Source organism: Actinoplanes sp. NPDC048988, from assembly GCF_043197815.1.
In the GTDB taxonomy this organism is placed as follows: Bacteria; Actinomycetota; Actinomycetes; order Mycobacteriales; family Micromonosporaceae; genus Actinoplanes.
The window spans coordinates 427,370-542,712 of record NZ_JBICTW010000004.1; the positions used below are offsets into that span (position 1 = coordinate 427,370).

The 115,343-nt window shown below is 70.9% G+C and carries 93 protein-coding genes (1 of these 93 cut by a window edge); 42 read left to right on the top strand and 51 right to left on the bottom strand.

The genetic code is table 11. The annotated features are described in order from the left end of the window. Positions 1–584 precede the first annotated feature (584 nt). Positions 585–938, top strand: a complete 354-nt coding sequence (locus tag ACGFJ7_RS16410) for a DUF2203 domain-containing protein (protein ID WP_360240049.1) — start codon at positions 585–587, stop codon at positions 936–938. Here ACGFJ7_RS16410 and ACGFJ7_RS16415 read toward each other — a convergent pair. From ACGFJ7_RS16415 to ACGFJ7_RS16425, 3 genes are all read right to left on the bottom strand, one after another. After that, positions 935–3,454, bottom strand: a complete 2,520-nt coding sequence (locus ACGFJ7_RS16415; protein WP_360240052.1) for a DNA topoisomerase IV subunit A — start codon at positions 3,452–3,454, stop codon at positions 935–937. The genes ACGFJ7_RS16410 and ACGFJ7_RS16415 overlap by 4 nt on opposite strands. A gap of 14 nt (positions 3,455–3,468) precedes the next feature. Next, positions 3,469–5,520 carry a type IIA DNA topoisomerase subunit B gene (locus tag ACGFJ7_RS16420; RefSeq protein WP_392642599.1) on the bottom strand — a complete coding sequence of 684 codons (2,052 nt, stop codon included), beginning with the start codon at positions 5,518–5,520 and terminating at the stop codon, positions 3,469–3,471. Positions 5,521–5,660: 140 nt separating this feature from the next. Beyond that, positions 5,661–6,263, bottom strand: coding sequence for an adenylate/guanylate cyclase domain-containing protein (locus ACGFJ7_RS16425; protein WP_360240058.1), 603 nt, complete (start codon positions 6,261–6,263; stop codon positions 5,661–5,663). A gap of 177 nt (positions 6,264–6,440) precedes the next feature. Here ACGFJ7_RS16425 and ACGFJ7_RS16430 point away from each other — a divergent pair, with 177 nt between their 5' ends. Both ACGFJ7_RS16430 and ACGFJ7_RS16435 read left to right on the top strand, forming a co-directional pair. After that, on the top strand, positions 6,441–9,221 hold the full coding sequence (locus ACGFJ7_RS16430; protein WP_392642600.1) for an AAA family ATPase: 2,781 nt from the start codon (positions 6,441–6,443) through the stop codon (positions 9,219–9,221). 157 nt (positions 9,222–9,378) lie between these two features. Next, on the top strand, positions 9,379–10,155 hold the full coding sequence (locus tag ACGFJ7_RS16435) for a DUF5995 family protein (protein WP_392642601.1): 777 nt from the start codon (positions 9,379–9,381) through the stop codon (positions 10,153–10,155). A 165-nt stretch (positions 10,156–10,320) separates the two neighbouring features. Here ACGFJ7_RS16435 and ACGFJ7_RS16440 read toward each other — a convergent pair whose 3' ends face one another. Both ACGFJ7_RS16440 and ACGFJ7_RS16445 read right to left on the bottom strand, forming a co-directional pair. After that, complete coding sequence (locus tag ACGFJ7_RS16440) at positions 10,321–10,845, bottom strand: nucleotidyltransferase domain-containing protein (RefSeq protein WP_392642602.1); 525 nt, start codon at positions 10,843–10,845, stop codon at positions 10,321–10,323. A 48-nt stretch (positions 10,846–10,893) separates the two neighbouring features. Beyond that, a complete protein-coding gene (locus tag ACGFJ7_RS16445) occupies positions 10,894–11,928 on the bottom strand; it encodes a LacI family DNA-binding transcriptional regulator (RefSeq protein WP_392642603.1) in 1,035 nt (344 codons plus the stop codon). Positions 11,929–12,061: 133 nt separating this feature from the next. Here ACGFJ7_RS16445 and ACGFJ7_RS16450 point away from each other — a divergent pair, with 133 nt between their 5' ends. Continuing rightward, entirely contained in the window at positions 12,062–13,441 is a 1,380-nt protein-coding gene (locus ACGFJ7_RS16450) for a DUF1996 domain-containing protein (protein WP_392642604.1), read from the top strand. Between the two features lie 41 nt (positions 13,442–13,482). Here the strand turns inward: ACGFJ7_RS16450 and ACGFJ7_RS16455 are convergent, their stop codons facing one another. From ACGFJ7_RS16455 to ACGFJ7_RS16465, 3 genes are all read right to left on the bottom strand, one after another. Then, positions 13,483–14,034, bottom strand: a complete 552-nt coding sequence (locus ACGFJ7_RS16455) for a DUF305 domain-containing protein (protein WP_392642605.1) — start codon at positions 14,032–14,034, stop codon at positions 13,483–13,485. 83 nt (positions 14,035–14,117) lie between these two features. Beyond that, positions 14,118–17,057, bottom strand: coding sequence for a discoidin domain-containing protein (locus tag ACGFJ7_RS16460; RefSeq protein ID WP_392642606.1), 2,940 nt, complete (start codon positions 17,055–17,057; stop codon positions 14,118–14,120). Positions 17,058–17,690: 633 nt separating this feature from the next. Continuing rightward, positions 17,691–18,791, bottom strand: coding sequence for an ionic transporter y4hA (locus ACGFJ7_RS16465; protein WP_360240079.1), 1,101 nt, complete (start codon positions 18,789–18,791; stop codon positions 17,691–17,693). Positions 18,792–18,968: 177 nt separating this feature from the next. Between ACGFJ7_RS16465 and ACGFJ7_RS16470 the strand changes: the two genes are divergently transcribed. After that, a complete protein-coding gene (locus tag ACGFJ7_RS16470; RefSeq protein ID WP_360240082.1) occupies positions 18,969–20,006 on the top strand; it encodes a glutathione S-transferase C-terminal domain-containing protein in 1,038 nt (345 codons plus the stop codon). 110 nt (positions 20,007–20,116) lie between these two features. Here ACGFJ7_RS16470 and ACGFJ7_RS16475 read toward each other — a convergent pair whose 3' ends face one another. The 3 genes from ACGFJ7_RS16475 to ACGFJ7_RS16485 all read right to left on the bottom strand — a co-directional run bounded on the left by ACGFJ7_RS16475 (position 20,117) and on the right by ACGFJ7_RS16485 (position 21,573). Continuing rightward, on the bottom strand, positions 20,117–20,827 hold the full coding sequence (locus tag ACGFJ7_RS16475) for a MarR family winged helix-turn-helix transcriptional regulator (RefSeq protein ID WP_392642607.1): 711 nt from the start codon (positions 20,825–20,827) through the stop codon (positions 20,117–20,119). Positions 20,828–20,926: 99 nt separating this feature from the next. Then, on the bottom strand, positions 20,927–21,352 hold the full coding sequence (locus tag ACGFJ7_RS16480) for a hypothetical protein (protein ID WP_392642608.1): 426 nt from the start codon (positions 21,350–21,352) through the stop codon (positions 20,927–20,929). Positions 21,353–21,405: 53 nt separating this feature from the next. After that, positions 21,406–21,573: a hypothetical protein gene (locus tag ACGFJ7_RS16485; RefSeq protein ID WP_392642609.1), complete on the bottom strand. Its 168-nt coding sequence runs from the start codon at positions 21,571–21,573 to the stop codon at positions 21,406–21,408. A gap of 88 nt (positions 21,574–21,661) precedes the next feature. On the opposite strand from ACGFJ7_RS16485, the gene ACGFJ7_RS16490 reads away from it, so the two are divergent. The 5 genes from ACGFJ7_RS16490 (at position 21,662) to ACGFJ7_RS16510 (ending at position 30,247) form a co-directional block, all read left to right on the top strand. Then, a complete protein-coding gene (locus ACGFJ7_RS16490; RefSeq protein WP_392642610.1) occupies positions 21,662–24,436 on the top strand; it encodes a DUF5691 domain-containing protein in 2,775 nt (924 codons plus the stop codon). Between the two features lie 94 nt (positions 24,437–24,530). Continuing rightward, the gene (locus ACGFJ7_RS16495; RefSeq protein WP_392642611.1) at positions 24,531–25,592 is read left to right on the top strand and encodes an AAA family ATPase; all 1,062 of its coding nucleotides are present in this window, start codon (positions 24,531–24,533) and stop codon (positions 25,590–25,592) included. Further along, complete coding sequence (locus ACGFJ7_RS16500) at positions 25,585–28,050, top strand: DUF5682 family protein (protein WP_392642612.1); 2,466 nt, start codon at positions 25,585–25,587, stop codon at positions 28,048–28,050. Before ACGFJ7_RS16495 ends, ACGFJ7_RS16500 begins: the two co-directional genes overlap by 8 nt. After that, complete coding sequence (locus ACGFJ7_RS16505; RefSeq protein ID WP_392642613.1) at positions 28,047–29,270, top strand: VWA domain-containing protein; 1,224 nt, start codon at positions 28,047–28,049, stop codon at positions 29,268–29,270. The genes ACGFJ7_RS16500 and ACGFJ7_RS16505 overlap by 4 nt, the downstream gene beginning before the upstream one ends. A gap of 215 nt (positions 29,271–29,485) precedes the next feature. Next, positions 29,486–30,247: a class I SAM-dependent methyltransferase gene (locus ACGFJ7_RS16510; protein ID WP_392642614.1), complete on the top strand. Its 762-nt coding sequence runs from the start codon at positions 29,486–29,488 to the stop codon at positions 30,245–30,247. Between the two features lie 177 nt (positions 30,248–30,424). Here ACGFJ7_RS16510 and ACGFJ7_RS16515 read toward each other — a convergent pair whose 3' ends face one another. The 8 genes from ACGFJ7_RS16515 to ACGFJ7_RS16550 form a co-directional block, all read right to left on the bottom strand. Then, entirely contained in the window at positions 30,425–31,567 is a 1,143-nt protein-coding gene (locus tag ACGFJ7_RS16515; RefSeq protein WP_360240106.1) for a DUF5925 domain-containing protein, read from the bottom strand. 42 nt (positions 31,568–31,609) lie between these two features. Continuing rightward, entirely contained in the window at positions 31,610–32,062 is a 453-nt protein-coding gene (locus tag ACGFJ7_RS16520) for a nitroreductase family deazaflavin-dependent oxidoreductase (protein WP_360240109.1), read from the bottom strand. A gap of 11 nt (positions 32,063–32,073) precedes the next feature. Continuing rightward, positions 32,074–33,264: an adenylosuccinate synthetase gene (locus ACGFJ7_RS16525; protein WP_360240112.1), complete on the bottom strand. Its 1,191-nt coding sequence runs from the start codon at positions 33,262–33,264 to the stop codon at positions 32,074–32,076. After that, complete coding sequence (locus ACGFJ7_RS16530; RefSeq protein WP_360240115.1) at positions 33,261–34,211, bottom strand: hypothetical protein; 951 nt, start codon at positions 34,209–34,211, stop codon at positions 33,261–33,263. Before ACGFJ7_RS16530 ends, ACGFJ7_RS16525 begins: the two co-directional genes overlap by 4 nt. 10 nt (positions 34,212–34,221) lie before the next feature. Next, positions 34,222–35,103 (bottom strand): molecular chaperone DnaJ, encoded by an 882-nt coding sequence (locus ACGFJ7_RS16535; RefSeq protein WP_360240118.1) that lies wholly within the window; start codon positions 35,101–35,103, stop codon positions 34,222–34,224. Next, positions 35,100–35,831 carry an NUDIX domain-containing protein gene (locus ACGFJ7_RS16540; protein WP_360240121.1) on the bottom strand — a complete coding sequence of 244 codons (732 nt, stop codon included), beginning with the start codon at positions 35,829–35,831 and terminating at the stop codon, positions 35,100–35,102. The genes ACGFJ7_RS16535 and ACGFJ7_RS16540 overlap by 4 nt, the downstream gene beginning before the upstream one ends. 156 nt (positions 35,832–35,987) lie before the next feature. Continuing rightward, complete coding sequence (locus ACGFJ7_RS16545; protein WP_097327373.1) at positions 35,988–36,278, bottom strand: DUF1540 domain-containing protein; 291 nt, start codon at positions 36,276–36,278, stop codon at positions 35,988–35,990. 105 nt (positions 36,279–36,383) lie between these two features. Next, positions 36,384–37,592, bottom strand: a complete 1,209-nt coding sequence (locus ACGFJ7_RS16550) for an IPT/TIG domain-containing protein (protein WP_392642615.1) — start codon at positions 37,590–37,592, stop codon at positions 36,384–36,386. A 368-nt stretch (positions 37,593–37,960) separates the two neighbouring features. On the opposite strand from ACGFJ7_RS16550, the gene ACGFJ7_RS16555 reads away from it, so the two are divergent. After that, positions 37,961–39,619 (top strand): IPT/TIG domain-containing protein, encoded by a 1,659-nt coding sequence (locus tag ACGFJ7_RS16555; protein WP_392642616.1) that lies wholly within the window; start codon positions 37,961–37,963, stop codon positions 39,617–39,619. A 68-nt stretch (positions 39,620–39,687) separates the two neighbouring features. Here the strand turns inward: ACGFJ7_RS16555 and ACGFJ7_RS16560 are convergent, their stop codons facing one another. Both ACGFJ7_RS16560 and ACGFJ7_RS16565 read right to left on the bottom strand, forming a co-directional pair. Beyond that, entirely contained in the window at positions 39,688–40,356 is a 669-nt protein-coding gene (locus ACGFJ7_RS16560) for a hypothetical protein (protein WP_392642617.1), read from the bottom strand. Between the two features lie 150 nt (positions 40,357–40,506). Continuing rightward, positions 40,507–41,247: a hypothetical protein gene (locus tag ACGFJ7_RS16565; protein WP_360240134.1), complete on the bottom strand. Its 741-nt coding sequence runs from the start codon at positions 41,245–41,247 to the stop codon at positions 40,507–40,509. Positions 41,248–41,435: 188 nt separating this feature from the next. Here ACGFJ7_RS16565 and ACGFJ7_RS16570 point away from each other — a divergent pair, with 188 nt between their 5' ends. Both ACGFJ7_RS16570 and ACGFJ7_RS16575 read left to right on the top strand, forming a co-directional pair. Continuing rightward, a complete protein-coding gene (locus ACGFJ7_RS16570; RefSeq protein WP_392642618.1) occupies positions 41,436–42,068 on the top strand; it encodes a hypothetical protein in 633 nt (210 codons plus the stop codon). A gap of 114 nt (positions 42,069–42,182) precedes the next feature. Next, entirely contained in the window at positions 42,183–43,430 is a 1,248-nt protein-coding gene (locus ACGFJ7_RS16575; protein WP_392642619.1) for an IPT/TIG domain-containing protein, read from the top strand. A gap of 7 nt (positions 43,431–43,437) precedes the next feature. Here ACGFJ7_RS16575 and ACGFJ7_RS16580 read toward each other — a convergent pair whose 3' ends face one another. Continuing rightward, on the bottom strand, positions 43,438–44,181 hold the full coding sequence (locus ACGFJ7_RS16580) for a hypothetical protein (protein ID WP_392642620.1): 744 nt from the start codon (positions 44,179–44,181) through the stop codon (positions 43,438–43,440). A gap of 167 nt (positions 44,182–44,348) precedes the next feature. Here ACGFJ7_RS16580 and ACGFJ7_RS16585 point away from each other — a divergent pair, with 167 nt between their 5' ends. The 4 genes from ACGFJ7_RS16585 to ACGFJ7_RS16600 are packed head-to-tail and all read left to right on the top strand — an operon-like array spanning position 44,349 to position 47,946. Then, positions 44,349–44,948, top strand: coding sequence for a sulfite oxidase-like oxidoreductase (locus ACGFJ7_RS16585; protein ID WP_360240146.1), 600 nt, complete (start codon positions 44,349–44,351; stop codon positions 44,946–44,948). After that, on the top strand, positions 44,918–45,676 hold the full coding sequence (locus ACGFJ7_RS16590; protein ID WP_392642621.1) for a ferredoxin reductase: 759 nt from the start codon (positions 44,918–44,920) through the stop codon (positions 45,674–45,676). Before ACGFJ7_RS16585 ends, ACGFJ7_RS16590 begins: the two co-directional genes overlap by 31 nt. Next, positions 45,673–45,969 (top strand): DUF6510 family protein, encoded by a 297-nt coding sequence (locus tag ACGFJ7_RS16595; protein WP_360240152.1) that lies wholly within the window; start codon positions 45,673–45,675, stop codon positions 45,967–45,969. The genes ACGFJ7_RS16590 and ACGFJ7_RS16595 overlap by 4 nt, the downstream gene beginning before the upstream one ends. Before the next feature lie 6 nt (positions 45,970–45,975). Continuing rightward, on the top strand, positions 45,976–47,946 hold the full coding sequence (locus tag ACGFJ7_RS16600) for a UvrD-helicase domain-containing protein (RefSeq protein ID WP_392642622.1): 1,971 nt from the start codon (positions 45,976–45,978) through the stop codon (positions 47,944–47,946). A gap of 226 nt (positions 47,947–48,172) precedes the next feature. Here the strand turns inward: ACGFJ7_RS16600 and ACGFJ7_RS16605 are convergent, their stop codons facing one another. Further along, positions 48,173–48,556, bottom strand: a complete 384-nt coding sequence (locus tag ACGFJ7_RS16605) for a hypothetical protein (RefSeq protein WP_360240158.1) — start codon at positions 48,554–48,556, stop codon at positions 48,173–48,175. 196 nt (positions 48,557–48,752) lie between these two features. Between ACGFJ7_RS16605 and ACGFJ7_RS16610 the strand changes: the two genes are divergently transcribed. Genes ACGFJ7_RS16610 through ACGFJ7_RS16620 form a run of 3 tightly spaced genes read left to right on the top strand, consistent with a single transcriptional unit; the run spans position 48,753 to position 50,651 of the window. Beyond that, positions 48,753–49,526 (top strand): SGNH/GDSL hydrolase family protein, encoded by a 774-nt coding sequence (locus ACGFJ7_RS16610; RefSeq protein WP_360240161.1) that lies wholly within the window; start codon positions 48,753–48,755, stop codon positions 49,524–49,526. A gap of 58 nt (positions 49,527–49,584) precedes the next feature. Further along, positions 49,585–49,851, top strand: coding sequence for a PLDc N-terminal domain-containing protein (locus ACGFJ7_RS16615; RefSeq protein ID WP_392642623.1), 267 nt, complete (start codon positions 49,585–49,587; stop codon positions 49,849–49,851). A 29-nt stretch (positions 49,852–49,880) separates the two neighbouring features. Continuing rightward, on the top strand, positions 49,881–50,651 hold the full coding sequence (locus ACGFJ7_RS16620) for a DUF427 domain-containing protein (protein WP_360240167.1): 771 nt from the start codon (positions 49,881–49,883) through the stop codon (positions 50,649–50,651). Here ACGFJ7_RS16620 and ACGFJ7_RS16625 read toward each other — a convergent pair. Then, positions 50,626–51,570 (bottom strand): 50S ribosomal protein L11 methyltransferase, encoded by a 945-nt coding sequence (locus ACGFJ7_RS16625; protein ID WP_392642624.1) that lies wholly within the window; start codon positions 51,568–51,570, stop codon positions 50,626–50,628. The two genes, ACGFJ7_RS16620 and ACGFJ7_RS16625, sit on opposite strands and share 26 nt — an antisense overlap. Before the next feature lie 126 nt (positions 51,571–51,696). Here ACGFJ7_RS16625 and ACGFJ7_RS16630 point away from each other — a divergent pair, with 126 nt between their 5' ends. Next, positions 51,697–53,919, top strand: coding sequence for a carbohydrate-binding protein (locus ACGFJ7_RS16630; protein WP_392642625.1), 2,223 nt, complete (start codon positions 51,697–51,699; stop codon positions 53,917–53,919). A 150-nt stretch (positions 53,920–54,069) separates the two neighbouring features. Here ACGFJ7_RS16630 and ACGFJ7_RS16635 read toward each other — a convergent pair whose 3' ends face one another. Beyond that, a complete protein-coding gene (locus ACGFJ7_RS16635) occupies positions 54,070–54,675 on the bottom strand; it encodes an HAD family hydrolase (RefSeq protein WP_392642737.1) in 606 nt (201 codons plus the stop codon). A gap of 55 nt (positions 54,676–54,730) precedes the next feature. Then, the gene (gene tuf, locus ACGFJ7_RS16640) at positions 54,731–55,921 is read right to left on the bottom strand and encodes an elongation factor Tu (RefSeq protein WP_360240176.1); all 1,191 of its coding nucleotides are present in this window, start codon (positions 55,919–55,921) and stop codon (positions 54,731–54,733) included. Positions 55,922–56,391: 470 nt separating this feature from the next. Here tuf and ACGFJ7_RS16645 point away from each other — a divergent pair, with 470 nt between their 5' ends. After that, complete coding sequence (locus ACGFJ7_RS16645) at positions 56,392–65,133, top strand: pectinesterase family protein (protein WP_392642626.1); 8,742 nt, start codon at positions 56,392–56,394, stop codon at positions 65,131–65,133. A gap of 6 nt (positions 65,134–65,139) precedes the next feature. Here the strand turns inward: ACGFJ7_RS16645 and ACGFJ7_RS16650 are convergent, their stop codons facing one another. The 3 genes from ACGFJ7_RS16650 to ACGFJ7_RS16660 all read right to left on the bottom strand — a co-directional run bounded on the left by ACGFJ7_RS16650 (position 65,140) and on the right by ACGFJ7_RS16660 (position 69,833). Continuing rightward, positions 65,140–66,885 (bottom strand): protein kinase, encoded by a 1,746-nt coding sequence (locus ACGFJ7_RS16650; protein WP_360240182.1) that lies wholly within the window; start codon positions 66,883–66,885, stop codon positions 65,140–65,142. A gap of 173 nt (positions 66,886–67,058) precedes the next feature. Then, positions 67,059–69,077, bottom strand: coding sequence for a response regulator (locus ACGFJ7_RS16655; RefSeq protein ID WP_360240185.1), 2,019 nt, complete (start codon positions 69,075–69,077; stop codon positions 67,059–67,061). 60 nt (positions 69,078–69,137) lie between these two features. Beyond that, on the bottom strand, positions 69,138–69,833 hold the full coding sequence (locus ACGFJ7_RS16660) for an NAD-dependent deacylase (protein ID WP_360240188.1): 696 nt from the start codon (positions 69,831–69,833) through the stop codon (positions 69,138–69,140). A gap of 116 nt (positions 69,834–69,949) precedes the next feature. On the opposite strand from ACGFJ7_RS16660, the gene ACGFJ7_RS16665 reads away from it, so the two are divergent. After that, complete coding sequence (locus tag ACGFJ7_RS16665) at positions 69,950–70,990, top strand: lytic polysaccharide monooxygenase (RefSeq protein ID WP_392642627.1); 1,041 nt, start codon at positions 69,950–69,952, stop codon at positions 70,988–70,990. Between the two features lie 153 nt (positions 70,991–71,143). On the opposite strand, the gene ACGFJ7_RS16670 is transcribed toward ACGFJ7_RS16665, so the two are convergent. After that, entirely contained in the window at positions 71,144–72,082 is a 939-nt protein-coding gene (locus ACGFJ7_RS16670; protein ID WP_360240191.1) for a ribose-phosphate pyrophosphokinase, read from the bottom strand. A 69-nt stretch (positions 72,083–72,151) separates the two neighbouring features. On the opposite strand from ACGFJ7_RS16670, the gene ACGFJ7_RS16675 reads away from it, so the two are divergent. Then, positions 72,152–72,994 (top strand): ATP-binding cassette domain-containing protein, encoded by an 843-nt coding sequence (locus ACGFJ7_RS16675; RefSeq protein WP_360240194.1) that lies wholly within the window; start codon positions 72,152–72,154, stop codon positions 72,992–72,994. A gap of 1,075 nt (positions 72,995–74,069) precedes the next feature. Here the strand turns inward: ACGFJ7_RS16675 and ACGFJ7_RS16680 are convergent. After that, complete coding sequence (locus ACGFJ7_RS16680) at positions 74,070–74,453, bottom strand: hypothetical protein (RefSeq protein WP_392642628.1); 384 nt, start codon at positions 74,451–74,453, stop codon at positions 74,070–74,072. A gap of 290 nt (positions 74,454–74,743) precedes the next feature. On the opposite strand from ACGFJ7_RS16680, the gene ACGFJ7_RS16685 reads away from it, so the two are divergent. Next, positions 74,744–75,148 (top strand): hypothetical protein, encoded by a 405-nt coding sequence (locus ACGFJ7_RS16685; protein WP_360240200.1) that lies wholly within the window; start codon positions 74,744–74,746, stop codon positions 75,146–75,148. 252 nt (positions 75,149–75,400) lie between these two features. Here the strand turns inward: ACGFJ7_RS16685 and ACGFJ7_RS16690 are convergent, their stop codons facing one another. Genes ACGFJ7_RS16690 through ACGFJ7_RS16700 form a run of 3 tightly spaced genes read right to left on the bottom strand, consistent with a single transcriptional unit; the run spans position 75,401 to position 77,242 of the window. Continuing rightward, a complete protein-coding gene (locus ACGFJ7_RS16690; protein ID WP_392642629.1) occupies positions 75,401–76,216 on the bottom strand; it encodes a hypothetical protein in 816 nt (271 codons plus the stop codon). Beyond that, positions 76,213–76,500, bottom strand: coding sequence for a hypothetical protein (locus tag ACGFJ7_RS16695; RefSeq protein WP_360240206.1), 288 nt, complete (start codon positions 76,498–76,500; stop codon positions 76,213–76,215). Before ACGFJ7_RS16695 ends, ACGFJ7_RS16690 begins: the two co-directional genes overlap by 4 nt. A 43-nt stretch (positions 76,501–76,543) precedes the next feature. Next, complete coding sequence (locus ACGFJ7_RS16700; protein WP_360240209.1) at positions 76,544–77,242, bottom strand: nicotinamide mononucleotide transporter family protein; 699 nt, start codon at positions 77,240–77,242, stop codon at positions 76,544–76,546. Positions 77,243–77,289: 47 nt separating this feature from the next. Here ACGFJ7_RS16700 and ACGFJ7_RS16705 point away from each other — a divergent pair, with 47 nt between their 5' ends. Genes ACGFJ7_RS16705 through ACGFJ7_RS16715 form a run of 3 tightly spaced genes read left to right on the top strand, consistent with a single transcriptional unit; the run spans position 77,290 to position 79,610 of the window. Continuing rightward, complete coding sequence (locus ACGFJ7_RS16705) at positions 77,290–78,279, top strand: magnesium transporter CorA family protein (protein WP_360240212.1); 990 nt, start codon at positions 77,290–77,292, stop codon at positions 78,277–78,279. A gap of 9 nt (positions 78,280–78,288) precedes the next feature. Next, complete coding sequence (locus ACGFJ7_RS16710; RefSeq protein ID WP_360240215.1) at positions 78,289–78,945, top strand: ATP-binding cassette domain-containing protein; 657 nt, start codon at positions 78,289–78,291, stop codon at positions 78,943–78,945. Beyond that, positions 78,942–79,610, top strand: a complete 669-nt coding sequence (locus tag ACGFJ7_RS16715) for a hypothetical protein (RefSeq protein ID WP_392642630.1) — start codon at positions 78,942–78,944, stop codon at positions 79,608–79,610. The genes ACGFJ7_RS16710 and ACGFJ7_RS16715 overlap by 4 nt, the downstream gene beginning before the upstream one ends. Positions 79,611–79,613: 3 nt before the next feature. On the opposite strand, the gene ACGFJ7_RS16720 is transcribed toward ACGFJ7_RS16715, so the two are convergent. Further along, positions 79,614–79,874 carry a hypothetical protein gene (locus ACGFJ7_RS16720; protein ID WP_392642631.1) on the bottom strand — a complete coding sequence of 87 codons (261 nt, stop codon included), beginning with the start codon at positions 79,872–79,874 and terminating at the stop codon, positions 79,614–79,616. Positions 79,875–79,966: 92 nt separating this feature from the next. On the opposite strand from ACGFJ7_RS16720, the gene ACGFJ7_RS16725 reads away from it, so the two are divergent. Beyond that, the gene (locus ACGFJ7_RS16725) at positions 79,967–80,584 is read left to right on the top strand and encodes a DUF6518 family protein (RefSeq protein WP_360240221.1); all 618 of its coding nucleotides are present in this window, start codon (positions 79,967–79,969) and stop codon (positions 80,582–80,584) included. An 11-nt stretch (positions 80,585–80,595) separates the two neighbouring features. On the opposite strand, the gene ACGFJ7_RS16730 is transcribed toward ACGFJ7_RS16725, so the two are convergent. Further along, complete coding sequence (locus ACGFJ7_RS16730; RefSeq protein WP_392642632.1) at positions 80,596–81,240, bottom strand: DUF6308 family protein; 645 nt, start codon at positions 81,238–81,240, stop codon at positions 80,596–80,598. Positions 81,241–81,261: 21 nt separating this feature from the next. On the opposite strand from ACGFJ7_RS16730, the gene ACGFJ7_RS16735 reads away from it, so the two are divergent. Next, complete coding sequence (locus ACGFJ7_RS16735; RefSeq protein ID WP_392642633.1) at positions 81,262–81,636, top strand: hypothetical protein; 375 nt, start codon at positions 81,262–81,264, stop codon at positions 81,634–81,636. Positions 81,637–81,913: 277 nt separating this feature from the next. On the opposite strand, the gene ACGFJ7_RS16740 is transcribed toward ACGFJ7_RS16735, so the two are convergent. Then, complete coding sequence (locus tag ACGFJ7_RS16740; RefSeq protein ID WP_360240230.1) at positions 81,914–82,072, bottom strand: hypothetical protein; 159 nt, start codon at positions 82,070–82,072, stop codon at positions 81,914–81,916. Positions 82,073–82,158: 86 nt separating this feature from the next. Here ACGFJ7_RS16740 and ACGFJ7_RS16745 point away from each other — a divergent pair, with 86 nt between their 5' ends. The 3 genes from ACGFJ7_RS16745 to ACGFJ7_RS16755 all read left to right on the top strand — a co-directional run bounded on the left by ACGFJ7_RS16745 (position 82,159) and on the right by ACGFJ7_RS16755 (position 84,286). After that, entirely contained in the window at positions 82,159–82,464 is a 306-nt protein-coding gene (locus ACGFJ7_RS16745) for an NmrA family NAD(P)-binding protein (protein ID WP_392642634.1), read from the top strand. Next, positions 82,407–82,781 carry an NAD(P)H-binding protein gene (locus tag ACGFJ7_RS16750; protein ID WP_392642738.1) on the top strand — a complete coding sequence of 125 codons (375 nt, stop codon included), beginning with the start codon at positions 82,407–82,409 and terminating at the stop codon, positions 82,779–82,781. The genes ACGFJ7_RS16745 and ACGFJ7_RS16750 overlap by 58 nt, the downstream gene beginning before the upstream one ends. A gap of 119 nt (positions 82,782–82,900) precedes the next feature. Further along, positions 82,901–84,286, top strand: coding sequence for a non-reducing end alpha-L-arabinofuranosidase family hydrolase (locus ACGFJ7_RS16755; RefSeq protein ID WP_392642635.1), 1,386 nt, complete (start codon positions 82,901–82,903; stop codon positions 84,284–84,286). Between the two features lie 83 nt (positions 84,287–84,369). On the opposite strand, the gene ACGFJ7_RS16760 is transcribed toward ACGFJ7_RS16755, so the two are convergent. The 4 genes from ACGFJ7_RS16760 to ACGFJ7_RS16775 all read right to left on the bottom strand — a co-directional run bounded on the left by ACGFJ7_RS16760 (position 84,370) and on the right by ACGFJ7_RS16775 (position 87,245). Continuing rightward, positions 84,370–84,945, bottom strand: a complete 576-nt coding sequence (locus ACGFJ7_RS16760) for a hypothetical protein (RefSeq protein WP_392642636.1) — start codon at positions 84,943–84,945, stop codon at positions 84,370–84,372. 80 nt (positions 84,946–85,025) lie between these two features. Beyond that, positions 85,026–85,523, bottom strand: coding sequence for an NUDIX hydrolase (locus tag ACGFJ7_RS16765; protein ID WP_360240242.1), 498 nt, complete (start codon positions 85,521–85,523; stop codon positions 85,026–85,028). A gap of 44 nt (positions 85,524–85,567) precedes the next feature. Further along, positions 85,568–86,545, bottom strand: a complete 978-nt coding sequence (locus tag ACGFJ7_RS16770) for a winged helix-turn-helix domain-containing protein (protein WP_360240245.1) — start codon at positions 86,543–86,545, stop codon at positions 85,568–85,570. Between the two features lie 193 nt (positions 86,546–86,738). Then, positions 86,739–87,245 carry an RICIN domain-containing protein gene (locus ACGFJ7_RS16775; protein WP_360240248.1) on the bottom strand — a complete coding sequence of 169 codons (507 nt, stop codon included), beginning with the start codon at positions 87,243–87,245 and terminating at the stop codon, positions 86,739–86,741. A 442-nt stretch (positions 87,246–87,687) separates the two neighbouring features. Here ACGFJ7_RS16775 and thrS point away from each other — a divergent pair, with 442 nt between their 5' ends. After that, entirely contained in the window at positions 87,688–89,712 is a 2,025-nt protein-coding gene (gene thrS / locus ACGFJ7_RS16780) for a threonine--tRNA ligase (RefSeq protein ID WP_360240251.1), read from the top strand. On the opposite strand, the gene ACGFJ7_RS16785 is transcribed toward thrS, so the two are convergent. Beyond that, entirely contained in the window at positions 89,688–89,936 is a 249-nt protein-coding gene (locus tag ACGFJ7_RS16785; RefSeq protein ID WP_392642637.1) for an SCO4226 family nickel-binding protein, read from the bottom strand. The genes thrS and ACGFJ7_RS16785 overlap by 25 nt on opposite strands. Positions 89,937–90,018: 82 nt before the next feature. Here ACGFJ7_RS16785 and ACGFJ7_RS16790 point away from each other — a divergent pair, with 82 nt between their 5' ends. Continuing rightward, the gene (locus ACGFJ7_RS16790) at positions 90,019–92,769 is read left to right on the top strand and encodes an ATP-binding protein (protein WP_392642638.1); all 2,751 of its coding nucleotides are present in this window, start codon (positions 90,019–90,021) and stop codon (positions 92,767–92,769) included. 3 nt (positions 92,770–92,772) lie between these two features. Here the strand turns inward: ACGFJ7_RS16790 and gap are convergent, their stop codons facing one another. Beyond that, positions 92,773–93,774 carry a type I glyceraldehyde-3-phosphate dehydrogenase gene (gap, locus tag ACGFJ7_RS16795; protein ID WP_392642639.1) on the bottom strand — a complete coding sequence of 334 codons (1,002 nt, stop codon included), beginning with the start codon at positions 93,772–93,774 and terminating at the stop codon, positions 92,773–92,775. 76 nt (positions 93,775–93,850) lie between these two features. After that, entirely contained in the window at positions 93,851–94,840 is a 990-nt protein-coding gene (locus ACGFJ7_RS16800; RefSeq protein ID WP_392642739.1) for a GlxA family transcriptional regulator, read from the bottom strand. A gap of 74 nt (positions 94,841–94,914) precedes the next feature. On the opposite strand from ACGFJ7_RS16800, the gene ACGFJ7_RS16805 reads away from it, so the two are divergent. Beyond that, positions 94,915–95,370: a hypothetical protein gene (locus tag ACGFJ7_RS16805; RefSeq protein ID WP_392642640.1), complete on the top strand. Its 456-nt coding sequence runs from the start codon at positions 94,915–94,917 to the stop codon at positions 95,368–95,370. Between the two features lie 158 nt (positions 95,371–95,528). Here the strand turns inward: ACGFJ7_RS16805 and ACGFJ7_RS16810 are convergent, their stop codons facing one another. Continuing rightward, on the bottom strand, positions 95,529–96,134 hold the full coding sequence (locus ACGFJ7_RS16810; RefSeq protein WP_392642641.1) for a TetR/AcrR family transcriptional regulator: 606 nt from the start codon (positions 96,132–96,134) through the stop codon (positions 95,529–95,531). A gap of 604 nt (positions 96,135–96,738) precedes the next feature. On the opposite strand from ACGFJ7_RS16810, the gene ACGFJ7_RS16815 reads away from it, so the two are divergent. Both ACGFJ7_RS16815 and ACGFJ7_RS16820 read left to right on the top strand, forming a co-directional pair. After that, positions 96,739–97,860, top strand: a complete 1,122-nt coding sequence (locus ACGFJ7_RS16815) for an epoxide hydrolase family protein (protein WP_392642642.1) — start codon at positions 96,739–96,741, stop codon at positions 97,858–97,860. Further along, a complete protein-coding gene (locus tag ACGFJ7_RS16820) occupies positions 97,857–99,497 on the top strand; it encodes a gamma-glutamyltransferase (RefSeq protein WP_392642643.1) in 1,641 nt (546 codons plus the stop codon). Before ACGFJ7_RS16815 ends, ACGFJ7_RS16820 begins: the two co-directional genes overlap by 4 nt. Here ACGFJ7_RS16820 and ACGFJ7_RS16825 read toward each other — a convergent pair. After that, positions 99,487–101,142: an alpha/beta fold hydrolase gene (locus tag ACGFJ7_RS16825; protein WP_392642644.1), complete on the bottom strand. Its 1,656-nt coding sequence runs from the start codon at positions 101,140–101,142 to the stop codon at positions 99,487–99,489. The two genes, ACGFJ7_RS16820 and ACGFJ7_RS16825, sit on opposite strands and share 11 nt — an antisense overlap. A gap of 46 nt (positions 101,143–101,188) precedes the next feature. On the opposite strand from ACGFJ7_RS16825, the gene ACGFJ7_RS16830 reads away from it, so the two are divergent. After that, complete coding sequence (locus ACGFJ7_RS16830) at positions 101,189–102,493, top strand: FAD-binding oxidoreductase (RefSeq protein ID WP_392642645.1); 1,305 nt, start codon at positions 101,189–101,191, stop codon at positions 102,491–102,493. Then, a complete protein-coding gene (locus tag ACGFJ7_RS16835) occupies positions 102,490–103,266 on the top strand; it encodes an NmrA family NAD(P)-binding protein (protein WP_392642646.1) in 777 nt (258 codons plus the stop codon). The genes ACGFJ7_RS16830 and ACGFJ7_RS16835 overlap by 4 nt, the downstream gene beginning before the upstream one ends. A 44-nt stretch (positions 103,267–103,310) precedes the next feature. On the opposite strand, the gene ACGFJ7_RS16840 is transcribed toward ACGFJ7_RS16835, so the two are convergent. Together ACGFJ7_RS16840 and ACGFJ7_RS16845 are read right to left on the bottom strand one after the other, a co-directional pair. After that, positions 103,311–108,182: a carbohydrate-binding protein gene (locus ACGFJ7_RS16840; RefSeq protein WP_392642647.1), complete on the bottom strand. Its 4,872-nt coding sequence runs from the start codon at positions 108,180–108,182 to the stop codon at positions 103,311–103,313. 13 nt (positions 108,183–108,195) lie between these two features. Then, complete coding sequence (locus ACGFJ7_RS16845; protein WP_392642648.1) at positions 108,196–108,879, bottom strand: hypothetical protein; 684 nt, start codon at positions 108,877–108,879, stop codon at positions 108,196–108,198. A 303-nt stretch (positions 108,880–109,182) separates the two neighbouring features. On the opposite strand from ACGFJ7_RS16845, the gene ACGFJ7_RS16850 reads away from it, so the two are divergent. Beyond that, complete coding sequence (locus tag ACGFJ7_RS16850; protein WP_360240292.1) at positions 109,183–110,673, top strand: hypothetical protein; 1,491 nt, start codon at positions 109,183–109,185, stop codon at positions 110,671–110,673. Here ACGFJ7_RS16850 and ACGFJ7_RS16855 read toward each other — a convergent pair. The 3 genes from ACGFJ7_RS16855 to ACGFJ7_RS16865 all read right to left on the bottom strand — a co-directional run bounded on the left by ACGFJ7_RS16855 (position 110,659) and on the right by ACGFJ7_RS16865 (position 115,002). After that, complete coding sequence (locus ACGFJ7_RS16855; RefSeq protein ID WP_392642649.1) at positions 110,659–111,690, bottom strand: WxL protein peptidoglycan domain-containing protein; 1,032 nt, start codon at positions 111,688–111,690, stop codon at positions 110,659–110,661. The two genes, ACGFJ7_RS16850 and ACGFJ7_RS16855, sit on opposite strands and share 15 nt — an antisense overlap. A gap of 64 nt (positions 111,691–111,754) precedes the next feature. Then, a complete protein-coding gene (locus ACGFJ7_RS16860; RefSeq protein ID WP_360240298.1) occupies positions 111,755–113,710 on the bottom strand; it encodes a fibronectin type III domain-containing protein in 1,956 nt (651 codons plus the stop codon). Between the two features lie 113 nt (positions 113,711–113,823). Beyond that, positions 113,824–115,002 carry a HupE/UreJ family protein gene (locus ACGFJ7_RS16865; protein ID WP_360240301.1) on the bottom strand — a complete coding sequence of 393 codons (1,179 nt, stop codon included), beginning with the start codon at positions 115,000–115,002 and terminating at the stop codon, positions 113,824–113,826. A gap of 134 nt (positions 115,003–115,136) precedes the next feature. Here ACGFJ7_RS16865 and ACGFJ7_RS16870 point away from each other — a divergent pair, with 134 nt between their 5' ends. Then, on the top strand, positions 115,137–115,343 hold the 5' end (the start) of the coding sequence (locus tag ACGFJ7_RS16870; RefSeq protein WP_360240304.1) for a hypothetical protein. It continues 456 nt past the right edge of the window; 207 of the gene's 663 nt are visible here — the first part of the coding sequence; the start codon lies at positions 115,137–115,139; its stop codon lies off the right edge, out of view.

Here is a 115,343-nt window from a genome sequence, read left to right on the forward strand (position 1 = left end):
CGTTCGGCGGCTCCGCGGCCTGGCGGGCGTGTGGCCCGTTGGACTTGCGGCGCTGCGATCCGGCGCTCTGAAGTTCGGCACTGCCGTGGTCCCCTACCACAACCGGCTGCGCCTCTGTGGGCCTGCGATGCTGCGCCGCCGTGGTCGTGCCGCCGCGGTCCGGCGATGCTGCGCCACTGTGGTCGCGCCGCCGCGGTCCGGCGATGCTGCGCCACTGCGGTCGCGCCGCCGCGGTCCGGCGATGCTGCGCCACTGCGGTCGCGCCGCCGCGGTCCGGCGATGCTGCGCCACTGTGGTCGCGCCGCCGCGGTCCGGCGATGCTGCGCCACTGCGGTTCCCGCTCCGCCGTCGGGTGGCGGGCGCTGCCGGCCGCGGGGCGCTGCGGCGAACGGGACGACGCCCGGGTGACCCGGTCCGGGCCGTGGGCGGTGGAAGTGGGTGGCCGGAAGCGGGGTGGGTCGGAGGCCCTTCGGTCAGGGCCTCGGTGAAGGCGGCGAATCCCGGCGCGGCGACGATGAGAGCGAGCGCGGTTCCGGTGAGAACCGCTGCGGGGAGGTGGCGGTCGATGAGACATGCTTGTCGCCATGGGCCTGTTCACCTTGGCCGAGGCGCGCGCGGAACTCGACCGCCTGCGGCCCGTCCTCGACGAGATCGTTACTGTGCGCGCGGACGCGGCTGAGGTCGGCGCCGTGGTCAACGCCGGCGGCCGAGGGCTGCCGGAGTGGAAGGCGGCCACCGCGCGCCTCGACGACCTGATGACCGAGATCCAGCAGACCGGGGCCGTACTCAAGAGCCTGGCCCCGCTGCTGGTCGATTTTCCGTCCGACCTCGACGGCGTGCCGGTCGACCTGTGCTGGCTGGAGGGCGAAACCGAGATCGCCTGGTATCACCGCGGTGATCTCGGTTTCGCCGCTCGGAGGCGCCTGCCGGTGGGCTAGCCTCGCTCGATCAAGTGGCCGATGATCTGCGGCCCCATCAGGACCGCCTCGCCCGAGCCGTCGCGGCGCGCGTCCGGCTCCGGCAGCTCGATCGGGTCGCCCGTCTTGCTCGCGCCGACCGGGCGCGGGCCGACCCAGGCCACGGTCAGGCTCGTCTCGCCCTTGAGGAAACGCTGCACCCGTACGCCGCCGGTTGCCCGGCCCTTGCCCGGGTACGACGCGAACGGCGAGACCTTCACCTGAGTGCCGGTCGACGTCACGACCATCGGCTCGCCGTGGGCGTCGTCGGTGGTCGACACCGCGTTGAAGCCGATCACCTCGGCCCCCGACGACAGCGAGATGCCGGCCATGCCGCCGCCCTTGAGGCCCTGCGGCCGGACGTTCTTGGCCTGGAACTTCAGCAGCGACGCGTCCGAGGTGACGAACGTCAGCCACACGGCCGGGTCGGTGATCCACGTGGCCTGCAGGATCTCGTCGCCCTCCTTGAGGGTCATCACCTCGAACTCGTCGGAGCGCACCGGCCACTCGGGGGCGGCCACCTTGACCACGCCCTGCCGGGTGCCCATGGCGATGCCCAGACCCTCGCCCACCAGCGGCGCCAGGCCGACCACCCGCTCGCCCTTCTCCAGCGGGACCAGCTCGGACGCCGACACCCCGCCCCGCAGGGAGACCGTACCGATCTGCTCCGGCAGCACCGGCAGGGGCAGCACGTCGGTCTTGAAGGCCCGGCCCCGGCTCGTGATCAGCAGGATCCGCCCGCGTGCGGTCGAGTGCACCACCGCCCGTACGGCGTCGTGTTTGACCCGGCCCGAACGCCGGCGCCCCTCGGCGGCCTCCTCGCTCTCGGCCGCGGTCCGCGCGATCAGGCCGGTGGCCGACAGGATCACCTGGCACGGGTCGTCGGCGACCTCGAGCGGGCCGGCCGGCACCGAGGCGGCCAGCACCTCCTTGAGGTCACCGCCGATCAGCGTGGTGCGCCGGGGCGCGCCGAACGAGCTGGTCACCTCGGCCAGCTCGTCCGAGACGACCTGCTTGAGCACGTCCTCGTTGTCGAGGATGCGGGACAGCTCGGCGATCTCGGCGCGCAGTTTCTCCTGCTCGGTCTCGAGCTCGATCCGGTCGAAACGGGTGAGCCGCCGCAGCGGGGTGTCCAGGATGTACGTGGCCTGGATGTCGGAGAGCGAGAACTCGCTCATCAGCGACGCCTTGGCCGACGCGGCGTCGTCGCTGCCACGGATGATGGCCACCACCCGGTCGATGTCGATCAGGGCGATGAGCAGGCCGTCGACCAGGTGGAGCCGGTCCTGGCGCTTGGTCCGGCGGTACGTCGTCCGCCGGGTGACCACGTCGTAGCGGTGCTGCACGAAGACCTCGAGCAGCGCCTTGAGGCCCAGCGTCTGCGGCTGGCCGTCGACCAGCACCAGGTTGTTGATGCCGAACGACGTCTCCAGCGGGGTGAGCCGGTAGAGGTCGGCCAGCAGGGCCTGCGGGTTGACGCCGACCTTGCACTCGATGACCAGCCGGGTGCCGTGCTCGCGGTCGGTCAGGTCCTTGACGTCGGCGATGCCCTGGAGCCGGGCCGCCTGACGCTGGCCCCGCTTGGGACCCGAGGTGATCATCTTGCCCTTCACCTCGTCGGTGATGGCCTCGATGATCTTTTCGGTGCCGACGCCGTACGGCAACTCGGTGACCGTGATGGCCTGCCGGCCCCGGCCGCCCTCGAGCAGCCCGGTCTGCGCCTTGGCGCGCATGCGCACCACGCCGCGGCCCGTCTCGTACGCCCGCCGCACCTCGTCGAGCCCGAGCAGCTGACCGCCGGTGGGCAGGTCGGGCCCGGGCACGAAGCGCATCAGCTCGTCGAGATCGGCGTCCGGGTGGGTGATCAGGTGACGCGCGGCCCCGACGACCTCGCCCAGGTTGTGCGGGATCATGTTCGTGGCCATGCCGACCGCGATGCCCGACGTGCCGTTCACCAGCAGGTTGGGGAACGCGGCGGGCAGCACCTTGGGTTCGACGTCGCTGCCGTCGTACGTCGGCTTGAAGTCGACAGTGCCCTCGCCGATCTCCCCGACCAGCAGCATCGCCTCACGCGACATGCGGGCCTCGGTGTACCGCGACGCGGCCGGGCCGTCGTCGGGCGAGCCGAAGTTGCCGTGCCCGTCGATCAGCGGCGCGTTGAGCGAGAAGTCCTGCGCGAGCCGGACCAGGGCGTCGTAGATGGCGACGTCGCCGTGCGGGTGGTACTTACCCATGACGTCGCCGACCACGCGGGCGGACTTGACGTACCCGCGGTCGGGGCGGTGGCCCTGCTCGGACATCGACCAGAGAATGCGCCGGTGTACGGGCTTGAGACCGTCCCGCGCGTCCGGCAGCGCCCGCGAGTGGATGACCGAGTAGGCGTACTCCAGGTAGGAGTCCTCGACCTCGGTCGTGAGCGGGTTGTCGATGACGCGGGCGCCGGCCTGGTCGAACGCGGACAGGTCGACGCGGTTGTCGGTGTTCTTACGGCGTGCCATTGTGACAGAGCCTCTCAGGCGTCGATCGTCTCTTGGTCGATGCGGCCCGCCGCCTCGATCAGCCAGTTCTTGCGGGGCTCGACCCGCTCGCCCATCAGCAGCTCGAGGGTGGCCTCGGCCCGCTCGGCGTCGTCGAGCGTGATGCGCCGGACGGTGCGGGTGGCCGGGTTCATCGTGGTGTCCCACAGCTCGTCGGCGTCCATCTCGCCGAGGCCCTTGAACCGGCTGACCGGCTTGTGCACCGACCCGCCGCCCCGCTCGATGCGGGCGACCGTCGTGTCCATCTCCTGCTGCGTGTACGTGAAGATCGTCTCGGAGTTGCGCCCCTTGGTGACGACCTTGTGCAGCGGCGGCATCGCGGCGTAAAGCCGGCCCTGCTCGATCACCGGGCGCATGTACTTCGCGAACAGGGTGATCAGCAGCGTCCGGATGTGCGAGCCGTCGACGTCGGCGTCCGCCATGATCATGACGCGGCCGTACCGCATCGCGCTCATCTCGAAGGTGCGCCCCGAGCCGGCCCCCAGCACCTGCACGATCGCCGAGCACTCGGCGTTGTCGAGCACCTGCTGCAGCGACGCCTTCTGCACGTTCAGGATCTTGCCGCGGATCGGCAGCAGCGCCTGGTACTCGGAGCTGCGGGCCATCCGGGCCGTACCGAGCGCGCTGTCACCCTCGACGATGTAGAGCTCGCTGCGGGCGATGCCGGTGGCCCGGCAGTCGACCAGCTTGGGCGGCATCGACGCGCCCTCGAGCGCGGTCTTGCGGCGGGCCGCGTCCTTCTGCTGTTTCTGGGTCAGCCGCACCCGGGCCGCGTCGACGATCTTCTGCAGGACCGTCCGGGCCTCGGCCTTGGTCTTGCGGTCCTCGATCCAGCCCTTGAGGTGGGCCTCGACCAGGCCCTGGAGCACCCGGGTGACGCCGGCGGTGGAGAGCTCGTCCTTGGTCTGCGAGGTGAACTGCGGCTCGGGCACGCGCACATGGATGACCGCCGTCATGCCCTCGAGGATGTCGTCGAGGACCGGCACCTCCTCCTTGGGCTTGAGCAGCCCGCGGGTGTTGCGGATCGCCTCGCCGAGCGCGCGGACCAGGGCCCGCTCGAAGCCCTTGCGGTGGGTGCCGCCGTGCACGTTGCGGATCGTGTTGGTGAAGCTCTCGACCGTACGGTCGTAGCCCGTGCCCCACCTGAAGGCGATCTCCACCTCGGCCCGGCGCACGACGTTGGACTGCATGACGCCGTTCGCGTCGGCGGCGTTCTCCTTGTACGTCCCCTCGCCGTTGACCAGGAGCATGCCCGAGACCGGCTTGTCGCCCGCGTGGGTGAGGAACTCGACCATGTCGGTGAGCCCGCGCGGGAAGTGGAACGTCTCGGTGGTCGGTTCCTCGCCGGTCTCGTCGCGCAACGTGTACATCACGCCGGGGACGAGGAACGCCGTGTTGCGCAGCTTGGCCCGGACCACGTCGGCGTCGAGCTTGGCCCCGGCCTCGAAGTAGCGGGCGTCGTACCAGTACCGGGTGGTCGTGCCGCTGGGCTCGCCGCGTTTCATCCGCCGGACGATGCGCAGGCCCGACTCGGGGTGGAACTTGGCCTGCGGGCCGGGGCCGTCGAACGAGCCGGGCACACCACGCTGGAACGAGATCTCGTGGACCTTGCCGTCGCGCTTGACCTGCACGTCGTAGCGGAGCGAGAGCGCGTTCACCGCGGACGCGCCGACGCCGTGCAGGCCGCCGGAGGTCTTGTAGCCGGCGCCGCCGAACTTGCCGCCGGCGTGCAGCCGGGTCAGCACCAGCTCGACGCCGTTGAGCCCGGACTTGGCGTTGACGTCGGTCGGGATGCCCCGGCCGTCGTCCTCCACCTGCACCGAGCCGTCGGCGTAGAGCGTGACGGCCACCTTGGTGGCATGGCCGGCCACGCCCTCGTCCGTGCAGTTGTCGATGATCTCGTTGGCGAGGTGGTTGACGCCCCGGCTGTCGGTGGAGCCGATGTACATGCCCGGACGCTTCCGGACGGCGTCAAGCCCCTCCAGGTGCGTGAGGTCATCGGCCCCGTACAGGATCTCCGCGGTCACGAGGTGGCACTCCCGATCGGCCTTGGTGGGTGGTCAGGTCGCGGCGAGCCTACCGGGAGCCTCTGACACTTCCCGCCAACCGAGCCGGTACCGGCCCACCGAAGAACCGGACGATACCGACAAAGGTAACGCGGGGTGACCTACGCCACGCAGAGCGCCCCCTGCGGCTCCAGCGCCCGGAACAAGTCCAGAGGGTACGGCTTGCCCGCCACCCGTACCGGAGGCAGCTCCTGGTAGGCGATGAGTTCGTCGGACGCCTCCCGGGTCGACGCGCACACCACCACGGTGTCGTGCGGCGCGTACGCCTGCAACCGGGCGGCCGTGGCCACCACGCTGCCGCTGATCATGCCGTGCCCGAAGTCGCGGGTCGCCGCGACGTCCACGATCACGTCGCCGGTGGCGATGCCCACCCGCGTCCGTACAGCGAACCTGCCGGCCAGGAGCTGCCCCCTCAACGCCTCCTGGACCGACAGGCCCACCCGTACCGCCGAGGCGGCCGCCTCCGGGCCGAACCCGGTCTCGTCGGTGCCGAACACCGCCATGACCGCGTCCCCCACGTACTTCTCCACCACTCCTCCGCCGGAGCGGACCACTTCACTGACGATCCCGAAGTAGTCGCGCTGCAACGCACGGACCACCGCGCAGTCCAGGTCGTCGATCAACGAGGTGAAGCCCACGATGTCGATGAAGAGGACGGACACGGTCTGACGCCGCTCCTGCTCCGCCATAGCGATTGCGGTCATGTCTCACGCTCCCCCAGTTCCTTGCTGTGCCCCGGGAGAACGGTGCCAGCCGCCGTCCACCCGGCGGATCTGCTGAACGACGTATCTCTGACACTTCAAGACCCCGTCGCTTATGTGACGCAGAACAGACCGAACCGCCGACAACGTGCTAGGTCGATTCGCACTAGGCTGCCCTGCATGGCCAGCGAGGAGGACGGGCCGCTTGTCGGGCGTACCGGCACGCTGACCCAGATCCAGTCCGATCTGCGCAACGCGGGACCGGGTGGCACCTCCGCGGTGTTCCTCACCGGGGAGAGCGGGGTCGGCAAGAGCCGGCTGCTGCGCGAGACCGCCGCCGCGATGCGCGACGCGGACTTCGCCGTGCTGTCCGGAACCTGTCTCGACATCGGTGACGCCTCCCCGTTGCACCCGGTTCTTCAGGCCCTGCGGCAGTTCGACCACAATGTCCAGCCCGCCGACGCCGGCGACCTGCTCGACCGGGTGTCCCAGGCGCTGCGCGAGGTGGCCGGCGGCCGTCGGCTGCTGCTGGTCCTCGACGATCTCCAGTGGGCCGACCGCAGCACCCGTCAGCTGCTGCTCTACCTGCTCGCCGGCCTCGGCGACGTGCCGCTGGCCGTGCTGGCCGCCGTCCGGGCCGAGGCCATGCACGGCGCCCACCCGCTGCGCAAGGTCCTGGCCGAGCTGCGCCGCCTGCGGTCCGTACGCGTCGTCGACCTGGCCCCCCTCGACCGCGAGCAGACGGTCGAGCTGGTGTCCGCGATCGCCGGTGGCCGGGTCGACCCCGAGGACGCCGAGCGGGTGTACAAGCGCAGCGGCGGTAACCCGTTCGTGGCCGAGGAACTGGCCCGTGACCTGCGCGACGGCCGCGTCGAGCTCTCCGACACGCTGCGCGAGATCTTCCTGTCCCGCGTCGACGAGCTGCCCCCGGCGGCCTACTCGGTGGTCCGCGCGATAGCGGCCGGCGTCGAGCCGGTGGGCCACCAGGTGCTGGCCCGGATCGTGCCGCTGCCCGAGGACCAGCTCATCGAGGCGGTCCGGGCCGCCGTGGCCCACCGCTTCGTGATCAGCCAGCAGGACGGCTATCGCCTGCGCCACCGCCTGGTCTCCGAGATCCTGGCCGGCGAGGTGCTGCCGGCCGAGGCCACCGCCCTGCACCGCCGGTACGCCGAGGCCCTGGAGTCGGGCGACACCGCCCCCGACCACGCACGCCTGGCCCACCACTGGCAGCGCGCCGGCGAACCGGCCCGGGCCCTGCCCTCGGTGGTGGCCGCGGCCCGCGACGCCGAGGCCCTCTACGGCTTCACCGAGGCCCATCGCTACTGGTCGACCGCGCTCGATCTGACCACCGACGACGCGCCCGAGCGCACCGAGCTGCTGGCCCACGCGGCCGAGTCGGCCCACCGCTGCGGCGAGCACCAGCGCGCCCTGGCCCGCCTCGACGACCTGGCCGCCCGGGCCGACGCGCCCAGCGCCTGCGACCTGCACCTGCGCCGCGCCCGCTACCTGACCGCGGCCGGCCGCTCGGCGCCGGCCGAGGCCGAGTACGTGCTCGCGCTCGAGGCGCCCGACTGCGACCCGGCCCGGCGCGCCTCGGCCGCCGCCCACCTGGCCGAGCTGCTGGTCCACCTGGGCCGCTACGCCGACGCCAACGTGCGCGCCCGCGAGGCCCTCGAGATGGCCGGCGCCGACAGCGCCGACCTGGTCCGGGCCAGCGCCGCCCTGGGTTACAGCGCCGCCTTCCGGGAGGACCCGGCGGCCGGGCTGGCCGTGCTGCGGCAGGCGGTCGAGATCGCCGAGCGCAGCGGCCACCCCGACGAGATCGGCGTGGCCTACCTGCACCTGGCCGAGCTGCTGGCCGGCCCGCTCAACAGCATCGAGGAAGGTGTGCTGGTCGCCCGCCGCGGCGCCGAGAAGGCCAGCCGGACGTACGCGTCGCGCCTGCTCGCGATCGCCGCCAACGGCCTGTTCCGGGTCGGTCAGTGGGCCGAGGCGGACGCCGTTCTGGACACGGCGATGCGGCACCGCCCGTCCGGGGCCGAGGCGGTCGAGCTGCTGCTGTCCCGCTGCCGCCTCTGGGTCGGTTTCGGCGACGCCGAGCAGGCCGACCGCGACCTCGACGCGGTCGCCACCCTGCTGGCCGGCGGCGGCGCCCGGCACGTGCTGCCCATGCTGACCCTGCGCGCCGGCAACGCGATGTGGCTGGCCCGCTGGCCCGAGGCCCGCGCCGCCGTGCAGCGCGGCCTGCTCGAGACCCGCTCCGACGACCTGGTCCTGATCGGCATCCTGGCCTGGCACGGCCTGCGGGCCGAGGCCGAGGCGCACGCGGCCGGCGACCCGGTCGACCCGCTGGCCCTGCGCCGGCTCAAGGCGTCGGTCAACCGCATGGCGGCCGGGGTCACGAACGCCGCCGTGCAGGTCAGGGCCGTCGTCGACGCGTACATCGACCTCTGCAACGCCGAGATCAGCCGGGTCGAGGGCCGCCCCGATCCGACGCCCTGGGCCCGTGCGGCCGGCGCCTGGGACAAGCGCCAGCAGCCCTACCCGGCCGCGTACGCCCGGCTGCGCCAGGCCGAGGCCATCCTCCAGCGCAAGGTCAAGCGGGCCACGGCGGTCACGCCGCTGCGCGAGGCGTACGCGACGGCGATCGCGATGGGTGCCCGCCCGTTCGCGGCCGAGATCGTCTCGGTGGCGCAGCGCTACCGGGTGGCCCTGGCCGACGACGCGGACACGGTGCCGATGGCCCCGCCCGAGCCCGACACCGGCGATGAGCTGGGCGCTCTCACCCAGCGCGAGCGTGAGGTGCTGGCCGCGCTGGCCGAGGGCCTGACCAACCGTGAGATCGGTGAGCGGCTGTTCATCAGCGAGCGCACGGTCGGCGTGCACGTCGGGCACATCTTCGACAAGCTTCAGGTGCGTACGCGCGTACAGGCAAGCCGGGTCTTTCTGACCGCGGCGTGACCTGTTCGTTATAAACGTCGCGCGAATAGGTAGTTCTACAGATCCCTACGTAGGTAGCCGGTGAAAGGCTGTCCGCACGGGGGAGCACCATCCCGGTGGCCACCGCCACCGGGATGGTGCTGGGGGCCCTCCGCCGAGAATCGCCGTGGAGGAACCGATGACACAGTCGGTCTGGGGACCCATGCAGCGGGAGATGACCGATCTCCTGCAGGGGTACCCCGACGACGTGCCCGCCGTTGTCGACCAGCTGACGAAGCTGCAGGACATCTTGACGCGGGTGCCCCCGTTGCTGCTGGAGAACCCGCTCTGTGACTTCAACAAGCTGTATCTGACGATCACCGAGGGCGTTCTCGAGAAGCTCTACGACGGCGAGTTCAAGGATCCGGCGTTCCTGTCCCGGCTGGACGTCGAGTTCGCGGCACGCTACTTCGACGCGCTGCGCGCCTGGGCCGGCACCGACCTGAGCCCACGCTGCCCGCAGGTGTGGTCCAGCTTGTTCGCGCGCATCCCCGGCCCGGACTGCCGTCCGCTGCCGTCGGCCTGCGCCGGGGTGAACGCGCACATCAACTACGACCTGCCGTTCGCGCTGGTCACGACGTTCGACCACATCGGCACCGAGCCGGTCGACGACAGCGACCAACACCACGACTACCTGGTCATCAACGAGATCTTCGCCGACTCGATCCCCGGCCTGCGCCGCGGCTATCTCGAGAAATGGCAGCTGCTGATCGACATGATGAACGGCTGCCTGGACGACTGGTGGCAGGGCGAGGCGGTGGAATACACCCGGAATGTCGCTTGGCGCAACGCCCAGAAGCTGTGGGGCCTGCGCAACGACATGGGCGCCCTCGACAAGGAACGAGCCGGCCTCGACCGCGTCGCCACCGACCTCAACCGGCTGCTGCTCTCCCCGCTGGGCGCTTTCCTCCAATAAACCCATTTCCCCGTACGCCGGGAGCACGCCCACAACCACACGAATCCGCCCCGCGAAGCGGGGATGCGTCAGGTGGACATCGTCGCTGCCACCGGTTACAGCCGGGAGCGTATCCGTCAGATCGTCCGCGAGGGCGCGTGAAGCATGACGGTCGTCCGACCGCCCTCAAGCGTGGAAGCCGGGCGGTAAGGCGAGGTTGAAGCGTTGGCACAGCAGCGGCACGTCGTGGTGGTCGGTGGGGCGGGGTGGGTAGCCGGTGTGCCAGCGGACGGACCAGGCCGGGGTCTCGCAGCGGACCTGGCGGCCGGCGATCGTGCCCACGCCGGTCAGGGCCTCGGCCGGGAACGAGAAGTTCTCGGTGGCGGGGCCGTAGTGCAGGGCTCCGTCCGGTAGCGGCTCGTAGAGGTGGAGGTCCACCCGCAGGCGGCGGCCGTCGTGCAGGACGAAATTCCATGGTCGCGTGTCGGGGCGGGGCTCGATCCGGTCGATGCCGTGGTGGCCGAGGGCGGTGACCAGCTTGGCCAGGTCCTCGGCGGGCAGGAACAGGTCGAGGTCCGCGTGTTCCCTCGTCTGCTCGCCGAGCAGGGCGTCGACCGCCCACCCGCCGGAGACGGCGAACTCGACCTCCGCGGCGTCCAGGCTGTCCACGAGCCGGACGGCGTCCGGGGCCGACATGATGTAGCGGTCCATGCAGTGGGGATACGCGACGTCACCGGTCGGCGTCCAGGCATTTTGATCTCAGGCGGAGCCTCGGCGGATCAGGGACGGCTCGTAGATCACCGAGGCGACGCGCAGGGATGGTTCCTCGACGCGGGCCAGCAGCAGGCGGGCCGCCTCGGCGGCCATGTCCTCCAGGGGGTGGCGGATCGTCGTCAGCTGGGGGGCGGCGGCGGTGGCGGCGCTGCTGTCGTCGAAGCCGATCACCGCTATGTCGCCGGGTACGGACCGGGTGACCTCGCGGAGGGCCAGTAACGCGCCCAGGGCCATCAGGTCGTTGGCCACGAAGACGCCGTCCAGGGCCGGGTTCTCCGCCAGCAGCGTACGCATGGCCGTCTCGCCGCTGGCCTGGGTGAAGTTGCCCGCCGCCGTGGGCACCCAGCCGTGCCCGTGGCGGGCCATGGCGCGGCGGAAGCCGGAGATGCGGTCGCTGCTGGCGGGGACGTCGGCCGGGCCGGAGATCATGCCGATGCGGCGGCAGCCGCGGGACAGCAGGTGTTCGGCGGCCATGGCGGCGCCGGTGTCGTTGGCCAGGTCCACGTAGTCGACCGGTACCGGCTCGGCCGGACGGCCGATCATCACGGCCGGGACGCCCGCTTCCGCCAGCATCCGCGGGAGCGGGTCGGCCGCCGGCAGGGACAGCACGATCGCGCCGTCGGCCTGGCCGCTGCGCAGGTCGCCGACGAGGCGCTTCTTGCCCTCGTCGGTACCGACGATCTGCAGAGCCAGCTGTACGCCCTCCCGGCGCAGCACGCTCATCAGCCCGCCGACCACGCGCCCGAAATAGGGGTCGGCGAAGAAACGGCCCATGAACGGGTCGTCGTCGTGGGTCTCGGAGTCGGAGACGATCAGCGCCACCGTGCCGGTGCGGCGGGTGACCAGGGATCGCGCGAGCCGGTTGGGCACGTAGCCGGTCTGGCCGACCGCCTCCCACACCACCTCGTGCAGCTGCGGGTCGACGTTGCGAATGCCGTTGATCACGCGGGAGACCGTCGCCCGCGAGACCCCCGCGACCCGGGCCACGTCCTCCAGGGTCGGGGCCCTTCCGCTTCGCATGACCGTCTTTATAGCACACGGAGAGCGCTCTCCCGGATCTGCGCGATCGCCGGTTCCGGAACCGGCCGGACATTGACGGTCGTGCGCGTGGAGCGCAGACTCGGAAAGCGCTCTCCACGAGAGGAGAAAGTCTGTGACCCCGCACAGAGCGATCCCCACCGTCCTGTTGGCCGCGGCCCTCGTGTTCGTCGCCGCACCCCGAGCCGAAGCCGCCGACACCCTGCTCTCCCAGAACCGCCCCACCCTCGCCTCGTCCACCGAGAACGGCGGCGCCCCAGCCGCCGCCGCGGTCGACGGCAACCCGGCCACCCGCTGGGGAAGCGCCTGGTCCGACCCGCAATGGCTGCGCGTCGACCTCGGCGCCACGGCCGCCGTCTCGTCGGTGAAGATCACGTGGGAGGCCGCGTACGCCAAAGCCTTCCAGCTCCAGACCTCGGCCGACGGCACCGCCTGGACCACGATCTACAGCACCGCGAACGGCGCCGGCGGCACCCAGACCCTCCCGGTGACCGGGCAGGGCCGCTACGTCCGCGTCTACGGAACGCAACGTGGCACCGGCTACGGCTACTCGCTGTACGAGTTCCAGGTGTACGGCTCGTACACGAGCCCGCCCCCGACCGACGGCCCCGGATACGTCCCGGCCGATCCCCCGGTCACCGGCGTGACCCCCTCAACCGCTGTCCCGCCCGACACCAATCCGCCCACCACCCACCACGAGTTCCAGGCCAACTGCTCGGTCAGCCGCTCCAACCTCAACGACGACCCGATCGTCTTCCCCAAGCTGCCGGGCGCCTCGCACTCACACACCTTCATGGGCAACACGACCACGTACGCGGGAACCACCCTCGCCACGCTCCAGGCCGGTGGCACCTCGTGCATCACGCCGGGTGACAAGACCGGCTACTGGATGCCAACCCTGCTGAACGGCGACACCGCCGTCCAGCCCATCGGCCGTCAGGTCATCTACTACAAGTCCGGCGTGATCGATTACCGCAGCGTGCGGCCGTTCCCGGCCGGCCTGCGCTACGTCGTCGGCAGCCCGCAGGCCACCCTCGAGGACTTCCGCAACAGCCCCGGCGCCGTCGAGGGCTTCGAGTGCGGCGACAGCTCCTTCAACTGGGACATCCCCGCCACCTGCGCCCCGGGCACCCAGCTCAACGCCCGCATGCAGGCCCCGAGCTGCTGGGACGGCCTGCACCTGGACACGCCCGACCACAAGAGCCACATGGCGTACCCGGTCCTCGGCGTCTGCCCGGCCGACCACCCGGTCGCCGTTCCGATGATCGAGTTCAAGATGGCCTGGCCGGTCAGTGGCGACATGCGCAACGTCCACTTCTCCAGCGGCCGCGGCTTTTCGTTCCACTACGACGTCTTCAACGCCTGGGACGCCCCGACCCTGGCCGCCCTCACCAGGCACTGCATCAACGGCGGCCTGCAATGTGACCCGCGCGGTTTCGACCTCTACAAGCCGGACCGCGGCGCCGCCCTCAACGAGAACTATCAACTTCCCTGACGTACGACGAGGGCGCCGATAACCAAAAATCGGCGCCCTTCTCAATCAGTGGTGCTGATTGTGGACAGCGCCACTTCCCTGGTCCGCAGAATTTGCAGAGCCAATTGCCGGGTCTGGCCTTCGATCCCGGATTTGCTCTCGCTGCGGGCCAGGTTTTGGCTTTGCACCAGATGTTCCCGGATGCGCTTGGTGACGGTTACGTCGAACGCCGGGCCGGCGAGCTTGGACGCCTCGGTGACCTGCTCGGGCGTCACCATGCCCGGCATCGGCATGCCCTCGTGCGGGTTCTCGGCGGGCAGCCCGGCCCGCGTGTGCAGTTGGCGCAGCGTGCCCAGCTCGGCCTGCGTGAACGCCTTGACCTGCGTGGTCAGGGCCAGGGTGTCGGGATCGGTGGTACGCCGGGGCGGCAGCTCGAGCAGGGGGAGCAGCTGCTCGTCCATCGCGATGTTGATCTCGATCCAGGCCAGGTCGGTGCCACCGAACGAGGCCTGGATCGAGGCGCTGGGTGCGGGGGTCTCAGCGGCGTCTCCCGTTGCGGAACAGCCGCCCAGGACGAGGGTGGCGGCCAGAAGGAGACGGGGAATTCCATTCACGTTCGCGAGTCTGGCGTTTTTCCGGTCGTGGTGTCAATGAGTTGATATTCATCTCGGGTAACGAAATAGACCCGGCCGAAAAGTCAGTAGACGCCTAGTTCCCAGAGGGAGTAGCCGTAGGTGGTGGCCCGCGCGGTTCCCGTTACTCGCACGTAGCGGCCCGACCCGGTCACTGTCAGATCGTCGAATCCGCCGTCACCGCTCGACGTGGCGTAGATCTGACTCCACGTGGTGCCGTCGGTGGACGTTTCGACGCGGTAGCCGGTGGCATGGGCGGCCTCCCAGGCCAGCTGGAGGTGCCGGATCGGCTGGACCGAGCCCAGATCCACCTGGAGCCACCCGGACGCGGCCCACTCACTGGCCCATCGTGTTCCGTAGTCGCCGTCGACGGCGTACGACGGAAGCTGTGGTCCGTTCGTGCCGGTGGGTTGATAGCTGGAGGCCGTGGTGGGCTTGCCGCGGGCCAGGTTGGTGCCGGCGATGACCGGCGGGACCACGCGGACCGACTTCTGTTCGATGCCCACGTTGCCGTGGCCGTCGAAGGCGTACACATAAATCTTCCAAACGCCCAGCTTGTCGGGGGCCTTGGCGGTGAAGGAGCCGGGTCCGGTCTCGGTGAAGGTGACGTTGGCCAGGCCGGTGGCGCCGGTGATGTGCTTCTCGGAGTACATGAGGTTGTAGCGGATCAGGTCGCCCTGCGGGTCGGAGACGTTGACGGCGACGGGGAGATCACCGCCGGCCGGCACCGAGGTGGGCACCGTCATCGAGGTGATCTCGGGCGGGCTGTTCGCGGGAGCCTGACCGGTGTAGGCCCGCTGCAGCGAGTAGTAGCCGTGCCGCCGCCAGCCGCCGGTGAAGGTGTTGAGCCAGACGCCACCGAAGTCGTTCTCGAGGCCGTAGTGGAACTCGGTGGCGCCGAGCGCGACCGTCGGATGCGCGTCGATCGCATTCCAGCTGTTCGTATAACCGTCGCGTTTCTGCAGATCGGAGGGCTCGGTGGGTACGCCGTTGACGTCGTTGGGCACCTCCCACTCACCGGCCGGTCCGGCCTCGGTGACGATGTACGGCTTGGTGTAGCCGCCCGCGACCCAATCGTTGTAGACATTGCCGATCGCGCCGTACGAGTTGACAGCGAGCAGGTCGAGGTCGGGCGCGTACTGCCTGTAATAGGGCCAGGCCCCGGTGTACGCGTCGGTCGAGGTGACCGGGTGGTTCGGGTCGGCGGCGTGGATGGCCTGCGCGACCTGGTTGACGAACTTGGCGTACCCCACGCGGCGCGCCTCGACCTCGGCCGCCGGCAGGCCGTGGTCCTGCATGGTGAGGATGACCTCGTTGCCGACGTCCCACATCAGGACGCCGGGCTGGTTCTTGAGGGCATTGACCCGGTTGACGATCTCGCTCTTGACCGAGTTCATGTAGGCGGTGTCGTTGACGTAGTCGGCGCCCTGGTTGAGCCAGTGCCCGACGATCACCTTGATGCCCTGCCGCGCGGCCCGATCGAGCAGTGTGGGCGTGTTGGCGTCGTCGATTCCCCAGGTACGGATCGTGTTGACGCCCATGTTCCTGAGGTCACGCATGTAGCCGTCGGCGGCCGCCTGCGGTGGCCCGTACGTCAATCCCTTGACCTGGAAGTTCGCGCCGTCGACCTGAAGTCGCCAGTTGCCCTGGGTGCCGGTGACCTTGACGACGGACGGGCCGGCGGGCCGCGCCGGATCGGTCATCGGGGTGGGCGTGACACCGGAAGCACGGGCGACGGAGACGGAGTCGACGCTGAGGACGCCGCCGGAGGTCGTGTCGGCGGTGGGGGTGGTGCGGCCGGCGATCGCGTTCGGCAGGGAGCCGCCGATCGCGAGATCGAGGCGGAGGAAGAAGCCGTGGTGTACGGCGGCCTGCCACGCCGCCACGCCCACCTGGGATTCCCGGACGACCCAGGTCTGGCGGCCGTCCAGATAGAACCGGATCTCCTCATCGGTCCTGGTCCGGTCGATGACCTGCGAATACTCGTGGTACCCGGTCTGGCAGCCGGTGCAGGAGGCGAGCCCGGAGGAGCGGCCGTTGTACTCACCACAGGGCCCGTCCGGCGCGGTCCCGCAGTGCAGCGTCTGCGCGAGCTGACTACGGCCGTTGACGTCGGTCATGATGTCGGTCTCGCCGACCTGCGGCCAGTTGGTGTAGTTGCCGCGGTACGCGGCGCCGGTGGCCCGGAAACCCGGCCAGTAACCGAGAGCATTGGCCACATCCGGCTGCTTGATCACCGCGGAGAACCGGGTCAGCTGCCCGGCGAGCGGTTCGAAGTCGGTGCGCTGCGTCTCGACGCGCCCGGAGGTCCAGGCGCCGGACCCGTCGCGGACGGCCCGGATGGTGAGCTTGCCGGCGCCGTCGAGCGTGACGTTCGAGGTGGCGGCCGTCTCGACCGACCCGGTGCCCCAGTTCGCGGCGCCGCCGGGATAGGAGGTGCCGGTACGGACGAGCCAGTTGCCGGTGTTCAGGGACGTGCCGTCGAACGAGTCCGACCAGACGGTGGTGAAGGCGTCGGTGGGGGTCGAGGTGGTGCCGAAGACTTTGAACTCCCACAGTGAGTAGCCGTAGCCGCCGCTACGGGCGGTGCCGTAGAGGCGGACATAGCGCCCGCTGCCACTGACAGCGAGGGTTTCGGTCCCGCCGGCGCCCTGCGAGGTGCCATAGATCCTGGTCCAGGTGGTGCCGTCGGTCGAGGTCTGGATTTCGTACGCCCGTCCGTAGGCGGCCTCCCACTGAAGGCTCACCGAGCTGATGGTGGCGACGGCACCGAGATCGACCCGCAGCCATTGCGGATCGGCGAACTGACTGGACCACCGCGTCCCGGCGTTCCCGTCGGTGGCATTGGCGGCCGAGGTGTCCCCACCCTCCTGCGAGGAGGCGGTGGTCGGCCGGCCTTGAGAGAGCAGGGTGTCGGCCGCGGCCCGGGCCGGCCCTGAGGCAACGGTCAGGAACGCCGCCACCAGCGACAAGAGGACAATGGGGATGACTTTGCGAGTGCGCAAGGGGACTCCTGGGGATGGGAAAGCGCTCTCCGACAGTGCCCGCAGTGTTGCCCCGCAGTTTCACGCGTGTCAATAGAATCCGCCGGTTCCGGTCCTCCTTCGGAGAGCGATTTCCCGCTGCACGGAGGTTCTTGTCTCCCGCGGGTTCAGACCGCCTTCTCACGCCGAAACAGTTCTTCGCCCGCCTGACCACCTTCGCGCGCGCCTCGGCAACGATCCGAGCGCCCCACTCTTACGCCTCGGCAACGATCCGAGCCCCCACTCTCACACCTCGGCAACGATCCGAGCGCCCCGCTCTCGCGCGCCTCGGCAACGATCCGAGCGGCCACTCTCGCGCGCCTCGGCAACGATCCGAGCGGCCCACTCTCGCGCGCGGGGAGCACCGTCATCCACCACGCGCGACTTCCATGCCACAGCGGGGCGATGCCACCCTGCGGCAAGCCGACTTGCGGCAAGGCCAACCCCGGCAAGGCCCCGGGCTGGGCGCACTACGAGCAGCCAAAAGCGCACGACGGGCCAGCGGCCAGAACACACGACGGGCCAGCGGCCGGAAACGCGCTACGGGCCGGCGGCCAGAAACGCATCACGGGCCGGCGGCCAGAAACGCATCACGGGCCGGCGGCCAAAGACGCGCTACGGGCTGGCGGCCAGGAAGAGGAAGGCGGCCAGCAGCGCTAGGTGGACACCTCCCTGGAGGACGTTGGCTCGGCCGGGGACGATCGTGAGGGTGCCGACGACGACGGTGAGGGCCAGCAGGACCATCTGGGTGCCGCCGAGGCCGAGCAGGAGCGGGCCGGGCAGCCAGATCATCGCCAGCGCGATCGCCGGGATGGTCAGCCCGATGCTCGCCATCGCCGAACCGATCGCCAGGTTCAGGCTGGTCTGAATGCGGTCGCGCGCGGCCGCCCGAACGGCCGCGATCGTCTCCGGAAGCAAAACCAGCAGGGCGATCACCACGCCGACGACCCCGTTGGGCAGGCCGACGTTCTGCACCGCCGACTCGATCGACGGGGACACGCCCTTGGCCAGACCCACCACGGCGACCAGCGCCACCAACAGCAGCCCGACGCTGGTGAGCGCGGCCCGCTTGCTCGGCGGCTCGAGGTGCTCCTCGGCGTCGATCACCTTGCCCGACGTGGTGATCGGAAGGAAGTAGTCGCGGTGACGTCGCGTCTGCACGGTGACGAACAGACCGTAGAGCGCGATCGAGGCGACGGCGGCGAACGCGAGCTGGGCCGGCGAGAACTGAGGGCCGGGCCGGCTGGTCGTGAAGCTCGGCAGGACGAGGCTGAGGGTGGCGATGGTGGCCACCGTGGCGAAGGCTCCGCCGGTGCCCTCAGCGTTGAACACCGCGACGTGCCGGCGGAGCGCCCCGACGAGCAGGGAGATACCGAGCAGCCCGTTACAGGTGATCATCACGGCCGCGAAGACGGTGTCCCGGGCGAGCGACTGCGTCTTCTCACCGCCGCTGATCATCAGCGTGACGATGAGAGCGACTTCGATGATGGTGACCGCCACGGCGAGGACCAGCGACCCGAAGGGTTCGCCGACCTTGTGCGCGACCACCTCGGCGTGGTGGACCGCAGCCAGAACAGCGCCGCCGAGCAGCAGGGCGACGATGACGACGGCGGGCGGCGGCAGGTCCCGCCCCCACGTGAGCACCAGGGCGGCGATCGCCACGACCGGGACGACGACGGTCCAATGAGCTAGATTGCTGCGAATCTTGGCCTCCACCCGGCAACTTTGCCAGACCGGACGCTCCGGCACCGCCCGCGCCGGGATTTCGTCCGCGGCGGCCCCGGTGCGCCGCCATGCCCGAATTTGGCGGCTCAGCCTGCGCGCCGCGCGCCACCGTGCCCGGATTCGGCGGCTCAGCCTGCGGGCCGCGCGCCGCCGTCGCAGGATGAGGGCATGGCTTACGTGAACCCGTCCGGCGAGTTCAACCGGGACCAGCGGTACATCCCGACCCGCATCACCGAGGACGGCCGCGATGGATATCCGGTGGAGCCCGGCCGTTACCGCCTGGTCGTCAGCCGGGCCTGCCCGTGGGCGAACCGGGCGATCATCGTGCGGCGGTTGCTGGGCCTCGAGGACGTGCTCTCCATGGGCATCGCCGGCCCGACCCACGACGAGCGCAGCTGGACCTTCGACCTCGACCCGGGCGGCCGGGACCCGGTGCTCGGCATCGAGCGCCTGCAGGAGGCCTACTTCGCCCGCTACCCCGATTACGACAAGGGCATCACCGTGCCGGCGATCGTCGACGTGCCGACCGGGCAGGTCGTCACCAACGACTTCGCGCAGATCACCATCGACCTGTCGCTGGAGTGGACGCGGTACCACCGCACGGGCGCGCCGCAGCTCTACCCGCCGCATCTGCGGGAAGAGATCGACAAAATCAACCGGTACGTCTTCGCGGACGTGAACAACGGCGTCTATCGCGCGGGTTTCGCCGGCACGCAGGAGGCCTACGAGAAGGCGTACGCCCGCCTTTTCGCCCGCCTGGACAAGTTGTCGGACCTTCTGGCGAACCAGCGTTACCTGGCGGGCGACACGATCACGGAAGCGGACGTGCGGCTGTTCACGACGCTGGCCCGCTTCGACGCCGCGTATCACGGCCACTTCAAGTGCAACCGGAGCAAGCTGACCGAGATGCCGGTCCTGTGGGCTTACGCCAGGGACCTCTTCCAGACGCCGGGCTTCGGCGACACGATCGATTTCATCGACATCAAGAAGCACTACTACGTGGTCCATAAGGACATCAACCCCACCAGAATCGTTCCGGCCGGACCGGACCTCACCAACTGGCTGACTGAACACGGCCGCGAAAAGCTGGGCGGCCGCCCCTTCGGCGACGGCACTCCCCCACCCCCACCGAAGCCCGCCGAGGCCGTCCCCGCTGGACACGGCCCCGACGCCGGCGGCCTCACCGGCACGAACGCCGACGGCTGATGCCGACCGGGCGGCTGCCGACCGGGTAGCCACCGCACAGGCTGCTGCCCGGTGGCAGCCACCCGATCGGACGTCGAGGGCGCGGCGGTGGTGAAGGCCGCGCCGGCCGGTCAGGACCGGCCCCGCCCGCGGCCCCGTCCGCCGCGCGCGTCGCCCGGCCCACCGTCGCGGGCCGGACCCCACCAGCGCGCGTCACCGGTGACGCGGGCGCCGCCCGAAACGCGCAACACCTCTCGCAGCAGTTCGTCGAGCTGCTGGAGCTTCTCGGAGGGCAACTCCTCGAGAAGGCGTTGCTGCTCGGCGAGCCCGGCTCCGACCGCCCGTTCGACCACCTCGTAGCCCGCCTCGGTCAGGCGGACCAGGACGCTCCGGCGATCGCTCGGCGACGGCAGCCGCTCGATGAGTCCGGCCTTCTCCAGCCGGTCGAGGCGGGCCGTGGTGCCACCGGTGCTCAGCATCATCGAGGCGGCGAGCTCGCCCGGCGAGAGCTGGAAGGGATCGCCGGCGCGGCGCAGAGTGGAGAGCACGTCGAACTCGGGACGGCCTATCCCGAATTCGGCGTAGGCCCGTTCCACCCGCTCACCGGCGATGCGGGAAAGGTCGGCGATCCGGTCGAAGACAGCCATGGCCGTCGTATCGAGGTCGGGACGCTCGTGTGCCCATTGGTCGACGATCCAGTCGACGCCGTCGCGGCTCGCCGTCTGGCCCCCATCGCGTGGGCCATGGAAACCACCGGCGGACGGGTGCGAGAGCGGCACGCGCTCGTGAGGGTGGTCGAGCCCTGCGGCCAGGTCATCAGCCAGGTGTCCATCCGTCTCCACCTCACCATTGTCTCGATGTCGAGCTTCTTGACAACGAGAGGCTAGCGGGCTTTTATCTCGATGTCGAGATACTTTCCGTCGAGGGAGTTGGCGATGAGATCAGCGCAGCTCGGCGTTCTCCACGATGTGCTGGGGAAAGCCGACCCGGACCGCCCTCAGCATGGCCTGCCCGACCCGGTCGGTGGTCGTGACGTAGCGGGGAGCGACCCGCTGGAGGAGCGGAATCACCGGCCCCAGGAGCGTGTAGACGGTGTTGTACCAGCCGGTTTTCGACCGGACACCCCGCGTGGGCTGGATGATGCCGGGCCGGAAGGCATAGCCGTTGGGCAGCAGGTCGATGATCTCTTGCTCGGTACGGCCCTTGACCCGCGCCCACATCTGCCGGCCCTGCGGAGCGGTGCCCGCGCCCGACACGTAGACAAAGGTGGTCTGCGGGTCGAGCTCGGCGAAGGTACGGGCCGCGGCCATCGGATAGTCGTACGAAATCCGGGCGTACTTCGCCTCGTCCATGCCCACCGACGACACGCCGAGACAGTAGAAACAGGCGTCGTAACCCCGCAGCTCGTCGCGGATGGGGCTCAGATCGGCGAATCGTCCAGCCGGACCTCCCGCAGGCGGGGATGCGAGACCCCCGTGGGCGTACGGATCACCGCGAGCACCTGTTCGACGTCCGGCGCCAGCAGGCTCTCCCGCAGGACGCCCTGACCGACCATGCCGGTCGCACCGAAGACCACGACCTTCATCATTTCTCCTTCTCGGTCGGTTCGATCATGGCACTCGCCGAGGCGATCCGGTGCCGGGAAAACTGTCGTACCCGCGGCCTAGGGTTTTCTCGTGTCCGTTGAACGATGGTCCACCGCGCAGGTCGAGACGCTCGCCCCCGACGCCGCCTCGATCAAGGCCGGCCGCGGCCTCTCCGCGCCCCTGTCGTGGTCGGCGACCGGGCGGCTCGACGACATCCTCTGGGGACAGTGCCGTGGCTATCAGGTGTGCGTCGACCTGACCGGCCCGGCTTACCGGTGTTCCTGCCCCAGCCGCAAGATCCCGTGCAAGCACGCCCTCGGTCTGCTGCTGCTCTGGGCCGACACCGGCGTGGCGACGGCACCGGCGCCCGATTTCGCCCGGGAATGGCAGGCGGCCCGCGCGGCCAAGGCGACGGCCAAGCCGCGGTCCGCCGCCACTCCCGATCCGGCTGCCGCGGCCAAGCGGGCCGAGCAGCGCGCCGAGCGGGTGGCCGGCGGCATGACCGAGCTGCGCCGCTGGCTCGACGATCAGATACGCCAGGGCCTGGCCGGTGCCCAGCGGGCCGGCCATCAGCCGTTCGAGGCGATGGCCGCCCGCCTGGTCGACGCGCAGGCGCCCACCGCGGCGAGCGCCGTGCGCCGCCTCGGCACCGTGGCCGGCATCGGGCCGCACTGGGCCGACCGTCTGCTCGGCGAGCTGGCCCTCCTCCGCCTGCTGGTCACCGGGTACGACCGCCTCGCCGAGCTGCCACCCGAGCTCGCCGCCACGGTCCGTACCCGGATCGGCTTTCCCGTCGCCACCGAGGACGTTCTGGCCGGCCCGCACGTCACCGACCGCTGGCAGGTGCTGGGCCAGGTCGAGGTCGACGACGGCGCGCTGACCACCCGGCGCACGTGGCTGCGCGGGTCGCGGGGCCGCTTCGCGCTGATCCTCTCGTTCGCCGCGCCCGGCCAGCCGCTCACCTCCGACCTCGTGCCGGGCACGGAGTTCCGGGGCGAGCTGGCGTTCTACCCGGGCGCGGCCCCACTGCGCGCGCTCGTCGCGAGCCGCGACAGCGCGGCCGAACCCTTCAGCGCTCCCGACGGCGCGGCCACGATCACCGACGCGCTCCTGAGCTACAGCGTCACGGTCGCCGCCGAGCCCTGGCGGTTCGACGCTCCCGTTCTGCTCTCCGGAGTGACGCCGAGCGACGACGGCTGGCTGGTCGACAGCACGGGCGCCGCCCTGCCGCTGGCGCCCGGCCACAGTGAGCCGTGGTGGCTGCTCGCCGCGGCCGGCGGCCGGCCCGCGACAGTGGCCGGCGAGTGGTCGCCCGCCGGTCTTCGCCCCCTCGCCGCGTGGGCCGACGGCGGTTTCGTGGCCGCCGGCCCGCCGATGCCCACCGCGGGCGCTCCCCGGCGGCCCGAGCTGCCACCCGAATTGCTCGCGGCCGCACTGGTCGGGACGAACCGGCGGCCGTGGTCCGGTGACTCGCCGCTGCTCGACACCGCCGCTGTCGCGCTCACCCGGCGCCGGGCCGGCGTCCAGCCCGCCACCACCGGCCATCCGGCCGTGGCCGCCGCCCCGGTCGAGACCACGGCCCCGCTGCCGGGTCCCGCCGGGGCGAGGCTGATGCGCATCCTGGGCGAGGGCGTGCCCGGTGGCGCGCAGCTCGCACAGGAACTGCTGAGCCAGTGGCTCGCGGCCGCGCGCGAGCTCGGCGCGCACGTTCCACCGGTCGCCCTGCCGGCGCTGCTCGACGCCGGCCGCCGCAACTCGATCATCCGGCCCGCGCTGGCCCAGGTCGCCGGCGCGCGGGGCGTGTGGCTGGCCGGGATGCGCGACGAGTGGCGCTGGCTGCGTGACGAGGCGCAGTCGCCGTCACCGGCCGCCGCCTTCGACTGGCAGACGGGCAGCTCCGGCGAGCGGCTCGGCCATCTGACCGCACTGCGGGCGACTGATCCCGGTGGCGCCCGCGAGCTGGTGGAGAGCACGTGGTCGCGGGATTCCTCCGACGACCGCGCGCGCTTCATCGCCGCGCTCGCCACCGGCCTGTCCATGGCCGACGATCCGTTCCTCGAGCGCGCCCTCGACGATCGCCGTAAGGAGGTCCGCGAGGCCGCGCTCGAGCTGCTCCGCCGCCTGCCCGGCTCCGGCCTTCGCGACCGGATGGCGCAGCGGGCCCGCGCCGCCGTGCGACGGGAACGCCGCGTGATCGGGTCCGACCGTTTGATCGTCACCCCGCCCGGCGAACTCGACCCGGGTCTGCGGCGTGACGGCGTGGCCTCCACGCCGGCGCGCGGCACAGGTGTGAGCGCCTGGCTGCTCGAGGAGATCGTCGCCGGGGCGCCGCTCGACACGTGGTCCGACCCCGCCACGATGCTGCGGCTCGCGCGGGGCAACGACTGGGAGTCCCCGCTGCTGCACGGCTGGGCCAAGGCCGCGGTGGCGCAGGAGGAGGTCGCCTGGGCAACGATCCTGCTCAACGAGGTGAGCGGGACGCTGCGCGAGTCGGTGCGGTGGGACCTGCACCTGGTGCTGCCGGCCGCCGAGCTGGGCCGGCTCGCGGCCGACGCGCTGCGCCGCGAGGACCCGATGGCCAATCGGCTGCTCGCCATTCATCCGGGCCGCTGGCCCGACGAGTTGTCGGTCGCCGTCCTCGAGACCATCGCCCACCGGGCCCGTAACGACCGGCACAGCTGGCAGCTTGGCGAGCTGTGCCGCGCGGCCGCGCTGGCCATGCCCCCGGCATATGCGGATCTGGTCGGCCGCCTCGCCCTTCAGCTCGACCAGGAGCCCGCCGACGCGTCCCGGGTCAGACCGGTCGCCGACCTGGCCCGCACGCTGACGTTCCGCCAGGAGATGTTCGACGAATTGACGACCTAGACCGAGATCCACAACGGAATTTTTGTCAGAGGTACCCAGTAGCGTTTTCACCGGAAAGACCGGCCGGACGGGCCGTCAGACATGAGGAGTTCGCGTGACCGCACTGCGCCCGCACGCCGAGGATCAGTACGCCGAGGAGCTGGCTCTGCTCGCCTCCACCGACGACCGTCCCCGCCCGCCCGGCTGGCGTCTGTCGCCGCAGGCCGTGGTCACCTACCTGCTCGGCGACGGCGCGAAGATCACTCCGAAATACGTGGGCCCGCGCCGCCTCATGGAGGTGGCGGTGTCCACGCTGGTCACCGACCGGGCGCTGCTGCTTCTGGGCGTGCCCGGCACGGCCAAGACGTGGGTCTCCGAGCACCTGGCCGCCGCCGTCTCGGGCGACTCGACGCTGCTGGTGCAGGGCACGGCCGGCACGGCTGAGGAGGCGATCCGCTACGGGTGGAACTACGCGCGGCTGCTGGCCGAGGGCCCGACCGACGCGGCGCTCGTGCCGAGCCCGGTCATGCGGGCGATGCGGACCGGCTCGATCGCCCGCCTCGAGGAGCTCACCCGGGTGCCCTCCGACGTGCAGGACGCGCTGATCACCATCCTCTCCGAGAAGACGCTGCCGGTGCCGGAGCTCAACACCGAGGTGCAGGCCGAGCGCGGATTCAACCTGATCGCGACGGCGAACGATCGCGACCGCGGGGTCAACGAGCTCTCCAGCGCGCTGCGCCGACGCTTCAACACGGTGGTGCTGCCCGTCCCGGCCTCCGCCGACGACGAGGTCGAGATCGTGGCCAGGCGTGTGGAGCAGCTCGGCCGCTCGCTCGACCTGCCCGAGGTTCCGGCGGCGCTCGATGAGATCCGCCGGGTGGTGACCGTCTTCCGCGAGCTGCGCAGCGGCCTCACCGAGGACGGCCGCACCAAGCTGAAGTCTCCGACCGGCACCCTGTCCACGGCCGAGGCGATCTCGGTCATCACCAACGGCATGGCGCTGGCCGCCCACTTCGGCGACGGCCGTCTGCACCCGGGCGACGTGGCCGCCGGCATCGTCGGTGCCGTCATCAAGGACCCGGTCTCCGACGGCGTCGTCTGGCGCGAATACCTCGAGACGGTCGTGCGCGAGCGCGCCGACTGGCGCGATTTCTATCGGGCCGCCCGCGATGCCTGAGCGGCTCTACGGCATCCGTCACCACGGCCCCGGATCGGCGCGGGCCGTGGTGCAGGAGCTCGCCCGGCAGCGCCCCCAGGTGTTGCTGGTCGAGGGCCCGCCGGAAGCCGACGGGCTGGTGCGGTGGGTCGCCGGTAACGGACTCGAGCCGCCGGTCGCGCTGCTCGGCTACGCCGCCGACGATCCGCGGCGGGCGGCGTTCTGGCCGTTCGCCGTCTTCTCCCCCGAGTGGCAGGCGATCCGATGGGCCGTCGAACGCGACGTGCCGGTCCGCTTCTTCGACCTTCCCTTCGCCTACCGCCTGACCGGCGACAGCCCCGGGCCGACGCCGTCCCCGGCGAAACCCGACGCCGACCCGGCTGGGCCGGATGACCACGCGGAGCCGGACACGGACGGGTCCGAGCCCGCCGACGCCGGGCCGGACCACCACTCGGGATCACCGCCGGACGGGGAATCGGGCCCTCGCCGGCCCGTCGACCCGATCGGGGAGCTGGCCGCGGCGGCCGGGTACGACGATCCCGAGCGCTGGTGGGAAGACGTCGTCGAGCACCGGGGCATGCCGGCGTTCGAGGCGATCGCCGAAGCCATGACCGCGATCCGGGACAGCTCTCCCGAGGATCCCGACGACCTGGTGCGCGAGGCGTACATGCGTACTGTCCTGCGAGAGACCCGCAAGCAGTACGACGAGATCGCCGTCGTCTGCGGCGCCTGGCATGTGCCCGCGCTGACCCGGAAGGTCGCGATCAAGGACGACGCCGCGTTGCTCAAGGGGCGCCGGAAAGCCAAGGTCGATTTCACCTGGGTCCCGTGGACGTACGGGCGGCTGGCCTCGTGGTCCGGTTATGGCGCCGGCGTGCGGTCCCCGGGGTGGTACCACCATTTGTTCACCTCGGCCGACGAGGTGGTGCCGCGCTGGCTGGTCGACGCGGCCGGCGTACTGCGGGCCGAGGGTGTGCCGACCTCGTCGGCGCACGTCATCGAGGCGGCGCGGCTGGCCGAGGCGCTGGCGACCATGCGCGGACGGCCCCTCGCCGGGCTGGCCGAGGTCACCGAGGCCGCCGAGGCCGTGATGTGCGACGGCGAGCCGCTGCGGGTCGAGCTGATCAACCGCAAGCTCGTGGTGGGTGAGCGCCTGGGCGCCGTGCCCGACGACATGCCGGCTGTGCCGCTCGCCAAAGACCTCGCCGCGCAGCAGCGGGCGGCCCGGCTCAAACCGGAAGCCCTCGAGCGCGCCCTCGACCTCGACCTGCGCAAGGAGACCGATCTGCGGCGCAGCCGGCTGCTGCACAGGCTCCGCACATTCGACGTGCCCTGGGGCGAGCCGACGGCCACACGGCGGGGCACCGGTACGTTCCGCGAGGAGTGGCGGCTGCGGTGGCAGCCGGAGTTCGCCATCCGCCTCGTCGAGGGCAGCATGTACGGCACGACCGTGGCCGCCGCCGCCACGGCCAAGGTGGTCCGGGCGGCCGATCGGGCGGAAACGCTGGCCGACGTGACAGCGCTGGTCGAGACGTGTCTGCTGGCCGACCTCACCGAGGCGTACCCGCAAGTGCTCGCCGCGCTCGACGTGCGCGCGGCCCTCGACGCCGACATCAACCATCTGATGGCGGCGATCCCGGCGCTTGCGCGCACGCTTCGGTACGGCGACGTTCGCCGCACCGACGTGGCCGGGCTCGCGACGGTGACGGCGAGCCTGCTCGGGCGGGTCTGCGCGGGGCTGCCGTCGGCGGTCGGCTCGGTCTCCGACGAGGCCGCCAAGCTGCTGCGCGACCGGATCGACGGGGTACACGCGGCGGTGGGCCTGCTCAAGGACGACGATCTGCGGGAACGCTGGCTGTCCACGCTCGAGTCGGTGGCCGGGCGGGCCGACCTGCACGGGCTGCTGGCCGGGCGGCTCACCCGGCTGCTGCTCGACGCGGGCCGGCTCGACGGGGCCGAGGTGCGCCGCCGGCTGCGTCTGCCGTTGACCGTCGGCACGCCGCCGGCGCACGGGGCGGCCTGGGTGGAGGGTTTCCTCTCCGGCGGCGGTCTCCTGCTCGTGCACGACGACGCCCTGCTGGCGCTGCTCGACGACTGGCTCGCCGACATCGCGGCCGACGCCTTCGACGACGTGCTGCCGCTGCTGCGGCGGACCTTCGGCGCGTTCGACGCGGGCGAGCGGCGGGCGATCGGCGAACGGCTGGCCGGTCCGCGAGCCGCGCCGGAAGACGAGGCGGGAAACCTCGGCTTCGACCCGGAACGGGCCGACCTTGCCTTGCCCACGCTTACCGCTCTGCTGGGCCACGAGATCAGCCCGAACGCCAGCACCCGCACGACCGTAAGCAGCATCGGCACGGCCAGCGGCGGCGCGGACAGTGCGGGCGCGGGCAGTGCGGGCGCGGGCAGTGGGGGCGCAGGCAGTGCGGGCGCGCCCGTGGGGCTGGCGGCTGGCGTGCATGCGAGCTTGGAGGGGCGATGAGCCAGGGCGAGGGTACGGCCGAGGCGGGTGCCGTGGATCCGGCGAAGCGGGAGCGGCTGCGGCGCTGGCGGATGGTGCTCGGCGGGTCGTCGGAGGAGGCGCTGGGCAAAGCCGAGGGGCGTGACGGCGCGATGGACTCGGCGCTGGCGGCGCTCTACGACGCGGGCGGGGCCGACGGCGAGGGTGAGCGCAGCAGCAAGCGGTCGGCGGGGCTGGGCAGTTCCGCGCCGAAGGTGGCCCGGTGGCTCGGCGACATCCGTGAGTACTTCCCCAGCACCGTGGTGCAGGTCATGCAGTCCGACGCGATCGATCGGCTCGACCTGACCCGGCTGCTGCTCGAGCCCGAGATGCTGGCGGCGGTGGAGCCGGACGTCCATCTGGTCGGCACGCTGCTCTCGCTCAACCGGGTCATGCCCGACAAGACCAAGGACGCGGCGCGCCAAGTCGTCCGTACGGTGGTCGAGCAGTTGGAGAAGCGCATCGCGCAACAGACCCGCGCGGCGGTGAGCGGGGCGCTCAACCGGGCCGCCCGGATCAACCGCCCGAAGCACGCCGACATCGACTGGGACCGGACCATTCGGGCCAACCTCAAGCACTACCAGGCCGAGCACCGCACGGTGATCCCCGAGCGGCTGATCGGGTACGGGCGGCGGACCACCGCCGTACAGCGGGACGTCGTTCTCTGCGTCGACCAGTCGGGGTCGATGGCGGCGTCCGTCGTGTTCTCCGGCGTGTTCGCCGCGGTGCTCGCGTCGATGCAGTCGCTGCGTACGTCGCTCGTCGTCTTCGACACCGCGGTCGTCGATCTCACCGACCAGCTCGACGATCCGGTCGAAGTGCTCTTCGGTACGCAGCTCGGCGGGGGCACCGACATCAACCGGGCGATCGGCTACAGCCAGCAGCTGATCACGCGGCCGCGGGACAGCATCTTCGTGCTGATCAGCGATCTCTACGAGGGCGGCGTACGGGAGCAGATGCTGCGCCGGGTCGCGGAGATGACCGCGGCCGGGGTGCAGGTGGTCGTGCTGCTCGCCCTCTCGGACGAGGGGGCGCCGGCCTACGACCATGAGAACGCGGCGGCGCTGGCCGCGCTCGGGGTGCCGGCCTTCGCCTGTACGCCGGACGCGTTCCCGGAACTGATGGCCGCCGCCATCGAGCGCCGCGACCTGAAAGCCTTCGCCGAGCGCCTCACCGACGAGCTAAAAGCGGACGGCCGATGACGCCGAACGGAAGCGGGCGGGCGATGACGGCGAGCGGAAAGCGGACGACCGATGACGCCGAACGGGAAGCGAACGACCGATGACGCCGAACGGAAAGCGGACGACCGATGACGCCGAACGGAAAGCGGGCGGTCGAAATCGGGGCCGGAAGGCGGGTGGTCGATGACAGTGGGAACGGGTTGTGAGCGCCTGGAACGGTAACTAGCGTTAGCGGCATGAGTGCTTACTTGAGCAACCCGCTGGTGTGGCAGGAAAGCTGGGACCGTCAGCAGGAAGCGTTCATGCCCGACCGGGAGGAACGGTTCCGGGCGATGCTCGACGCGGTCGGGGCGGTCACCGGCAAGGAGCCGCCGCGGGTGCTCGATCTGGCCGGTGGCACCGGCACGATCTCGTTGCGGACGCTGGCGCGGTTCCCGGGCGCTACGGTCACAGTTCTCGACCAGGATCCGGTGCTGCTGGCCATCGCCGGCGCGTCGCTGCGGGAGCGGGCGACGATCGTCGACGCCGACCTCGGTGACTCGGGCTGGCGGGCGAAGCTGCCGGAGGAAGGGTTCGACGCGGTGCTGACCGCAACGGCCCTGCACTGGTTGCCGGCCGAGCGGGTGGCGACGCTGTACGGGGAGATCCGGGAGGTGTTGCGGCCGGGCGGGATCTTCGTGAACGCCGACCACATGCCGGAGGACTCGCTCCCGACGCTGTCGGGGCGGCTGCGCGATCACGCCCGGGAGCTGCGCGAGGCGCGCTACGCCACGGGGGCGGCCACGTCGTGGGGCGACTGGTGGGCGGCCGCGGCGGCCGACGAGTTCCTGGCGCCGAAAGCGGTTGAGCGCGAACGGATCTATCCGGCGACGCGCCACAGCCAGGAGTGGACGCCGCCGGCGCTGTGGCACGTCGACGCCCTGCGCGTGGCGGGCTACACCGAGGCCGGCGTCCTGTGGCGTGGCGGCACCGACGCCGCCGTCGTCGGCCTGCGCTGACCACGAAGCGAGAAGACGCGAGTAAGGACGCTGAGCGGCGCCGCCCCGAAAGCCCGGGAAGCAGGACGGCGCCGCACCAAAACCCGGGAAGCAGGACGGCGCCGCACCTGAAAGCCTGGGAAGCAGAACGGCGCCGCGCAAGCAGGCCAAGGAAGCAGGGAGCACGGGCGGAGCTGGTTACAGGTACATGCCTGTGGTGGGCTCGGTTTTGGGGACTGTTACGGGCTCGGTGCCGGTTTTGAGGGCGTACAACTCGGCCAAGGTGGCGCCCGATGGGGGTACGCCCTGGGCGGTGCCCAGCCAGGCCACCGCCTCGGGGTAGGGGAGGCGGCCCACCTCGATGCTGGCCAGGCAGCGGCCCGGGCGGACCACCGCCGGGTGCAGGGAAGCCAGGTCCTCGTTGGTGGTGATGGCGATCAGCGCGTTGCGGCCCTGGCCGAGCAGGCCGTCCGTCAGGTTGAGCAGGCGGGACAGGGACTGGCCGGCGCTGGCCTTGGCCTCGCCGCTGATCAGCTCGTCGCAGTCCTCCAGCATGAGCAGGCGCCAGCGGGGCTCGTCCTCGTCGTCGCTGCCCAGGGCCACACTCATCAGGTACGCCGGGTCGCTGAACAGGCGCTCCGGGTCCAGCACGCAGTCCACCTGGCACCACGAGCGCCACTGCTGGGCCAGCGCCCGCAGGGCCGTCGTCTTGCCGGTGCCCGGTTCGCCGTGCAGCAGCAGGAGGCGGCCGTTCACCGCCGTACCGTCCAAAGCCATCAGCTTTTCCAGCGTCCGCGTCACCGGGCCGGCGTAGTTCGCCGAGATGTCCGCCCAGGGGGCCGCGTCGATTTCGCGCTGGACTCGGCGGGGGCCGTGCGGGCCGAAGTGCCAGAAGCCGATCGGCACGCTGTCGCTTGTCGGGGCCGGCTCCTCCACCGCGTCCCTCGTCGCCGTCTCGAGGATGGACTCGGCCAGCTCGGCGGTGACCGCGGTGACCGTCACCCGCGCCCGGCGGCTCTGCTTCCAGCGGGTGACGTGCAGCGTCCAGCCCTCGCCGACCGACAGGCGGCCCTGGCCGTCCTCGTCGATCGCGTCGCGCACCAGGCGGGCGCCGTCGGCGGTCAGCGGGGCGTCCGCCTTCACGTTCTCCAGGTAGCGGCTGCGCCCGAACGGCTCGCGGCCGGTGACGAAACCGTCCAGCGCGAGCAGATCCACCACGTCGACGAGGCGGTCGCCGTCGTCCACCGCCCCGGCCAGGGGCAGCGGCGCGGCGACGGCCGGCACCACGGCAGCGTCGTGCCGGGTGCCGAGCCGGTCAACGGCCTGGTGGGGAGTGCGCATCACTCCATGATCGAGCTTCGATGCCCGAACGGCACCCGATTTTCAGGCAGATGGCCCGATCGGGGCGCGCGTCAGGAGGAACAAGGGGATCAGCCGCGTCGTCTTCGTCTGGTAGCCGGCGTAGTTCGGGAACGCCGCCACCGCCCTCTTCCACCACACGTCGCGTTCCTCACCCGACAGTTCGCGGGCCTCGTACTCGTGCTTCGCCGTACCGTCCTGAAGTTCGACCCTGGGGTTCTCGCGCAGGTTGTAGACCCACACCGGATTCTTCGGCGCGCCGCCCAGCGAGCCCACCGCCAGGTATTCGCCGTCGTGCTCGACCCGCATCAGCGGCGTCTTGCGCAGCTTGCCGCTCTTCGCGCCGACCGACGTCACCACGACGATCGGCTTCCCCTGGATCTCGTTGGAGCGGGCGCCGTCCGACTCCTCGTAGCTCTCGGCCTGCTTGCGAGCCCACTCGGACGTGCTCGGCTCGTACTCTCCCGTAAGTGGCATGAGGAGGAGTCTCACACGAACTTTTTGTCAGCCGAAGTGGGACCGTACGACTCGAGGTCGACCGGCGCGCCCAGCAGAGCACCGATCTCGGCCGGCCAGTCGTGCGGCCTTTCCATCCGGCCGGGCCGGGCCCGGAACAGCCGCGCGGTCAGCTCGGCCTGATAGCCGAGATCGCGGAAGGGGCCGGGGGCGAGCCGGTCGACGTCGACCCCGTCGATGGAGTACGTCGTACAGGCGCGCAACGAGGCGCAGCGATCGGGCGCGTCGAGGTGCGTGACGGCCAGGCCGTCCACGCCGCCGGCCACCTCCACCGCGTACCGGTGGGCCACGGCGTCGAAGTGCCCGATCCGGAAGGCGCCCTGCCATTCCCCGGTTCCGTTGTGTGCCTCCGGCAGCGCCAGCGACGGGTCCTCGGTGACGAACGGCCCGGCCCCGTGCCGGGTCGTGTACGTCCGCACCACCCCGAGCCGTTTGAACGATCCGCACAGCGCGGCCACGTTGTCGAAGGTCGTCGTCGACCACGTCGTGTGCGGGTGCCAGCCGCGCCACTCGTCCAGCAGCACGCCTTGCGCGCCCTCGAAGACGCACGGCCCCTCACCGAGCAGCCTCCCGGTGTGCCGCCCGTCCACGATCGACACCGTGTCGCCGAAGAGCGCGAACGCCTCCACCACGTCGTCGAGCGGAACGTCGATCGGGCCGAGGTCATCGGCGAGAGAGGCGAAGAGCCGGCGCAGGCGGGTACGGGAACGGGTGTCGGCCACGCGGGGCGCGTCGGCGTGCTCCGACGCGTACGCCATGGTCTCGCCGACGCCCATCCCGCACGAACCGTGACGGGACCCGCCGCGTTCGCTCTCCCGCCGCCGGTTCGCCGCACGATGCCACGGAGTGGCGAGGAGGGCGTCGCCGTCCACCGTGAGCAGCTCGAAAGCGCCGTCCAGATGCAAGGCTTCGGCCGCCAGGGCCAGCGGGTCGACGACCATGAACCGGGTCAGGTGGGTCGGCACGCCCCGCAGCGTGCCCGACCCGAACTGACTGAACGTGTGGTGCCGCCCGTCCTCGGTGATCACGTTGTGGGCCGCCTGCGCTCCCCCGTTGAAGCGCAGGACGGCCCGCACCGGGCTCGCGACGCAGAGCGCGTCCACCACGGTGCCCTTGCCGGCGTCGCCGTACCCGAGGTCGACGACCGCGACGTGCTCGTTCACAGCCGCTCGTTCCCGCTGCCGGCCGAACCGATGGTCAGCGACGAGCGCACGACCGTGCCGCGCTGGAGCGGGGCCAGGGCCTTGCCGACCGTGCCGCCGTGCTTCGAACCGGCCTCGACCAGGTGCGACAGGCCCTCGTCGAGGTCGATGGTGTCCTCGCCCAGGCCGACCGTGACGGCGATGGTCTCGCAGACCGCGTCGAGGTCGTCCAGTTCGAGCACGTTCTGCCCGAGCAGCCCCCGCCAGCGGGCCAGGATCTCGCGGTCGCCGCCCCAGCTCGCCGCGCTCGGCATGAGGTAGTACACGTCGTACTTGCGCTGGAGCTCGGCCAGAAGGTCCTCGGTGCTGATCTGCTCGCGCAGGTCCTCGCCGAGGAACCGCTTGACCTCCTTGCGGCTGACCTTCGGGTACGGCATCTCGTCGCCGATCAGGAACAGGTAGCCGCGCCGGCCGCGCTTGGTGGCGTCGAGCGACGTGTGCCGGGCCATGAAGTACATGGCCAGCTCGTACGACTCGCGCTTCTGGCCGCCACCGCCGCCTTCGAGCACGATGCGGGCCAGGTCGTCGTCCATCCGGTTGTCCGACTCGAACTGGCCGATCTGCAGCGGCACCCGGTCGCAGGTGGCGTCGCCGACCGCGCCGAACAGCAGGTGCGGGTCGGTCGCGTATCCCTTGCGGGTCAGCAGGCCGAGCAGCTGCGGCAGCTTCGTCTGGAGCGCCCGGGGCACGTGGCCCATCGAGCCGGTGACGTCGAAGATGACCGCGATCGGCGTACTGAACGGGTGTTCCTCGCTGTCCCGGCTCTCCCGGTTCTGGTTCTTCGGGTCCAAAGCCGGGTGCGCCGTACGGGCGCCGCTGTCGCTGTAGTCGAAGGCGCTCTTGCCACTGCGCGCCCGGTAGTTCGCGGCGGCCGTGTAGACGTCGGTGGACCAGCGTCCGCTTCCCATGTCGTACTCCTTAGAGGCTGAAGGGCCGGAACGTGCGCGGCCCGTAGAGGTTGTCGAGCAGGTCGTCGAGCTCGCCGAGCAGCGACCACGCGTCCTGCGGCCGCATGCGCGGCGCGTCGTAGAGGCAGCCGTCGGCGAACCGCCGCATCGGCGGGGGCATGTCGGTGATCCGGGCCATCAGGGCGGTGGCCAGGTAGATGTCGGTGGCCGGGGTGACCGTCCGGTCCCGCTTGACCTCGGGCGGGTAGTGGCGGTTCTTGATGACGGCGCTGACCCGGCCGCCCGAGTAGCACCAGTCGACGAGGGCGACGCCGTGCTGCTCCGGGTGGATCAACACGTGTTCCTCGAAGACGGCGCCGTGCACGACTCCCGCCCGGTGGGCCCAGCCGAGCCCGGTCAGCAGCCGCCGCCACATCCAGGCCGCGTCGCGCGGGTCGAGTTTCGCCTGGAGGTTCGCCAGCGGAACGAACCCGTCGAGCCGTTCCAGAACGTTCACCCGCCGCCGGCGCCGCTGCCCGTCCTCGTGGAGGAAGGTCTTGAGCAGCCGGGGGGCGTACGGCCGGAACTTGGGGTCTCCGTTCGTCCACAGCCTGGTCAGCGCCGCCGCCTCGGCCTCCATGAGATCGTTGTCGGCCGGATCGCGCGGCACCTTGACCAGCCCGCCCTCGCCGGGCCGCAGGTCCGCGATGTCGCCGACCAGCACCGATCGCTGTTCGTAAAGCCGCGCCAGCTTGGCGAAGACCCTGGTGGCGGTCGCGCTCTGCGCTTCGGTCACGGCATCGGGGTGTACGGCCTTGGCGAGCTTGCGGTACGCGTCGTCACCGTCGCGCTCGTCCAGATCGGCGTACGTCGTGGCCGCCTCGATCTTCTCGACCGCCTCGAGGAACGTCATCGCACACCGTCCTCGCGGGCGGGCCGCAGCAGCGCCGGGTGCAGCAGCTGGGCGTCGCCGGCCCGGTAGAGCTTGGCCCGGGGGCCGCCGCGTTCGCCGCCGCGGGCCGTGGTGGCCCCGGTGCTCTCGACGAAGCCCGGCACCGAGAGCACCTTGCGGTGGAAGTTGCCGGCGTGCAGCTCCTCGCCCCAGACCGAGGCGTAGACCTGCCGCAGCTCGCCGATGGTGAACTCGTCGCCCACGAACGCGGTGGCCAGCGGCGTGTATTCGAGTTTCGAGCGCGCCCGGTCGAGCCCGTCGGCCAGGATCGTGTCGTGGTCGAAGGCCAGCCCGGTCGCCTGCTCGACCGGCACCCACTCGGCGCCGGCGGCGTCGGAGCCGGCCCGGGGCTCGGGCAGTCCGGGCGCGAAGGCGAGGTAGGCCACCGAGAAGACCCGCATCCGCGGGTCACGGCCGGGATCGCCGTACGTCCGCAACTGCTCCAGATGAACCTTGCCCAGCGCCGTCTCCTCCTGGAGCTCCCGCAGCGCCGCGTCGTCGAGTCCTTCGGATCGGACGAAGCCGCCGGGCAGCGCCCGCCGGCCGGCGAACGGGTGCTCGGCGCGCTCGACCAGCAGGACGCAGAGCCGCCCGTCGCGGATGGTCAGCGCCACCACGTCGACGGTCACCGCGACGGCCGGGTAGGCCCCCGGGTCGTACCCGGCCAGGAACTCCGCTTCGCTCGCCATGTTGTCCTCACCCTGAGATTGACTCGAACTGAGAACAACCTAGCTCGGACTACTTCCCGCGTCAACCCCACATAAAGAAAGGCTCACCTAATAAAGGCGAGCCTTACCTGTAGAAAAGCGCCCGCAGCGGTTTGCGGGCGCTTTCTCGAATCCGTTTCAGCGAGCCTCGTACGTCAGGCAGTCGGCCTTGTCGCCGGACGCGCCCACGACGATCGCCGGCGCGTGGCACTCGAGGTCGCCGTTGTGCACGCAGTCGGACCGCTTACACGCCCCCACCTGGGCCAGCGGCTTGCCGGTGCCGCCCTTGTCGCCGGTCTCGACATACGTGTCGCACTCCGCGTTCATGCTGCCGATGGTGACCGCGAACGCCGTACAGCCGTCGTGGTTGTAGCCACACTGGGTCACCGTACAGGTCTGCACCCGGGGCATTTCCAGAGCCTGAGTCATGATTCATCGCCTCCCATTTAACGCATCCCGTCCAACCCGACGATAAACCATTCCCGGCGGTAAACGAAACTACACACTCATTAAATTAAATGAGGTAAGGCATTCCTAATAAGGGCCGACGGTGAACGTGGCGCCGCTGGTGACGAGGGTCGGGTTGGCGTCGGCGAGGGTGGCGCTGGACAGGCCGTTCTCGACCAGGGTCAGGATGTACGCGCCCTCGTTCACCCCGGTCAGGTCGAGGGTGCACACCAGCTCGGTGTCGCGGAGCACGGCCTCCAGGACACACTCGGCCGCGCCCCGGTTGGTGGCCGGCAGATACGCGTCCTTGACCAGGAACACGTGCGCGTTGGCGCTGTTCGAGGGGGCCTGCCGGTCGAAGTTAAGGCTGGAGAAGCCGGCGCCCACGACGTCGATGGTGACCTTCGCGTTGACCGGCCCGGTGTTCGGCGCGATCGAGATGCCGTTGCTGTAGGTGAACGGGATCGGCGAACCGGTCGCGTTGGCGTTGTTGTCCGGGTCGAGGCTGCTCACCTTCCCGCCCGGAGCGGTCACGATCAGCGCGAGATTGCCCTCGGCGACCCGCGGCCCGGTCGTCCCGGTGAAACTGTTGCCGCTCGCCGCCACCTTGATGTTGGTGAGCGCCACGCCGCCGACGGTCGCGCTGGTCGTGCCGGCGACGGCACTGAACCCGGTGCCGTTGACGGTGATCGTCTGCCCGCCCGCGGCCGGGCTGCCGGCCGGGATGATCGAGGTGATGGTCGGCTTGACCGCCACGGTGTACGTGGTCGCGGCGATCAGGTTGCCGGACGCGCCCTCCTTGTCGTAGACGCAGACGTTCCACCGAGCCGACGCCTGGTCGGCGAGCAGCGCCAGGCCATTCGGGTTGACGGTGCTCGCGGCGCCCTGGGCGTCAGTGGCCGGGTAGGGGCTCGACGGCACCTTCAACGAAATCTTGGTGGAGGTGATCCGCAGAACGTTGGCCGGGTCGACGGTCAGCACGCCGGCCGTGGTCGCCCCGCCGGAGCCGGCGATCTGCGTGACCGGCTTGACCGTGCCGGCACAGGCGGACCCGCTGGCCGAGACGAACTGGAACTGCACGATGGGCTTGGTCCCGGCCGGGAACGGCGTCGGCGTGGCCGCGTTGGCCGTCACGGTACCGACGATGACGTTGCCACCCCCGGTCTGCCCCGACGGACTGCTGAGGGTCAACGGCAGCGTGGTCACCGCCGCGGCGGCGGGCCCGGCCGCACCCCCGGCAACCACGAGTGTCGCCACGACACAGACCAGTGCGGCGCGGCGCGAACGCTGAGACATGGGTACTCGACCTCCAAGGTGCCGGAATCGTAGGGAGTATCAGCCCCGCCCCAGCCCGCTGCCACCAAATCAGAGAAAGCCCTGATTCAGGGCTGAAAATGTGGTAGCCCTCTCCCGAAATTGTCGGTCTTTTCATCTTCCTACATGCGAATTGGTAAATGACCCCCTCCGCGTTGCCGCAGCTCAGGCCCACTGTGACGATCATCAGACGTCGTTAGTGAAAAGATTTTCTCTGATTTTCGTCACTCTGGACTACGGCACATCACCACCAAGTTAGGCTTCCGGCGAGAAGAGCCCGTCGGCGCCTATAGAGCGCACGGGCCACCTAATCCCAGAGGCGGTTCTGAGAAACCGTAGGAGGACCTCGCATGCGCAAGTCCGCAACTCACGACCGAGCCCGGCGCCGCATTCGCGCCGGCCTGGCGACGGCGGCGACGGTCGCTGTCGCGCTCGGCATCTCAGCTGCGCCCGCCCAGGCGGCGGTCGGCCTCACGCTGAGCCAGACGTCCGGCCCGTCCACGGGCGGCAACACGATCACCGCCACGACGGCCACGTCGATCCTGGCCGGATACAACTCGCCGGTCGTCTACTTCACCCAGGCCACCTGCCCGGCCTCGATCCCCGCCAACCAGACCGGCCTGTCGCTGACTGGTGCGACGACCGCCAACACCGGCGTCGTCCAGGCCACGGTGGTCAAGAAGATCGCTGACAACAAGGTCGCGGTCACGGTCCCGGCCGGCGTCATCGTGGTCGGCACGGCCACGACCACCAAGTACAACGTGTGCCTGTACCCGACGGCAGCGGCAACCACCCTTCTCGGCGCGAACACGACCTACTCCGTGTCGGCGGCGGCCACCGTCACCGGCATCACGCCTAGCACGGGCCCGTCGCTCGGCGGCACCACCATCACGGTGACCGGCACCAACTTCCCGACCACCAGCGGTTCGATCACCGCCACGGTCGGCGGCACGGCGGCCACGGTGACCCCGGGCACGAACACGCAGTTCACCATCACGGCCCCGCAGCACGCTCCGGCGGCCGGCACCACGATTTCGATCACCACGTCGTCCGGCACGATCAACCGGACCCTGGCCTACGACTACATCAACGGCCTCTCGGTCATGCCGAACACGGCTCCGAGCTCGAAGAAGTGGCAGGACGTCGACGTCTTCGGCACCGACCTGCTGAACTACAACTTCGCCGCGGCCTCGTCGCCGGCGAAGGTGCTCCTGGTCGCGGGCGACTACGACCCGATCGGCTCGACCACCAAGGCCAAGCCGCAGGTCTCCGAGTGCGTCAACGTCCTGGTCATCGCCGACGACGAGCTGGTCTGCACCCTGCTGCTCTCCGAGTCGTACAGCTCCTCTGCCGACTTCAGCTCCGGGGAGGTCCAGACTCACTGGACCAGCCAGGCTTCGCGGGACCTCGGCGCCGGCAACTTCGTCAACATCACGGGCAGCGACAAGCTGGGAATCACCGCCACCAACGGCGGCTTCAAGCAGAGCGATGTCGGTCTTCCCGTGACGACGACGGGTACGCCCACCATTCCCGCCGGAACCACCATCGCGTCGGTTCAGAGCTCGACCCAGGCCACGCTGTCCGCGGCCGCGAGCGCGACCGGCGCGGTCACCGCCATCAACGTCGGCGGGCCCCGTACGCTCACGACGGCTCTGACCTTCGTGAACGGCACCACGAGCGTGGTCGGCGCCGCCAGCACGTTCTCGGCCGCCGATGTCGGCCGCCAGCTGTACTCCACGAGCAACACGCGGCCCGGAAACATCATCGTCGCCGTGTCGGCCGACGGCACCACCGCGACCACCTCACGCACGTCGGCGGCGGACGCGAGTTCGGCGACCGGTACCGTCGCCAACGGCGTCCCGGTTCCCGACGGCGCTTACAATCTCACCATTGTCAACAACAGCGGCCTCTACGCGAACGACGCCGCGGTGACCGCTGCGGTGACCGCCGGAACCTACAAGGAGTCGGTCGTCTCCAGCGGAGCCACCTTCACGGTCGCGCCGTTCTGATCGATCGCTTCTGAACACAGCATCACCCCAGCGGCTCGGCGCTTCGGCGCCGAGCCGCTGGCTCGTTCTCAGCCCAGCTTGGCCCACGCCTTGTCGAGCGCGGCCACGCTCCTGGTCTTGGACGGTTTCTCGTCCAGGTTGATCATCACGGTGTAGACGCTCTTCGTCGCGCTGGTCCGCCAGCAGATCACCATCGTCGGGCGCTTGCGCGCGACCGGGTTGTTGCTCAGCTTCACCGTCTGCGTGCAGCGCGCGTCGCCGACCTTCTCCCCCTCGTCGGCCACCCAGCCCAGTTCCCGCTGCCCGGTCAGGTCGCTGCGCGCCGTGACGACCCGCAGCATCTCCCGGTCCTTGCGGACGTCGCCGGTCTCGGAGACCTTCAGATCGTTGATCTCCGCCTGCGCGGTCGGCGGTGTCAGCGGCTTCTTGATGGTGACCTTGTGTCTCTGGGCGAACTCCCGGGCCGCCTTCACCCGCGCCTCCTCCGAGGGCGTGAGCGACGGCGGGCTCTTCGACGGCGACGGCTTGGCCGCCGGGGCCTCGCCCACGGCCGCCCCGGCGGACTGCTGCAGGGTCGGCTGCGGGCCGGGCTGGGCCGCGCTCACGCTGTTCGCCGGCAACGCCTCGCCCGCCGCGGTCGTCTCCTTCTTGTCGCCGCCGCAGGCTCCGGCGCTCAGCGCCACCACTAGGCCGACCAGCCCGGCCGCGACCTGTCGCGTTCGACGAATTTTCCTCATGATTGTTTCCCCCGAAATCTCATGACCGCCGACGGCCATGCTTCCAGTCACTCGATCCGCCGTACCGGCGAAGAGCAGGACATTCAGCCTGTACACAGAAATCTGCCGCCGGTTCCGTGTGCGGATCCGGCGGCAGACGTACGGCGGGAATCAGCCCAGCTTCGACCATTCCCGGTTGATGGTCGCGACGCTTGTCGCGGGTGATGGGCGGCCCTTCTTGGCCACCGCCACCGTGACCACGCTGCGGCCCTCGGAGGTGCGCCAGCACAGCAGCATGCTCGGGCGTTCGCGGCCCGGGTCGCCGGCGCTGAAGCGGAAGCGCTGCGTGCACCGCGCCGTACCGACCTTTTCGCCCTTGTCGGCCGCCCACAGCAGCTCGTTCTGGCCGGTCAGGTCGCCCTTCGCCGTGATCACCCGCATCGTGCCGTCGGCCGTCGTCTCGGTTCGCTGCGACGCGGCGACCTTGGTTGTGCCGGCGGCGGACAGCCCACGGCGTACCGGGTGCCCTTCCTTCTCGGCCGCCTCCCGGGCCTTTTGGATCTCCCGCTTCACCTCGGACTTGACGACCGGCTTCGTGCTCTTCGCCGCCACCGGCTTCCGGGACGGTGAGGCGGACGCCGGAGACGGTGCGGCCGACGGCAAGGCCGAGGTCGCCGACGGACTGGGCGTCGGCTGCGGGGAAGGGGACGCCGGGGCCGGGGCGACGGTGGCGGGCGCTCCGATGGCACCCACGCCGCTCGTCTCGGTGTTCTCGGTGGCCTGCGTGGCCACCAGGTAGGCACCCCCGCCCAGCACCACGGCCAGGCCGGCCGCGCCCACCGCGAGTTTCCGGTGGCGCTTCGGCGACTTCTCGACTCCGTCGTCGCCGAGGCGGTCGTCGTCGATGGTCATGTCGTTGTCCCTCGCGGTCGGCTGCGGTCCGCCGACGTCGCGTCGCCGGACCCCGAACGTTCATGGTCGCAAGGGTTCGGACATAGCGGAGCAAAATCCCCGATCCACCGGTGGCAACCGGCTTTCGCTAAGGACCACCGCCGGCGGCCCGATCCTTCTGGCCGACTTCACGGGGAGGAAGAAGAAAGATGAAACACTCGCTGCGCCGGTACACCGCGGGGGCCTTGGCCGTCGGCGCCTTCACGCTGGGCACGTCGGCCCCGGCGCTGGCGGCCGACGACGACCCCGACTTCGGGAAAGCGGTTCCCACGGTCACGACCGCCACATTCAACAAATTGGTGGCGTACGGGTCGTCGGCCACCCTCTCGTTCAGCGTGAAAGCCGACAACGTGCGGCTGGCCCGGCGGAGCGTGCAACTGTGCACGGCCGCGCTCACCGAGGACTTCGCCTGCGTCGACACCAAGACCAGCGCGTCCGGCACGGTGTCCGTCAAGACCCCCAAGCTCGCGGCGCCGCTCCTGGTCCAGGTCGTGGTTCCGGAGGACGACGAGGTGGAGGCGTTCACCTCGGACACCGTGGTCGTCCGGCCGCAGGTCGGCATCAAGCTGGCCCGCAAGAACGACACGCTGAACGTCACCCTCACCGGGCTCGACAGCCAGGTCCTCGTGCTGAAGCGCCAGGAGAAGGGCAAGTGGCTGCTCGCCGCGGTCACCCGCGCCACAGGGGCCACTACGACGCTGTCCGGGCTCGCGAAGGGCCAGAAGTATCAGGTCACGGTCTCCGACACGGCCACGATCAAGGGCGCCGTCAAGTCCGCGTAGCGCCATACCCGCACATATCCACTTTTCGCGGGCATACGCTGCTGGGCAGCAGGCGTGGACCCCGGCGGGCCGTCCGGCCCGCCGGACCACTCCGACGCTTCAGGAGGATCCGGCATGCCCTTGACCCGATTCGCCGGCGCCGCCGTGGCGAGCTGCACGGCGACCGTCCTGACGGCGGCGATCGCGGCGACGCCCGCCCACGCCGCGACCGTGATGACGCTCAGCAGCACGAGCGGGCCCAGCGGTGGCGGCAACTCGATCACCGGCACGGTCACCGCCACCGCGGCCAACCCGTCGCCGTTCCCGGCCGGCACGCTGCCCCGGGTGCAGTTCCAGTACGTCGGCGCCGGCTCCAACTCGTGCTCCGCGGCCCCGCGGGCGGTCGCCGCGATCCAGGGCAGTGCCGCGGCGACGACCGGCGGCGTGCTCACCGTCGACCCGGCGGAGGTCAGCCGGCTCACCGCCACCAAGATCGTGTTCACGGTGCCCTCGTCGCCCTACCCGGCCGACGTCGACGGCCAGCCCAGCACGGTCAACCCGACCGGCCTGGCCCTGGCCGCCGGGCAGACGACGGCCAAGTGGAACGTCTGCGTCTACGACGAGAACGCGGACACGCTGATCGCGAACGCCCCGTACACCCTCGCCGTACGGCCCCGGATCACCTCGATCGTCCCGGCGAGCAGCCCGGCGCTCGGCGGAAAGACCGTGACGATCAACGGCGCCGGATTCTCGGCGTCGGGCACAAGCGTGACCATCGGCGGCACCGCGGCCAAGGATGTGAAGGTGTCGCCCGGCGGCAGCAGCCTCACCGTGACCACGCCGCCCCGTACGGCCGCGACCGGCCTGACCGTCGCCGTGGCCACCACCGGCGGCACGGTGCTCAGCAGCGACCCCGACAACAACGAGCAGCCGCAGGACAACGATCCCGCCACCGCCGACGCGCCGATCCTGTTCACCTACAGCAACGGCATCGCGATCTCGCCGGACACGGCGCCGGCCCGCTCCACCGTGAGCGTGGAGATCCGTGCCATGGGCCTGGACGCCCTGACCTTCGACGCCGGCGCGGCCCCGACCGGCGCCTCGGCCCACGTGTTCCTCGTCCGCGACGCCTACGAGGCCAGCACCAACCGCGGCGTCCAGGAGTGCGGGGACATCCTGGCCGTCAGCAAGACCGAGATGGTGTGCACGCTCGACCTCTCGAGCAGCCTCGACCCGTCCGACAGCTCGGCGCAGGGCAGCCCGGTGCCGGAGGGCACGTACACGATGACCGTCGTCGCCAACGGATCGACCGGCGCCACCCCGGAGGAGGCCAGCCCCTCCATCGTCAGCAGCGACGCCACGTTCACCGTCGGCCCGTACTGAGAAACGGTCAGGCCAGCCGCTGCCAGACCCGTTCGATGAGGCGGGCGCTCGACACCGGGGCCGGGCTCCCGCCGGTCCGGGTGGCCACGGTGACCACGCTGCGGTCGGGTGTCACCCGCCAGCACAGCAGCAGGCCGGGCCTGGTCTCGGCGGCCGACCGCCCGTCGGCCCGGACGTTGCGGGTGCACCGGGCGTTGCCCACCGGCACGCCGCCGTCGGTGGCCCACAGCCGGGCGCCGCGACCGGTCAGGTCGTAGCGGGCGGAGACGATCCGGATGGTCGAACCGTCCGGGCCGCGCTCGTTGGCCACCGCGATCGACTCGCCCGCCGCGGCGACGCCGCCGGACGGCCGGGTCCGTGGAGCCCGCAGCAGGCTGCTGATCTGGGCCGAGGCCACGTCTTCGTCCCGCACCGGGGGCGTGGTCGGCGCGGGCGTCGGTGACGGGCTGGTCCGCTGCCGGGCGGCGGAGAGGCGCGGCAGCTTGGCCCGGAACGACGTCTTCGGCGCCGGCGTGGGCACGACGGCCGGCTTCGGTGAGCTCCGGGACGTCGACGTGACGACGGGACCCGGCGCGTCGGCCACGAAGGTGCTCTCCCGCGCGGTCTGCCAGGCGCTCACCCCGTACCCGGCGCCGGCGACGAGAGCGGCCAGCCCGGCCACCCCGACGGCGAACTTCTTGCGGCGTTGCACCCGGCGGCGGAGTCGACGCTGCTCGGAGTGGTAGACGCCGTCGTCCTCGACCATGTCCATCGCGGAAGATCCCCCGTGTCCGGTTCCGAGCCCATGATGTCACTCGTGGTGATAAATAGGCGGAAAAATCCGAACTACGGCTTTGCCTACGTGTCGGCGGCCACAAGCCCCGTGATGACGCGCCCAAGCGCTGTCGCAGGAAATGACCATGCGGTTTACTCAGCACCATGGCCATCATTTCCCGAGGATTCGGCGGCCGGCGGCGCGAGTCCGTCCCCGGCCTGCCGCCCGGTCAGTACCTGACCCACGACTTCCCGGTGCTCTCGGCCGGGCCGACCCCGCGCATCCCGCTCGACCGGTGGCGCTTCACGATCCAGACCGAGACCGGTGAGAGCAAGAGCTGGAACTGGGACGAGTTCCTGGCCCTGCCGGCCGAGGACTACACGGTCGACATCCACTGCGTCACCAAGTGGTCCAAGCTGGGCACCACGTGGCGCGGCGTCTCCCTCGACACGCTGATGGAGCAGGTGGAGTCGGCCGCCGACTACACCATGGTGCACAGCTTCGGCGGATACACCACGAACGTCCCGATGGAGGACCTGCTCGACGGCAAGGCCTGGATCGCGTACAAATTCGACGGCGAGGATCTCGCGCCGGAGCACGGCGGGCCGGCTCGTCTCGTCGTACCCCACCTGTACTTCTGGAAATCGGCGAAATGGGTCAACGGGATCCAGCTGATGAACGAGGACGAGCCCGGCTTCTGGGAAGCGGCCGGCTACCACATGTACGGAGACCCATGGCTGGAACAGCGGTATCAGGGCGACTGACCTGGCGGGCGGCGACGCTCGCGGAGGCGCGCTGGGAGACACCGTCGGCACGGACGCTCGTGCTCGACGTCCCCGACTGGCCGGGCCACCTGCCCGGCCAGCACGTCGACGTGCGCCTGACCGCCGAGGACGGCTACCGCGCCCAGCGCAGCTACTCGATCGCGTCGGCCTGGCCCTCCTCCGGCGCCGGCCAGGTCGAGCTGACGATCCAGCGGCTCGACGACGGTGAGGTCTCGCCCTACCTGACGGACGACGTCCAGGTCGGCGACCAGATCGAGCTGCGCGGGCCGGTGGGCGGCTGGTTCGTCTGGCGCGCCAAGAGCACCTCGCCGGTGACGCTGCTGGCCGGTGGCTCCGGTGTGGTGCCGCTGATGGCGATGATCCGCGCCCGCGCCGACGCGGGGACCAGGCAGCCGTTCCGGCTGATCTATTCGGTCCGTACGCCGGAGGACGCGCTCTACGCCGACGAGCTGCGCCGGCGGGTGCGCGACGACGCGGGCCTCGACGTGCACTTCGTCTACACCCGCAAGGTGCCGGACGGCTGGCCGGCACCCCCGAAACGTCTCGACGTGGCGGCCGTGAACACGTACGGTTGGCCGCCGGACTTCGCACCGGACTGCTACGTCTGCGGTCCCACGACGTTCGTCGAGACCGCCGCGGACATCCTGGTCGCGCTCGGCCACGACCCGCGCCGCATCCGCACCGAACGTTTCGGAGGCACGTCGTGAGCGACCGCGACGACAGCGCACCCGTCGAGGCGACCACCCTCGACGGGAACGCGATGGCCGGCGACCTGCGCGAGATCTTCGCGCTCGACGTGACGGCGGCCAACTACAAATGCGCGGGCTGCGGCCACACCGACGCGGTAGCCACCCTGACACTCTGGGGCGCACCCGCCGGCCGGGTGGCCCGCTGCCCACACTGCTCGGACGTCGTCCTCCGCGTGGTACGCGCCCCCGACCGGGTCTTCCTGGACCTCCACGGTTGCGTACGCCTCGAAGTGCCACTGACGGACGACTGAGCCGGCGTGGACGGCGGCGACTTCGCGCAGCCCTCGGCTGCCGACCCCCTCGTCGCCGCCGCCGACCCGCTTCTCGCCGCCGCCGACCCGCTTCTCGCCGCGGACCCACTCCTAGCCGCGGACCCTCTCCTCGCCGCCGCCGATCCTCTCCTCGCCGCCGCCGATCCTCTCCTCGCCGCCGTCGGGCAAGGGACGACTGAGGCGGGACCGGACTTCGCCGCGACCATTCGGGCTGCTCAGGACGAGCTGGTGCGGGCGCCGGCCGAAAGTCTGCTGGTGATTCACGGTGGGCCCGGCACCGGCAAGACGATCACGGCGCTGCGGCGGGTGGCGTGGCTGCTCGACGATCCCGGCGCGGGGCTCTCACCCGCCGATGTGCTCGTGGTCGGCCCCTCACGGGCGTACTGCCAAGAAAGCCGCACCCGGCTGGAAAGCTGGGGCCACGCCGGGGTTTCCCATCACTCGGTCGCCGGGCTGCTGCCGCGGGTGGCGACCGGCCGGGACGAGTCGCTGTACGTGACCCGGCTCAAGGGCGAGGCCCGGATGGCCGGGCTGCTCAGCCGCGCGCTCGAGGCGCGCGAGAAAGGCGTTCCGGCCGGGATGCCGGCCACCGTGACCGTGCACGGGCGCGCCGTCACCCTCGACCCGGCGGCCGTCCAGCGGGTCATCGTGACCGCGCGGGCCAGCGAGGCCTCGCCCGGCGACCGGCGCCGGCTGCTGCGGGCCGTCCTGGTCGCGGACAGCCCCGACCCGCGGCTCGTGCTGGAGGCGGCCGACCGGCTGGCCGAGCTGATCTGGCCGGAGTTCTCGGCCGCCACGTTCCTGCGCGACCTGTTCGCCTCCCGCGACCGGCTGAGCGCGGCCGCCGGCGAGGAGTTCACCGACCGCGAGATCAACGCCCTGTACCGGCGGCCCGCCGACGATGCGGCCGAGTTCGCCCGGGCCGACCTGGCCCTGCTCGACGAGACCGAACATCTGGCCGGCGCCGAGCCCCGGCGCTTCGCCCACCTGGTGATCGACGAGGCCCAGGACCTGTCACCGATGCAGCTGCGCGCCCTGTCCCGCCGCTCGGCCACCGGCCGCATGACAGTGGTGGGCGACATGGCCCAGTCGACCGGCCCGTGGGCCCGCGACGACTGGCACGAAGTGCTCGCGCATCTGCCCTCACCCGCGCCTCACGTGCATCGCGAGTTGCGCTTCGGCTACCGGATCCCCCGCCAGATCTTCGACCTGGCCGCCGAACTCCTGCCGACGGCCGCCCCCAGCGTCCAGCCGCCGACAACGGTCCGCGACGGCCCCGCCGACCCGGTCATCTCCCCGGTCGACCCGGCCGAACGGGCCGCCGTCGTGTCCGCCGCGGCCGCCGATCACGCGGCGGCCGGCCGCTCGGTCGCCATCGTGTGCCCGCCCCGCTGCCGCGACGACATCGAGGCGAGGCTCGGCCAGAAGAACCTTCCCTGGGGTACGCAGCCAGGAAGCCCGCCGATCACCCTCCTGAACCCGCACGACGCGAAGGGCCTGGAGTTCGACGTAGCCATCGTCGTCGAGCCCGGCCTCATCGTCGACGACGACCCACGCGGCCACCGGCTGCTCTACATCGCCCTGACCCGAGCAACGAGCCACCTGCATCTCGTCGGCGCCCCCGAGGACCTCCCCGCCGACTTCACCTCGGTCTCAGCACCACCCGCGCCCACGCCGCTCCCTGAGCGCTCACCCTCCCCGAAGCCGCCCCAAGCTGACCCCGAGCCACGCCACCCCGAACCGCATCCACTCCAAGCCGAGCCGGCGGCGCCGTTCGAAGCCGAGCCGAGCCAGCCGGTCGTAGCCGCGCCTCCGGCTCCCCTCGATCCGGCGGTGCGGGAGCAGATCGACATGGTGGCGCACGCGCTCGCCGAGACCCTGCTCGCCAACCTCACGCCGGAGCTCTGGCCGGTCGCGCTCGACCGCCTGATCGAGCTCATCAGCCCGGACCCGTGAAGCTCCGACCCGCAAAGTCCCGACCCGCGACGCTCCTGCCTCCGTGCCCCGACCCACAAAGCCGCGACCGCAAAGGGCGCCACCCGCAAGCCGCGACAGCCAAGAGGCCCGCGACGGCGCGATCCGCAAAGCCGCGCGACAGCAAAGGCGCTACTCACGAGGCTCTGATCGAATGACCTGACCCGTGGAAGGCTTGGCCCCTCGAAAACGGCCGTAGAAGGCTGGATCAGCCTCGGAAGCCGCTGCGCAGGCGCTGGGCCAGGGAGCCGGAAGCGCGCGGCGCCGCGGCGGCTGGGCGTGGGGACGATGAGGGGCGTGAGCGGCCGACCGGGCGGTCGTAGTCGGCGGTGGCTATGGCCTCGGTGATCTGGCCGTCGCCGAAGTTCTCCGATTCGGGGATCGAGGCTACGAAGCCGACCAGGATGCCGTTGCGCATGATCTGGGCTTCGAGGCCCGCGGTGCCGTCGTTGTCCCAGATCGCCTCGCGGCCGTCGGGGAGGACGACTCTGATGCCGTACTGCGTGATGCCCGCCTGCGGCAGCTTCACATGGGCGAAGACATTGCGCGCGCGTAGCGTGTCGACGATCCGTCGGGCCCGTTCTTCTTCCATGTGACGAAGCTAGTGGGGCCGACTGAGCAGAGCCTGAAGATCGCCTGTGGCGGCCGTGTGAATCCGCCACGAACGGACGACACGCTACTCCCGCGTACCGGGAAAATCGATGTGTATCTTTTCTCGATGGCGCGGCTTACCGTGCGGTGACCGGAGCGCTTCGGCTTCCTCTCCCCCACGGACCGGAGGCCACCCCATGAACAGGCGACTGTTCGTCCTCGTTCTCTCCTGTCTCATGATTTTCGGCGCCACCACCCGCGCCGTCGCCGCGGAAGCCGACGTCGACTACGTCGCGCTCGGCGACTCCTACTCGTCGGGTGTCGGCGCACCCTCGCAGAGCGGCACCTGCCTGCGTAGCCCGTACGGCTATCCGGCGCTCTGGGCCGCCCGCAACACCCCTACGTCGTTCACCAATCTGACCTGCGGCGGCGCCGTCACCGGCGACGTCCGGAGCACCCAGGTGCCGGCGATACCGGCCGGCACCGATCTGATCAGCATCACGATCGGCGGCAACGACGCCGGCTTCGCGCCGACGGTGCTCAGCTGCCAGGTCTCCAGCGACGCGGCCTGCGTACAGAAGGTCGCCCAGGCCCGCGCCGACATCACCGCGACGCTCGGCGCCAAGCTCGACGCCACGTACGCCGCCATCGCCGCCAAAGCGCCGGGCGCCCGGGTCGTCGTGCTCGGCTACCCGATCCTGTTCGACACCTCGTCCGCCTCGTGCGGGCTGGCCGGGATGAGCCTGACCAAGCGGCGGGCGCTCAACGAGGGCGCGCGGGTGCTCGACGATCTGATCGGCGCCCGGGCCCAGGCCGCCGGTTTCGTCTGGTCGGACGTGCGTGACGAGTTCCAGGGCCACGGCATCTGCTCGTCGAGCCCGTACCTCAACGGCCTCACGATTCTCCCCCCGCAGAACTCTTTCCACCCCAATGCCAACGGCTACCGGTACGGCTATCTGCCGGCGCTCTAACGCAAGCGCACCCGGCCGGGACCTCCGTGTGCGGGCCCGGCCGGTCACTCTGGTCGCCATGGCCAACGTGTACGCCCTGCTGCTGCTCCTCGATGTCGCTCTGGTCGTCTGCGCCCTGATCGACTGCTGGAACGCCGACGAGGACAAGATCCGCGTCGCGCCGCGGGGCGCCTGGACCTTCGCCATCCTGCTGATCTCGCCGTTCGCGGCGATCGCGTGGTTCGTCAAGGGCCGGCCGATCGCTCAGGTACGCCTGCGCGAGCGCCCCGTGATGATCGCGCCGGACGACGATCCCGAGTTCCTGGCCTCGCTCGGCAAACGCTGAAGCCGGCCGCGCGGGATAGCGTTCCGGGCATGGGTATGACGAGTGACTTTCCGCGGGAGATCGCCGCGGTCAACCAGATGGAGCCGTCGCCCCGGCGCGTACGCGCGATGCTCGGCGGCCGGGTCGTGGTCGACACGACGCGGGCGGTCTATCTGTGGGAGATCCCGAGCTATCCGCAGTACTACATCCCGATCGAGGACGTCGCGGAAGACGTGATCGTCGACGAGGAGCACGAGCAGCGTCTGAGCCGCGGCCGTGCCCGCCGGCTGGGGCTGCGCTCGGGCGACGTGCACCGCCCGGCCGCCGGCCGGCACTACGTGGAGAGCAAGCTGCCGGGTCTTCCGGGGCTGGTCCGCTTCGAGTGGGACGCGCTGGACGCGTGGTTCGAGGAGGACGAGGAGATCTTCGGCCATCCGCGCAACCCGTACCACCGGGTCGACGCCCTTCGCTCTTCCCGGCGCGTGCGGGTGGAGCTGGACGGCGTGGTGCTGGCCGAGTCGAGCTCGCCGGTGCTGCTGTTCGAGACGGGCCTGCCGACGCGCTACTACCTCGATCGGACGGCGGTGGACGTCGCGGCGCTGACCCGTTCGGAGACGCGCACGCACTGCCCGTACAAGGGCTCGACGACCGACTACTGGAGCGTCGGCGATCAGGCGGACCTGGCCTGGTCGTACGGGCAGCCGTACGCGGCGGTGGGCGCGATCGCGGGACTGGTCGCGTTCTACAACGAGAAGGTCGACACCTACCTGGACGGCCGGCTTCTGGAGCGCCCGGTCACGGTGTTCTCGAAGAAGAGCTGACGTGGTGCGGGCTGCGCCAGACGGTCACGCCGTCCACGGTCAGCAGGTAGTCCGGGTGGACCCCGTCGTCGCTGGTCCGGCGGCTGAAGCCGACGCGCACCCGGCCGGCCAGCGGCGCCGGCAGGTAGACCGGAGCCCAGGCGCGCGTGCCCCCGTCCAGCGTGTCCACTTCACGGCCGGACGAGGCGACCGCGACCCGCGTCCAGAGGAGCAGGCCCGTCGCTTTGCCGGCGACAAGTTCCACCTCAACCGACATATCGGATATCGGCGGCAGGACGCGGCTGTCGAAGACGTCCGATTCGACGACGGCCGGGGACGAGACGAGCGCCGACCACGCCGGCCCACCGAGGCAGAGTCGTAAGCCGGAGGCTCCCCCGGCGGCCGCGATCACCCGGTCCATCAGCAATCGGCACGACGGGTCGAGTGAAGGTGTCCCTACGTCGACGGCGGCGATCATCGTGCGGGCCCGGAAGGGAATCCAGACACAGCCGGGGGTGCAGAGCCGCTGCCGGCAGTCGTTCAGGATCGGGATCGCGCCCTCGGACGACGCGATGTTGCCGACGATCTCGGAGACGCAGACCTCGGCCCGTACCGGAAGAACTTGATGGGAAGCCCAGCCCTCGAGCACCGTGATCTGGCGGGAGAATCCCGACAAGTCGACGGCAGCACGCGCGGCAGCGGCGGCGGCCGGCGCCGCCTCGATCGCGTACACGTGCCGAGCGCCGGCGCGCGCCGCCGCCACCGCCCACAGCGCGTCCCGCCCGGTGCCCACGTCCAGCACGACCCGTCCGGGAGCCGCCGCCCGTAGAGCCGCGTCGTACGCGCGCGACCGGGCGTCCGGCGCCGCCAGCCCGTCGTAGACCGCGTCGTTGTACACCGGGTACTCACCCATCGAGGGGAACAGAACGAACGGCAGCACCCGGCAAGCATGCGGGAAGTTCCGGATTTCCGAAGTGTTGCGCGTTAGTTAAAGCCCTTAATAAACTCCGTCCGATAGACGAATGCCCATTCGTCGATGCAGCGTGGCAGGGCGCGAGGAGGCCGGGTGCGAGGCAACAGAACGCAAGGAAGCGGCGCGCGGGGACGCCGGGCGAACCGAACGGTGACCGCGGCGCTGGCCGTCGCGATGACGCTGACCGTGGCGCCGCCGGCGACGGCGGGCGGCCGGCACGGCGTTCAGGTGACCGGCACCTACTCGACCGGCGCCGACCACCAGTGGGAGCCCCTTCCGGGCGCGCTGCCCGGCAAGGCGGCCGACGCCACCGTCGTGATCGACCCCTCGCAGGAGCGGCAGCGCTACGCGGGCATCGGCTTCTCCATCGACGAGACCAGCGTCTCCAACCTGTGGAAGCTGACGCCGGCCGAGCGCGAGCGCACCATCCGCCTGCTCGCCGATCCACGCACCGGGGCCGGCTTCGACCGGTTCCGGCTCACCATCGGCAGCCCCGACCTGATCGAGCACCTGCCGTTCTGGTCGTACGACGAGCTGCCGGCCGGCGTGACCAGCGACTTCGACCTCAAGCACTTCTCCATCCAGCGCGACCTCGACCTGCACATGGTCGACACCGTCAAGCTGATCCAGAAGTACAACCCGCGGGCCACCTTCTTCGCCTCCGCGTGGAGCGCCCCGGCCTGGATGAAGACCAACAACCGGTTCACCGGCGAGGTCGCCCTCAAGCCGGGCAGCGCCACCGAGCACTACCAGGTCGGCAAGCTGCGTGACGACTGCGTCGACGTGTTCGCCCGCTACTACGTCAAGTACGTGCGGGCGTACGCCCGGCACGGCATCGACGTCGACGCCCTCACTCTGCTCAACGAGCCCGGCATGGACGTCGTCTACCCCGCGATGGACATCAGCGTCGAGCAGCAGCAGAAGCTCGCCGTCGCCATCAAGCGCGAACTGCGTAAGGCCCGGCTCGGGACGCGGCTGTACGTGCACGACTTCAACTTCTGGGACTGGCGCGACCCGAACAGCACCGCCACCAAGAACTACCACCGGATCTTCAACGACCCGGCGACCCGGCAGGCGGCCGACGGCATCGCCTTCCACCCGTACTGGGGCGATCCCACCGTGATGCGCGACGCCTACCAGGAGTTCCGCAAGCCGGTGCACATGACCGAGACCAGCGACCTCAACCCGGCCACGGTCCTGAGTTACTTCCGGCTGAACGCGAGCAGCTACACCCTGTGGGCGCAGGCCACCGACCAGACCGGCGGCACCCTGCACTGGACCGACAAGCGGGACAACAACGTCGACTGGGAGGAGATCGGCCGTACCACCAAATGGCCCGATCGCCTGGTCAAGGTCAACACCGAGACCAGAACCGCTTCGGTACGCGATGAGCTCTACCCGCTGGGCCAGTTCGCCCGCTACCTGTCCCCCGGCGACGTCCGCGTCGAGTCGAGCGCCCCGTCGGCCGGCGTCAGCAACGTCGTCTACCGCGACGGCGACCGGTTCACCGCCATCCTGGCCAACGGCAACACCGAGGCTTCCCGGGTACGGATCGTGCTCGCCGGCCGGGACTTCGTCGTCTCCGTGCCGGCCGGCGCGTACGCCACGTACCGCTGGAAAGCCGAGGTTCCCGCCGCCCACCGCAACCACGCACCGGTTCTGCGGGAGGTGCCGGCCCTGACCGCCGACCAGTACGCGACCACCCTGTTCCGGCTGTCGGCGACCGACCGCGATCGTGACCGGCTCGCCTTCTACGCCACCGATCTGCCGCCCGGCGTCTCCCTCGACGCGGCCACCGGCGTGGTCACCCTGAAACCGACTGCCGCCGGCACCCAGCGGCTCACCTTCCACGTCACCGACGGCGCCGCCCGCGACTCGGTGACGGTCGCGGTGACGGTGGCCCCACGCGGCGCCCCGATCGGCACCCGGGTGGAGGCCGAGTCGTACGCGGCCCAGAACGGCTGGACCGAGGGCGGCGCCAACTTCGTCGAGAGCAACCCCTCGGCCAGCGGCGGCCGGAACATCGGCTGGACCGCCCCCGGCAACTGGCTCAGCTACCGCGTCGACGTGGCCCGGCCGGGCACCTACGACCTGGAGCTCCGCGTGGCCAACGGCACCGGCGCCGAGGCCGCCGACGCCCTCTCGTTCCGCGACGCCTCCGGCGCCACCCTGGCCACCGCCTCAGTCCCCGCCACCGGCGGCTGGGCCACCTACCAGTCCATCCACGTCCCGGTGACCCTGTCCGCCGGCGACCAGCTGCTCACCCTCCACTGCGAAACGGGCGGCTTCAACCTCGACTATCTACGCCTGAGCTGACGGATTTCAGCCCTGCATCAGCGCGAGGATCAGACCGGTCACCGCGCTGATGAAGGCGGCCAGAGCCAGAAGCAGGTCCCGTACGGCGTCGATGCCCCTAATCGCATCACTCCTTCTTGCGAATGATGCACTCCCGCCGATCGCGCTCCGTCAGTCGATGACGGCCGGCCTCCGCTGCCAAGGCGGGGGCACACGAACCGCCGGCATTCCCGCCGCGGCGGCGGCCTGTAGGCCGAGATCGGCGTCCTCGAACACGACGCAGCGCTCGGGGGCGACGCCGAGGGCCGCGGCCGCTGTGAGGAAGCACTCCGGGTCGGGTTTGCCGTTGAGGTATTCGCCGGCGCAGACCATGACGTCGAAGCGGTCGAGCAGGCCCAGCGCCGTGAGCGAGGCGGTCACCGACTCGCGGCTGCTGCCGGAGACGACGGCGAAAGGCACGCGGCCGTACGCCTCCTCGATGTGCTCCAGGACCTCGGGCACCGCGGCGACGGTCGGCAGCAGCTCCCGGAAGACCTGTTCGCGGCGCTCGTTCACGGCGTCGACCGGCATCGCCAGGCCCTGCCGCGCGTTGAGCTCCTGGATCACCGCCACCGGCGTACGGCCGCCCCAGGCGTAGAACAGCTCCTCGCCGAAGTCGGCGCCCCACTCCTCGAGCGCCTGCTGCCACGCCTTGTAGTGGATCGGCATCGAGTCGGCGATCGTGCCGTCGCAGTCGAACAGGTACGCGTCGAACTCGCCCTCGGGCAGCGGCAACATCACCCGGCAACGATAGACGGCCCCGGCCTGGGAAAAGGCCGGGGCCGTCGTCGCCTCAGTCGAGCAGGGCGGTCACCGTGCCGGCGGCGACCGTGCGGTTGCCCTCGCGGACCGCGAAGCCGAGGCCCACCTCGAGCGCGACCGGCTTGCCCAGGGTCACCGTGACCTTGTCCAGCGTGTCGCCGGGCATCACCAGGTCACGGTCGCCCAGGTCGAGACCGCCGGACACGTCCGTGGTGTGGAAGTAGAACTGCGGCCGGTAGTTCGTCTCGAACGGCGTGTGCCGGCCACCCTCCTCCCGCGTCAACGCGTACATGCGGGCCTCGAACTTCTGGTGCGGCGTCACCGACCCCGGAACCGCGACCACCTGGCCGCGCTCCACCTGGTCGCGCTTGACGCCACGCAGCAGGATGGCCGCGTTGTCGCCGGCCTCGGCCGTGGTCAGCGACTTGCCGAACGTCTCCATCCCGATGGCCACCGAGGTGACCGTCGGGCCGAGCCCGACCACCTCGACCGGCTCGCCGAGGCGCAGCGTGCCGCGCTCCACCTTGCCGGTGACGACCGTCCCGCGCCCGCTGATCGTGAGCACGTTCTCGATCGGCATCAGGAACGGCACGTCGAGGTCGCGCGGCGGCACCGGCACGTAGTCGTCGACCGCGTCCAGCAGCTCGCCGATGGAGGCCACCCACGTCGGGTCCCCCTCGAGCGCCTTCAGCGCGCTCACGCGCACCACCGGCACCTCGTCGCCCGGGAAGCCGTACTCGGACAGCAGCTCCCGCACCTCGAGCTCGACCAGGTCGAGCAGCTCCGGGTCGTCGACGGCGTCGCTCTTGTTGAGCGCCACCACCAGGTACGGCACGCCGACCCGCTGGGCCAGCAGCACGTGCTCGCGGGTCTGCGGCATCGAGCCGTCCTGCGCGCTGACGACGAGGATCGCCCCGTCGACCTGGGCCGCCCCCGTGATCATGTTCTTCACGTAGTCGGCGTGGCCGGGCATGTCGACGTGCGCGTAGTGCCGGTTCGGCGTCTCGTACTCGACGTGCGCGATGGTGATGGTGATGCCGCGGGCCGCCTCCTCCGGGGCCTTGTCGATGCCCTCGAACGCCACGTACCGGTTGGTTGCCGGGTCGCGGTCGGCCAGGACCTTCGTGATGGCGGCGGTCAGGGTCGTCTTGCCGTGGTCGACGTGACCCATCGTGCCGATGTTGACGTGCGGCTTCGTACGGATGAACTGGCTCTTCGCCATGGTCTTGACTCAATCCTCACTGGATGCGAGGCATTTTTGAGGTGCGCGCCCTGTTTGCCGGGCAGAGCGCGCCAGAACCGCGCGCGGCGGATCCACCCTTCCCCCGCGGTTCTGCTGCTGATGGGGAAGGGTCAGATTCGGGTATCGACCGGAACGCACACGGGAGCCACCGACGAGGGCAGCTGCGGACCGAGTGCGAACATGCGGATCACGGTAGGCGGAAACGCGCGGAGCCGCGACCGAATTCCCGGGTCACATCGCCGCCCGTTTGTCCATCGGCCGGGACGGTGCCGGCGTGGTCCGCCTCGGCCCGACTTGCTGATCAATTCGGCGACTCTGAGTGACGGACGGCCGCGTTCGACCGTACCGACCTCCATATTCGCGCTCAGGATTTAACTCTCAGTCACTTCACCGGTGATCATTGATCGTTCCCGCCTCCGGCGCGTACGTCATGAACAGAAGAGAGCCCCATGTCGCACCACCCACGATCGGCCGCCATGGTCGCCCTGCTCACCGTCGCCGGCACGGCGGCCTTGGGGATGACCGCGGCCTCGGCGGCCACCGACACCACCCCTCCGGGGACCCCCGGCAGCCTGAAGACCGCGTACTACGGCCAGGTCGGCGTGTCCGTCAGCTGGGGCAAGGTGTCGGCATCGGACACGGCGGGCTACCGGGTCTACCGGTCGACGGCCAAGACCATCGTGGCCGCCACCGACCTGCTCGGCACCACGACGTCCGCGTTGACGTTCACCGACACCACGGCCGCCGCGGGTAAGACGTACTACTACGCGGTCGCCGCCGCCGATCGCAGCGGCAACGTGTCCAAGCCGTCGAGCACGGTCACCGTGAAGACCGCCGACACCGACGCGCCGGACAAGCCGGACGGCCTGAAACTGTCGGCGACCTCGGCCGGCGTCGCCGTGAGCTGGACCGCCGTGGACGACGTGCCGGACTTCGCCGGCTACGTGGTGTCCCGGTCGTCGTCGTCGGGCGGCACCTTCAGCCAGCTCACGGCGAGCCCGTACACGGCGACGTCCTACCTCGACTCGTCCGCGCCGGCCGGCGCCACGTCGTACTACCGGGTCACGGCGGTGGACCGCAGCGGCAACCTCTCGTCGGCGGCGACCGCCTCGGCGGCCCGGCCGGCCGGCGCCGCCACCGCGCCGCCGGTGCCCACCGGATTCAAGGCGACCGCCCCGTCCTCCGGCGGCGCCACGCTGACCTGGACCGCCAACGCGGGCACCACCACCTCCGGCTACGTCGTGGCCCGGGCCACCGCGGCGGCCGGCCCGTTCGTGAACCTGACCGCGGCCCCGGTCACCGGCACCAGCTACACCGACGCCACCGCGCCGGCCGGGGCGACCGCGTACTACCGGCTCACCGCGGTCAACGCGGCCGGTTCCTCGGCCCCGGCCTCGGCCTCGGTGGCGATCCCCAAAGACACCACGCCGCCGGCCAAGCCGGGCGGCCTGAAGCTGACCGCCGCCACCGGTGGCATCACGCTGACCTGGTCCGCCGTGGAAGCGGCCGACCTGAAGGGTTACCTGGTCTACCGATCGGACTCGTCCAGCGGCACCTACAGCCGGCTGACCCCGAGCCCGCTGACCACGACGGCCTACACCGACCTGGCCGCGCCCACCGGCGCGCCGTCCTTCTACCGGGTCACCGCGGTCGACACCAGCGACAACGCCTCCAGCCCGGCGACCGGGTCGGCCACCCGCCCGGTCGACACCACGGCCGTGCCGCCCACCCCGGCCGGTTTCAAGGCGGTCGCCGGCAGCACCGGCGGCGTCGTGCTGACCTGGACCGCCAACGCCACCAAGACGACCACCGGCTACGTCGTCTCGCGGGCGGCCGCCGCGTCCGGCCCGTTCACCGCCCTGACCGGCGCCCCGGTCACCGGCACCACGCTGACCGACGCCACCGCGCCGGCCGGCGCGACGTCGTACTACCGGCTCACCGCCGTCAACGCGGCCGGGGCCTCCGCGCCCGCCTCGGCCTCCGTCACGCTTGCCGTGGACACGAAGGCACCGGCCGCGCCCTCGTCCGCCAAGGCCACTGTCGCCACCGTCGGCATGACGGTGACCTGGGCGGCGAACAAGGAGACCGACCTCGCCGGCTACACCGTGCAGAAGCGCAACGGCGACGAGGTCTACGTCCCCTACCTGCCGGCCGCGGGCGCCTCGTTCACCGCCACCACGTTCACCGACCCCTCGATCACCGAGGGGACCCGCGCCTACTTCCGGATCCGCGCGGTCGACACCTCCGGCAACGTCTCCTCCTACTCGGCGGTCACCGCGGCCAACCCGATGGTGAAGCCGGCCGCGCCCAGCGGCCTCAAGGCGGCGCCGAGCGCGGCCCACGGCATCACCCTGACCTGGGCCGCCAACAAGGAGACCGACCTCGCCGGCTACAACATCACTCGCTCGTCGAGCAGCGGCGGCAGCTACGTCCTGATCGGCACGCTCACCGCGGCCAAGGCCGGTACGGCGCCCACGTTCACCGACACCAGCGCCCCCAAGGGCGTCGCGCAGTACTACAAGCTGACCGCTCTGGACCTGGTCGGCAACGTCTCCGCCACGTCCGGCGCGGCGTCGGCCACCTCGGTCACCGACCCGGTCGCGCTGCCCGTCGACTACGTCAACCTGTACGTCGCACCGGACGGCGCGAACGGCGCCTACCGCACGGTGACGGCGGCGCTGGCGTCGATCCCGGCCACGAACCTGCAGCCGACGATGATCATCATCGCGCCCGGCACGTACCACGAGACCTTCGAGATCACGTCGCCCAACGTGGTACTGGCCGGCGCCACCGGCGACCCGGCCGAGGTCGTCATCGCCGACGACAAGGCGTCCGGCACGCCCGACCCGGCCGGCGGCACCTACGGGACCGCGGACAGCGCGACCGTCTTCGTCTCCGCCAAGAACGTGACGCTGCGCAACCTGACCGTGGCCAACACGTTCGACGAGAAGGCGCACCCCGAGATCACCAACCAGCAGGCCGTCGCGCTGCGGGTCGAGGGCGACCGGTTCACCGGCGACCACGTGCGGCTGATCGGCAACCAGGACACGCTGCTCGCCGACACGCCCAAGCCGACCACGCGCTCGCGGCAGTACTACGTGAACAGCTACATCGAGGGCGACGTCGACTACATCTTCGGCGCGGCCGACGCCGTGTTCGACCGGGTGACCCTGCGCTCGCTCGACCGCGGCAAGTCCGACAACGGCGCGATCACCGCGGCCAGCACCGACAAGGGCAGCAAGTACGGGTTCCTGATCGTCGACAGCAAGGTCGTCAGCTCCGCCCCGGCCGGCACCGTGCACCTGGGCCGGCCCTGGCACCCGAGCGCCGACCCGGACGCGATCGGCTCGGTCAACGTCGTCAACACCTGGCTGCCGGCCGCCGTCGCGACCGACGCGCCGTGGGAGGACATGGCGACCGCGAACTCCAGCGGCGTCAAGGTCAACTTCCGGTGGCAGGACGCCCGCTTCGCCGAGTACGCCACCATCGGCCCCGGCGCGACGCTGAACGCCAACCGGCCCCAGCTGACCGCCTCGCAGGCGGCCAACGCCACCCCGGCCAAGTACCTCGCCGGCAGCGACGGCTGGAGCCCGATGCTGCCCGCCAGCACCACCGCGCCGGCCTCGCCGACCGGGCTGGCCGCCGCCGCCGACACCCGGGTCGTCCACCTGACCTGGAACGACGACCCCTCGGCGGACGTCATCGGCTGGAACGTCTACCGGGCGGACGCCGGCACCGGCGCGTTGACGAAGATCGCCGGCGTCGTCTCGCCGGCCTTCAGCGACACCACAGTGACAAACGGCCAGAGTTACTCGTACGCCGTGACCGCGGTCTCCCGCGGCGGCGCCGAGTCGCCGGCCACCATCGGCGCCACGGTCACGGTCGAGGCCGCCCCGCTGGTCGCCGACCTCACCGTCGACCCGGCGGCCACCCCCGACGGGAAGACCGTCTTCACCACGATCACCGCCGCGCTCGCCGCCGCACCGGCCGGCACCGCGACCGACCCGACAGTCATCTCGGTGGCCAAGGGCACGTACGACGAATACCTCACGATCGCCAAGCCGTACGTCATCGTCGTCGGCGCCACCGGCGCCGCCACCGACGTCGTCGTGAACGGCAACCGGGCCGCGGGGACCCCGATCCCGGGCGCCGCGCCCAACGAGGACGGCACCGTCGCCACCTACGGCACGTCCGGCAGCGCCACCGTGGTCGTCACCGGCAACTCGGTGCAGATGCGCGATCTGACCATCCAGAACTCGTACAAGGAAGGCACCTACGCCAACGGGCAGGCGGTGGCCCTGCGCACGGTCGGCGACAAGCTGGTCTTCGACAACGTGCGGCTGCTCGGCAACCAGGACACCCTCTACGCCAACTCGCCGGGCACCACCGTCGCGTCCCGCGTCTACTTCCACGACGCCTGGATCGAGGGTGACGTCGACTTCCTGTTCGGCCGGGCCACCGCGGTCTTCGACCACAGCACGCTGAAGGCCCTCGACCACGCCACCTCCCCGAACGGGGCGGTGACCGCGGCCAGCACCGACATCGGCCAGAAGTACGGCTTCCTGATCACCGACAGCCGGATCATCGGCAACGCCCCGGACGGCTCGCAGAACCTCGGGCGCCCCTGGCAGCCCGGCAAGGCCCAGGCCGACGGCACGAGTGTCAAGGACGACAACGCGCGCGGCCAGGTCGTGGTCCGCGACAGCTGGCTGGGCCCGGTGGTCAGCACCAGCGCCACCTGGACCGACATGGTCAACAGCGGCGTCGTCACCGACTGGCGCACCGCCCGGTTCGCCGAGTACGCCAACACCGGCCCCGGCAGCACCACCGCCGCCACGGCCGGCCGGCCGCAGCTGACCGCGGAACAGGCCAAGGAGTACACCGCCACGGCGTACCTGGCCGGCACGGACGGCTGGAACCCGGTCGCCGACGCCGCGCCGGACGTCGCGCCGGCCCCGGTCACCGGTCTGGTCGCCGGCGGGGGTGACAAGGTGGTCAACCTCGCCTGGAACGACAGCACCGAGAGCGACGTCGTCGCCTACCGGGTCTACCGGGCCGACCAACCGGTGGCCACGGTCACCAAGGCGGGGTACGCCGACAAGGCCGTCACCAACGGCACCGCGTACACGTACACCGTCGTCGCGGTCGACGCCGCCGGGAACGCCGCCGCCGCGTCCGCCCCGGTCACCGCCACCCCGAACCCGGTGCCGCTGGTCGCCGACCTGACCGTCGCCGCCGACGGCAGCGGCGACTACGCGACGCTGCAGGCCGCGGTGAACGCCGCGCCGGCCGGCACCGCCGCCAAGCCGACGGTCATCCTCGTCAAGCCCGGCTCCTACCGGCAGGTGGTGACGGTCACCAAGCCCTACCTGGTGATCGCCGGCGCCTCCGGCGACGCCCGGGACGTCGTGCTGACCTTCGACAACGCCAACGGCACCCCGGCCGGTCCGGCCACCTGCCCGACCGTCACGACCGCCACCTGCGGCACCTCCGGCAGCTTCACCGTCGCCGTCACCGCGAGCAACGTGACGGTCCGCGACCTGACGATCGCCAACACGTTCGACTCGGCCAAGCACCCGGAGATCGGCAACTACAACACCCAGGCGGTGGCGCTGCGGGCCACCGGCGACCGGCAGGTCTACCGCAACGTCCGCCTGCTCGGCGTGCAGGACACCCTGCTGGCCGACTCGGCCGGCGCGATCTCGGCCACCGGCGCCGGCTACGCCCGGCAGTATTACTACGACAGCTTCATCGAGGGCAACGTCGACTTCGTCTTCGGCCGCGCCACCGCCGTCTTCGACCGGGTCACGATCCACGCCACCGCGCACAACGGCGGCACGATCTTCGCGCCCAGCACGGCCTCGAAGAACCCGAACGGCTACCTGGTGACCGGCAGCCGGATCGTCAGCGCCAACGACGCCGGCACGTTCTCCCTCGGCCGGCCGTGGCAGGGCTGGGCCGACGGCACTCAGCCGGACAACTCCCGTGGCCAGCTCACGATCCGCGACACCACGATCAACGACGGCATCGACGCGGCCAGGCCGTGGGCCGATTTCGCGCCGCTCACGTGGTCCGACGGACGCTTCACCGAGTACCGCAACACCGGCGCCGGCGCGACTGTCAACGGCAACCGGCCGCAGCTGTCCGACAACGACGCCACCGCCCGTACGGCCGCGAAGTACCTCGCCGGCACGGACGGCTGGGATCCGGTCGCCGACGCCACGGACGACGTGGCGCCCGCTGCCCCGGCCCGGGTGACCGCGCTGAGCGGCGCCGCGCAGGTCTCGCTGACCTGGGACGAGAACACCGAGGCCGACGTCGCCGGCTACGCCGTCTACCGGGCCACGGGCACCGGCGCGGTGCCGGTCGACGCCGCCCACCGCGTCGGCGGCACGCTGCTGACCCGGGCCGGCCTGGTCGACACCGGACTGACCAACGGCACCGCCTACAGCTACGTGGTGGCCGCCGTCGACGCCGCCGGGCACGTCTCCGCCGCCTCGGCGACGGTGACCGCCACGCCCGCGCTGCGGGTGGACGCCACCGTCCGCGCGGACGGAACCGGCACCTATCCGACCCTGCAGGCCGCCCTCGACGCCGCCCCCGGCACGAGGGACTGGGTGGTCTCCGTCGGCGCCGGCACCTATGCCGGGCCGGTGACCGTGTCCAAGGCCGGAGTCACCCTGCTCGGCGCGACCGGGGATCCGGGCGACGTCGTCCTCACCAACGGCACCGCGACCGCCGCGCTGTCGGTCACCGGCTCGGGCGTGACGGTCCGCGATCTGACCGTGCGGAACACCACCCCGTCCGGCGCCGCGCCGGCCGTGTCCATGACCGGCGACAAGGTGCTGCTGCAGCACGTCGCGCTCAAGGGCACCAACCGCACGGTCTTCGCCGACACGTCCACCTACACGGCCGCGGCCCGGCAGATGATCGACGACTCGGTCATCGAGGGGACCAGCGACATCGTCCTGGGCCGGGCCACCCTCGTGATCAACAAGACGGCCATCACGGTCAAGGCCGGCGGTGGCGCCGTACTCACGCCGAGCACCGCGAGCACGTTCCCGGGCATGCTGTTGATCAACAGCACCGTGGTCACGCCGGCCGGTGTGACCGGGGTGCAGCTCGGGCGCCCGTACCGGGCCTGGGGCGACCAGTACACCCCCAACTCGGTGGGCCAGGCGGTCGTCCGGGACACCGTCCTCGGCGCGGGCCTGGACGCCGCCAAGCCGTGGGGCACCGGACCGGCCGGCGAACCGTGGACCCTCGGCCGGCTGGCCGAGTACGCCAACACCGGTGAGGGCGCCGCCGTCAACGACAACCGGCCCCAGCTCAGCCCGGCCGCCTCGGTGACCGTGACGGCCGCCGACTGGCTCGGCGCCGGCACCTGGTACCCGGCCGTCCCCGCCCCGGCGGCGCCGGCCGACGTCACCGCGCCGGGTGCGCCCGGCACGCTCACCGCCACCGCCGGCGACAAGTCGGTCAAGCTCGGCTGGACCGCGCCCGGCGACGCCGACCTGGCCGGGTACCGGCTCTACCGCGCCGCCGGCACCGCCGTCACCCCGGGCCCGGCCACCCTGGTCGCGTCCGGTCTGGAGGGCACGTCCTACGCCGACTCCGGGCTGGCCAACGGCACCACGTACACCTACGCGCTGGTGGCCGTGGACAAGGCCGGCAACACCTCGGTGGCGGCGACCGTGCGGGCCACCCCGGCCGACGGCGCGCCGCCCGCGGCCCCGGCCGGGCTCAAGGCCGGCGCCGGCGACGGACGGCTGACGCTGACCTGGGCCGCCAACCGGGAGAGCGACCTGGCCGGCTACAACGTGTACCCGGCCGGCGGCACCACCGCGCTCAACGCCGCCCTGCTCACCGGGACCAGCTACACCGTGACCGGCCTCGACAACGGCACCGCCTACCGGTACACGGTCACCGCCGTCGACACCGCGGGCAACGAGTCGCCCGTCTCGGCGCCGGTCGAGGGCACCCCGGCGCCCGGCGACAGCACCGCCCCGGCCGTGCCCGGCGGGCTGCGCACCGTCCTGGGCAAGGGGTCGGTGACCGTCACCTGGGCCGCGGTGGGCGACAGCGACCTGGCCGGCTACGACGTCTACCGGTCCGCCGGGGGTGCCGCGCCGACCCGGATCGCGACCGGCCTCACCGGCACGTCGTACGCGGACACCACGGTCGCGACCGGCACGGCCTACTCGTACACCGTGGTGTCCACGGACACCGCCGGCAACGCCTCGGACCCGTCGGCCGCGGCGACCGCGACCCCGGTCAAGGTGGACGTCGTGGTGGCCGCGGACGGCTCGGGCGACGCCACCACGGTGGCCGCCGGCATCGCACTGCTCGCCGACAACGCCGACTACACGACCCAGGGCTACCGCGTGGTGCTGATCAGGCCGGGCACTTACACCGGCCCGGTCACCAGCGGCAACCGGTACGGCGTGACCCTGCTCGGCGCGACCGACGATCCGGCCGACACGGTTCTGACCGCCGGCGGCACCGGGGCCGTGGCCACGGTGACCCTCTCGGGCAACCAGTGGACCCTGCGCAACCTGACCGTCGCCAACACCAACGGGGTGGCGTCGGCCGGCGCGCAGGCGACGGCCCTGCAGGTCAAGAGCGGCGACAAGGACGTGTTCGACAACGTGCGCCTGCTCGGCGACAAGCAGACCCTGCTGCTCAGCACGGCCAACGTGACCACCTTCAGCCGGCTCTACTTCCGCCGGGCGTACGTCGAGGGCGGCGCCGACATGATGCTCGGCCGCGCGGTGGCGGTCTTCGACCGCAGCACGTTCCACGTCCTGTCCCGCCCCGGCGCCAGCCTGACCGACTCGTCGGTCAGCAGCGCCTCACCGTACGGGTTCCTCATCACCGGGAGCACGATCGTCACCGACGGGCCGGCCAGTTCGATCTACCTGGGCCGGCCGTACAGCACGACCGGGCAGGCCCAGGTCGTGGTGCGTGACTCCGTCCTCGGCGCGGCCGTCAACGTGGCCCAGCCGTGGAACAACTGGGACGCCACCACCACCTGGACCGCCGGGCGGTTCTTCGAGTACCGCAACAGCGGACCGGGGGCGGCGGTCACCGACGCCGCGACCCGGCCGATGCTCAGCGACGCCGACGCGGCGACCTACACCGCGCCGAAGTATCTGGCCGGCACCGACGGATGGAATCCCGTCGGCAACTGAGCGGGCTCACCACTCGAAGGCCGCTCCCTTGGCGGCGTTGGCGAGGCTCTGGCCGTCGCGTTCGTAGCGGTAGGAGACGACGACGGCGTAACTGTGACCGCGGGCCGGCTGGGCACCGGCCGGCCCGCACGTCCGGGTGTCGGCGTTGCCGTCGAACGACAGGCTGTCGCAGGTCTTCGGGCCGTCGACGGTACGGCCGGTGCCGACGTCCTGCAGCGAGACGGTGATGCTGCCGCGGCCACCGCCGGGCGCGGTCAGCGAGGCCTGGTACTGGATGTCACGCCCGAGCATCTGGCAGGGCTTGATCCCGACCCCGGTCCGGTTGCGGAAGTCGATGGCGAACGCCTGCCGGCACGCCCACGGGCCGTAGGGCCGGGCCTCGGGTTGCGGTGACCGGGTCGGTTGCGGCTGCGTGTGGGCCACGGGCTTCTTGCGTACGGGCGAAGGGGTGGCCGTGACGGCGACGGCCGGCAGGCCCGGGCGCACCCGGGTGTCGCTCCCGGCCCGGGCCTGGGACGTGACGGCGGCGGGGCGGGGAGCGGACTTGGCGGCGGGCTTCTGGCGCGGCTGCGGCGAGGCCGGCGCGGTGACGATCTGCGGCACGGTGATGCTCTGCGGCTCGCCGTCGGCCCGCCCGATGTTCCAGGCGGTCGTGACGACGGCGGAGACCGCCATCGCCCCGGCGATCATCAGCAGCGTCGCCCCGGGCCGGGCCCACCGCCAGTTCGGCACGTCGTTGCGCCGCCGCTCCCGGGGCTGCGGGATCAGCGACTTCGGCGGGGCCGGTGGGACTTCGGGTTCGCGGGGCGCTGCCACCACGGGTTCCGCGGCGGGTTCGGGTGGTGTCAGGGCTGACGTGCCGGCGAGGGCGCGCGCCAGATCGGAGAGCTCGGCCGCCAGCTCGGCGGCGGTGGGGCGCAGCCGGGGCTTCTGCTCCATGCAGGCCGTGATCACGTCCCAGAGCTCGTCCGGGATGCCGGGCCGCCGCTCCGGGTTCCCCTCCAGATGCAGGCGCATCAGCTCGGGGATCGAGTCGCTGCGGTACGGCGGGTGGCCGCTGACCAGCTCGTAGAGGAGCACGCCGAACGCGTACACGTCGGTCGCGGGGCTGGCCGTGGCCCCGCGGAACGCCTCCGGCGACATGTAGTGCGGCGTGCCGAAGACCGAGCTGGGCGTGGTCATGCTCGGCGTGCTCAGGATGCGGGCCACGCCGAAGTCGGTGAGCCGGGTCTCGGGCGGGCCGTCGCCGGTGTCGAGCAGGATGTTGTCCGGTTTGAGGTCGCGGTGCACCACGCCGAGCTCGTGCGCCTCGGCCAGCGCGGCGGCGACCTGCGCGGTCAGCCGGGCCGCCTCGCCGGGCGCGATGGTGTGCTCGTCGCGCAACAGGTCGCGCAGGTTGCCGCCGGCGACCAGGTCCATGACGAGGCCCAGGGTCTCGCCGACGCTGAACAGGTCACGTACCCGGACGACGTTGCGGTGGCGCAGCATCCGCAGGATGGTGCGCTCCTGCACGAACCGGGTGACCAGCTTGGGCTGGCGCAGCAGGCTCTCGTGCAGGAGCTTCACCGCCACCGACTCGCCGGAGGTGCGGTCCAGGGCCTCCCAGACCGTGCCGGTGGCGCCCTGGCCGATCGGGCGTTGCAGCACGTACGAGCTTCCGACGCACCGCCCGCTCAGGTCCATGGTCGACGTGCCGTCCGGTTCGGCGCGGCCTGCGCGGTTCGTCCGATCCGTCGTGCGATCCTGGGTCACTCGGCGTCCTTCCCCATCCAACCGCCCCGCCCGCCGCCGTCAGACGGTGGACCAAGTCGTACAGACCCGGAATATTGCTGTTTGTCCGGATCGGATGGCAAGCCCTGGAGCCCGAGTTCGCACCTTTGGTAGGAGTCGCGGGATTCCCGTTACTCCCCGGGGGCGGAGGTCGTTCAGGGCGTAGAAGGCTGCGGACCGCAGAGCGTGCGGATCGCCCCCAGCAGTGTCGAGCGGGTGAACGGCTTCTCGATCAGCATGCTGTTGTCGTCCAGGTGCAGCTGCGGCCCGAGCGAGGCCGCCGTGTAGCCGGACATGAACAGGACCGGCAGGTCCGGGCGGTGCGTGCGCAGCGCCGAGGCCAGCTCCGGCCCGGTCATCGTCGGCATCACCACGTCGGTGATCAGCAGGTCCGGGTGGGCGCCGCCGGCCACCTGGGTCACCGCCTGCAGCGCGTCGGTGGCGACCGTGATCGCGTAGCCGGCCGGCTCGATGAGCCGCTGCACGAGCTGGGCCACCTCCGGCTGGTCCTCGACGATCAGCACCCGGCCGATCACCGCGGACGCGCCCTGGCGCCCCTCGGCCGAGGCCGGCTTCTCGTCGGCCGCCGGCAGGTAGAGGTGCACGGTCGTGCCCATCCGGGGCGCCGACTCGAGCTCGATGTGCCCGCCCAGGCCCTGCACGATGCCGGCCGTGGTGGCCAGGCCCAGCCCGGCCGCGGTCGGGCGGGTCGTGAAGAACGGCTCGAGCGCGCGCCGCCGTACCTCCTCGGTCATGCCGGCACCTGTGTCGGTGATGACCATGTGCACGAGCCGGCCCGGCGGGATGCCCTCCTCGCGGGCCTTGTCCGCCTCGACCAGCTCGTTCATCGCGGCCACCCGCAGCATGCCGCCGTGCAGCATCGCGTCGCGCGCGTTCGCGGCCAGATTGACCAGCGCCTGCTCCAGGGGGCCGCGCTCCGCCCGTACCGGCCAGACGTCCGGCCCGAAGGCCAGGTCGAGGCCGATGTGCTCGCCGAGGGTGCGGCTGAACAGCGACTGCACGTCGGTGAGCAGGTCCGGGATCGGGATGATCTCGGGGCGGTTGCCCTCGCTGCGGCCGAACGCCAGCAGCTGGTGGGTCAGCGTACGGCCGGTGCCGACCGCCTCCAGGATGTCCGCCGCCAGCCTGTGCGTCGGGTGGTCCTCGGGCGTGGTCGACGTGATCATCTCGGCCGAGCCGCCGACCACGGTCAGCAGGTTGTTGAAGTCGTGCGAGATGCCACCGATGAGCTGGCTCAGGCTGTCGAGCCGGCGCAGGTGGTCGAGCTGGCGCTTGAGACCGCGGGCGTCGATGTGGTCGGTGGTGTCGGTGACCATGCAGACCACGCCGTTGAAGGTGCCGTGGTCATCGGTCAGCGGCATCATGCTCATCCGCACGCTGCGCTGCGAGCCGTCGGCGCGCATGAGCCGGGTCGCGCCCACCGTCGAGCGGCCCTGCATGCACTCGTTGATGCGCCGGTTGAGCTCCTTCTGCCCCTGGTCGTTGAGGAAGCCACGCAACGACACCCCGACCAGCTGCGAGCGGGGCATGCCCAGCACCACGCCGATCGGCTCGTTGGCGTACGTGATGACGCCGTCGTGGTCGAGCTGCAGCACCCCCTCGGGGATCGTCTCGAGGACCCGGCGGTACCGCTCCTCGCTGGCCCGCAGCCGCTCCAGGGCGCGGGCGCTGGAACAGGCCAGGGCCAGCTCACCGGCGATGTCGCGGGCGAGCTCGACCTCGGCCGTCGAATAGAACGAGCCGGTCGCCTCACGGGTCAGGACCAGATAGCCGGCGTACGTGTTGTCGACGATCACCGGGCACAGGACGGCCGCGTGGATCTCGTGCTCCTCGCCCGCCAAGGGCTCGACGCCGTCGCCGGCCAGCACGATCGGGCGGCGGCTGGCCGCCATCGCGGTCGAGAAGTCGTCGTCGGGGAGCTGGTCGACGTGGTCGAGCACCCGCGACAGCGACTGCGACCGCTGCTCGTCGATGTGGTGGTACGTGATGCCGTCGTACCGGCCGTCATCACGCAGCAGTTGGACGCCCGCGCCGTCGCCGATCATGTCGGCGGCCGCGCGCGCGGCGGTGGACTGGACCGCGGCCGGGTCGTGCGAGACCCGGCTGAGCGCCAGGGCGAGGTCGGCGAGCGCGTACCGGAGGGGGTAAGCCATGACACCCATGACGATATGATCCGCGCCTTACGGGGGGCTTGGTGGCGGTTCGCCAGGTTTTTACCCTGTGGCTTCCCTGAGGATCGCCGGCAACAGGGTGGCCGCTGTGCCCCGCAGGTTCACCGTGGCCACCTCGTCGAGCGGCGTCGCCAGCGGGTTGACCTGGATCACGGCGGCGCCGTTCCCGGCGGCCACGTGCGGGATCTCGGCCGCCGGGTAGACCAGGCCGGACGTGCCCACGGTGATCAGCAGGTCGCAGGCTTCGGCCGCCTGGACCGCCCTGGTCAGGGCCGCGGCCGGCAACTGCTCGCCGAACCAGACGACGCCGGGACGGGACCGTCCGCCGCACTCGGCGCAGGCCGGGCCGGTCGTGGCGCGCCCGCAGTCGAAGCAGCGCGGGGCGAACAGGCTGCCGTGCAGGTGGATCGGATCGGGCGAGCCGGCGCGCTCGTGCAGGTCGTCGACGTTCTGAGTGATCAGGGTGCCGCCGATTGCCGCGACCGCCTCGTGGCCGGCGTGGGGAGTGGCCTTCTCGACGGCGGCGCGGCGCGCCTCGTACCAGCTCCAGACCAGCTCGGGGTCTTTCTCGAAGGCCTCGGGGGTGGCCAGTTCCTCGGGGCTGAACCGCGCCCACAGCCCGGTCATGGCGTCCCGGAAGGTGGGGATGCCACTCTCGGCCGACATGCCGGCGCCGGTGAAGACGACGACCCTCTCGGCCTCGGAGAGCAGGCGAGCGGCGGCGCCGACGGATTCCACGCGTTGACATTAGTCGATTCACCAGTCAGGGTGAGGTCCACGCGCCGGCATCCCCCGCGGAGACAGAGGGCAGTCCTCCGCCGAGCTTCTTCCGACACCGCGGAGCACGAGCCCTCATGCGTACGAAATCCTTGATAGTCAGCGCGATGGCCGGCGTCCTCATCGCCGCCGTCGCCCTCCTCGCCCCGTCCGGTCCCGCCTCGGCCCACGGCAACGTGACCGGGCCCGCGTCCCGTAACTACGGCTGCTACGAACGCTGGGGCAGCAAGTTCCAGGACCCGGCGATGGCCACCCTCGACCCGATGTGCTGGCAGGCGTGGCAGGCCGACCCGAACGCCATGTGGAACTGGAACGGCCTGTTCCGCGAGGGCGTGGCCGGCAACCACCAGGCCGCCATCCCCGACGGGCAGCTGTGCAGCGCCGGGCACACCCAGAGCGGCCGCTACAACGCGATGGACGCCGTGGGCGACTGGCAGGCGGCGAACATCGGCAATTCCTTCGACGTACGCCTCTTCGACGGCGCCCGCCACGGCGCCGACTACATCTGGGTGTACGTGACCAAGCCCGGCTTCGACCCGACGACCCAGGCGCTGAAGTGGTCCGACCTGGAGAAGGTGGCCGAGATCGGCAACACCCCGGCCGCGCAGTGGCCGGAGCAGCTGAGCAACGGCGTGGCGATCAGCGCGCCGGTACGCCTGTCGGGCCGCAGCGGCCGGGCCATGGTCTACACGATCTGGCAGGCCAGCCACCTCGACCAGTCCTACTACTTCTGCAGCGACGTGAACTTCGGTGGCACCACCACCACGCCTCCTCCGACCACCCCGCCCCCGACCACCCCGCCCCCGACCACTCCGCCGCCTTCCGGGGCTTGCTCGGCGACCTACTCGGTGAGCAGCCAGTGGCAGGGCGGATATCAGGGCACCGTGACGGTGACGGCCGGTTCGGCCGCGATCAGCGGCTGGCGCGTGACCCTGACGTACCCGTCGGCGGTCTCGGTCCAGCAAGGCTGGAACGCCACGGTCAGCGCCAGCGGCTCCACGGTGACCGCGACCAATGCCTCCTACAACGGCTCCCTGGCCGCCGGCGCCTCGACGTCGTTCGGCTTCATCAACTCGGGCGCCCCGGCGACACCGACGGCAACCTGCGGCACCACCTAGCGCTCACCCTCCAACGGAGTTACATTCATCGATGGGAGCGCTCCCACTTCACTCTCGGCATCTCGGCGAAAGGAGCTGAGTTCGACCCGGCGGATGAACATGTGCTCGCGGGGGACGGAGTCTTGCCCTCCCCGTCCCCCTCCATCCGCGCGCTCACCCGAAGAGCGCGCTCACCGACTCACCGTTGTGGATGCGGCGCATCGCCTCGGCCAGCGCCGGAGCCACCGACAGCACGGTCAGCTTGTCGGTCTGATTGGCGGCCGGGATCGGGACCGTGTTCGTACAGACGATCTCCTCGATGTCCTTCTCGGCCGACAGCCGCTGCACGGCGTCCGCCGCGAACAACCCGTGCGTGCAGGCCACCCGCACACTGTTGACGTCGCGCTCGCGCAGCCGGTCCAGCAGCTCGAAGACCGTGCTGCCCTTGGCGATCTCGTCGTCCAGCACGATCACGTCCTTGCCGGCCACGTCACCGATCACCGCGCTGATCACGACCTTGTCGTCGGCGAACCGCTGCTTCGCGCCGGCCGCCACCCCCACGCCCAGAAGCCGGGCGAACGCCGCCGCCTCCTTGGCGTTGCCGAGATCGGGTGAGACCACGACCGTGTTGCTCAGGTCGTACCCCCGGAAGTGGTCGGCCAGCTCCCGCAGCGCGTGCAGATGATCGACCGGGATGCTGAAGAAACCGTGCACCTGCGGCGAGTGCAGCGTCATGGCCAGCACCCGGTTCGCGCCCGCCGTCGTCAGCAAGTCGGCCACCAGCCGGCCGCCGATCGAGATGCGCGGCGCGTCCTTCTTGTCACTGCGGGCGTACGCGTAATGCGGCATCACCACCGTGATGCGCCCGGCCGAGGCGCCGCGGGCCGCGTCCAGCATGAACAGCAGCTCGACCAGGTTCTCCTGGGTCGGCGGCACCAGCGGCTGGATCAGGAAGACGTCCCGTTCGCGGCAGTTGCCCTGCAACTGCACCTCGATGGCGTCGTTGGCGAACCTCGATGTCTTGGTCGGCAGCAGCGGCACACCGAGGTGGTGGCAGATCTCGGCGGCGAGTTCGGTATGGGCGGATCCGGAGAAAACGGCGATGTCGCGCACGCGCACACCCTAGAATGCGGCCGTGTAGCGGGTCGTCACCAGCCCGCGTTCTTCAGTAGCGTGTGGCCCATGAACGGACTCGCCGTCGCCTGCCGCCGCGTCGTGCACATCTACCGGGCCGAGGCCGGCGACGTGGTCGCCCTGGCCGGCGTCGACCTGTCCATCGCGCCCGGCGAGACCATCGCGCTGGTCGGGCCGTCCGGATCCGGCAAGTCCACACTGATCGCCCTGCTGGCCGGCCTGATGCGGCCCTCGGCCGGGCGGATCAACATCGGCACGTACGACATGGGAAAGCTCTCCGACGGCGAGGTGAGCCGCCTGCGCGGCACGGAGATCGGCGTGGTCCTGCAGGGCGCCGCCCGCAACCTGCTGCCGTACGCGTCGCTGCACCGCAACATCTGGCTGGCCCAGCGCCGCGCCGCGCACACCCGCGGCATCACCCTGGACGACCCCGACCGCATCCTCGACCTGGTCGGCCTGCCCGGCCAGGGCCGCCAGCGCCTGTCCGACCTGACCCCGGGCGGCCGGCAGCGAGCGGCCCTGGCCGTCGGCATAGCCACCGGCCCCGGCCTGCTCCTGGTCGACGAGCCGACAAGCCGCCTCGACACGGCCGGCCGCGACGAGGTGCTGGCCGCCATGGAAACGGTGAACGCCGAACGCCAGACCACCATCGTCGTGGTCACCCACGACAACGAGGTCGGCGCCCGCCTGGGCCGAGCCGTGACCATCCGCGACGGCCGCGTCGGCGCCGAGGGCCGCGACGGCCAGGACTTCGCGGTGGTCGCCGGCGACGGCACGGTCCAGCTCCCACCCGAGGTCCTGGGCAGCTACCCACCCGGCACCCTCTTCACCGTCCAGCACATCGACGGCGAGGTAACACTGGTCCCCGGCGGAACCGAACACGTCGCCTAGCAACTCCGAAGCGCCGCCGCCGACCGGGTCCGCACGGGCGCCGTTCAGCCGTCCTGCGGGACGCAACGCGTACGAGCCTCAGATCGAGGACCTGACGCCCCGCCCTGCTGACCCATCGCTCTTCTCGACCCCCACCCGGACACCGTGGAGTCGGTGGCCGACGTCGGCGCGGTGGAAGGAACTGGCCAAGTAGCCAACGGTAGCTACTTGCGGGTTGTGAGCCGGGCGCTGCGGCGTCCCCCCGCATCCGACCCTCAGGCGCTCCGCCTCGGCCCGCGCAGCCGCCGCCTCCGAGCGGGCTCGATAACGATCTTCGTCGAAAACCAGGACGCCGGCCAAGCCGTCCAACGCCTGAGCCACAGCTGCCCGCCAGTCGGCCAAGTCATACAGGTCTGCCGGATCCTCCGGCCGCATCTTCCGGACCCGGCGAAGCTCACGGGCGGCAGCTTTCAAGGGTTCGACCATCGACAGTCTTCTCGTGTGCTCGTGTCCCAACGACTCGATCCGGATCATTCCAGCGGCGAATGCCCAACGGCAAGGCCTCTATCCGGCACGGGGACCTCGCGTTGGCCTACCGCATTTTCGTCGAGACGAGCACGCGTCAGGCTGAACGCGGCACGCCCCGCAGCGCGCGACGGCTCTCCGCCCGGCCACCGCGTACGGTCCGCGGCTACGCGAGGGGGTCGAGATGCGATGGCCTGGTGACCTGCGCAGATTACCAGTATTGTCGCGAGGCGCGCCGGGCAGATGCGGATGGGAAAGTCCGTTACCAGCATTTACTGCTGACGACCGCAAGGTATGAGCCGGTTCGAGTCCGGTAGCCCGGCGCGCCCGGACCACGGCAGGTAAGTGAGCGCTCGCTGCGGACGGCGGCCGTCCTCGAATGCGGTAATCACACGCCACATACCCGGTAACGACCGGGTGGCAGTCGCCGTCGTGAGGTTCACCCGAGCGACACCGCCACCCTGGTACGCAGCCCTTGCCCCGCCGCTCACTTTCGTCACACCTGCCGCACTTATATGCGGCATGAGAGTGTGCCGCCGCAGGTCGATCGGCAGTACTCGACAACCCGCCGCTACTTTGCTTGCCCGCATCCGGATTCCTCAAGCTTGCAGCTGAAGACCACCTCTTCGACCCCGGGTAATTGCTTCATGTCGGCCTTGAACGTTCCGGCCTTCAACTGGTCGTAAACGTCGAAGTCCTTCGTGAGGACCTTGTAGGTCTGCGGGGCACCCGCCGGAAGAGTCTGCAGGTCCGGCGGCCACGAGCTGACCGACGCGACGCCCGGTGTAGCTTGCAAGCGCTGCTCGATGTTCTGCTTATCGACCGAAGTGACGTCCTGCTTTAGCAGGACCCAGATGGGGCTCACCGGGTCAATCCCTGGATCACCATAGGTCGGCTCGCCTGTGCAACCGGCCAGGCCGATTAACAACATCACCGCGATGATCACTTTTCGCATTACGGCAGTCTATGGGGATGGAGAACCCACGAGTGGCCACGGGCGTCAGCCTTGGCCGCCCGGGAGGTGGTGTTGCGTCCAGCCGAGGCAGACGCCGGCGAGGTGGTTTGCGCGCCCCGCCGGCAGCAAAGGCGTCGAAGGGCCTTCACCATCTGCGGCATCGTGGGCGCCTCCCGGAATCCTCGGCGAGCGCCGGTGGCCCACGAGACCTGTTGCGCGCCCGACAGGGACCGAATACGCGTGCGATTTGCGGCAAATGAGGGCGCTAGAGACCTACCCTGCCTTCAGATGTGAGGCACGATCACGGCGGACAGGACGGCGGCAACATGGCGGATTTGGTTAAGGATTTCCTGTGGTCGGGCATCGAAGATTTCACCGGGCTGTGGGACGCCGCCTCTATCGCGAAGGCCGTCGAGGGGCTCCTGTCGCTTGAGACGGCTCGCGACCGGGCCCGAGCCGTCCTGGAGTATCTACTGGCCGAAGAACTTGTCGACCTCTACGTGTTCCGCGGGCTACCACAGAACGACGCCGTACCGGTTGCTCTGGAGCAGCAAGCTGGGCTGTTGCGCGACGTCCGGCATTGGTCAGCACCCGGAAAGGAAGATGATGTCTCCGTATGGTTCGACACCACAGAAAAGGGCTTCGAGTGGTATTGCGAGCTTTACAACGGAGGTGTTCTTCTGTACCGAAAATGACGCAACAGAATGCGGTCACCCGTTTTCCGACGCACTCAACTCGGCATTAGAGTGCACCCGATCACGGCCTAAAGGGGCCGTTCTTATACCGCCCGCCGCTTCAGCCAGGCGGACGATTGCCACCATCGGAGAACACTTCCGTTGCGCACGATCCGCTGGGGCGCGGCGAGCCGGGTCACGCGACCGAGGTCGAGAGCCTGTTCGGCGCTGCCGACTTCGACCGGCGGGATGTGGGCGGCGCTGGCCGGATGTCTAACGGTCGAGGGCGGACAAGTGCTGTTCGCGTTGGACGCGGGCTCGGCTGGAAGCGTCGCCTCGTAGGGACTCGTCCTGGGCTCGGGCGGCGAGCAAGGACTGCTCGGCTCGGGCGCGGAGCAGGCGGGACGCGGTCTCGCGGTCGTGGGCGGGCAGGCCGGTGGCGGTGGCGATGAGGTCGGGCTGTTCGGTGATGAGGCGGTCCTGGATCAGTGGGTGCAGGCTCTGCCACCATTCGGCGCGGTGTCTGGGGGTCCAGGCGGTCAGGGTCGGGCCGTCGATCTGCGGGCTGTCCGGGAGCTTGTCGGCCGGGCCGAAGTCCTCGCGGTAGCTGTTGCGGGCCAGGATCGCGGTCGCGCGCTGGTCGGCCTCGTCGGCGCGGGCCAGGATCTGGGCGATCTGCTGGGCGTACGCGTCGATGGTGGCCTGGGTGACCGCGCCGGTGAGGGCGAGCGGGACCGTGATCTCGCCGGCGGCCAGGTCGATCTCGAGGCCGTGGCCGTGGGCCTCGGTGACCAGCTGGCCGAGCAGGCGGCGGCACTGGTCCAGGTCGTCGGCGAACTCGCGGGCGGCGACGGCGGTGGCGACGCAGTTGTCGTGGGCGTTGCCGAGGCGTACCCGCAAGCGAACGCCTTTGTCCCGGGCCAGCTGGGCGGCGTCGCCGGAGAACCAGTGGTCCTCGAGGTCGCTGGTGCGCAGGGTGAGGTCTTCCACGGCGCGGTCGATGCGCAGCGCGAGCCGCCTCCACTGCTCGGCGACACCCCGGACCGCCGCCAGGTCGGCCCGCAGCAGCGCCGGCAAGCTGATGGTCACGGCATCCTCCCGGCCGACCGTTCGTCGGCGACCAGGTAGGCCAGCGCCGACGTGCGGAGTTCCACACCGTACGCCCGGACCTCGCCGGCCAATTGGCCGAGCGTGACCTCCCAGTCGAAGCCCGACTGGGAGAGCCGGGACGGGCACATGAGCGAGCCTTCGACGGCCTCGCCGGCCCGCATGGCCCACCCGTGGATTCCGGCGGCGTCGGCGGCGAGCCGGTCGCCCACCTCGGCCACCTCGTCGCCGTCTCGCATCAGCGCGGGCACGTTCATGCCGGTCATAGGTTTACCCTCCGTGTCTTTGTCACTACGGAAGGTACAAAAGCTATGCCAGTACGGGGGTGGGGTGCGGCTCGGTGCGCGTCAGGCGCAGCCAGACCACGAAACCCCAGATCACGAACGCGGCGTACACCGCGTACAGAACGGCCGAGGGGTAGTACTTGAAATGCAGTAGTTCGGGTACGCCGACCAGGTCCACCGCGATCCAGCACAGCCAGAACTCGACCCAGCCGCGGGCCATGGCGTACGTGGCCAGCATCGAACCGACGAAGATCCACGAGTCGGCCAGGTAGTACCACCACGGGACCGGGAAGCCGGCGCCGACCGCGCGGAAGACGAAGAAACAGACCAGCACCGCGACGAGCGCCCCACCCCCGTACAAAAGCCTCTGTCTCGGTGTCGCCCAATGGGGTGTGACAGCGGTGCCGTGGGTGCGGACCCGGTTGTTGTGCCACCGCCACCAGCCGTACACGCTGGCGATCAGGAAGAAGACCTGCCGGGCGGCCTGGCCGTACAGCGGGGTGCCCTGATCGTTGCCGATCGCCTGGCCCGTGAAGACCGTGAACAGCAACACGTTGCCCACGATGCCGACCGGCCAGGCCCAGGCGTTGCGGCGCAGGCCGAACAGGGCCGAGCCCAGTCCGAAGGCGTTGCCGAGGATCTCGCGGTAATAGATCGCCTGGTCGGCGGTCACCTGCCATTTGGCGGTGTACAGGGTGGTCAGCGCATGATCGAGCCAGGTCACGGCTCATGGTAAGTGGGAATCCCGCACCGCCGGGGCATAGTGGCAGTGTGACCTCCCCCGCCACCGCCACCCGCCTCTACGAGGACGGCAAGGTCGTCGCCGAGAATTTCCCGTGCGAGGACGGCCCCGCCATGCTCGACCAGCACCCGGGTGCGGTGCTCTGGGTCGACCTGCTCCAGCCGGAAGCGGCCGACCTCCAGTCGATCGCCGGTGTCTTCAACCTGCACCCGCTCGCGGTCGAGGACGCCCTCGAGAACCATGAGCGGCCCAAGCTCGACCGCTATCCCAACCACATCTTCCTCAACGTGTACGGGGTCGACGTCGCGACCGGAAACCCGGCCACCTTCGGCAAGACCGAACTCAGCGTCTTCGTCACCGACCGCGCCCTGATCACCGTACGGAAATCGGACAGCGACACCACCCGGCTCGTCCAGCGGTGGGACGCCAACGCCGACCTCGGCAAGGGCGGCGGCGTGGCGTTCCTGCTGTACGGCCTGCTCGACGTCGTCGTCGACGGGCACTACGCGGCCACCCAGCAGCTCGACGCGTCGATGGACAGTGTGGAGGACGCGCTGCTGGAGGAGGGCGGCGCGCCCCGGCCGGTCCGGGTGCGGGCCATGGACCTCCGCAAGATAATCGCGGCCCTGCGCCGGGCCATCGCGCCCATGCCCGAGCTGGTCGGCCAGGCCATGCGGGCCGACCTCGGGCTCGTCGACGAACATCTGATGCCGTACTACCGCGACGTCGAGGACCACGCCAAACACACCGTCGACCAGGTCGAGCACTTGCGCGATCGCATCGAGGGGCTGCTGCAGGCCGACCTCGCCGAGCAGGGCAACGTGCTCAACGACGTCACCCGCAAACTGGCCGCCTGGGCCGCGATCGTGGCCGTGCCGACCGCGGTGACCGGCTACTTCGGGCAGAACCTGCCCTATCCGGGTTACGACCGTTTCTGGGGCTTCCTGCTGAGCACCGCCCTCATCGTCGCGATTTCCGGCGGGCTGTACGTCTCCCTGAAGCGCCGTGGCTGGCTGTAGCCTCCCCTGATGACGACGCTCCGGGTGGAAGAGGCGGACATCGCCTGGGACAGCGAGGCCCCCGTGCTGCGCGGCGTCACCGTGCAAGCCGAACCGGGCGAGATCCTGGCCGTGACGGGAACCTCGGGCGCGGGGAAGACGACGCTGCTCAGCGCGATGGCCGGCCTGCTGCCGCCGGTCACCGGCCTGGTGCTGGCCGACGGTGAGAAGGTCACCGACCGCGACCAGGCGGTGCGACTGGGCATCGTGCTGATCCCGCAGGACAACGGCCTGGCCGCCATCCTCACCGCGGCCGAGAACATCTCGGTGGCGGTGATCGCCACCGGCGGCACCCCGGCCGAGGCCCGCCGCCGCACGGCCGAGTCGCTGGAGCCCCTGGGCCTCTCGGCGCAGGCGAACCAGCTCATCGAGGAGCTGTCGGGCGGCCAGCAGCAGCGCACCGCGATCGCCCGCGGCCTGGCCCTGCGTGGCGACGTCCTGCTGGCCGACGAGATCACCAGCGAACTCGACGCGGCCAACCGCCAGCGCGTGCTCGAACTGCTGAAAGCGGAAGCCGCCCGAGGCGTGGCCGTCGTCTTCGCCACCCACGACCCGGAGGCGGCCGCGGCCTGCGACCGCGAACTCCACCTCGCCGACGGCGAGGCGGTCTGGGCCCGCCCCCGGTGACGGTTCACGAGCTGGCGCGCGCCCTGCCGGACATCGCGGTGCTGCGGGACCGGTGTCGAGCGCTGGCGACGCTGGAGGCGATCATCGAGCCGGATTGGGAGTACAGGTACTACTCGTTCGATTCGCGATGGTCGCCGGGCGAAGAGATGGCCGCCATGAGCAACGGAGCCGGCGACGAATGGTCGATCGTGTTCTCGCCGGCCGGCGCGTTCGTCCGGGGCTTCGACCACGAGTCGCCGATGAGCCCGGCCGGCAACGACGACGAGCTGTGGCCGGGCCTGGTCGACACGGTGCCCGAGGTCTTCTCGGCCTGCGTGGCCGAGCCGGCGTTCAGCTTCGACGGCGTGCTGAAGGCGACGGTGTGCCTGTGGCGGCAGCACGCTGACGAGCGCTGGCACACCGGAGAGCTCGTCTTCCCGGCCGGCGACGATCCCGACGGCGCCGGGTGGTTGTTCCAGGGTCTCGTCGAGGGCAGCCCGGAGGCGTACCAGAAATTCGCCGAGGACTACCACGAGAGGCCGGTGGACCTGGCGGCCGTCGCCGAGATCTTCGCGATGCGCCCGCTCACCGACGACCTGGTGCGCCGTCTGAACGCCGATCTCAGGCTCGCTGATCTCGCCAAAGATCTCGCCGAGATCGGCTGCTCTTCATGGTCGGCTGGGTGAGGTTCATTCGATGACGTTGCCGTAGGGATATCCGATCCACGGACCGGTTCCCAAGGGTGGGCAACGGTCGTCCATCGCCTTCTTGACCACCACGTAGTCCGCGGGAGCGCGTCGATACATCAGGTCCACGAGGTGGATGTCCGACTCGACCCGGCCGTCCTCCCAGCGGGCGTCATAGCGCACCACCCGCCTGGGGCGGCGCAGCCACCTCGACTTCTCCAGCCGCGCGGTGGCCCGGAAGGCAGTGGGGTTCTCGTCTTTCACGACCGCGGTCTGCCTTTCGGTGGATCGCCGGGCCGTGTGGTCTGTCCGCGGTTCGATGTGCCGGGCTCCTCGGCTTCCTACGATCAGCGATCATGGCAATCAACCGGAACGTGGCCGTAGTGGCTCCCGTCGCGGGCGTGCTTCTGGGCGTTCTCGACTTCGTATGGATCAAGTATGTGCCCTTTCCGTTCGGCGGGCTGGGCAACTCCGTGGCCGTCTGGGCCGTGGTGGCGTTCCTGCTCACCTTCCGCAGCCGGTGGACGTTGCCGGTAGGCATCCTCGGCGCGGTCGTCTGCCTGGTCCTGGCCGTACCGAGCTACTACCTCGCCGCCACGCTCATCCAGAACGACGCCCCGGCGAACATGTACAACGCAACCGCGTTGCTCTGGATGGGTTCGGGCGTGCTGGCCGGCACGGTCTTCGGCGCGGCGGGCGTCCTGGCACGAACCGGCGGCCGTCTCAGCACAGCCGCCGCGGCCATGCCCGGCGCGGTGCTGTTCGCCGAGGCCACGATGCAGCTCAGGCGCATCGGAGACCCGAGCTACCAAACCGCCGACACCATTGAGTACGCCGTCGTCCTGATCGCGGCGGGAGTGGCACTCACCGTGCTGGTGGGCCGGTCCTGGCCCCAGCGCGGACTCGCGCTGCTGCTCGCCCTTCCACTGACCGCCGTCGGATACGTCCTGCTGTCCCTGACCGGATTCCGCTGAGATCCCGGCCGTCACGAGGTGGGTTCGCTGACGCCGGCTTTGGCCCGTGCGGCCTGAGCAGCCCGTGATCGGCTGTGCCGGGTCCAGATCGCCACATCAAGCAGTCGCAGAAGACTCGCCGAGCCGCCGTGGGCGGGCCGGAGTGCTTCGATGCCCTCGCGGAGCGCGTGCGCGCGCAGTGCCGCGGCGAGCGTATCCCAAAACTTGTTCTTCGGTGGCGCGAGCACCCGAAGCACGACACGGTCGTGGATGGGCACGAGGCGAGGTCGTTTACGGGCGAGGAGTTTGCTCGCGATCACCGGGCCGATTCCGGGAAGCTTGCTCAACGAACTGTGCAGGAACGTCGCCGTCTCCAGGACGTCACGCGGAGCGTTCCATAGGTCCACGTCGCCGGGTATGGCGGCGAGCCGGGCCGAGATGTCGCTGTCGGCCGCCAGGAGTCTGCGGACCGCGAGAGGCCGCCACGAGATGTCGAGCAGGGAGGTCGCCAGCAGATCGTCAAGCGTGAGGGCATGGGGCGGATTCTGACCAAGGAGGTCGAACGTAGCGCCGGCGAACGGCCCCTCCGGGTCGAAGTAGCGCTCGACGAGTCGGCCGATGCCAGGAGTCGCGAGCACTTCTTCGATCCGAAGCCGAACGAGTTCTTCAGACTGCATCGCGCGAGCATAGGGCGTTCAATGGCCTTTGTGATCACTGCGAAAGCCGTTTTCGAGGTCGCGCCGCTGGGCGCCTCGTTTGCTCCGCCGTGGCCGGTTGACGTGATAATCCTGATCATCAATGGTGGGCTTCGCCTGCATGACTCGGCGACCGGAAACGTTGTGGTGCCCGGCTGCTGCGCCGGTTTGGAGGACTGGCGTGACTGGGCTGACGCTCTGTCCGGCAGCCCTGTCTGGCTGGGCCACGACCCCGAACCGCAGATCGAGATGATCGGTGACGACCTGCGGATCCGGCAGGACAGCGCACACCGTGACCACGATGCCCCGTCCTACGTCGACGTGCCTCGAGATCTGCTGCCGGCCCTGCTGCTCGACGTTCGGCACGATCTTCGCTAACGCCCCGTTGACCGAACGCGGCCGATTGCGGCTGGCCCCGGTGCGTCGTGGACGACGGCTGGCCGCTGCGCCGGGCCGCGGAATGGCCGAGCCCGCGTCCAACGCGAACAGCACTTGTCCACCCTCGACCGCCAGGCTCCGGCGCCACTTTCGCGGATGGCGAAGGTAAATCTCGCCGGAGACGGAGGCAGGTCGACGCGCAAGGGCGGGGCGTCGCCGCGAGTGCTCAGGCCGGCCGCGGCCGGAGCCCGTCGCAGGCGATCTCGATCATGCGTTGCTATGCGGTGTCGTCACCGTCGCGAGCGGCGCAGTCGGCGATGAGAGCCTTGACGTCGGCACTGTCGGCGTCGCCGCGCACCGCTCCGGCCTGCTGCGCACGGGTGAGCAGGCCCGCCAGGGCCACGTTGAAATTCAGGAGCGCGCGATCGTACGACACGGCATCGGGCCCTCAGGCCCGCAGCGGGCGGGATCCGCTGATGTTGTATCGCACGATCTCCACGCTGCGGACGCCCGGCATCGGCGATGCGGTCCGGGCGGTCCCGGCCAGGTGAGTGGCGAGCTGCGCCTCACGAGAATCCCTTGCGCCTGGCTGTTTTCGGTGCGGCCGGCCGCGCCGACCGCACCGTTGTCGACCACGCCCTCCGACAAGGCCACGAGGTTCGCGCCCTCACCCGCGACCCGGCGGCGGTGGCCAGGACGCTCAACGGCGCTGACGCGCTCGTCAGCACTCTCGCCGGCAGCGGCGAGGCCCCGACATCTGCACCGATGGCATTCGGACAGTGCTGTCCGCCGCAGCCGGCAACGGCCCGCGTCGTCTCATCGTCCTGAGCAACTGCGGGGTCGCGGACAGCCGCCGCCGCACCGCGTACGTCGCCGTGTCGTGGCTGATCGAACGGGCCGCACTCAACGACAAGGAGCAGATGGAAGTATTCATACGGGACACCGCCTGGACCATCGTCCGCGCATCCGTACTCACCACCGGTCCCCGAACCGGCCGCTACCGCACAGGCACCGACCTGCGGCTCTCCTTCACCGCGCGGGTGTCTCGCCCCGACCTGGCGGAGTTCCTGCTCACCGAGCTTCAGCCATCTGGCACCGCCACGCATCCATTGATAGACCCAAATTTATTAGGCGACTTCTGTTGAAAGTTCCGGAGAGCTCTCGTAACATGCGAGTAACGTTGTTAACGTTAACAAAGCGATCCACTCGGCCCTGAGAGGCGCCACCTCCGCCTAGGAGAGAATCTGTGAACAGATCCAGACGAATGAATGCCGTTCTCGCCTCGACCGGCGCTGCGCTGGTGGTGTCGGCTGCGCTCGCGGTGACGATGCCGGCCAATGCCGCCGCAGCCGGCTGCTCGGTCGACTACACCATCGCCTCGCAGTGGCAGGGCGGATTCGGCGCCAACGTGTCCATCAGGAACCTCGGCGACGCGCTGAGCGGCTGGACGCTGACCTGGACGTACGGTGCCGGGCAGACGGTGACCCAGTCGTGGAACACCTCGCTGACCCAGAACGGTTCCTCCGTGACGGCCAAGAATGTCAGCTACAACGGCTCCATCGGCACGAACGGCGAGGTGTCGTTCGGCTTCAACGGCTCGTCGAACGGCAGCAACCCGATCCCGTCCGACTTCGCCCTCAACGGCGTGGCCTGCACCGGGGAACCGACCACCACCACCCCGCCGTCGAGCCCGCCGCCATCGAGCCCGCCGCCGTCGAGCCCGCCGCCGGCCTCTTGCGCGCTGCCCACGTCCTACCGCTGGTCGTCGACCGGCCCGCTGGCGCAGCCGAAGTCCGGCTGGGCGTCACTCAAGGACTTCACCATCGCCCCCTACCAGGGCAAGCAGCTGGTGTACGCCACCACCCACAGCAGCAGCGCCACCGGCGGCTGGGGTTCGATGAACTTCAGCCTCGTCGACAACCTCAACCAGCTCGGCTCGGCCAGCCAGAACACCATGAGCCAGGGCACCGTCGCGCCGTCGCTGTTCTACTTCGCGCCGAAGAACATCTGGGTCCTCGCCCACCAGTGGGGTCCGACGTCGTTCTCGTACCGCACGTCGACCAACCCGGCCAACGCCAACGGCTGGTCGGCCCCGCAGACCCTGTCGACCGCGAAGATCACCGACTCCGGCACCGGCGTGATCGACCAGACGATCATCGGCGACGACCAGAACATGTACCTGTTCTTCGCCGGCGACAACGGCCGGATCTACCGCCAGATCATGCCGATCGGCAACTTCCCGGGCAGCTTCGGCTCCACCTACACGACGATCATGAGCGACACCTCGGAAAACCTCTTCGAGGCGCCGCAGGTCTACAAGGTGCAGGGCCGCAACCAGTACCTGATGATCGTCGAGGCCAGGACCAGCTCCTGGGAGCGCTACTTCCGCTCGTTCACGGCGACCAGCCTCAGCGGCACCTGGACGCCGAACGCGGCGACCTACAACAACCCGTTCGCGGGCAAGGCCAACAGCGGAGCCACCTGGACCAACGACATCAGCCACGGCGAGCTGCTGCGCACCAGCGCGGATCAGACGAACACGATCGACCCGTGCAACTTGCAGCTGCTGTACCAGGGCCGCGCCACGAACTCGGGCGGCGACTACGGCCTCCTGCCGTACCGGCCGGCTCTACTGACCCTCCGCCGCTGATCCCGACCAGGTAAGACAACGAAAGGCGGGCCCGGTGTCCACCGGGCCCGCCTTTCGACCACCAGTCGGCACCGATGCCCGCGTCAGCTCCAGTCGGTCCGGTAGCCGTCCGGGCGCAGGAGCCGTAACAGCTCGGCGTCGTCCGGGACGTGGGTTTCGGTGATGATGCGGCGCAGCCGTGTCACCATGTCCGGGCGCTCGCCCGGGACACGGGCCTCGACCATCAGGTCGCCCGCCCGCCGGCGTACGGTCGTGGCCGGGTCGCTGTTGTCGGTGTCGAGTTCCTGGAGCAGGGTGTACCCGTCACCCAGATCGGTGCAGACCACAATGGCGGTGGCGTCGCAGCTGACGCCCCAGACGGGTGCTCCGCGTTCGTCGGGCAGCAGGACGGAGTATCCGATGACGTCCGGCGACGTATCGCCGGTGGCCGGGAACGACAGGGTCATACCGTAGGCGCTGATTTCGCCGGTGACTCGATCGGCCGGCATCCCGTCCGGGACGCGTAGTTCGCCGAGGCGGCGGTTCCAGCCACGGGTGAGGTCGGCCAGGTCCCGCCGGTCCTTCGCCTCCCGGTGGGAGCGCTGCAGCAACAGCGTCGACGCCGCACAGGCCAGCACAGCCGCCACGAGGGCCGTGACCCACTTCTTGGTCGTTCCCATCGCGATCATCCTCGGCCATTCGGCGCGAAGGGTGGTGGTGATCCTGTAGTGATGCGGTGCAGAAGGGGGTCTCCCGATCGCTACGGGCTGACCCCCGGTACCGGGCGGCCGTCCTCCAGATAACGCACCCGTTTCGCCTTCCAAGCGGCCCGTACGCGACGTCGCACGGGTCCGCTCAGTAGCGGCAGCGCCGCGTCGATCGGCAGGATCCGGCTTTCGGCGATCTCGATCGGCTGGATGACCACCGTGTCCAAGACGGCGTCGTCGAAGACGCCGCAGTCGAAGAGGAAGCGCATACCACCCGGGCGGTGAGGCCGGGGCCGGCGGAAGTCGACGCACCTGAGCCGCCCCGCGGTGACTTTGAGGCCGCACTCCTCCTCAGTTTCGCGGCGACATGCCTCCCACGGTGACTCGCCGATCTCGACAACCCCACCCGGGATCGTCCAGCCGCCCTTGTACGTCGGTTTCAGGATGAGCAGGCGGTTCTTGCGCCCACGTATCAGCGCGCCGGCCGAGGCCGGGATGGCCGGGAGCGCGAACGTCAGCTCGGGCAGCTCACCGGCGTTGACGTCGTCCATGACAAGCATGCTAGATCCGAGATCCGGACAGCGTTGAAGACTGGTCAGTGGCGGCGAAGCAGGGATGTTCCGAGATCCGTCACCCGATGGATCATCATGTTGCCGTGCCGGTGACTGGCGATCAGGCCCGCGTTACGCAGCACAGTGGCGTGCTCGCTGACCGTCGCCAAGGAGGCGCCGGTGAGTCGGGCCAGCTCGGAGGTCGTGGCGCCGGCCCAGGTCAGCTGGAGCACCGCGGACCGAGTACGGCCGAGCAGCCTGATGAGCCCCGGAGGCGGGCGGACGAGTTCACCGGAGGCGCGCTGCACCGGGTGCACGAGCACCGGCGGCAAGTCGGGGTCGGCGAGCGCGATCGGGTAACGCCAGCAAAAGTACGACGGCACCAAGGTGAGGCCGCGACCGCCGAGCTCAAGGTCACGGTCCACCGGATAGCCGGCGACGGTGAGAACCGGCGGATCCCACCGCACAGTCGGCCCGAGACCGTGCAGCAGGTTGCCGGGCCCTTCGGTGAGCACCTGAGCGGCACGCCGGGCACGGTCCGCGGCCAGCGTCGCCGAGACAGTCGCGAGGTGCGGCTCGATCGCGAGCCGATAGAAGTCGCGCAGCGCGGCGCCGAGCCGGTTCAGCGCCGCCGGGCGGCCCGCGGCGACGTCGGCGACGGCATTACGGGCGTACGCGGGCGGGTCGAGGCGGCCCAGTTCCCGCCGCAGGCGGCGGACGTCGGTGCGCTGAATCCGGTCGATCGTGACGTCGAGGTCCGCGCTTGGAGCTGGAGTGAGCAGGTCAGGGAAGTAGGCAGACCGCGGCAGCAGCGGAACAAGGAATTCGCGGATCGCCGGCAAGCCTCCGGCCTGATGCAGATTCGCGCGCAGTTTCTGGCGCCAAGCCGTGTAATCGTGGCGGCCGAGCGGGGTCTGGAGACGGTGTACCGCGCAGACCGTTTCCCACATCGGGTCGTGTGTGCCCAACACCTGTGTTCGGCTGAGGTCGGCTACGCCGAAGTGAATGCGCAAGCTCCCCATGGCATCCACGATGCGGACTCACGCGCGAAGAACGTACCAACTTGTCGACATGTCGACAGGTATCAATGCGTACCACCGCGGGTGGCTCGGCACGTAACCCCTGGTGGTCTCCCATGTCGGGAGCCGGCGCCCCCGGCGGGCGTCGTTCAGCGTTCTGGTCATCAGCCGTTCCCTCCCCCCGCGAGCGAACGTGTTACATCTGGTACCAGGTCCAGTCGTCGAAGCTGCTCTGGCACACGTGCATGACGATCCCGGTGCCGTTGTACTCGTCCGATGGCGCGATGCAGAAACCGTCCACGTACCGCGGCTCGAATTTGTAGTAGTCGTGGCCGTTCTCCCGGCCCGCGAAGACGACCGACCAGTGCGTCGCCCAGTTGCCGTCGCAGGCCAGGTTGTAGATCGGCGAGTCGCCGTGTACGCCGTTGCTGCCGAGGCATCGGCCGGTCTTCGCGTTGCGCAGGTGGTAATACAGACCCTCGACCAGATCGAAGTAGTAGTACTGGTTGGTGGCCTTCACGCATTGCCAGAGATACGCCTGGCCACCGGCGTTGTTGCCGTCCAGGCACATCGACGTGTAATTGCGGTGCTCGATGCGCCAGCGGGAGGCCGCCAGGGCCGCCTGCGGGGGTTGGGCGAAGGTCGCGAGGAGCATCGCGACGAACGCGACGGGCAGGATTCGCCATTTTCTTGTGAGCGTCATGGTGCGAGGGTGCGCAACCGGTCGCGGGCGTACAAGAGACATTCGGGCGTGGTCGAAACACTTTCAGTACAGCCCGGAAGGGCGGCGGCGGCAGCGGACAGCTTCTTACGCATGTGAGCCCCCAGTGGATGCTGGATACGGCGGGGTTAACAGGGGTCGATGGATTCGACCCGGTGCCACCCCATGCAGGAGGATTGCTCCGCGTACGCGCCGGGCGCACAGAAGTTGCAGTACGGGCATGGCGTAGCGGCCTGCGCGGCACCGCCCACGACCGGCATGGCGAACAACGCAAGAACGATCGCTGAGCCCGACGATGCCGCGACCCGGCGTCTGGTGCGGAGCGGGTGAACCGGTGACGGAAAAGCTTGCTGCCTCATCGCGGGAATTTTCGGGCGGATAGCATCGTCAAGGCCTACGCATGCTTTTCGTAAAGGAGATCACCGTGTCCGCATCCCGTACCCCCGCTGTGGCCGACCCTCTCGTCGTCCCGGCCGGGACTACGGCCGCCGACGCGGTGGCCGCGGCCGGACTGCCGATGAACGGGCCCAAGGCGGTCGTCGTCGTTCGGGACGCCTCCGGTCGCCTGCGTGACCTCGACTGGCAGCCTGAGCTGGACACCGACGTGACGCCGGTGGCGATCGACGAGCCGGACGGGCTCAACGTGCTGCGCCACTCGGCCGCGCACGTGCTCGCCCAGGCCGTACAGGACATCTTCCCCGAGGCCAAGCTCGGCATCGGGCCGCCGATCGAGAACGGCTTCTACTACGACTTCGACGTGCCGAAGCCGTTCCAGCCGGAGGATCTGCAGAAGCTCGAGAAGCGCATGCAGGAGATCGTCAAGGCCGGGCAGAGCTTCCGCCGCCGGGAGTACCGGTCGCTCGAGGAGGCCAAGGTCGAGCTGGCCGACGAGCCGTACAAGCTCGAGCTGGTCGACCTCAAGGGTGACGTCGACGCCGACGAGGTCATGGAGGTCGGCCACGGCGAGCTGACCCACTACGACAACGTCGACAAGGACGGCAAGCGCGTCTGGGGCGACCTGTGCCGCGGCCCGCACCTGCCCACCACCCGGTTGATCCCGGCGTTCAAGCTGATGCGGTCGGCCGCCGCCTACTGGCGTGGCAGCGAGAAGAACCCGCAGCTGCAGCGCATCTACGGCACGGCGTGGCCGTCGCGGGACGAGCTCAAGGCGTACCTCAATCGTCTCGCCGAGGCCGAGCGCCGCGACCACCGCAAGCTCGGCACCGAGCTCGACCTGTTCTCCTTCCCCGACGAGATCGGCAGCGGTCTCGTGGTGTTCCACCCCAAGGGCGGCATCATCAAGCGCGAGATGGAGGACTACGTCCGCGCCCGCCACATCGAGGAGGGTTTCCAGTACGTCTCGTCGCCGCACATCACCAAGGAGGGGCTGTTCCACACCTCCGGGCACCTGCCGTACTACAAGGACACGATGTTCCCCCCGATGGAGCTCGAGGGGGCGAACTACTACCTCAAGGCGATGAACTGCCCGATGCACAACCTGATCTTCAGGTCGCGCGGGCGGTCCTACCGTGAGCTGCCGCTGCGGTTCTTCGAGTTCGGTACCGTCTACCGCTACGAGAAGTCGGGCGTGGTGCACGGCCTGACCCGGGTCCGCGGCCTCACCCAGGACGACTCGCACTCGTACGTGACCGCCGAGCAGGCGCCGGGCGAGATCAAGCACCTGCTGAACTTCGTGCGCTCGCTGCTCGACGACTTCGGCCTGGACGACTACTACCTGGAGCTGTCGACCCGGGACCCGAAGAGCGACAAGTTCATCGGCTCGGACGAGCAGTGGGCGGTCGCGACCAAGGTCCTGGAGGACGTGGCCGCCGAGTCCGGGCTCGAGCTGGTGCTCGACCCGGGTGGCGCCGCCTTCTACGGTCCGAAGATCTCGGTCCAGGCCAAGGACGCGATCGGCCGTACGTGGCAGATGTCGACCATTCAGTACGACTTCAACCAGCCGGCCCGCTTCGGGCTGGAGTTCCAGGCGGCCGACGGCACCCGCCAGGAGCCGGTGATGATCCACTCGGCGAAGTTCGGCTCGATCGAGCGTTTCTTCGGTGTGCTCGTGGAGCACTACGCGGGCGCTTTCCCGGCCTGGCTGGCGCCGGTGCAGGTGGTGGGCATCCCGATCCGCGACGACCACGCCGCGTACCTGGAGGAGTTCGTCCAGAAACTGCGCAAGCAGGGCATCCGCGCCGAGGTGGACCACTCGACCGAGCGCATGCAGAAGAAGATCCGCACCGCTCAGCAGCAGAAGATCCCCTTCATGGCGATCGCCGGCGACGACGACGTCAACGGGGGCACGGTGTCCTTCCGCTACCGGGACGGTTCACAGCGCAACGGCGTCGCCGTCGACGACGCCGTCGCGCACGTGGTCGAGATCGTCCGCTCGCGGACGAATGTGAACCCGTCGGCCGCGGATCAGACCTCGACGGTCAACTCGTAGACCTCGGCCGTCGGGTGGCCGGCGCGTTCGTGAACGCGCATGACCGCCTCCTTGCTCGGCCCGGTGCTCAGGCAGAACACTTTGCCTGCCTCCGGGTCGAGCCAGGCCCGCTCGAAGTGCACGCCCTCGTCCCCCTCGATCTTGAGGTCGGCGTCGTGCGCCGCGCTCAGCTGCTCGGCGGTGACGCCGTGGAATCCGCTGTGTACATCCATGAATTTCGCCATGCCCCAAGCCTGGCCGGGGCCGCGGCGTCGGACATCGGTCAGAGCACCTAAGAAGCCGGCGCGGCCGGCCTAAAGTCGCGGGGTGACGCTCAGCAGCCCCGTGCTCGTCGGGCGCGACGACCTGATCGCGCTGGCCGAGCGGCGACTGACCGCCGCCACCGGTGAGCTGCTCTTTCTGGCCGGTGAGGCCGGCATCGGCAAGACCCGGCTGCTCGGCGAGATCGCCGGCCGGGCCCGGGCGGCGGGCTACCTCGTGATCGCGGCCGGCGCCGCGCCCGGCGACAGTGAGATCGCCGGCGGGGTGCTGGCCGACCTCGGGGCCGAGATGCGCCTCAGGCCGGAGACGGCGGCCGCCGGGGAACGGCTGGCCGCACGGCTGCACGAGCTGGCCGACGGCGACCAGCACCGGCAGCGCCGCCTGCTCGTGGCCGACCTGGCCGACCTGATCGCCCGGCCCGGCACGGCCGGGCCGCTGCTGGTCGCCTGCGAGGACCTGCACTGGGCCGACGACCTGACCCTCGACGTGATCGGGCGCCTGGGCGCCCGCGCCAAGCAGGGGCGTCTGATGGTCGTCGGCACGTACCGCAGCGACGAGCTCTACCCGCGGGTGCCGATGCGGCGGTGGCGTACCCGCCTGCTCACCCAGCGGCTGGCCGAGGAGGTGCGGCTCCCCCGCCTCGACCCGGCCCAGACGGCCGCCATGGCCACCGCCATCGCCGGGGCCGGCCTGCCGCGATCGGTCACCGCCGCCGTGCACGCGCGCAGCGACGGCATCCCCCTGCACGTCGAGGAGTTCCTGGCCGCCGGCACCGACGACGGCGTACCGGAAACGCTGGCCGATGCCGTGCTCGCGCGGGCCGCCGCGTTGTCGCCGGCGGCGAGGGCACTGGCCGAGGTGGCCTCCGTGCTGGGCCGCTCCTTCGATCTGGGCCTGCTGACCGCGATCACCGGTGCCGGCCCGGACGCGGTGGACGACGGGCTGCGCGAGCTCACCGCGCGGTTCTTCGTGCGCCCGCGCGACGACCGGGACGGATACGACTTCCGGCACGCGCTGATCCGGGACGCGCTCTACGCCGACATCGCCCCGCATCGGCGGCGGGATCTGCACGCCCGGGCCGCCGCCGCGGCCGCCGGCTTTCCGGACGCGTTCCTCAGCGACCAGTACGAGCGGGCCGGCCTCACCGACCGGGCCTTCCGGCACGCGCTGGCGGCCGCCACCGAGGCGTCGGCCATGTCCGCGCACCGTGAGGCCGTCCAGCTCTACCGGCGGGCGCGGCGCACCTGGCCGGCCACGCTGCCGCCGGCCGAGCGGGCCGGACTGCTGGCCGCGCTGGCCGCCGAACTGGCCGCCGTCGACGACAACACCGCGGCGGCCGACTGCTACGAGCAGGCGTATCGGCTGCGGCTCGACCGGGGCGACGGCCCGGGGGCGGCCGCGCTTCTGCCCGACTGGGTGGCCGTACGCCATCTGCTCGGCGCCGGCCTGACCGAGCGCACCGCCGCCCTGCGCGACGCCCTGCCGCTGGTCGCCGGCCGCGCGCCCGAGCGGGCCCGGATCCACGCCGCCCTGTCCGCCGCGTACATGCTGGACCGCCGGCTGACCGAGGCGATCGCCGACGGCGAGCTGGCCCGCGCCCTCACCGGTGACTTGCCGGACGACGGCGGCCATCAGGTGCGCTGCGACCTCGACGCGACGGTGGGGTCGGTGTTCCTGTTCGCCGGGCGCATGGCGCAGGGCACGGAGCTGCTGCGCGGGGCGATCACCCGCTCGGCCGGGCTGCGGCTCGAGGCGCAGGCCGCGCGGGCGTACCGGATGCTCGGTTCCAGCCTGTCCGTGCTGGTGGAGTACCCGCGGGCCGCCGATGTGCTCGAGGAGGGGATCGCCTACGCCGCGCGGGCCGAACGGGTCAACGACGAGCACTACATGACCGCGCACCTCGCGCACGTGCGGTGGGCGACCGGCGCCGTCGAGGAGGCGTCGATGCTGGCCCGGCGGGTGCTGGCCGACGGCGGCGGCATCACCACGGAGATCACGGCCCGGCACGTGCTCGGCTATGTCGCGCTGAGCCGCGGCCGGTACGACGAGGCCACCACACATCTCGACGAGGCCGCGCGGCTCGGCGCCGCGATGCGTGAGCTGCAGCGCCTCTCCCCCGCGTGGTGGGGCCAGGCCGAGGTGGCTCTCGCGCGCGGCGATCTCGGCACGGCCCTGGGCCTCTGCGAGGAGGGCTTCGCGGCTTCCTCGCGCGTGCGGGACGCGGCCTACCTTTTCCCGTACGTGGTGACGGGCACCCGGGCGCACCTGACGGCCACCGGCCCGACGGCCGCCCGCGACTGGTGGCGGCGCGCGTCGGAACTGCTGCACGAACGGGGCATCCCGGGCACGCTCGGCGCCATCGACCACGCCGAGGGCCTGATCCTGCTGCACGAGGGCCAGACCGGGAAGGCGCGGGTGGCCCTGGCCTCGGCCGCCGCGTTCTGGGCGGCCCGGGGACGGTTCTGGGAGGGCACGGCCGTGCTGCTCGATCAGGCCCGGTGCGCGACCCGCTCGCGCCGGCCGGCGGACGCGGCCGCCTTCCGCGAGGCCGCTGTCACGGCGTACACGCAAGCGGGTCTTCCCGCTCCTGTCTCCTCGCCGCCCTCGGAACCGGCCGTGCTGTCGGCGCGCGAGATGGAGGTGGCGCGGCTCGTGGCCGAGGGCCGGACCAACCGCGAGATCGCCGTGGCGCTGACCATCGCGCCGAAGACGGCGGCCGCCCACGTCGAGCACATCCGCACCAAGCTCGGCGTCTCGCGGCGAGCCCAGATCGCGACGTGGGTGGCCGCCCGGTGAGCCTCAGACGGTGGCGGCCAGCAGCTCCAGCGTGTCGATGACGCGGTTGGAGAAGCCCCACTCGTTGTCGTACCAGGCCACGACCTTGATGTTGCGGCCCTCGACCCGGGTCAGGGCCGAGTCGAAGATCGACGACGCCGGGTTGCCGACGATGTCGGAGGAGACCAGGGCGTCCTCGGAGTATTCGAGAACGCCGGCCAGCCGGCCGTTCGCCGCCGCCCGGTAGGCCTCGAGGACCTGCTCGCGGGTGACGTCACGGGCGACGACGGTGTTGAGCTCGACGATCGAGCCGACCGGCACCGGCACGCGGATCGAGTCGCCGGACAGCTTGCCGTCGAGGTTCGGCAGCACCTTGCCGATGGCCTTGGCGGCGCCGGTCGTGGTGGGCACGATGTTGACCGCGGCCGCCCGCGCCCGCCGGGCGTCCCGGTGCGGGCCGTCCTGCAGGTTCTGCTCCTGGGTGTACGCGTGGACGGTCGTCATGAAGCCGTGCTCGATGCCGGCCAGCTCGTCGAGGACCTGCGCGAGCGGGGCCAGGGCGTTCGTCGTACAGGAAGCGTTGGAGACGATGGTGTGGGCCGCCGGGTCGTAGGCGTCGCTGTTGACCCCGACGGCGATCGTCACGTCGGCGCCGTCCGACGGCGCCCCGACCAAGACCTTCTTCGCGCCGGCGGCCAGGTGGGCCTTGGCCGCCTCGGCGGACGTGAAGCGCCCGGTCGCCTCGAGCACGAGGTCCACCCCGAGCTCTTTCCACGGCAGGTCGGCCGGTACGCGCTCGGCCAGCACCTTGATGCGCCGGCCGTCGACGACGATCGTGTCCCCCTCGACGGTGACCGGGCGGCCGAGCCGGCCCGAGGTGCTGTCGAAGGCGAGCAGCCGCGCCAGCGCCGTAGGATCGGCGAGGTCGTTGACGGCCACGATCTCGAGCTTGCTGTCCCGTTCCAGCAGGGCGCGCAGCACGTTGCGCCCGATGCGGCCGAATCCGTTGATCGCGATGCGTGTCATGCCCTCAAGACTGTCCGCCGGCCCGGAAGCGTGACAGCGGCGCGAGCGCCATGGTCCGTAAGGATCGCGCCAACGCCTACTCAGCGAACGTGTGCCGGTATTCGGTGGGCGTCGTCCCGAGGATCTGCCGGAAGTGCAGCCTCAAGTTCGCCCCGGTGCCGAGCCCCACGTCGGCCGCGATCTGCTCGACGCTGCGCTCGGAACGTTCGAGCAGTTCCCGCGCGACGTCGATGCGGGCCCGCATCACCCACTGCATGGGGGTGTACCCGGTGTCCTCGACGAACCGCCGCGAGAACGTCCGCGGCGACACCCGCGCGTGCCGGGCCAGAATCTCCAGCGTGAGCGGCTTGCCGAGCCGGTGCAGCGCCCACTCCCGCGTCGCCGCGAACCGTTCACCGAGCGGCTCGGGCACACTGCGCGGCACATACTGCGCCTGACCCCCACTCCGGTACGGCGCCGCCACCAGCCGCCGCGCCGCGTGGTTGGACGCGGCCACACCCATGTCCCCGCGCAGAATGTGCAGGCACAGGTCGATCCCGGACGCCGCCCCGGCCGAGGTCAGCACGCTGCCCTCGTCGACGAAGAGCACGTTCTCGTCCACCCGCACATGCGGATACTTGGACGCCAGTTGCCGCGTGTAATGCCAGTGCGTGGTGGCCCGCCGCCCATCGAGCAGCCCGGTCGCCGCCAGCGCGAACGCGCCGGTGGAGATCGCCGCCAGCCGCGTCCCTCGTTCGTGGGCTCCCTGTAAAGCCCGCACCACTTCCCGCGGCGGATCCTCCTGGTCGGGCCGCCGATATCCGGGGATGAAGGCGATGTCCGCCCACTCGAGCGCGTCAAGCCCGTCCGCCACGTGATACGACAGCCCGTCCCCACCGGTCACCAGCCCGGGTCTGGCCCCACAGACCTTCACCTCGTACGGCATGCTGGCCCGCGTCGTGAACACCTGAGCCGGAATCCCGACGTCAAGGGGTTTAGCCCCTTCAAGCACAAGCACAGCGACACGGTTCAGGCGGGTAGCGGCCACGCATGAAAAGGTAGCTACGAACGCTCCCCACCCGGTCATCGGGCCTACCGAGCCCTCGAGGGCACGCACCATCGGCCGATTGACGGGGCACCGCACGCGACTAGCGTCTTCCTATGGCCATTGGTGCTTCGATCCGCGACGTGGGTCTGGCCGCGCTGGTTGCCGCCGCGCTGTGGACGGCGCTCGTGCTGGCCGCCCCCGTGCTCGTGACCAACGTCGGGGCGGGGCTGATCGGCAGTGTCGCGGCCGGCGCCGTCGTGGCCGTACGGCGGCGCCGTGCCGGCCCGGGAGCGCTCGCCTCGGCCGTCAGCGCCCTGCTGATCGCGCTGGTGATCTCCTGGGCGCTGCCCTCGATCCCCGGCTTCGTCAGCCACGACCATCCGCCGGTCCACACCCCCGCCACCCGCATGGCCGACCCGATCGGTTTGCTGGCCTTCGCGGTCCTGCTCGTCCTGATCATCGGAGCACTCCAAGCCCGTACCAGCGCCCGCAACCGCCACCGGGCCCGCCGGGCCACCTCGCCGGCACCAGGCCCGAACGAGATGGTCGTCGAGCGCCCCGCCCCCTGACAGCGATCGCTCATACCGCGGTCGCCACGCTATGGCGCGTATTCGCCGCGGGCCCGCAAGCGGTCCGGCGATGACCCGGTCGGCGCGGCTACGTTATCGGCGCCAGCGCCAGCCGAGTTCCGCCTCGGTGGGCTCGCGACCCGGTCGGCGCGAGTACGTTACTGGCGCCAGCGCCAGCCGAGTTCCGCGTCGGTGGGCTCGGGACCCGGCAAGTCGGCGCCGGCGCGGATGCCGTCAAGCAGCAGGGTCAGGTAGCGCTCGCGCAGTTCCTTGGTGCGTTCGGCGTCGGGAATCCGAACCGCCGCGCACATCTCCAGCAGCATCGTCACGTCGGCCATCACGACACCCGAGCGCAGCGAAGGGCGAGCCCGGTCGAACAGAACCGCGGCCAGGTCGTTCGCCCGGGCGGCGTCGTCGTCCATCTCCGCCGTCGGCGTGAACGTGCCGGCCAGATGCACGGTCAGCGAGTGAACGTCCGCGTCGACAACCGTGCGCAGGAAGTTCTCGAACGCGACCCAGCCGTCCGGCTCGGCCGTGGCGTCCTCGGCCGCCGCGATGAAGGTCTTGAGGCCGTCGTGGCACAGCACCCGCAGCAGTTCCTCTTTGCTCGGATACCGCCGGTACAGCGCACTGATCCCGACCCCGGCTCGCTCCGCGACCTCCGAGATCGGCGCCCGCTTGTCAGCGATGAAGACGTCCCGAGCCGCAGCCAGGATCGCGGTGTCATTCAGGGCCGCCCTGCGGGCCCGCTCAGAGATCGCCATAGCCACAGCCTACCGGAACGGAACGTTCCGCTCCGCTCTCGTACGGAGGAACGCAGGCAAAGGCGCGGACAGGAGAACGCGGGCGAAGGGCCCGGGAGGAGAACGCGGGCGAAGGGCCCGGGAGGAGAGCGCAGCCAAGGTCCGGGCAAAAGAAGGCAGCCAAGGGACTCACTCAGACGCGGAGGGCATCGGCGACATGCGGCATGTGCGGATTACTCGGCTCGGACGGGGCGCGGCAGAAGACCGCAGGAGGGCTCGGCCAGAGAACTCGGGCCGGAAGGCACGGATACGGGACGCCCAGACACGGGACAGCTGACCAGGAAGAGCGCGGTTAGACAGAGCAGGCCCGGTAGGGCGCGGCCAGGCAGTGCGCGGCCAGACAGAGCGCGGCCAGACAGGGCGCGGCCAGACAGGGCGCGGCGCGGTGAGAAACCGAGCGCAGGAAGCGGCATGACAGGAGAACGCGGACAAGAAGGACACGATGTGGGATGCGGTCGAGGAGGCGCCGGAGCTTTGCGGAACAGAGTATTCCGTTCCGCTGCGTCTCGGAGTACAGTCGATAGCGGAACGGAACATTCTGTTCCGCTGATGGAGGAGACTGGTAATGACCGCGATCCGCCCCTTCCGCATTGACATCTCTGACGCTGAGATCGCTGATCTTCGTGAGCGCCTTGCTCGTACTCGGTGGTCGCCTGAGGTTCCGGGGCAGGGGTGGGTGCGGGGTGTGCCGGTTGACTACCTGCGTGGGCTGGCCGAGTACTGGGGTGGGCAGTTCGACTGGCGGGGCGCTGAGGCGCGGCTCAATGAGCTTCCGCAATTTCTGACCGAAGTGGACGGGCAGACCCTGCACTTCGCTCACGTGCGCTCGGACAATCCGGAGGCGACGGCGCTGGTGTTCGCCCATGACTGGCCGGGGTCCTTCGCGCTCTACCTTCCGGTTGTCGAGGCGCTCAAGGCGGACTTCCACCTCGTACTCATAAGCACTCCGGGTGTTGGTTTTTCCGGGCCTTTCACCGCCGCGGGGTGGAACACGCCGAAGATCGCGGGGGCTTACCACGAGGTCATGCGGCGGCTGGGGTACGAGCGGTACGGCGTGCAGGGCACCGGGGGTGGCGGCGCCATCGCCGTCGAGATGGGGCGGCAGGCGCCCGAGCGGGTGATCGGCGCCCACGTCAACGGGCACATCACGTTCCCCACCGGGGATCCGGCCGAGTTCGACGGGCTCACCGAGGCCGAGCAGGGGCGGCTGCAGCGCCTTCAGGAGTTCCGGGACGACAAGATGGGCTTCAACGTCATTCAGTCGACGCGGCCGCAGACCCTCGCGTACGGGCTGCACGACTCGCCCGTCGGGCAGCTCTCCTGGATCGCCGAGAAGTTCAAGGAGTGGACCGATCCGGCGGCCGAACTGCCCGAGGACTCCGTCGGCATCGATCTGCTGCTCACCAACGTCAGCCTCTACTGGTTCACCGGCACCGCCGGCTCGTCGGCCAACCTGTACTGGGAAGCCGCGCACGACCCGGCGGCCTGGGCCCCGAAGCCCCGCTCCACCTTCCCGCTGGGCGTGGCCCTCGGCGTCACCGACATCACCATCCGCCGGTTCGCCGACCGCGACACCCCGGTCACCCACTGGACCGAGCTGCCGGCCGGCGGCAACTTCCTCTCGGCCGAGGAGCCGAAACTTTTCATCGACGACGTACGGGCGTTCTTCTCTAGTCTTTCCGCATGACCCTCGCTGTCGCACTGGCCGCGCCCCACCCGGGCGCGGCCGGCGCCGCCCGCACGATCGACGGGAACGCCTTCGACGCCGCCCTGGCCGCGGCCGCCGCGCTGACCGTCGTCTATCCGCACCAGTGCTCGATCGGCGGCGACCTGGTGGCGATCGTCCGCCCGGCCGGCCGGCCACCACGGGCCGTGCTCTCGATCGGCGCCGCCGCGGCCGCGACCGATGTGGAAGCCCTTCGCGCGGCCGCATCCGATGGGGAGGCGCTGCGCGCGGCCGCGACGAATGTGGCGGCTCGGCGTGCGGTCGGCGCTCACATGCCGGTCGCCGGTCCGCAGACCGTCACCGTGCCGGGCGTGGTGGCGGGATGGGCGGCGATCGCCGAACTGGGCGCCACCCGCCCCCTGCGCGAGCTGCTGGGCCCGGCGATCGCCCTGGCCGAGAAGGGCGTGGCGGTGAGCCCGGGCCTGCGCCGCGCGGCCCAGGCCGGGCTGGACGTCATCCGCGCCGACCCCGGTCTCACCGCCCTGCTCATGGATGGCGACCGGCTGCGCGATCACCTCGTACAGCCGGCTCTGGCCCGGACTTTGACCTCGATCGCCGAGGACTGGCGGTCCTTCTATGACCGGTCGCCGCTGGTCGAGGGGCTCCGCAAGCTGGGTAGCGCTCTGACCGGAGCCGACTTCGCGGCGCACCGGGCCGAGGTGGTGGATCCGTTGAGCCGGGAGGTCGACGGGGTTGTCTGGTCGGCGGCGCCGCCTCCGGTGCAGGGAGCCACGTTCCTCGACCTGGTCGGCTCGGGAACGTTGCTCGCGGACGCCTGGCGAGCCCGGGCCGCCCGCGATGCCTTCCTGGGCGATCCCCGAACTGGGCCGATCGATCTGGACGGCCTTCTGCCCCATCACTCCGAAGGCGCGGAAGCCTTAAGCAACAAATCGGGAATATCCGAATTGCGGGATGAGAAGGCGAGGGGTAAGGACGGGCGGGGTGAACGCGCGAGGGGCGAAGACGCGCGAGGGGCGAACGCAAGGAGCGAACGCGCGAGGGGTGAACGCGCGAGCGGAGAAGGCGCATGGGGTGAGCGTGCGAACGGCGACACCGTGGCGGTCAGCGCCGTGGACAGTGCGGGGAACGCCGTCACGCTGATCCAGAGTGTGTTCTTCAGTTTTGGGGCGGGGCTGCTCGATCCCGCTACGGGCGTCGTCCTGCACAACCGGGGGTCGTCGTTCAGCCTCGATCCGGCGCATCCGGGGCGGATCCGAGGGGGTTCGCGGCCGCCGCACACCCTGTGCCCGACCATCGCGGTCACCCGTGACGGTGTCATCGCCCTCGGGTGTCAGGGTGGGCGGTCGCAGCCGTGGATTCTCGCTCAAGTGGCGGCCGATGTCGTGGGCGCGCGGGACCTGAATCAGCTCGTGGGCCGGCCCCGCTGGGTCATCGGAGCCGGTGAGATCGGGCGGACCGTGCCCACCCTGCTGCTCGAGCCGGGGCTGGCCGCGGAGGCCGGTGATTACGCCGTCGAGAGCACGTCGGGGCCGCATGACGACGCCGGGCACGTTCAGGTGGCCCGGCTGCGCGGGGATGTTCTCGACGCCGGCAGCGACCCGCGCGCCGACGGCGTCGCGGTTGTTCTCAGGCCGTGAGGAAGTCCGTCGCGTACCTTCTCAGCTCGGCCGAGTCCGTGAACCACAGGGCGTCGGTTCCGGGCGCGACCCGCAGGTGGGCCGACGGCAGGTGGGCGGCCAGGTAGTGCGCGTGTCCTATGTCGACGTTGAGGCAGTTGCGGCGATGCAGGATCAGGGTCGGCGCGGTCACCTCGGGCAGCCGATGGCGTACGTCGGCGCCGGTCGCCACCGCTCGGATCGCGGCCGCCGGTGCGGGGGCGGCGGCTCGGCGGCCCAGGCGGTTCCACCACTGCCGGAAGGTTTCGTCGGCGGCCACGCTCGGCGCCGCCTGCGCCACCGAATCCATGCCGCGGGCCGGTGAGACGGTGTCACGGATCAGGGTCTCGGTGGTACGGCGGTCCAGGCCGTACGGATAATCGCCGCTCCTCGTGTATCGCGGGAAACACTGGGCCAGGACCAGGCGCCGTACGCGGTCCGGATGCCGGGCGGCGAACTCCAGCGCCACCAGGCCGGTGTCGAAGTTGGCGAACAGGTCGGTGCGGCGGATCCCGGCGGCGTCGAGGACCCGGCGTACGTCGTCGGCCCACTGCTGCAGCGGCGGCCGCTCCGGGTCGAGCGGGTCGGAGAGGCCGATGCCGCGCCGGTCGAGGCAGAGCACCGCGGCGTACTCGGACAGAGCGTTGAGAGCGGTTCGGGCGTACGGGCCGTCGAGCAGCCCGTCGATGGTGAGCATCCCCGGGTTGAGCACGACGAGGTCGTGGCCGCGGTCCGACAGCCGGCTGTACGCGGTCGAGCCGGTTCCGTCGGTGGCGTAGCGGACCGCGGCGGTCGCGGGTGGCCGCAGCACTTCCGTCTGCGCGGCGCGCAGCGCGGCCGACGGGTCGAGGCCGACCTCGACGAGCGCGGCCCGGGCGGTGGCCGCGGCCCGCAGCGCCTCGGTCGGCCGGCCGGCCCGGTTCAGCGCGCGCACGTAGTGGGCCCACAGTGGCTCGTCCAGCGGGTCGGCGGTGGTCAGCCGTTCCAGCTCCCCCAGGGCCGCGCCCGGGTCGGCTCCCGCCACGAGGCAGCCGAGGTGTTCCTGGATGAGGAGCCGCCGCTCCTGCCGCCAGCCTTGGCGCAGCGCCGCCGCCGCGACCGTGTCCGGCAGTTCCGGGTCGCCGCGCCACAGTTCGCGCGCCTCGGCCAGCACCGCCGCCGCGCTGTCCGGCCGCCCGTCCCCGAGCAGCCGCCGGGCCCGGGCGCGGGCGTCCGCGATCAGCCCGACGTCGGTGTTGCCCGGCTCGATCGCGAGGCGATAGGCGTCCCGCCCGACCCGCTCGATCCGGGCGTCGACGTCGACGGCGTCCCTCGACTCAGCGCCGTCCTCGGAATCAACCCCGGCTCGGCGACCAGGAAAGCCGCCGGGACCAGAAAGGGCAGCGGTGCCGGAAAGGGCGACGGACGTGGAAAGCGCCGCGCGGATGCGGGAAAGATGGGCGCGCAGTGTCTTGACCGCCGACGGCGGTGGGTCGTCCCAGAGCAGCCGGGCCATCTCGTCCAGGGTGACCGCGGCCGGCGCGTGGACGGTCAGGACGGTCAGCAGCTCCCGGGCCTTGCGTTCCAGCCTTGGCCCGGAACGCACCCCGGCCGTCCCCAGCACCCGCACGACACATCCGGACCACATCCACACAGCATCCGTCCCGGGCCGCCGCCTGCATAGCTTCGGCCGCATGACGACCTTCATCGCAAGCGGCCCGGTGTTCCGCCCCGGCGACGCCGGCTACGACGGGCACCGGGCCGGCTGGCAGTGGGCCTTCGCGTCGCGGCCGGCCGTCATCGTGGCGGCCGCGGGCCCGGACGACGTACGCCAGGCCGTGCTCACCGCCCGCGAGCACGCCCTGCCTTTCGCCGTGCAGGCCACCGGGCACGGCATCCTCGCACCCGCTGACGGCGGCCTGCTGCTCAAGACCACCGCCCTCGACCGCGTCGAGATCGATCCCCGACGCCGGATCGCCCGGGTCGGGCCGGGCGCGGTGTGGGCCGACGTCAACCGGGCCGCCGCCCGGTACGGGCTGGCCGGGCTGGCCGGTCGCTGCAGCACCGTCGGGGTCACCGGCTACACGCTCGGCGGCGGCCAGTCGTGGTTGTCGCGGACCTTCGGCTTCGCCGCCGACAGTGTCGTCCGCGCCGACGTCGTCACCGCCGGCGGGACCACGCTCACCGTGTCGGCCGATCAGCATCCGGATCTGTTCTGGGCGCTGCGCGGCGGTGGCGGCAACTTCGGCGTCGTCACTTCGCTGGAGTTCCGGCTCTATCCCGTACGGCGGGTGTTCTCCGGCATGTCCCTCTATCCGCTGGAGCGCGCGCCGGCCACGCTCGCCGCCTACCGTGATTGGGCTCCCGGCGAGCCGGAGGCCATGAACACGGCCGTCCTGCTGGTCCGCGAGCCGTCGAGCGGGCGCCGCCTGCTGGCGATCCGGGCCTTCCACCATGGCGACGACGGCCACCGGGTGCTCGCCCCACTGCTCGCGGCGGCCGGGCCGCCGCTGGTCGACGCGTACGCGATGCGCTCTTTTCCCGACGCGAGCGACGCCACCAACGGCCCGGACGCGCCGCCGATGGCCGTCCGCCAGGAGATCGAGCTCTTCCGCACCCTGCCCGACGACCTGCTGGACACGGTCGTCACGGCCGGCGCCCCCGACTCGCCGCTCGGGTTCGTCGAGGTACGCCACTGGGGTGGCGCCATGGCCCGCCCCGGCCCGGGCGCCGGTCCGGCCGGGCACCGCGACGTGCCGTTCTCGGTCATGGCCGTCGGGCCGAGTCCGGCCGGCGACGAGGCCCTGGACCGGCTGTCGGCACGGCTGCGCCCGTACGCGACCGGCGGTTCCTTCCTCACCCTGCTGACCGATCCGTCACGGACCCGTGACGCCTTCACCACCGCCAACTACACGCGCCTGGCCGCGATCAAGCGCGTGTGGGATCCCGGCAACTTCTTCCATCAGGGCCACAACATTCCACCGGAGGTAATCCCATGACCCGCGTCCTCGTCACCGGCGCTGCCGGAAGAGTCGGCACCCACCTCGTCCGCGAACTGCGGGCGCGGGGAGCCGAAGTCCACACGGCCGTGGAGGACATGCGACCCGGCGATCGCGTCTATGTCTGCGCCGCCGACGGCCCCGAGAAGGTCGCCCGGGAGACCGCGGTGATCGACGCCGCCACCCGGGCCGGCGCCGAACGGATCGTCAAGCTCTCCGCGATGCACGCCGACCCCGCCTCGGCTCTACCCGCCTTCACATGGCACGGCCAGATCGAGGATCACCTGCGCAAGACGGAGATGCCGGCCGTGATCCTGCGGCCCGCGTTCTTCATGGCCAACCTGCTCATGGTGGCCGAGGGTGTCGCACACACCGGCCTGCTGCCCGCGCCCACCGCGGGCCGGCGGGTCGCGATGATCGACATCCGCGACGTGGCCGCCGGCGCCGCCGCGGCCCTGCTCGACGAGGGGCACGAGGGTCAGGCGTACGACCTCACCGGCCCCTCGGCCGTGACGTTCGCCGACGTGGCGGCGGCGATAGCGGACGCGACCGGCCGTCCGGTCCGCGCGCTCGACCTGACCGAGGAGCAGGCCCGCCCGCGCTTCGAGGGGGCGGGCTTGCCGGACTGGCTCGCCGCCCATCTGGCCGGTGTCTTCGCCCTCATCCGGGCCGGCGGCTTCGAGCACGCCACCGGTCACGTCGAGGCCCTCACCGGCCGTCCGGCCCGCGACATCGGCGCCTTCGCCCGCGAGCACGCCGCCGCGTTCGCATAGAGAAAGGGGCCCGCGCACGACGTGCGCGGGCCCCCGAGGGAGAACTACTTGATCAGCTTCCAGGGGCCGGACGCGGCGCCCGGTGCCTGGTTGCGGTTCCACCACTTCGCCTCGTACACGTGCTCCTTGTACGTGGCCCGGTCCCCGCCGAGATAGACCGTCGTCGGGGTCCAGTCGGCCGGGCTGTTGTCCGGCTTGGGCGGGGCGACCTCGGCCCACGGGCCGTTCGGGTCGCCCGGCTTCTGGTTGCGGGTGTACCAGCGGGCCTTGAACGACTTGCCGTCGTACAGCGCGACGTCGCCCGCCTGGAAGATCCGCGACGCGGTCCACACGGCGTCACCGGCTTCGGTCATGGCCAGTTCCTGCCACGCTCCGTTCGGGTCGCCCGGTGCCGCTCCGCGAGCGTAGTAGGACGCGGTGAAGACCTTGCCCTGGTACGTGACCCGGTTGCCGGCCTGGTAGGCCGTCGTCGCGTTCCACGCCGCCGGCAGCCGGACCACCTGCGTCGCGGTCACCGTGCCGGCCTCGAGCGTGTCGCTGCCCGAGTAGGACACGGTCAGCTCGTGGTCTCCGCCGGCGAGGCCCTTGGGTAGGGCGATCACCGCCGTACCACCGGAAAGCGCGGCCGAACCGAGCACCTTGGCCCCCTCACTGACCGCCACGGTGCCCACTCCACCGGCGACCTTGATCGTCACCGGCGCCGCGGTTCCCCAGTCGACCGGCGTGGTGGTCACGCCGATCGCGGGCTTGGCTTTGGTGGTACGGAACACCGCGGGCTGGGCGACCGCAAGACCGCCGTCCGCGCTACGCGCCGAGACGACCCACGCGTACGCCGTCACCGGCTGCAACTTCGACCAGGTCACCGAGGCCGTGCCGGCCGCGTCGAGCGTGGTCGCGCCGATCACACCGCCGGGCACGTACGCGGCCAGCGAGTCCGTGCTGAACGACGTCTTCCGGCTGGTCAGGTCGACCGGCAGGGTGAGGTTGTCCTCGGCGCCGTTGTAGCGGGGCTTGGTCTGGCTGCCGTCCTGGCGGATGTCGTACTCGGTCGCCCCGAAGTTGTTCAGGAACGGCGAGTACGTGTCGATGTGCAGCTCGGCCCGCTTGACGTCGAACTGGAGCAGCCGCAGGAAGCTCGCGCCGAACTGGAGACGGTCGGTGGCCTTGTGGTCGATCTTGCCGTCGCCGTTGACGTCGATGTTGCCGTTGGCGTCGACCTTGTCGGGCCACAGCTCCGAGCTGGCCACCGTGTAGAACTGGTAGTCGGCCAGCAGCTCGACCACGTCGTGGGTCTTGGTGACGCCGATGTTCGACTTCAGGTTGGTGCCGACGCCGTGCTCGTGCCCGGCGAGCACGAGGAAGACGTTCGGGTTGCTCTCCACCACCTGCTTGTAGAGGGCCGATCCGTCCGGCTCGGAGAACGCCGCCCCGCGGCCGTCGGCGTTGGCCGACGGCTTCAGGTAGTCGTGCGAGAGCAGGATGCCGTTGCGGTCCTTGTACTTCTTGAAGATGGTGTCGGCCCACTGCGCCTCGTCGCGCGTGACCCCGTACGACAAACCGACCGCGACGAAGTCGAGCCCGCCCGCGCTGAACAGGACGTAGTTGTTCTGGTTGTCCTTGCCCGGGGTGGCGCCGCTCTCGTCCCAGGAGTGGTATTCGGCGCCGGCCGGCCACGACTTGGCGACCTTGTAGTAGCGGTCGGCGCTGAACGTCTTGCTGAACCGGGAGCCGGGACCGGTCTCGGCCCCGAGCTGGTTGTCGTGGTTGCCGGCGATGACCTGGTTGACCACGCCGTTGTCGTCGAGCACCTTCTGGTTGCCCGAGGAGACCGCGAGCTCCTTCTCGACCTGCTCGTTCAGGCCCGGCCGCAGCAGCGAGCCGTCGGCCTTGCGGGCCAGCGGGTCGTAGTAGTCGTTCTCGATCACGTCACCGGTGTGCGCGGTGTAGGCGATCTTCCGCTGGGCCGCGTTGTCGGCGATCCACTGCGTCTCCGACCGGTACGCCTTCTGCCAGATCGCCTGCTCCTCGGCCGTCTCGACGTCGGACGCCTCGTCGGCGCCGTCCCAGTCGTTGTACGTGCCGCCGGCCGCGCCCTCGGTGATGTACTGCGTGTCGGTGAAGTGCGCGAGCGAGAAGTCGTACGTGGACGGGTCCTCGAACCGGTCCTTGTCGTTCTGCGCGCTCGAGTCACGCGGCGACAGGTCGTCGGCGAACGGGTCCTCGCCGGTGACCAGCACGTGCGCGGTGCCGCCGGCGCGGTAGCCGGCGGGCAGGGCCGCGGTCAGCACCGTGGCCTTGCCGGACTGGCCGCGCGAGCTGGTGAGCACGACCCACTTGCCGCCGGCCGCGTCCCACACGCGCAGGGCGGCGACCCGGGCCGGGTCGATGGTGCCCTCCCAGCGCAGCGTCGGCTCCTGGGCCGGGGTGCCCACGGCCACGTCGTACCGCTGGAACACCACGTCCCGGCCGGACGGGGTGTCGACCGTCTTCCCGTCCAGGGGCCGCAGCGAGTTCACGTCGACGGCGGCGTCGTGGGCCACGTCCAGCGTGGTCGGCACGGTGTCGGAGACGCCCTGGTAGCCGCCGGTCGGCAGCACCACGCCGGCCGCGGTGAAGGTCGCCGTGGCCGGCCCGTCGAGCTTGGCCGACAACGTGGCCGAGTCACCGTCGGCGACGGCCTCCAATGAAGTCGGCACCGCCGGGATGTAGGCGCTGGTGAAGTGGATCTCCCGCGTCGCCGTGTTGCCCAGCACGTCGGTCGCGGTGACGGCGATCGTGTGCGCGCCGGCGGGCAGGCCGTGCCCGATCTCGTCGCCCTCCTTGACGGCCTTGCCGTCCAGGGTGACCGCCGGCGTGCCGGCCACCCCCGAGGCGTCCTTGACGCCGACGGTCAGCGCCACGGTCGAGGTGAGCTTCTGCCCCTCGGCCGGGGTGCTGTCCGCGATCTCGGGGGCGGTGTTGTCGACGGTGATCCGGCGGGTCGAGGTCTTGTCCCCCACGACGGCCGTGACGGTGTGCCTGCCGTCGGCGAGGGACGCGGTGTCGAGGTCGGCCCGCCTGCCCAGCGCCGGCAGCGCCGTGCCGTCGGCGGCGGTCACGTAGAACATGATCGTGGCGTCGAGCGTGGCGTTGTGGCTGCTGCCGCAGGTGCCGTCGCCGACATAAACGGTGACCGGCGATCCGGCCGGGTAGCTCGCCGAGCCGACCGTGACCGTGGTGCCGGCGATCAGGCGAGTCACCTGGGTCGCCCTACCACCGGCCGGGGTCAGCGCGAAGTCCCGCAGCGTGAAATCGTCGTAGTTGGCGCAGCTGCTGCCGTGGTCGTTGCCGGCCACGAACTCGACACTGTTGAGGCCCGGCACCAGCCACTCGTTCGGGAAGGCGAGGTCGGCCGTCTCCTTCTCCCAGAGGCCGAGGTCGAGCGGGATGCCGTTGATCAGCACCTTGTTGTCGTAGCCACCGTCGGAGCCGTTGCCGCCGACGAAGACCTTCAGGTGAGCGTCGCCCCCACTGCCGAGAGTTCCGGTGGTACGGGTGGTGGGCGCCCCCGCGACGCCGAAGTGCAGCTCGAGGTCCTTGTTGGCGCCGCACGTGCCGTCACCGAGCGCGATCGACTCGGCGGTGGTGGCCGCCTTCGTGCCGGCGGTGACGAGGTACGTCGTACCGGCCGTGACCGTGCCCTCGGTCGACAGCGTCAGCGTGGCCGAGCTGCGGGTGACCTTGAAGTCGTCGTGGTTGGCGCAGGTGGCGCCGGCCGACGTGCCGTTGTACGTGCCGGTGCGCAGCTCGACGACGTTGTCGCCGCTGTGCAGGAAGCGGGCCGGGAACGGCAGGCTGACCGTCTCGGCCCCGGCCACGCCGTAGTCGCCGCCGAGGTCGACGCGGTTGCCGTTGACCAGCAGGTAGTTGTGGTACTTGGCCTCGATCGAGTTGCCGGCCTCGACGGTCAGGGCCAGCGTGGCCGAGGTGCCGGCCAGCGTCTCGTCGTCCTCGGCGTCCTTGCCGTCGACGGCGAGCTTCGCGACCGCCTCGCCGCCGCCGGTGGCCGGGGCCGCGATGATCCGCTGCTCGCCGCGGACCAGCACGCCGTCGGCCGGGGTGATCTTCGCGGCGCCGGCCGGGTCGTTGTTGACCTCGACCGTGGCGCTCGCGGTGCCGCCGGTCGCGGTGACGGCCGCGATCGTGTGCGTGCCGTTGCTCAGCTTCGTGGTGTCCAGATCGGCCCCGAGGCCGGCGGTGCTGCCCGGCTCACCGGAGATCACGAAGGTCAGCGGCTGAGTCAGCAGCTTCTTCGAGGTGCCGCAGGTGCCGTCGCCGAAGCTGTAGCTGAACGCGTTCTGCTCGCTGTCGGCGACCACGCCGAGCAGGCCGAGCCCGATGCTGCTGATCGCGAAGTCGTCGTAGTTCGGGCAGCGCAGTCCCTCGCCGTTGGGCAGGGTCTCGACGCCGGTGGCGGTGGTGCTGGTCGTGTCGACCCAGTTGGCGCCGGCGTTGACGGTGACCGTGTTGACGCCGCTGTGCAGCCACTCGCCGGGGATGTCGACAGTGCCGCGCACGCCGCCGGCGATGTCCGGCAGGTAGAGACGGTCGGCCTCGGCGGTGTGGCCGTTCACCACCAGATAGTTGTGGTAGCGGCCCTCGGTGCCGTTGCCGCCCATGTCGAAGCTGAGGTGGGCGGTGCCGGCGGTCTTGTCGGCGTCCAGCGCCTTGCCGTCGACGGTGAGGGCGACGACGGCGTCGCCCTCGGTGGTCGGGTCGGCGGTGATGCGGGTGGTGCCGTCGAGCGTCCGCCCGTCGCTCACGTTGAGCGTGGGCGGGCTGCCCGCGGCCGTCGTCTGTGCCCCCGCGGTCGCGGGCGCGACGACGGCGGCGGTGACGGCGACCATGAGCACAGGCCACAGGGCCCTGCGGTTCATGGAGGGTGTCTCCTTATGTGGGGTGGGTGGTGCCTCGCCGGCGCACCGCCACGACCAGCACGATCACGACGAGGAGCACGCCGAGGGCGACCCCGCCGATCTGTACGGCGGCGCTGCGCCCGAGATCTGGTTCGTCCGCCGCGACGTCGCCGAGGACCCAGTCGTGGGTGACCTCGCCGTCGCGGTAGACGGCGTGCTGGCCGCCGGGTCCGGTGGCCAGCGTCTGATAGGCCGGGTTGAGATCGGTCAGGGTGCGCACGGCGACGGCGGCCCGGCCGACCGGCGCCGGGCAGGCATAGTCGACGGTCACGCCCTGGCGGGCCAGGTCCTTGGGCGCCAGCACGGTTCCGGGGCACGCTTCTCCGGCGCCGGTCACGGTGATCTGCTTGAGGAGGTACGCGGCCAGCTGCGCCGACGGGCCGACCGCACCGGCGTCCGACGCCTGGTAGAAGACGGCCCCGTCGAGGAGGACACGGTCCTCGGGCAGCACGCCCAGCGCCACACCGAGCAGCGTGAGGTCGTCGAGCCCGCCCACCTTCCAGCGGATCCGGACGACCTCGGGGCGGGCCGGGTCGAGCGCGACGGTGACGGTCTGTGGATCGCCGAACGGGTGGGCCGCGGCCGGCCGCGCGGGCAGGAGCGCTCCCACGGCGACGAGCAGAAGGATCGCGGCGAGACGCCGTCCGAAGTGGTGCACGGACGTGAATCCTGTGGGTCCCCTGAGAAGTCCAGTGCTAGCTGACTTGATCAGCAGGAGAAGGGCTGGTTAAGGAAGAGCGCCGGCGCCCCTCCCCCCGAGGGACACCGGCGCTCGGGCCGGCACGGCGTTTGCCGCCACCGTGCGGCCACGAAGCTCGCCCGCCAGCGAGCTTTCCAAGGGTGCCTCCGGGCGCGAGGGTACCCAGGTGGCGGCCGCGATCGTAGATCGATTGCAACCGGAACGCGCCCGTGCAACTTTCTCGATTGCATTGATCTCGTCACGGCAAGTAAGTTCGATCGAGTGCCGGCAGCCACCCCTCGCGAGCGGATCGGCTGGTTGCTCCGGGTCAACCGGCGCCTGGCCCGCGATCCCCGCTGGCGCACCGGCAAGGTCTTCGCCGCCGCCTTCCGCCCGCCGGGCGACCGCCCGCTCGCCGAGTCCCAGATCACCCGCTGGGAGAACGGCACGACCAGCGCGCCGCGGGCGGCGATCCGGCGGTACGAGGACCTGCTCGGGCTCGCCCCGCATTCGCTGACCACGCTGAAGGACGCCCTCGACCGGGCCACCGGTGAGCCGGCCGCCACGGCCGAGGCGGGCGATCCGCGGCGGCTGCACGCCCTGCTCGAGGTGGCCACCGGCGCCGGCCCGATCACCGGCGGCGAGTGGGACGAGCTGACCGACCTGGTCCGGGCCCGGCCCGGCCTGGTCCTGCACCCGCCGCGGCTCTGGCAGAGCCTGTCGCAACGGCTGCTCACCGAGCTGGCGGTGGCCGAGAACAGCGCCTGGCTGCAACGGCAGGAGGCGATGAGCCGGCTGCTCGGTCACCCCGACGCCGGGGTGCACGCGGTCGACGCCTGCATCCGGCTCGCCTCGGACCCCGGCAACCCGGTGGTCGTCGAGCCGTTGTCCCTGCTGGACACGACGGCCCACCCGGACGCGAACGGCCACATCCGCCGGATGATCGCCGCCGACGGCGACGACCGGGCGCGGTACGGCGCGCTGCTCGCCGCCGTCCGCAAGATCCGGGTCCGGCACTTCAGCCCCGGCGAGCTCGGCGACATCGGCCGCTCGGTGAACGCCCTGCTCGCCGACCCCGGTCTGGCCGGCATGCTGCGCCCGCTCGCGGCCGAGGTCAACCGCGCCCTGACCGGCGAGACCCCGCCCTCGGCGGGTGGCTTCTCCTCGGATGCCGGAGTCAAGGCCCGGCTCATAGTGGCCCGCGCCTGCTCACAGGCACCCGTCGACCGGCCGGCCGAGGTCACCCTGGCCCGCCTGATCGGCGAGTGCCTCGACAGCGACAACCCGGACGAGCGCCTGCTCTCCTCGATGTTCGTGGCGGCCACCCCGCTGCGCGAGCCGGTGGCCGCGGCCATCCTCGACCGGGTCGTGACCGATCTGCGCGGGCGCCGTGACACCGACCTCGACGCCGCGCTGCGGACCCTGACCAACCTCGGCTCCGAGGTGCACCGCCCGCTGATCGGCCAGATCCTGACCGAGCGCGAGTTCGGTGAGCGGGCCCGCTACGCGGCGGCCTGGGCCACGCCGCACTGCGCGGGCGCGTTCCCGGAACCGGCCTGGAGCCGCATCCTGGCCATCCAGCTCGCGGCCTGGCAGCGCTCCCCCGACGGCCTCGGCCGCGAGATCCTGCACGGCGTCACGTACGGCATCGGCACCGACAGCCACCGCGGCCTGCTGCACCGCGTCCGCGAGGACGCCCGCATGCCCCAGGAGGCCCGCACCACCGCGTCGTGGCTGCTCACCACCCCGGCGGTGATCTCAGCCGGCCGCTGAGGCCTTGTCGCGCAGGGCGTCGGCGACGGCGTCGCGGACCCGGGCGTCCTCGCGGGCCCGGCGGCGGGCGCGGCTGCGGCGGGTCAGGACGACGGCGGCCACGACGATCGCGATCAGGGCGACGATCAGCGCGAGCAGCGTCCACGGCCAGGCCCAGCCGTGCGCGGTGGCGCTCACCTTGTCGAGCGAGCTGGTCGAGCCGGAGGCGTCGGTGAGCTGCGGTACCAGCGTGACCGTGGCGTCGAGCAGGATCGCGGCGGTGACGCCCTCGACCGGGACGGAGACCTTCCAGCTCTCGCCGGGCAGCAGCTCCGGCGGGTTGGCGATCGTGGTGGTCTCGGCCTTGAACAGGCCGAACGGGCCGGTGATCTGCACGCCCTGCTGGGCCGTCTCGACCGCGTTGCCGACATTGTGGATCGTGTAGTCGACGGTCGCGGTGCCCCGGCCGAACGGGTTCGCGGTGCCGTCGTACGAAATGTGGGTGTCCTCGATCTTCAAAGCGGGCGTGAGGTCGCCACCCACCCGGAGCTTGATCTTGATGCCGAGCCGGCGGTCGACGTTCACCTGAGCGGTGTCGTCGGCCTGGGTCAGCGAGGTGATGATGCCGCCGACGTAGTCGCCCGGCGTCGCGTTCGACGGGATCTCGACGGTGAACGGCACGGTGACCGTCTTCCCGGCCGCGACCGTCACGTCTTTGCGGGCCGCGTGCACCCAGGCCCCGACGCCCTTGCCGGTGGCGTCCGCGCCCTTGAGGTCGAGCGTGCCGGTGTCGGTGGTGAAGCCATCGGCGGCGTACACGCCCAGTTTGAGCGCCGTCTTCCCGCGGTTCGCGACGACCAGCCCGTCCTTGGCCTGTCCGCCCGGGTTCACGGCGTAGCTGAAGCTGGACCGGGTGGCGCCGAAGCTGTTGGACTCCGTCCGTACCGTCCAGGTGACGTCGCCCTCGTCGGCGAAAGCGGGCGTCGGCACCATGCTCACGAGGAAGATGGCGGCGAACAGGGCAAGTCTGGTCTTCATCGGTAAATCCCTACGTAGGAAGCGGGGCGGCCCTCGCAGGCGCCGCCCCGCCGGTGAAACTCGATCAGCTGCTGAGCGCGGTGATCGTGAGGGTGGTGCGGTAGGTGCCCTTGGCCGCGTCGCCCGGGACCTTCAGGTCCAGGCCGGCGCTGACCTTGGCGGTGCCGCGGGCGTGGCCCTGCTCGGCCGACGCGAGACCGCGCGAGACCGACAGACCGTCCCCGTTGCCGCCGAAGCCCGAGGCCACGGCCGCACCGGCCTTGGCGCCGGCGCCGTTGGCGATGACGCCCGGGGTCCAGCCGAGGTTGGCGCCCGAGAACGACTTGTCGGCGTCCTTGAAGTCGCCCACGCTGGCCGCGATCGACCACGGCGAGAGGGTGCGACGGGTGTCGGAGACGACGATCGGGTTGATCTCACCGCTGGCGGCGAAGTAGTCGCCGGTGGTGTTCTCCTTGGCGGTGCCGAGGTCGACCAGGCCGTTGTAGCCGTCGATCGTCCAGCCGAACTCGCCGGGCGCCGCGTTCGGCACGGCGACCTGGATCTGCTGGCCGTCACCGTTGTACGGGTGCACGGTCACCTTGTCGACGATGGAGCCGACCGGCTGGCCGCTCTCGGTGTTGGTGCAGGAGACGCCCTTCTCCACCGCCGCGTTCGGCGCCGCGCAGGTGCCGCTGCGGAGGTTCTGGACGACCAGCTTGTCGCCGCGGACCTCGACCTTGACGTACGAGCGGACGTGCTCCTGGTTCTGGACCGAGTTGTACCAGTAGTTCTCCGGCTTGAGCGGGTCCGGGCCGTTGCCGGGGCCGCTGGTGCCGCTGCTGTCGGGCTTGGTGATGTCGTAGTACTTCGAACCCGAGGCCGAGTTCGCGGTCACGTACAGGACACCGCCGGGGCCCGCGGTGACGTCGGCGGCGCCCGGCTGCTCGTCCGGGTTGGCCTTGGCACCGTTCTTGATCAGGTAGCTGCGGGTGTAGACGTGGTCGTGGCCCTGCAGCACCAGGTCGACGCCGAGCTTCGAGAAGGTGGTCGGGAAGTCCGTCCGGCGTACCTTGTTGTCGCCGTCCTTGGCGTGCGACGCGGCCGAGTAGATGGCGTGGTGGTAGACCAGCACCGTCCACTTCGCCTCGGCGCCGTGCTTGTTGATCACATCGGTGACGTAGGCCAGGTGGGCCTCGTCGCCGCCACCACCCTGCGAGGTGGCGTAGGAGTTGCTGTTCAGGTCGATGAACAGCGTGTCCTTGTAGATGTAGTAGTAGTCGCCGCCCGAGGTGTTGGAGGTCGGCTGGCCGTTGGCGTAGTAGGACGCCGAGCGGTCCGTGTTCGGGGTGAACAGGTGCTGCTCGTACGCCTTGCCGCCGACGTCGTGGTTGCCGATGGTGGCCGCCCACGGAACCGACTTCAGCTGCGGCGGGGCCAGGAACGCGTTCCACTGGGCCTCGGTGTTGGCCGTCTCGACCTGGTCGCCGCCGGACACCAGAAGCTCGGCGTTCGGGTTGGCCGCCGTCGAGACGTTCACCGTGTCCACCCAGCCGGCCTGGTCCTTGGCCAGGTCGCCGGAGGCGCCGATCTGCGGGTCGCCGTAGAACAGGAAGTCGTAGTCGCCCTCGAAGTCCTGGGTCTTGAAGGCGTACGCCGGCGACCAGTTGCCCTCGGAGCCCACCCGGTACGAGTACGGGGTGTTCTCCTTCAGCCCGGTGATCGTCGCGTGCCGGTTGAAGCCACCGCTGGTCGCGATGTTCGCCGCTCCCACCGCGGCGAACGTCGCCGAGTTCGCGGGGAACTCGCCGTTGACGATCGAGGCGGTGGGCGCGAGCTGGACCTGCTGGGCGGTGTCGGCCGAGGAGTACCAGGTGACGATGCGCTGGGTCTCGTCGGCGCCCACGCCCAGGATGATGGCGCTGAGCGTGGCCGTGTCGGCCGCGCTCGCGGGGGTGGCCAGGCCGCCGCCGAGGGCGATGGCGAGGCCGAGTACCGCCGCGCCGGCGGTCGCGCCGACGCGATGGTGCCTGCTGGATCTCATCGTTTTTCCTCAATCCAGATGAGAGGGGGTTGCGAAATGCATGCTCAAGCTGGTCGGCGTCCGTGAACCGCTCATGAACAAGATCAAGAACTCCGGTGGCACCTGCCGAAAAGTCAGGCTCTTACCCGCTGGATGAACCACACGAGACCCATCGCCGCCACCCCAGCCGAGATCAAACCGGTCACCCACAGCGCCGCCCGCGGGCTCCGCCGGCGCAACACGATCAGGAGCGGGAAGACGACCGCGATGATCGACAACTGCACGACCTCGATGCCGACGTTGAAGACCAGCAGCGACCACAGCAGCGTCCACGAGAACGCCTCGTCGATCCCCAGGGCACCGGCAAACCCGAGTCCGTGTACGAGCCCGAAGCAGAACACGACAGCCAGGCGCGTCCACCCGGCACGGTCGAGCCCTTTCGCCGTGTCCAGGTCGGTGGCATGGTCGCCGCGCCGCCAGACCCGCACGAGATACCAGGCGGCGACCACGGCGATCGACAACGCGATGATCGGCTCCACCACCCGGGCCGGCACGTCGACCAGGCCCAGCGCGGCCAGCATGAAGGTCACCGAATGGGCCAGCGTGAAGCTGGTGGCGGCGAGCACGACCTCGCGCAGGCGGCGCGAGCCGGCGATCAGGGCCAGCAGGAACAGGATGTGGTCGAGGCCGGTGAGCAGGTGCTCGGCGCCCAGCCGGAAGAACTCCCAGAACCGCTCGTACCAGCTCTGCGCCGTGGAGAAGGTGGGATGCCCCGAGTCGAGCGCGGCACTGCCCGTACGGCCGTCGATCTCGTACGTGACGATCGTCTTCGTGCCTTTGACGTAGCCCTCGCCGTCCGGGAAGAGGCCGCTGCGCAGCTCATGCCCGTTCCCGGCGCCGGGGCAGGTCCAGTCGAGGAGCAGATCGGCGTACGGGACACCCTCCCGCTCCCCGATCGTGAAGTCGCCCTCCCGCGTCGCCGTGCACGATCGGCTACCGGCGGTCAGCGAGTAACGCTTCGTCACGTAGCTGACGACGGTCTCGGCGTGCTCGTTGAGCGCCCGGGCCTGGCCGCCGGAATCGCCGTCCTCGAACGCGGCGGTTCCCGACCGGAACAGCGGATCGTCCTTCTCCATGTCGGCGGCCGAGACGACCAGCAGGTCGTACTCGAGCTCCAGCTTGGTACGGACGTGCCCGTCACCGCCCGAGGTGACGTCGGTGTACACGGTCGAGCTGAATCCGTGCGCGTACGCCGGCGTGGCTCCCAGCAGGGCGAGCGCCGCGACGGCGATCACCAGGGCGATGCGTTTCATCGTTGCACCGTGCACCGTGCGGGTTAACAAGATCAAAAACACTGGCGAACCGATGGAGACAAAGCAGCTCGCAGGCGGTTTTCCCGCCTTCGGTCGGCTAGAAAAGATCGCCTGATGTTGAGAGGAAGTACGTCTTGCGCCGCCTGCTCTGCGCCGTCGCCGCGGCCGCCCTGCTGACCGTCGCCGGCTGCGGCAACGGAAGCGACTGGTCCCAGCCCCACCCCACGCCCACCCCCGTCGGCACCCTCGGCGCCGGCTTCACCGACCCGGCCGCCCCGCCCACCCCCGAGGCCACGGTCACCCCCTCCCCCGGCTCGTGGGACGGCATCCACCCGTCGAAG

Bases quoted from the DNA above. Each gene is read 5' to 3' on its own strand.
- ACGFJ7_RS16555 (WP_392642616.1), top strand. From the start codon at position 37,961: ATGCGCAAGTCCGCAACTCACGACCGAGCCCGGCGCCGCATTCGCGCC.
- ACGFJ7_RS16675 (WP_360240194.1), top strand. From the start codon at position 72,152: ATGAACGGACTCGCCGTCGCCTGCCGCCGCGTCGTGCACATCTACCGG.
- ACGFJ7_RS16515 (WP_360240106.1), bottom strand. From the start codon at position 31,567: ATGCGCACTCCCCACCAGGCCGTTGACCGGCTCGGCACCCGGCACGAC.
- ACGFJ7_RS16545 (WP_097327373.1), bottom strand. From the start codon at position 36,278: ATGACTCAGGCTCTGGAAATGCCCCGGGTGCAGACCTGTACGGTGACC.
- ACGFJ7_RS16770 (WP_360240245.1), bottom strand. From the start codon at position 86,545: ATGGGGAGCTTGCGCATTCACTTCGGCGTAGCCGACCTCAGCCGAACA.
- ACGFJ7_RS16865 (WP_360240301.1), bottom strand. From the start codon at position 115,002: ATGAAACGCATCGCCCTGGTGATCGCCGTCGCGGCGCTCGCCCTGCTG.
- ACGFJ7_RS16695 (WP_360240206.1), bottom strand. From the start codon at position 76,500: ATGACCGGCATGAACGTGCCCGCGCTGATGCGAGACGGCGACGAGGTG.
- tuf (WP_360240176.1), bottom strand. From the start codon at position 55,921: ATGGCGAAGAGCCAGTTCATCCGTACGAAGCCGCACGTCAACATCGGC.
- ACGFJ7_RS16535 (WP_360240118.1), bottom strand. From the start codon at position 35,103: ATGACGTTCCTCGAGGCGGTCGAGAAGATCGAGGCGGCCACGACGTAC.
- ACGFJ7_RS16610 (WP_360240161.1), top strand. From the start codon at position 48,753: ATGAACAGGCGACTGTTCGTCCTCGTTCTCTCCTGTCTCATGATTTTC.
- ACGFJ7_RS16825 (WP_392642644.1), bottom strand. From the start codon at position 101,142: ATGTGGTCCGGATGTGTCGTGCGGGTGCTGGGGACGGCCGGGGTGCGT.
- ACGFJ7_RS16560 (WP_392642617.1), bottom strand. From the start codon at position 40,356: ATGAGGAAAATTCGTCGAACGCGACAGGTCGCGGCCGGGCTGGTCGGC.
- ACGFJ7_RS16765 (WP_360240242.1), bottom strand. From the start codon at position 85,523: ATGGACGACGTCAACGCCGGTGAGCTGCCCGAGCTGACGTTCGCGCTC.
- ACGFJ7_RS16820 (WP_392642643.1), top strand. From the start codon at position 97,857: ATGACCCTCGCTGTCGCACTGGCCGCGCCCCACCCGGGCGCGGCCGGC.
- ACGFJ7_RS16440 (WP_392642602.1), bottom strand. From the start codon at position 10,845: ATGGACCGCTACATCATGTCGGCCCCGGACGCCGTCCGGCTCGTGGAC.
- ACGFJ7_RS16605 (WP_360240158.1), bottom strand. From the start codon at position 48,556: ATGGAAGAAGAACGGGCCCGACGGATCGTCGACACGCTACGCGCGCGC.
- ACGFJ7_RS16620 (WP_360240167.1), top strand. From the start codon at position 49,881: ATGGGTATGACGAGTGACTTTCCGCGGGAGATCGCCGCGGTCAACCAG.
- ACGFJ7_RS16655 (WP_360240185.1), bottom strand. From the start codon at position 69,077: ATGGCTTACCCCCTCCGGTACGCGCTCGCCGACCTCGCCCTGGCGCTC.
- ACGFJ7_RS16430 (WP_392642600.1), top strand. From the start codon at position 6,441: ATGGCCAGCGAGGAGGACGGGCCGCTTGTCGGGCGTACCGGCACGCTG.
- ACGFJ7_RS16735 (WP_392642633.1), top strand. From the start codon at position 81,262: ATGGCCTTTGTGATCACTGCGAAAGCCGTTTTCGAGGTCGCGCCGCTG.
- ACGFJ7_RS16745 (WP_392642634.1), top strand. From the start codon at position 82,159: ATGCGGTCCGGGCGGTCCCGGCCAGGTGAGTGGCGAGCTGCGCCTCAC.
- ACGFJ7_RS16510 (WP_392642614.1), top strand. From the start codon at position 29,486: ATGAGTGCTTACTTGAGCAACCCGCTGGTGTGGCAGGAAAGCTGGGAC.
- ACGFJ7_RS16565 (WP_360240134.1), bottom strand. From the start codon at position 41,247: ATGACCATCGACGACGACCGCCTCGGCGACGACGGAGTCGAGAAGTCG.
- ACGFJ7_RS16415 (WP_360240052.1), bottom strand. From the start codon at position 3,454: ATGGCACGCCGTAAGAACACCGACAACCGCGTCGACCTGTCCGCGTTC.
- ACGFJ7_RS16645 (WP_392642626.1), top strand. From the start codon at position 56,392: ATGTCGCACCACCCACGATCGGCCGCCATGGTCGCCCTGCTCACCGTC.
- ACGFJ7_RS16580 (WP_392642620.1), bottom strand. From the start codon at position 44,181: ATGGACATGGTCGAGGACGACGGCGTCTACCACTCCGAGCAGCGTCGA.
- ACGFJ7_RS16860 (WP_360240298.1), bottom strand. From the start codon at position 113,710: ATGAGATCCAGCAGGCACCATCGCGTCGGCGCGACCGCCGGCGCGGCG.
- ACGFJ7_RS16575 (WP_392642619.1), top strand. From the start codon at position 42,183: ATGCCCTTGACCCGATTCGCCGGCGCCGCCGTGGCGAGCTGCACGGCG.
- ACGFJ7_RS16835 (WP_392642646.1), top strand. From the start codon at position 102,490: ATGACCCGCGTCCTCGTCACCGGCGCTGCCGGAAGAGTCGGCACCCAC.
- ACGFJ7_RS16775 (WP_360240248.1), bottom strand. From the start codon at position 87,245: ATGACGCTCACAAGAAAATGGCGAATCCTGCCCGTCGCGTTCGTCGCG.
- ACGFJ7_RS16425 (WP_360240058.1), bottom strand. From the start codon at position 6,263: ATGACCGCAATCGCTATGGCGGAGCAGGAGCGGCGTCAGACCGTGTCC.
- ACGFJ7_RS16615 (WP_392642623.1), top strand. From the start codon at position 49,585: ATGGCCAACGTGTACGCCCTGCTGCTGCTCCTCGATGTCGCTCTGGTC.
- ACGFJ7_RS16830 (WP_392642645.1), top strand. From the start codon at position 101,189: ATGACGACCTTCATCGCAAGCGGCCCGGTGTTCCGCCCCGGCGACGCC.
- ACGFJ7_RS16530 (WP_360240115.1), bottom strand. From the start codon at position 34,211: ATGGGAAGCGGACGCTGGTCCACCGACGTCTACACGGCCGCCGCGAAC.
- ACGFJ7_RS16785 (WP_392642637.1), bottom strand. From the start codon at position 89,936: ATGGCGAAATTCATGGATGTACACAGCGGATTCCACGGCGTCACCGCC.
- ACGFJ7_RS16810 (WP_392642641.1), bottom strand. From the start codon at position 96,134: ATGGCGATCTCTGAGCGGGCCCGCAGGGCGGCCCTGAATGACACCGCG.
- ACGFJ7_RS16410 (WP_360240049.1), top strand. From the start codon at position 585: ATGGGCCTGTTCACCTTGGCCGAGGCGCGCGCGGAACTCGACCGCCTG.
- ACGFJ7_RS16730 (WP_392642632.1), bottom strand. From the start codon at position 81,240: ATGCAGTCTGAAGAACTCGTTCGGCTTCGGATCGAAGAAGTGCTCGCG.
- ACGFJ7_RS16815 (WP_392642642.1), top strand. From the start codon at position 96,739: ATGACCGCGATCCGCCCCTTCCGCATTGACATCTCTGACGCTGAGATC.
- ACGFJ7_RS16550 (WP_392642615.1), bottom strand. From the start codon at position 37,592: ATGTCTCAGCGTTCGCGCCGCGCCGCACTGGTCTGTGTCGTGGCGACA.
- ACGFJ7_RS16840 (WP_392642647.1), bottom strand. From the start codon at position 108,182: ATGAACCGCAGGGCCCTGTGGCCTGTGCTCATGGTCGCCGTCACCGCC.
- ACGFJ7_RS16710 (WP_360240215.1), top strand. From the start codon at position 78,289: ATGACGACGCTCCGGGTGGAAGAGGCGGACATCGCCTGGGACAGCGAG.
- ACGFJ7_RS16665 (WP_392642627.1), top strand. From the start codon at position 69,950: ATGCGTACGAAATCCTTGATAGTCAGCGCGATGGCCGGCGTCCTCATC.
- ACGFJ7_RS16755 (WP_392642635.1), top strand. From the start codon at position 82,901: ATGAATGCCGTTCTCGCCTCGACCGGCGCTGCGCTGGTGGTGTCGGCT.
- ACGFJ7_RS16570 (WP_392642618.1), top strand. From the start codon at position 41,436: ATGAAACACTCGCTGCGCCGGTACACCGCGGGGGCCTTGGCCGTCGGC.
- gap (WP_392642639.1), bottom strand. From the start codon at position 93,774: ATGACACGCATCGCGATCAACGGATTCGGCCGCATCGGGCGCAACGTG.
- ACGFJ7_RS16505 (WP_392642613.1), top strand. From the start codon at position 28,047: ATGAGCCAGGGCGAGGGTACGGCCGAGGCGGGTGCCGTGGATCCGGCG.
- ACGFJ7_RS16680 (WP_392642628.1), bottom strand. From the start codon at position 74,453: ATGCGAAAAGTGATCATCGCGGTGATGTTGTTAATCGGCCTGGCCGGT.
- ACGFJ7_RS16485 (WP_392642609.1), bottom strand. From the start codon at position 21,573: ATGATGAAGGTCGTGGTCTTCGGTGCGACCGGCATGGTCGGTCAGGGC.
- ACGFJ7_RS16500 (WP_392642612.1), top strand. From the start codon at position 25,585: ATGCCTGAGCGGCTCTACGGCATCCGTCACCACGGCCCCGGATCGGCG.
- ACGFJ7_RS16805 (WP_392642640.1), top strand. From the start codon at position 94,915: ATGGCCATTGGTGCTTCGATCCGCGACGTGGGTCTGGCCGCGCTGGTT.
- ACGFJ7_RS16635 (WP_392642737.1), bottom strand. From the start codon at position 54,675: ATGTTGCCGCTGCCCGAGGGCGAGTTCGACGCGTACCTGTTCGACTGC.
- ACGFJ7_RS16540 (WP_360240121.1), bottom strand. From the start codon at position 35,831: ATGGCGAGCGAAGCGGAGTTCCTGGCCGGGTACGACCCGGGGGCCTAC.
- ACGFJ7_RS16855 (WP_392642649.1), bottom strand. From the start codon at position 111,690: ATGAAGACCAGACTTGCCCTGTTCGCCGCCATCTTCCTCGTGAGCATG.
- ACGFJ7_RS16800 (WP_392642739.1), bottom strand. From the start codon at position 94,840: ATGACCGGGTGGGGAGCGTTCGTAGCTACCTTTTCATGCGTGGCCGCT.
- ACGFJ7_RS16520 (WP_360240109.1), bottom strand. From the start codon at position 32,062: ATGCCACTTACGGGAGAGTACGAGCCGAGCACGTCCGAGTGGGCTCGC.
- ACGFJ7_RS16435 (WP_392642601.1), top strand. From the start codon at position 9,379: ATGACACAGTCGGTCTGGGGACCCATGCAGCGGGAGATGACCGATCTC.
- ACGFJ7_RS16445 (WP_392642603.1), bottom strand. From the start codon at position 11,928: ATGCGAAGCGGAAGGGCCCCGACCCTGGAGGACGTGGCCCGGGTCGCG.
- ACGFJ7_RS16585 (WP_360240146.1), top strand. From the start codon at position 44,349: ATGGCCATCATTTCCCGAGGATTCGGCGGCCGGCGGCGCGAGTCCGTC.
- ACGFJ7_RS16590 (WP_392642621.1), top strand. From the start codon at position 44,918: ATGGCTGGAACAGCGGTATCAGGGCGACTGACCTGGCGGGCGGCGACG.
- ACGFJ7_RS16725 (WP_360240221.1), top strand. From the start codon at position 79,967: ATGGCAATCAACCGGAACGTGGCCGTAGTGGCTCCCGTCGCGGGCGTG.
- ACGFJ7_RS16470 (WP_360240082.1), top strand. From the start codon at position 18,969: ATGGCTTACGTGAACCCGTCCGGCGAGTTCAACCGGGACCAGCGGTAC.
- ACGFJ7_RS16760 (WP_392642636.1), bottom strand. From the start codon at position 84,945: ATGGGAACGACCAAGAAGTGGGTCACGGCCCTCGTGGCGGCTGTGCTG.